This is a genomic window from Sphingopyxis sp. JAI108 (assembly GCF_013410105.1).
Taxonomy (GTDB): domain Bacteria; phylum Pseudomonadota; class Alphaproteobacteria; order Sphingomonadales; family Sphingomonadaceae; genus Sphingopyxis; species Sphingopyxis chilensis.
Window position 1 is genome coordinate 1,467,061 of the sequence record NZ_JACCCJ010000001.1, and the last position, 111,242, is coordinate 1,578,302.

A 111,242-nucleotide genomic window follows, 5' to 3' on the forward strand; every position below is an offset into this window, starting at 1 on the left:
GGTCGTCGGTCGCCGATATCCGGCGGGCGGTGCCGTTCAATTCCATCGCTTTGACGAACCCGTCGACGTCGCCGGCCTGGAACACGCCGACGACCTGCTTTTCGGGAATCTTGCCGTCCTTGAAGACGAGCTTTCGCGGCGAATAGCGGTTCATTTCGGCAACCGCTTCCGACAGGGGGTCGCGCATGAAGATCAGGCGCCCCTCGGTCCAGCTCGTTTCCTTCGCCACGTCGACCCGGCTGAGCGTCCAGTTGCGGTCGGCGCCGATGACGAGCTGGCCGCCGGGCGCCATGTCGGTGCCGCTGCCCGGATCCGAACCCGTCTCCTCGACGCGCACCTTTCCTTCGGCGAGCGTGACGACCATGTTGCCATGTTCGAAGCTGACCTCAAAGGCGGTGCCGATCGCACGCACGCTCTTGCCGCCGGCGTTGACGGTGAAGGGACGCGACGGATCGGATGCGACGCGGAAGAAGGCCCGCCCGCCGAGAAGATCGACGCGGCGCTCGCGCGGCGTTTCGCGCATCCGCATCTCGGTTTCGGCATCGAGCGTCACGACCGAGCCTTCGGGAAGGGTAACGGTGGTCGTCTGGCCGACCCCGGTGCGGAAATGCTGATCCTGCGTGGTGCCGAAGCCCGGAAAAGCGTGTTGATAGACCGACCAGCCGAGCGTGACGACGAGCAAAAGCGATGCTGCCAGCGCCAGATGGCGGCGCCAGCCGGATCGCTGCTTCCCCCCTTCGGTATCGAACGCGGGCGGGGCGAGCATTTCGGGTTCCTGCGGGATCGTTCCCGCGATCAGCCACGCGCGTTCAACGAGCCGATAGGTGTCGCGATGCGCGTCGGATTCGTCGAGCCACTCGATGAAGCGCAGCTCGTCGTCGATCGTCATGTCGCCCGATCGTTCGAGGTTGAACCATTGCACCGCCTCTGCGCGAAGCGCGGCGCGGGCGAAGGCGTCGTTGCCGCTCACAGGTCGGGCTCCATTTCTTCGACGATGCGCACGAGGGCGCGGTGCATCAGTTCCTTCACCGCCTCCTTGGAAATGCCCATCCGCTGGGCGATGGCCTGATAGGTGAGGTTTTCGAACCGGTGATATTGAAAAGCCTCGCGCGCGCGGGGCGGAAGGTTCTGGATCGCCTCGAGCACGCGGCGATATTCCTGTTGCCCGATCACGATGCGTTCGGGCGATCGTTGCTCGGCGATTTCGATGCCGTCTTCGAACTCGTCGTGTAGCGCCGTCGCGCGCGCCTTTTGCCGGCGGTGGCGGCTGATCAGCGCGTTGCGCGCGGCGGTGAACAGATAGCGTTCGACATTGTCGATCGGCGCGCTCAGCTGTGCCGATTGCAGGCGCAGGAAAACTTCCTGCACCAGGTCGTCGACATCGGCATCGTCGGCACGGCGCCGGAAATAACGGCGCAGGCCGGGGCCATAGGTCGCCATCCACGCGGCCAGATCCCGGTCCTGATGCGGGACGGCCATCGTCAATAACGCTCCCGATAAAACAGGCATTGCGAGATGCTCCCAACCCTACGCGTCATCCCGGCATCATTCCCAAAACGGTCATCGCGGCTCCATTTTCGTGCTGGAGTTAACAGGGTAGACGCAGGAAACTCGCAAGAGGGGGGATGAAAATCGCACCGGCCGACGAATTTTCCTAACGCTCCGTTCACTGGCGTAGATATTAACATCGTTGAAAATTTTATTCGACGATCCCCCCATGTCCGAAAATGGGGCGTCTATCCGAATGGCGTCGCATCGAACGCCGGAACAGCGGGACATGAATCCCGCACGACAGGATGAGGGAGAGGGGACATGCGGGTTCGTGCATGCAATTTGCGCAAATTTCTGTTGAGTGGTGCGGCGATCGGCTGCCTGGCGTTTTCGGGCAATGCGGCGCTGGCGCGCGAGCATGTTACAAATTACCGCATTCCGGCGCAGTCGCTCGATCGCGCGCTGCGCGATTTCGGCGTGCAAAGCGGCGTGACGATTCTGGTCGATGCGTCGGTCGTCAACGGCAAGCGCACCGCCGGGCACAGCAAACGTTCGGACCCCGAAACGGCGCTGCGCTCGCTGCTGCTCGGAACCGGGCTCGGCTATCGCCGCGACGGCAACGTCTTCGTGGTGACGCGGGAGGGAAACGCGACCCCGCTCGCCGCCGGCGATGAAATCGAGGACGATAATGAAATCGTCGTCACGGCGCAGAAGCGCGAGGAAAAGATCAGCGACGTGCCGATCGCGATCAGCGCCTTCACGCCCAAGGGTCTCGACGACCGCAAGGTCGAAAGCGGGGCGGAACTGGTTCGCGCGGTTCCCAATGTCAATTTTTCGAAGGGCAACTTCAGCGGTTATGATTTCACGATCCGCGGCATCGGAACCAAGGCGATTTCCGCGTCGAGCGATCCCGCCGTCGCGGTCAGCTTCAACAACACGCCGCTGATCCGCAACCGCCTGTTCGAAGCAGAGTTTTTCGACCTTGAGCGCGTCGAGGTGCTCCGCGGCCCGCAAGGGACGCTATATGGCCGGAACGCCACGGGCGGGGTGGTCAATGTCATTCCGGCGATGCCGAGCGACGAGTTCGAGGGGATGGCGAAGGGCGAAGTCGGGAATTTTTCGACGCGCCGGCTGAGCGGGATGATCAACGTTCCGCTGACCGACACGCTGGCGGTCCGCGCGGCCGGCGCGATGACCAAGCGCGACGGTTTCGATTTCAACAGTTTCACCCAACAGCGCGTCAACGATCGCGACCTGTGGTCGACGCGCGTGTCGGCGCAGTGGGAACCCACCGACGATCTGAAGGCGAGCTTCATCTGGCAGCATTTCGAGGAGGACGATCAGCGTTCGCGCACCGGCAAGCAGCTTTGCACGCGCGACGACGGGCCGGCGATGCTGGGCACGACGGTCGTCCCGGACTATCTGCGTCCGAAGCTGAGCCAAGGCTGCAAGCCGGGATCGCTTTACAGCGACGCGGCTTTCGGCGCGCCGAATGCGTCGAGCTTTGCGTTCGTCTACACGGCAAAGCTGATCGGCGTCGGCTTTGTTCCCGACCCCATATTGGGTGTCGCGGTGGTGCCGCTGATTGACCCGGACCTCGACCCCTATGCCGGCATCCGGCAATCCCGGAACCTGCGTGAGATCGCTACCAGCTATGATCCGGTCTTCCGCGCCAAGAATGATGTGTTCCAGCTCAATCTCGAGGCAGGGGTGGGCGACTTGAAGCTGATCTCGCAGACCGCCTATTCGCGGGATCGTTACTATTCGTCGCAGGATTATAATCGCTTCGTTTCGGTTCCGATTTTCAACGATTCGAGCGACCCGGGGTTGATCGATGGTCTGGGACGGCCGAATAATATCCCCGGGCCGACTCCGGGTGGCGTCTATACCGATCCGCAACTCGGGCCCTCGGACCGGATGCTCGCGGTCGATGTCAGTCAGTCGCGCAACACGCAATGGACGCAGGAGCTGCGGCTGCAATCCGATTTTTCGGGGCCATTTAATTTCAGCATCGGCGCCAATGCGCTGAACTTCAAGTCGCAGGACGATTATTACGTCTTCAGCAATTTATTCAGCCTGCTTGGGGAGTATTTTTACAACCGCGAGGACGCGCCGGGCGAAATCGGCACGGGAACGCGCAATTGCAATCCGGGCCAGGAGTTTCGTGAATGCATCTATGTCGATCCGAATCCTATCGACCAGATCGACGGGCAGGGGCATAATTATTTCCGCAGCAAGAATGTCGTGCAGACGCGGTCGTGGGCGCTGTTCGGTGAGGCCTATTGGAATGTGTCGGACGATGTAAAGATCACCGCCGGCGCGCGCTATACCAACGACAAGAAGACCTCGACACCGATTCCCAGCCAACTTTTGCTCGGCGCGCAGAATTTCGGAACCGAGAGCGGCGCATCGAGCGGCGGCCGCGTCAGCATCGGTTACCCGGCGCTGCCGCCGATCGACCAGCAGTGGGACGCCTTCACCGGACGGTTGGTCGTCGACTGGAAACCCGAAACCTCCTTTTCAGACGACACATTGGTCTATGCGTCCTTTTCGCACGGGTACAAAGGGGGCGGTTCGAACCCGCCGCGCGTCGATATCGACCCCAAGGTGATCCAGTATCAGCCGCTCGCCGAGACGTTCAAACCCGAGTATGTCAATGCGTTCGAAATCGGCACGAAGAACAGTTTCGCCGGTGGCAGGATGACGCTCAACGCCACCGCCTTTTTCTATGACTATACCGATTATCAAGTGTCGCAGATCGTCGACCGCATTTCGCTCAACGAAAATTTCGATGCGCAAAGCTGGGGGCTGGAGCTGGAGGCGGCGTGGCAGCCATCGCGCAATTTCCGGGTCGATTCCAACTTCGGCTATTTGCGCACGCGGATCGGAAAGGGGGCGCAATCGATCGATGTGATGGACCGGACGCAGGGGAATGAGGACTGGGTCGTGCTGCGTCCGCAGCTTGGCGTGCCGTCGAACTGCATCGCACCGCGCGACAAGGTCGAGACGATCCTCAATTCCTTTTTTGCCGGTCCTGGCGGGCTGGGAGATTTGATGCTGTCCGCGATGTGCGCGGGATCGGCGCGCTACGGCAGCTTCAATCCGAATGTCGAGACCAATCTGCGCTACGATCAGTTTCTGGGTTTCACTTACGATCCGCTCACCGACGCGCCGAACGGCGGGCGCGGTTTCTATGCCGATCTGGAAGGGAACGAGTTGCCCAATTCGCCGCGCTTCACCTTCAATGTCGGCGCCCAATATACCTTCTTCATCGACGACTGGAATCTGACGTTTCGCGGCGATTATTACCGCCAGGCGAAAAGCTATGCGCGCGTTTACAACACCGAATATGACCGGCTGAAGGCGTGGGACAATGCCAATCTGGCGGTGACGCTGGAACGGCCGGAATCGCAGTTCGCGATGCAGCTTTATGTCAAGAATCTGTTCAACGACACGCCGATAACCAACACTTTCACGAACAGCGACGACACGGGGCTCAGCGCGAATATCTTCACGCTCGATCCGCGTATTATCGGCTTCAGTGTGACCAAGCGTTTCTGATCGGCACGACGCAAGGTCCTCCCTCGGGCGCGTTTTCGAACGCGCCCTTTTTTTACGAACGATCGGATTCACCGAAAAATTTCGATGCCTTATCCCCCCTGTCCGATCGCGCACGCGTCTATGGGTAAGGGAAAGCAGAATAGTTTCCCGCAATGCAAAGCAATAAACGGAGAGGATAAGTCATGAACAATCTCAAGAAGATATTCGTCGGCACCGTGGCTGCGCTCGCCATGCTTCCTACCGCCGCGCTCGCGGGAACCTATTCGCCTGCGGGTACGGGTGGCGCCGGTCCCAGCACGGTGGAGGTGAAGAAAGGCATCACGCTGACCTGCACGCTCACCGCCACCACCAATTCGAACGGCACCATTTCGACCACGGTTCCCAGCGGCACCAAAATCACCGGCATTTCGCTGACCGGCGGCCTCTGCGGTGCGGTTTCGTTCAGCGGTTTTCCGTATGACATCACGACGCTGAACGCGACCGATGTCGTGATCAACGATGTGCGCGTCGTCGGCATCACCGGCAATTGCCGCGGAAACCTCCGCGCCAAGCTGGTCGGCGGCGTCCTCCAGTTCACCCACGCCAACACCATCCCCTCGGACCCGCCCGGTGGCTCGGCGTGCAGCATGCAGAACAATGTCTCGACCAGCCCGACGGCATCCTACACCTATCCCTGATCGGCCGTTGGCAACCAGACCGTCCCCTGCCTGTCCCTATGGGGCAGGCAGGATCGGGGTAACCCCTCCCTCCCTCCCCACGGTCTGCCAACAGCTGAAACGATGAAGACCGGAAGGCATTTTGCCTTCCGGTCTTCATCGGCTTGCGGGGGAAGGGACGGGCGCGGCGGGGTTTCGAGGCTGCAGGACGGGTGACGGAACGATGAATGCGGGGATAGACGGGGGATTTGCCGGCGCGATTGGCGTGCTGCTCACCCTGCTGGGCGTCCCGGCCCAGGCTCAGGCTCCCGCGGTCGAATCCTCCTCGCCCCTATCGCCCGAAATCGACGAGATCGTGGTCACCGCCCAGTGGGGCGCCGCGCTGGTCGAGTCCGAAACCGAACTCGGCGAGGCCGAAATCGACGCTTATGGCGCGAATTCGATCGGCGACCTTGTCTCGCTAATCGCCCCGCTCACCGGGCGGCCGGACGAACGCCCGATCATCCTCATCAACGGCGAGCGCGCCGATGGCGCAACCGGAATCAACGGTTTCCCGCCTGAAGCACTGGCGCGGATCGCCATCCTGCGCTCGGAGGCGGCGGAGCGATATGGCTATCCGCCCGGGCAGCGGGTGGTGAACCTCGTGCTCAAAAAGAGCTTCGCGTCGTGGCAGGGCGAAGCCGGCGTGCAAATCGCGACGGCGGGCGGACGCGAAAGCGGGCAGCTGTCGCTCGGCCGCTTCGTGATCGACGGCAAATCGCGCTGGAGCGCGCGCATCGACGCCTCGCACGACAATCACCTGCTCAAGAGCGCGCGCAGCGGTGCAGGCGACCTCGACGCCTCCGATGCCAGCCGCACGCTGCTGCCCGCTTCGGACAGGCTGACGATGAATCTTGGCCTGACGCGGCCGCTGGGGCGGTTCAGCGGCACATTCGGTATCGATGTCGCCCGGCGCGACACGCGCCAGTTGCTCGGCCCGGCGCCCGTGCCCGCTGGCGGTGGCGGGGATCCGCTTCGCGGCGATCAGGATTCGACAAACCTCGGATTGTCGGCGCTTTTGGGCGGCCCGCTCGCCGGCTGGCAATCGAATATCATCGCCCGCTACACGCGCTCCTGGTCCACCAACGCGCTCGAACGCGTGGCCGCCGGGCCCGAAATCCGGATCGACCGGACGCGTTCGCGCAGCGAGGGGTTGTCGGCCCAGGTCAATCTCAACCGGCCGGTCCTGACGCTTCCAGCCGGCATGGTAACATCGAACATTTCGTTCGGCGCGGCCCGCGACTGGACCCAAAGTCGCGGGTCGGGGGAGGGGGATATTCCTGCCGGGTTCGAATTCCGGCGCCGGCAATGGGACGCGCGGCTCTCGCTCGGCGTTCCGATCTCCTCATCGGTTTCCGACCGTTTTTCGGCGCTCGGCGACCTGTCGGTCGATATCGCCGGCGGCGTGAGCGAGGCTTCGGGCTCGCCGCTGCAGGAACGGTTCGATTTCGGATTGAACTGGACGCCTTTCCCCCTGCTTCAGCTCACCGCCACGGCGGGCTTTGCGCAGCTGATACCGAGCGCCGATCAATTGGGCGGCCCCTATGTCGAGGAGGTCAGGCGCATCTATGACTATCGCCGGCAGGAGATCGCCGAACCGCGATGGATAACCGGGGGCAATCCCGACCTCGGCCGCGGGCGGCAGCGCAGCTATTCGCTGCGCGCCAGCCTGACGCCCTTCGCCGATCCGCAAATCTCGATCACATCGCAATATCAGCGACAATCGGCGACCGGCGGCGCCGGACTATTCCCGACGCTGACGCCCGCAGTCGAGGATGCGTTTCCGGAGCGCGTCGTGCGCGATGCTGCTGGCCGGCTCGTCTCGGTCGATGCGCGCCCGATCCGGATCGCGCGCGACATCAGCGAACGGCTCGACAGCGGCCTTGTGGTCTCCTTTTCCACCGGGGGCCGGGCTGGCGCAGAAGTCGGCGCTCCGCCGCAAGCCAGCCCCTGGCAGGTGACCTTGTCGATCAACCATGGATGGACGCTCCGCAGCGAATTGCTGACCCGCCCCGGTGTCCCCGCCATCGACCGGCTGCGCGGCGACACCGCGCAATCGCGGCATAGCCTCACGTTCCAGCTCGTCGCCGGCCGCGCCGGGGCGGGGTTTACGCTAGACGGGACCTGGCAAAGCCCCTTCCGCCTCCGCGTCGACGGTCAGCAGGATTATCGCCACCGTGCCGTGACGGCGCTGAACCTTCGCCTGTTCGCCGAGCCAGAGCGCTTGCTGCGAATGCAGGAGAAGCCCGCGTGGCTCTCGGACCTGAATATTGCGCTCGATATCCGGAACCTGTTCGACAGCTATCGGCGCGTCGTGCTGAGCGACGGCACCGTGCCGGCGGGCTATGAACGCTATGAAGTCGACCCGCTCGGCCGTACGGTCCAGTTGTCGCTCCGCAAACGTTTCTAGCGCGGCGCGCGCGCCTCGGTGGTGCGGGCCCATTCGGCAAGCGGCCCGTGTCGTTTGATCGTCTTGAGGCACACGACGGTTTTCAACCGCTGGACGCCGGGCAGCTTCGACAAATTATGACGGAGCAGCTCGTCGAGGTGATCGGCCGATCGCGCAAAAATCTTGAGCAGATAGTCGCTCTCGCCCGCGGTGGTGTGGCACTCGACCACGGCCGGATGCGCGAGAACGGCGGCCTCGAACTCGATATGCGCGTCGAAACGGATCTGCACCTCGACAAAACTTTGCACCGCAAGCCCGATCGCGATCGGATCGAGGCGCGCGGCATAACCGTCGATCACGCCGCTTTCCTCAAGATTTTTCACGCGCGACCAGCAGGGCGACTTCGACAGACCGACCCGGTCGCCAAGGTCGGCGTAGGATTGGCGGCCGTCGCTTTCGAGTGCGGCGGCGATCTTCCAGTCGAGCTTGTCCATGCGTTCCGTCCTATATCGTGTTCAGGCAGCAATAGAGGAGCAAGTCGCACAGGAGAAGAACAAAATCCTTCATTTGGTGATAATGGCAGAACGATAGGTTGGTTTCGATCGGATTTGAACAACAAATCCGGACAATGTTCGCGCGCACGCGGGCTAGTCTTGCGGGCGAAGGTTTGGAGAGAGACCGATGGCCGCGACACATATTTTCGACGCACCGCCCGAAGGTGTCGCGGCCGATTGGACGATGCCGCAAAACTGGCGTGCCTTCACGGCCGAACAACATGAGACCTGGCGGTCGCTGTTCGATCGGCAGTCGGCGGCGCTCGACGGTTATGCGTGCCGGTCGTTCCTCGGCGGGCTCGACATTCTTCGCAAGCTGAAACCGGGGGTTCCCGACTTCACCGAACTCAACGCGCTGCTCAAACCCGTGTCGGGGTGGGAGGTCGTGGCGGTGCCGGGCTGGATTCCGAACGAGCCCTTTTTCCGGCATCTGGCGAACCGGCGCTTTCCCGCCGCCAATTTCGTCCGCCCGCCCGAGCAGATCGCGTACAGCGAAGAGCCCGATATGTTTCACGACATATTCGGCCATGTCCCGATGCTCACCGATCCGGCCTTTTCGGACTTTCTGGTCGCTTATGGCGAGGCGGGATTGCGCGCCGAAAAGCTTGGGGCATCGGACTATCTCGGGCGGCTGTGGCTTTACACGGTCGAGTTCGGCCTCGTCGTCGAGGATGGCGAGCTTCGCGCTTTTGGTGGCGGGCTGATGTCGAGCTTTGCCGAAACCCTGTCGGCGCTGACCGCGCCCGAACCGCGGCGCCTCTGGCTCGATATCGAGCGGGTTATGCGGACCAGATATCATTTCGACCAGTTGCAGCAGACCTATTTCGTCGTCGCGGGGTTCGAGCAATTGCTGCGCGCGACCGAGGAAACCGACTTTGCGAGCGTCTATCGCAAGATAGCGAACGAGCCCGCGCTTGAACCGGGGGATGCCTGTCCGGGCGATGTCGCCTATGAAGGACGCCTGCCGGCCCGTCCGGCAAGCGGAGAGGCATTCCCATGATCAGGCAGACGCGCGACGGCGGCACCGACATCTTCGAGACCGAGATCGACGGCGAGACGATCCAGTGGGACAATGGGCTCACTTACGCTCGGCATCTCCAGACCGCGCAGCTCTTGTCGGCACAGGTGCCGGTGTCGGACAAGCCCGACGAGATGCTGTTCATCATCATGCACCAGACGATGGAGCTGTGGATCAAGCTGGTGCTGCATGAGGCGCGGCTGGTCCTTGACGCGATCCAGGCCGACCGGCTGGAAATTGCAGGCAAGGGGCTCGACCGCATCGCGACGATCCAGCGGCACATGATCCACAGCTGGGAGGTGCTCGCGACGCTGACGCCGCATGATTTCCTGACTTTCCGCGGCTTCCTGCGCCGCGCGTCGGGGTTCCAGTCGCAGCAATATCGCGAGCTTGAATATCTGCTTGGCAACAAGCGCGAGGATATGATGATCGTCCATAAGGACGACCCAGTGGCCACGGAGCGGCTGCGCGCGACGTTCGAGGCGCCGTCGATCTACGACGAACTGCTGCGACTGCTGGCGCGGCGCGGGTTCGCCATTCCCGCCGATCATCTGGAGCGCGACTGGACCAAGCCCTATGAAGCGTCCGAGGCGGTCGAAAAGGCGTGGCTGGCGATCTACACCGACCCTGACCGGTACTGGGATCTCTACACGCTCGCCGAAAAGGTCACCGCGCTCGAATATTATTTCCAGGAATGGCGCTTCAAGCACATGAAGACCGTCGCGCGCGTGATCGGGCACAAGCCGGGGACCGGCGGCTCGTCGGGGGTCAATTATCTCGTCAAGGCGCTGAGCCTCAGTTTCTTTCCCGAACTCTGGTCGATGCGCACCGAAATGGTCGCGCCGCGCGAGGGTGGGGACTATGCGGCGGGGGAGCGCAAATGAGCCGGATCTGGGACATTTCGCAGCCGCTCCACGCCGCTGTGCCGGTGTGGCCGGGCGAGCCGGCCTTCGCGCTCCACAGCCATGCGGTGATCGGCGAAGGCTGCCCGGTCAACGTCGGGGGCATGTTCACGCCGCTGCACGCCGGGACGCATGGCGATGCGCCGCTGCACTATGCCAATGACGGCGCGTCGTCGGCCGACTGCGATCTGGGTGCCTATATCGGGCCGTGCGTGCTGCTCGACATGCGCCATGCGCGCGGGCGGGTCGAGATTGCGGATGTGGACTGGACCGCGATCGAAGGCGCCGAGCGTGTGCTGCTGCGGACCTACGAACATTTTCCGCACGATCGATGGGATAGCGATTTCACCGCCATCGCCAACGATGTGATCGCGAGGCTCGGCGCAATGGGCGTGCGCCTGATCGGCACCGATGCGGCGTCGCTCGACCCCGAACAGTCGAAGACGCTCGACGCGCATCAGGCGGTGAAGGCGGCCGACATGCGGATATTGGAGGGGCTGGTGCTCGATGACGTGCCGTCCGGCCGGTACGAACTTGTTGCGCTGCCGCTGCGCATCGTCGGCGCCGATGCCAGCCCGGTGCGCGCCATCCTGAGGGAAATCGCATGACCGACACGATGACCGTCACCGATGTGCAGGCGCTCGATGCTTCGGATCCGCTCGCCCATTTTCGCGAGCGTTTCCATCTGCGCAAGGGGATGATCTATCTCGACGGCAATTCGCTCGGCGCGCTGCCCAAAGCGACGAGCGACCGGCTGGCGGGGGTGATCGGCGAAGAATGGGGCGAGGGGCTGATTACCTCGTGGCTCGAAGCCTTATGGTCGACCGCGCCGCGGCGCATCGGCGACAAGATCGGCCGGCTGATCGGCGCCAACCCCGGCGAGATCGTCGCGACCGATTCGACTTCCATCAATATCTTCAAGGCGTTGACGGCCGCCCTTTCGTTGCGGCGTGAACGGACGGTGATCCTGTCCGAAGCGACCAATTTCCCAACCGACGTCTATATGATGCAGGGCATCGAGGCCTTTTCGGGCGGACGCGTCAAGGCGGCGACCGTCGCGCCCGACGATATCGTCGAGGCGCTGAACGACGATGTCGCGGTGCTGCTGCTGACGCAGGTGCATTACAAGTCGGGCCGCGTTCGCGACATGGCGGCGATCACGCGCGCCGCGCACGATGCTGGCGCGCTCGTCGTCTGGGACCTGAGCCACAGCGCGGGCGCGATCCCGGTCGACCTCAACGGCGCAAACGCCGATTTTGCTATTGGCTGCGGCTATAAATTCCTCAACGGCGGGCCCGGCGCGCCCGCCTATCTGTTCGCCGCAGCGCGGCATCATGCTGCCACGCCCGTGCTGTCGGGCTGGTTCGGCCACGCGCGGCCCTTCGCTTTCGAGGAGGATTATGATCCTGCCGCCGGGATCGAGCGCTTCCAGTGCGGGACGCCGCCGGTGCTCGGCCTGTCGGCGCTCGAGGTCGGCGTCGACCTGATGCTCGAAGCCGATATGGCCGAAATCCGCCGCAAGTCGCTCGCGCTCGGCGACCTGTTCATCGAGCAGATGCGGCCTCTGTGCGAAGCCTATGGTTTCGAACTGATCAGCCCGGAGGACCATGCGACGCGCGGCAGTCAGGTCGCCTATGCGCACCCGCAGGGCTATCAGATCGTGCAGGCGCTCAAGGAATATGACGTCATCGCCGACTTCCGCGCGCCCGACATTTTGCGCTTCGGACTGACGCCGCTTTACCTGCGTTATTGCGACATCGTCGAAACGGTCGATCGGCTCGAAACAGTCTGCGCGACGCGCGCATGGGACAAACCGCAATATCACCAGCGGGCGGCGGTGACATGAGCGACGTGTCGGCGCCCCTCCTGCCCAGGTCGCGCGTCGCCGCGGTGCAGGCCGCGCCGGTCTTCCTCGACCCGGCGGCGACGATCGACAAGGCGTGCGCGCTGATCGCCGAGGCGGGCGTCAATGGCGCGCAGCTGGTCGCCTTTCCGGAGGTGTTCGTCGCCGCCTATCCCTACTGGAACTGGCTGATGACGCCGATCGAGGGCGCCGAGTGGCACGAGCGGCTGTACCGCGCGTCGCTCCTGATTGACGGCCCCGAGGTTGCCGCGCTGTGCGCCGCCGCGCGCGACCATGGCTGCACCGTCGTGATCGGGATCAACGAACGCGACCCGGTCAGCGTCGGCACGCTCTACAACGCGAACCTCATTATCGGCGCCGACGGTAGCCTGCTCGGACGCCACCGCAAGCTGGTGCCGACCTGGGCCGAGAAGCTGACCTGGGCGGGCGGCGACGGCAGCTCGATCCGCGTCTATGACACGCCGGTCGGGCCGCTCGGCACGCTTGCATGCGGCGAGAATACCAATACGCTCGCGCGCTTCGCGCTGCTGTCACAGGGCGAGCTCGTCCATGTCGCCAATTATATCGCGCTCCCCGTTGCGCCCGCGTCGTACAATATGGCCGAGGCGATCAAGATCCGCGCGACCGCGCACAGTTTCGAGGGCAAGGTCTTCACGATCGTCGCCTGCTCGACGGTGAGCGAGGAGATCGTCGCCGCGATGAGCGCCGACCGCCCGCAGAACCGCGATCTGCTCTCGCGCCCGAACAGCGCCTGGTCGGGCGTGATCGATCCGCACGGCAATCTGGTCGGCGACGCGCTGATCGACGTCGAGGGCATCGTCTATGCCGACATCGACCTGGGCGAATGCATAAGGCCCAAGCTGATGCACGACATCATCGGCGGCTATAATCGCTTCGACATCTTCAACCTGACGGTCGACCGGACGCCCCGCGCGTCGGCCCTGTTCATCGACGAGCCCCAGCCCGCCGATGCCGACGAGGAGACGCCGCCATGACAGGCAATAGCACGATGATCGACCCGCGCGACGATGTGCTCGGACGGTCGCGCGTCACCGATACCCCTGAACTCGAAGCCTTTTATCAAGAGCTTGCCGCGCGCAATGCCGGCGCCTTCTGGAAGTGCGCCAATGCGATCGAGCCGTGGGAGCCCGAAACGCGCTATCGCCCGACGCTCTGGCGCTATTCCGAGATGCGCGACATGTGCCTCCGCGCGCTCGATCTGGTGAAGCCCGAGGAAGCGGGGCGCCGCGTCGTGACCCTGCTCAACGACAGCGACGCGGGGCGCGAGAATGTCGCGGTATGCGGCTGGCTGTTCAGTGGCATGCAGGCGATGCGTCCCGGCGAGATCACCCCCGCGCACCGCCACACCGCCTCGGCGCACCGCTTCATCATGGAGGGGAAGGGCGCCTATACCGTCGTCGATGGCCATCACATCACGCTCGGCGCCAACGACTATGTGCTGACGCCGGGCGGCTGCTGGCACGACCATGGCGTCGTTGCCGACGGCGAAGTGTCGATCTGGCAGGACGGGCTCGACATTCCGCTGATGAACAGCCTCGAGACCAATTTCTACGCGGTTTATGACCAGCCCGCACAGGCGGCGGCGTTTCCGACTGACGATTTGCCACTGACCTATGGCGGGGGGGGCGCTGCGGCCCGAAGGCATCGGTGCATGGGAAAAGCCTTATTCGCCGGTGATGGTCTATCGCTGGGACGCGACGCGTGACGCCTTGTGGAACCTCGCGAAAGTGTCCGACGGGTCGCCCTTCGACGGGCATATGGTGCGTTACTCGAACCCGCTGACCGGCGGTTGGGCGCTGCAGACGATGGGCGCGCATATGCAGATGCTGAAGCCCGGTTTTCGCGGGCTTGCGCACCGCCACACCGGCAATGTCGTCTATAATGTCGCGGGCGGCCGCGGCTATTCGATCATCGGCGGCGAGCGCTTCGACTGGGGCACGCACGACATTTTCTGCGTTCCCGCGTGGGTGTGGCACGAGCATGTCAATCTCGACGCGTCCGAAGAGGCCTTCCTTTTCTCGTTCAACGATTTCCCCGTGATGGAGGCGCTCGGCGTCCGGATCGAGGAAGCCTATCCCGACCATGGCGGCCACCAGCCCGCCTGACTTGCAGCAGACAGGACTATTTATGCGCTTCGTGACATATCGCACGGTGGAGACCGAGCCCCGGCTCGGCCTTCTCCATGGCGGCCTCGTGATCGACGTCGAATATTTCGGCGACGCGATCGGGCAGGATTTGCCCTCGACGATGCTCGATTTCATCGACCTGGGGCCCGTCGCGCTGCGCTTCCTGCAGGAAGCCGTCGCGTCGGCGACGACCGCCGACCTCATCGGCACCTCGCTGCCCGAGGGCAATGTCACCCTGCTCGCACCGATCCCTCGCCCGCGCAAGAATATCTTCGGAATCGGTCTGAACTATACTGAGCATGTTGCTGAATCTGCGCGCAGTCTCGACACGTCGAACGAGCTGCCGCAGCAGCCGGTGATCTTCTCGAAGCCGCCGACCGCAGTCGTCGCGTGGAACGATCCGATCCGGCACAATGCGAAGGTGACGCAGCAACTCGACTGGGAAACCGAGCTGGCAGTGATCATCGGCAGCACGGCGCGTGACGTCGCCGAAGCCGACGCGCTGGACCATGTGTTCGGCTATACGGTGATCAACGACGTCTCAGCGCGCGACTGCCGCCGCGCCGGGCAATGGATCGTGTCGAAGGGCCAGGACAGCTTTGCGCCGATGGGGCCGTGCATCGTCACCGCCGACGAAATCGGCGACCCGCATAATCTCAATATCCTCACCCATGTGAACGGGGTGGAAAAGCAGAACAGCAACACGCGCTTCATGCTGTTCAATATCAATCAGTTGATCTCCGATATTTCGAGCGTGATGACGCTCGAACCTGGCGACATTATCGCGACCGGAACCCCAGCCGGGGTCGGCGCGGGGCGCGATCCGCAGGAGTTCATGTGGCCGGGTGACGTCGTCGAATGCACCGTCGAGGGCATCGGCACGCTCCGCAACCCGATCGTCGCGGTCTAAGGCGCCCACGATGACCCGACCCATCCGTATCGGGCAGATCGTGCCCAGTTCGAACGTCACGATGGAAACCGAAATTCCGGCGCTGCTCCGCGCGCGCGAGGCCATCGCGCCCGAACGCTTCACCTTCCATTCGTCGCGGATGCGGATGAAGCAGGTCACGAAAGAGGAACTCGCGGCGATGGACGCGGACTCCGACCGCTGCGCGCTCGAACTGTCCGACGCTGCGGTCGATGTGCTCGGCTATGCCTGCCTCGTCGCGATCATGAGCATGGGCGAGGGCTACCACCGGGTATCGGAGGCGCGGCTGCACCAGCGCACGGTCGATAACGGCCACGCCGCGCCGGTCGTCACCAGCGCGGGTGCGCTGGTCGAGGGGCTCAAGACGTTGCACGCGAAGCGTATCGCGCTCGTCGCGCCCTATATGAAGCCGCTGACCGAGATGGTCGTCGGCTATATCGCGAAGGAGGGGGTCGAGGTCGCCGACTCGCTCGCGCTCGAAATTCCCGACAACCTCGAGGTGGCGGCGCAGGATCCCGCGAATTTGCTCGACCATTACAAGCGGCTCGACCTTTCCGGGATCGACGCACTCGTTCTCTCGGCGTGCGTGCAGATGCCTTCGTTGCCGGCGGTGCAGAGGGTCGAGGACGCCATCGGCAAACCCGTGATATCGGCGGCGATTTGCACGGCGCACCAGATGCTCGCGCGGCTTGGGCTTTCGACGCGGGTTCCGGGCGCCGGCGCGCTGCTTTCCGGCCGTTATTGAGCCGATACCGATCCTGCCAATCTGGCGCTTAATTCCGCAATCGCGCCGCCGTAAATTATGCAAAATGCGACATTCACCCCCAACGAGTGCGCGCGTTTTTCCGGACCTTGCCGATGATAATGTTAACTATGATCCGCAACATGATTGAATTGTAAGACTAATTCTAGTATTTTGATGACGTGGGGATTGTGTATTTGCAGTATAGACAAACACTTATGCTTGTTTTGCTGCTTCGATAAGGTGGACGGCATGAACCAGCATCGCTTCTCGGATCCGGCAGAGGAGCGGGATATCGCCGCCGCCGCCGATCGCCGCGAAGGCGATCGCTATCGCACGGTCTGGCGGATCGCCAAGGTGATGCGCAACGGTGACGCGGGCTTGTGGCGGGTCCGCAATATTTCCGATCGCGGCATGATGCTCGCGGCCGACGTCCCGATCGCCGTCGGCGAAAAGCTGGAGGTTGCGCTTTCGGATACCGTTATGATCCGTGGGGAGGTCGTCTGGTCGGACGCGGGCCGATGCGGCGTTTCGTTCGACAAGGAAGTCGATGTCGCCGACGTGCTCAAGAAATTGGCGGCCGAACAGCGCGCCACCGGCTATCGCCAACCCCGCCTGCAGGTGCACACGAAGGCGCAGGCGGTGACCGACGAAGGCGCGGCGACCGATATCGAACTGGTGGACCTGTCGCAGAATGGCGCCGGTTTCGTCCACGACGGGCATCTCGAGGTCGGCAAGGAATTCAACCTAGTGCTCGCGGGCGACGTCAAGCGCCGTGCGATCGTGCGCTGGTCGCGCGGCGGGCGCGGTGGCCTGTGGCTGACGCAGCCGCTCGACCGTGCCGACCTTGAAAGCATCCGCCGCTTCGAAAGCTGAAGCTAGGCCGCGCTCCGCACGATCCTGGCCCATGGATTGAGGTCGGGTTCGGCGATCTTGACCAGCCTGTTGCGGTCGCGGTGCAGGAAGGGCTCGTCGCGGCCCTTCACCGTCAATGTCGTGTCGGACACATAGCTCCACGACCCATCGTCGTGGAAATCGACCGTCAGTTGATAGGCGTCGGTGCGAAAGGCGAGGTCGAGAAAGCTCGTCGAACAGATGCCATATTCGGTTTGACCGCGTTCCGCCTTGACGACGAGGCGCTTGCTATCGGGCTCGGCGTGACCCGATGCGATGGCAATTTGTCCGCGCGGGATCGCCAGCGTTTGCAGGATCAGGCCGGTCGACGCCTCGTAAAGCCAGTAACCGACCTGGTCGTGGAAGCTGATATCCTCCTCGCGCGTGTTGACGTGCTGGTGATAGCGCAGGCCGTAGAAGAGTTGCGGTCCGTTCGCCTGCGGGTCGATCGGCTGCATCTCGATCCGCTCATAATATTGGCGCGTCTCGGGGCCGTCGGCCTTGGGGTTGATATCGACCCCGCGTTGCCCCTCCCAGATGCCCGCCAGCCGCCGCAGGGGGCCGAGATTGGCGAGCGTTTCGGGATCGACGTCCTCGGGCTCGGTGAAGATATCGTCGGGTATTTCCATCGCTTTCCCCCTTCGACGGCGATCAGATGTCCTCGACCAGTCGCCCGTAAAGCTGCGGCCGGCGGTCGCGGAAGAAGCCCATGCCGGCGCGGTGTTTTGCGGCGCGGTCGAGATCGATCGTCTGGGTGAGCACACCCGTCTCGCTCGCGCCGAACGCCTGCGTCATGTCGCCCCATTCGTCGGTGATGAAGCTGTGGCCATAGAAATTGGCGTCGCCTTCGGTCCCGATGCGGTTCGCCGCGATCACCGGCATGCAGTTCGACACGCTGTGCCCCTGCATCGCGCGGCGCCACATGCGGCTGGTGTCGAGGTCGGCATCATAGGGTTCGCTGCCGATCGCGGTTGGATAGAAAAGCAGTTCGGCCCCCATCAGCGCCATCGCGCGCGCGCATTCGGGATACCATTGGTCCCAGCAGACGCCGACGCCGATGCGCGTGCCGAACACGTCCCAGACCTTGAAGCCCGTGTTGCCGGGGCGGAAATAATATTTCTCTTCATATCCGGGTCCGTCGGGGATGTGACTCTTGCGATACGTCCCCATGATCGCTCCGTCGGGGCCGATCATCGCGAGCGTGTTGTAATAATGCGGCCCGTCCTTCTCGAAGAAACTCGTCGGGATCGCGACCTTCAGTTTGGTGGCGAGCGCCTGCATCGCGACGACGCTCGGATGCTCGGTCGTCGGGCGGGCGGTCGCGAACAGTTCCTCGTCCTCGACCTGGCAGAAATAGGGGCCTTCGAAGAGTTCGGGCGGCAGGATGATTTGCGCGCCCTTGGCCGCCGCTTCCTCGACGAGCGCTGACACGGCCTCGATGTTGGGCTGGACGGGGCCGGGCAGGGGAAGCTGTAACGCGGCGACGGTGATGGTGCGGGTCATGGGGCTGGATATAAGCGAGCCCGCGCATCTTGCCAGAGCAAAAGCCCGCGACCCGTTCACGTCATCCCGGCCTTCGCCGGGATGACGTGAAGAAGATCAACTGGGAAGCTGCTGGCTGGAACAGTGGAAGCTCCCGCCGCCAACGATGATCCCCCGCGCGGGCACGCCGACCGCGCGGCGATCGGGGAAGAGCGCGGCGAGCGTGTCGACTGCTGCCTGATCGTTGGGAACGCCATAGGTCGGGACGACAACGACGCTGTTGCCGATATAGAAATTCATATAGCTCGCCGCCGCAATCTCGTCGTCCACTTCGACGCGGCCGGGCGAGGGCATGTCGACGATTTCGACGCCGCCGAACGCCGCGGTGCGTGCGCGCGCGTCGGCATAGATATGCGCGTTGGGATCATCCTTCCCCGCCGCGACGGGCAGCGCGAGGCGGCCCTCGCCGACGAAGCGCGCGAGATTGTCGACATGGCCGTCGGTATGGTCACCGACGAGCCCTTTGCCCAGCCACAGCAGCCGGTCGATGCCGAGCGACTGGCGGAGCCGCACCGCGATATCCTCGCGCGTTAGCGTCGGATTGCGGTTGGGGTTGAGCAGGCATTCCTCGGTGGTGACGCACAGGCCGGTGCCATCGACGTCGATCGCCCCGCCTTCGAGCACCCAGTCGAGATGCTGCGTCGGCAGGTCCGCGTGCGCGGCCAGGATCGCCCCGATCTCCCGGTCGCCGGGCATCACGAACTTGTTGCCCCACCAGTTGAAGTCGAAATTGCGCGCCTCGCGCTGGGCGCCGGTGCCGACGATGATCGGACCCGTGTCGCGCAGCCAGATATCGCCGAAGGGGGCGACGAACAACTTCACGCCCTCGTCGACGAGCGCCTCGGCGATATCGGCATTGTCATGGTCGCGAACGAGAAGATGCACTGTCTCACCACGTCCGCCGTCGTGGACGGCATTCGCAAAGGCCGCGACATCGCGCCGCGCGGCATCGATTTGGCTCGACCATTCCTCCGCCATGTGCGGAAAGCCGATCCAGACGGCATCATGGGGTGCCCATTCGGCGGGCATGCGGTGGGTCATCGCGTGATAGTCCTTTGCGTCGATGCCCGTGACATCGATCATCTCGTCCAAAACGCAGCAATCCAGAATGGCTGCTGCCATTCTGGATTGCCGGAACACGATGCTCCCCGCAACTGCGGAGGAGCGGTTGTCTCCGTTACTTACCGGCGCGCGACTTGTCGCGGGCGGCGCGGAATTCGTCGCCCTCGACCCAGTTCGGCCACGCGTCGGTCATCGCGAGCATCCGCCCTGCGGCATAATAGAGGCGCAGGTCCGACATCATGCCGCCCCAGTTGGTGATCGCCTCATACTCGTCGCCCGGCGCATGATAGCGGTTCTTCTCATAATCTTCCGACGCCTTCTGGCCGGCTTCGACCCCGCCTTCGACGAGATCCTCGCCGCTGCCGAAGTTGAACATCGGTACGCCGAGCTTGGCGAAGCTGAAGTGGTCGGAACGATAATAGAAGCCCTTTTCGGGCGTCGGCTCGGCCTTGACCGTGCGGCCCTCCATCTTGGCGAGTTTTTCGACATAGGCGTCGAGTTCGGACTTGCCGCCGCCCACGACGACGATGTCCTTCGCCGGACCGCTCGCGTTCAATGCGTCCATGTTCACGCCGCCCACCGTCTGCGCGAGCGGGAAGATCGGGTTTTCGGCATAATATTTCGAGCCGAGCAGACCCGATTCCTCGGCCGTTACGGCAAGGAAGACGATGCTGCGATCGGGCGCGCCGACCTTCTGGAACGCCTGCGCCAGCGTCACCAGACCGGCGATGCCGCTCGCATTGTCGACCGCACCGTTGCAGATGTCGTCGCCGGCGACAGGCGTGCAGCGGCCGAGGTGATCCCAATGGCCGGTGTAGAGCACATATTCATCCGGCCGCTTGGCGCCCGGCAGCACGCCGATGACGTTGCGCGACATCTTCTTCGAAATCTGGTTGTCGAAGCCGAAATTCGCCTTCACTCCGGTCAGCGCGACGGGCTTGAACCCCTTCTTCTTGGCGGCCTCGCGCAGCTTGTCGAAGTCCTGGCCCGCGCTTGCGAACAATTCCTTCGCCTTGGGAAGCTGGATCCAGCCGTTGGCGACCGTCTGGTCGGCGCCGCCATTCTTGCTGTCGGCGAGGTATTGCGTGCCGGTGTTGCTCGATTCGACAACGTTCCAGCCATAGGCGGCGGGTTCGGTGTCGTGGACGATCAGCACCGCCGCGGCGCCCTGCCGCGCGGCTTCCTCATATTTATAGCTCCAGCGGCCGTAATAGGTCATCGCGCGGCCGTTGAACTCGCCCTTGGCTTCCTTGGTCTGCCAGTCGGGATCGTTAACGAGGACGACGACGGTCTTCCCCTTCACATCAAGCCCGGCATAGTCGTTCCAGCCCTTTTCGGGGGCGTTGATGCCATAGCCGACGAACACGACGTCGCTGTCCTTGACCTCGGTCTTCGGCTGGACGCGATAGCTGAACGCGACATAGTCCTTCGCATATTGCGCGGTGACCGGCGTCTTGCCGCCGGTGAAGGTGAGCGGTGTCGCATTTTTTGCGGTGATTTCGACCAGCGGCACATCCTGCGTCCAGCTGCCGTTGTTCCCGGGCTTCAGCCCCGCTTCCTCATATTTCTTGATGATATAGGCGACGGTCTTTTCCTCGCCCGCGGTGCCGGGCGCGCGGCCCTCATAGGCGTCCGACGACAATTCCTTCGTCACCTCCTGCAACGTCGCGAGCGGCAGTTCGGGGATCTCGACGTCGGGGATCGTAACGGTCGACGTGGCTGTCTTGTCCGACGCATTGCACGCGGCAACGGTCAGAAGAACCGCAAGGGCTGCGGTCGAGCGGGGGAAGCGAAGCATGGAAATTCCTCGGGTTTTCGTATTCGACCGCGGGCTTGTGCCAGCCCGGTGCGGAGGGTGCAAGCGCCGCTTGTGGGACTTTCAGCGCTTGGAAAAGCGGACGCCGGCTTTTAGAGAAGCAAAAGGGGACCGAATAACAGGGGGATGGATATGCGGGGGCGCTGGCTATATTTGCTGGGTTTGGGGATTGCCGCGGGGGCCGCGCACGCACAGGAGGGAGACGTCGCACGCCGCTTCGGTACGCTTGACGGCGTCACGCAGGTCAGCTTGTCGCCTGACGGGCAGCGCCTTGCCTTTCTGGCCCCGAACAAGGGGCAGGCGAACGATCTGTTCGTCGTCGATATTGCCGACGGGGCCTTGCCCCGCCGCATCTTGCGCGCAAGCGGCGACCCCGAAATCCTGCGCTGGTGCAGATGGGCGACCGACGCGCGGCTGGTCTGCCAGATCGGCGGCCGGGAGAAGGTGGGCGAGTTCATCTATGGCTTTTCGTCGCTGCTGGGCGTCGATGCCGCGGGCGGCAACGTCAAGTCGCTGAGCATCCGGCGCGGCGACAATGCGCTGGGGATCGATTTCCGCGGTGGCAGCGTCATCGACTGGCAGCCGGGACCGCCGGGCAGCGTATTGATGATGCGCAGCCATGTTCCCGAGGCGAACCGCCGTACGGCTTCCCTGATCACCAAGGATGAGGAGGGGATGGGGGTCGACCTGGTGAATGTCGTCGAAGGCTCGGTGAAGGTCGTCGAGAAACCCCGGCGCGACACCATCGAATATATCACCGACGGCAAAGGCGAAGTGCGCATCATGGGCACCCAGCCGATGGAAGGACGGACGGACAACCTCAGCCGGATCGTGCGTTATTTCTACAAGCCTGCAGGTGGCGGTGACTGGCAGCAGTTATCGTCGATTGACACATTGTCGCGCGAGGGATTTGAGCCCTGGACGGTTGACGCGGCGACCGATCGTGCGATCGGCTTCGGCAAGATCGACGGGCGCCTTGCGGTCATGGCGGTGAAGCTTGATGGAACGGGGAAGGGCGAAACCCTCTATCGCCATCCCGAAGTCGATGTCGATGCGCTGGTTCGTGTCGGCCGCGATCAGCGCGTGGTGGGTGCGACTTATGCCACCGATCGCCGCCAGATGGTGACGACCGACCCCCAGGTCGCGGCGATGGCCAACTCCTTGTCACGCGCGCTTGGTGGCCGCCAGGTTTATTTCGTCGATGCGTCGGCCGATGAATCGCATTGGTTGCTGTGGGCCGGATCGGACGTCGATCCGGGGCGCTATTATCGTTATACACCCGCGCTAAAACAGCTGCGCCCGCTGCTTGAAGACCGGCCCTTGTTGTCGGGACTGACGCTCGCGCCGGTCAAGGCGGTACGCTATCCTGCGTCCGACGGTACGATGATCCCCGGTTATCTGACGCTCCCTCCGGGACGCAGCGATGCCAAGGGCCTGCCGGCGATCGTCATGCCGCATGGCGGGCCGTCTTCGCGCGACGAATGGGGGTTCGACTGGCTCGCGCAATATTTCGCCCAAGAAGGCTTCGCGGTCGTCCAGCCCAATTACCGCGGATCGTCGGGCTATGGCGACCAATGGTATCAGAACAATGGGTTCCAGTCGTGGAAGGTCGCGATCGGCGATGTGAGCGACGCCGGCCGGTGGATATTGGCCCAAGGGGCCGATCCCGCCAAATTGTCGATCGTCGGCTGGTCCTATGGCGGCTATGCCGCGTTGCAGTCGGGTGTCGTCGCGCCCGACCTGTTCCGTGCGATTGTCGCGATCGCACCGGTGACCGATCTCAGCAGATTTAAGACCGAAAGTGCCCGCTATACCAGCGGCGCGATCGTTCGCGATTTCATCGGTTCGGGTCCCCACATCCGCGAGGGGTCGCCGGCCCAGAATGCCGGCCGCATCGTAGCGCCGGTGCTCATGTTCCACGGAACGCTGGACCAGAATGTCGATATCGACCAGTCGCGGATCATGCGCGGTGCGTTGGCCTCCGCCGGAAAGAAGGTTGAGCTGGTCGAATATCCCGGCCTTGCGCACGGCCTGAGCGACAGCGACACGCGCACAGCGATGCTCGCGCAGATTACGCGGTTCCTGCCACACTGAACGAAAAAGGGGCGGTCCGTTTCCGGACCGCCCCTCGCAATTTCGCAATCGAACCGATCAGCGCGAATAGAATTCGACGACCAGGTTCGGTTCCATCTTCACCGGATAGGGCACTTCGTCGAGTGTCGGGACGCGGACATAGGTCGACTTGGTGCCGTCAACCGACAGATATTCGGGCAGGTCGCGCTCGGGCAGGCTCTGCGCTTCGGCGACCAGCGCCATTTCCTGCGCCTTCTTGCCGAGGGTGACTTCGTCGCCCGGCTTCACGAGGCGGCTCGCGACGTTGCACTTCACGCCGTTCACATAGACGTGACCATGGCTGACGAGCTGACGCGCCGAGAAGATCGTCGGGGTGAACTTCGAGCGATAGACCACGGCGTCGAGGCGGCGCTCGAGCAGGCCGATCAGGTTCTGGCCGGTGTCGCCCTTCATGCGCGATGCTTCGAAATAGTTCTTCTTGAACTGCTTTTCGGTGATGTCGCCGTAATAGCCCTTCAGCTTCTGCTTCGCGCGGAGCTGGATACCGAAGTCGGACATCTTGCCCTTGCGGCGCTGGCCGTGCTGGCCGGGGCCATATTCGCGGCGGTTGACCGGGCTTTTCGGACGCCCCCAGATGTTTTCGCCCATCCGGCGGTCGAGTTTATACTTGGCGCTCTGGCGCTTCGACATATGTCGTCTCCAATATGCTGTTTGCCGAAGGATTTCGGCGGTTCCCGGGTCGCACCATATGGACGGGATGCCATATGCGACCGCCGCTTCACCGGGGTGCGGGGTCCATTGCGAAGGCGCGCGGTTAGACGGGGAGGGGCGGAAAGTCAAGCCGCAAGCCCGCCGCTCGACAGCGGCGAAAAAGCCGCTAAAGGCTGCGCGCATGACGTCCGCCAAACTTCCCGAACGATGCGAAACGATGACCGAAGTCCGCGCCGGGGTCGATCAGGTCGACCGCGAACTCGTCGCGCTGCTCGTCCGCCGCTTCGGCTATATGGACGCGGCCGCGCGCATCAAGGCCGACCGCAATGCCGTCCGCGACGAAGCGCGCAAGGCCGAGGTGCTGGCCAACGTGGCGCGTGAGGCCGAGGCCGCCGGACTGGAGCCCGAGCGGCTGCGCGCGGTGTGGAACGAGCTGGTCGAACAGTCGATCGCCTATGAGGCGACCGAATGGGATCGTCTGCGCGCCGGTCGCTGATCCTAGTTGGTGGCGCCGGCGGGCGGTGCGTCGGTCGCCGCCTGTTCTGTCTCTTCTTTGGGTTTCGCGGGCTCTGCCACGGTGCGGCACACGCGCTTCGGTACCGTGCTTCCGGTGACCTCGATCTTCGTACAGACCTTTTTGGGCTTTGCCGCTTTGGCCGGAGGGGTGTCGGTCCCGCTGGCGGCGGTCATGGCCAAGGCCAGGGAAAGTATTGCGGAAATCATAAAGCTATTCGCTCCTTGAAGGACCGTGCCTTCTAAGAGCGCGATGCGCGATTGTCGAGGTCGATACTCAACGCGCTCTTGGGGTGCGGCCAAGCGCCGTAATAATGCCGTGCATCATACGGACGTCATTATACGACCAGCCCGCCTTGGTCAGCGCGGTGCGTAAGGTGCGCAGCGTCATTTCGCGTCGTTCGGGCGGAAAGAAATATCCGCTCTTGTCGAGGTCGCGGACCAGATGCTCGATGAATTCTTCCAGCACGCCATGTTCGGCCGGGGGATCGAGCGGGACCTCGGGCGGGCTCGCCAGCGCGACGCCCTTCGACCATTCATAGGCGAGCAGAATCACCGCCTGCGCAAGATTGAGCGAGGCGAATTCTGGGTTGATCGGCACGGTGACGATCTTGTGCGCCAGCGTGACATCGTCGGTCTCGAGCCCCGAACGTTCGGGGCCGAAGACATAGGCCGAACGCCCCGCGCTGCCATGGACCTCGCGCGCCGCCGCCTCCGGGGTCAGCACCGGCTTGGTCACGCCGCGCTTGCGAACCGTGGTGGCATAGATGGTCGTGCAGTCGGCGACGGCGTCGGCGAGCGTGTCGAAAACCTGCGCTTCGGCCAGCACGGTGTCGGCGCCCGACGCCGCGGGCCCCGCATCGGGATTGGGCCAGCCGTCGCGCGGGGCGACGAGGCGCATTTCGGTCAGCCCGAAATTGAGCATCGCGCGCGCCGCCTTGCCGATATTCTCACCAAGCTGCGGACGGACGAGGACGATGACGGGGGGCGGAGCCGCGGTCATTTGATCGGCCGGGCCGCCTCGGTGATCGTCGAGGCGAATTCCTCGAAATCCTTGGCTTCGGTGAAATCGCGATAGACGCTGGCGAAGCGGATATAGGCGACATTGTCGAAGCCCTTGAGCGCTTCCATCACCATCGCGCCGATTTGCGACGCCTGCACCTCATTCTCGCCCGAAGTTTCGAGCTGGCGCTGAATGCCCGACACGAGGCGCTCGATCCGCGCGCCGTCGATCGGGCGCTTGCGGCAAGCGATCTGGACGCTGCGCATCAATTTCTCGCGGTCAAAGGGTTCGCGCGTCCCACCCGCCTTGAGCACGGCGACCTCGCGGAGCTGGATGCGCTCGAAGGTCGTGAAGCGCGCGCCGCAATCCTCGCACTGGCGGCGGCGGCGGATGGCGGCGCCGTCCTCGGTCGGACGGCTGTCCTTCACCTGGCTGTCTTCATGTCCGCAATAGGGGCAGCGCATGGGTCAGCGCTTCACCCGGCTGTAAAGCGCGATGGCGGCGCCCGCGAACAGGCCGACCGGCCATGTCACGACGGGCAGCACCGCACCCGCGATCGCGCCGACGACGCCGCCGGTCAGGACGGGGCGTGTCGAGGGATGGTTCATCCCCTGCTTGCCCATCGCCTTGACCTCTTCGATCGAGAGTTCAACGAGCGTCGGTTCCTCGGGGTGCTGCCGCGCCATTGTTTTATCCCTGATAGATGGGGAAGCGCTCGCACAGCGCGCGCACGCGGCCGCGGACATTCGCTTCGACGTCGGCATCGCCATGCTCGCCCTTGTCGCGCAGCGCCTCGAGCACGTCGGCGACCATGTCGCCGATTTCCTCGAACTCGGCGATGCCGAAACCGCGCGTCGTGCCCGCGGGCGATCCAACGCGGATGCCGCTGGTCTTGACCGGCGGCAGCGGGTCGAAGGGGATGCCGTTCTTGTTGCAGGTGATCGCGCTGCGCTCGAGCGCCTCGTCGGCGTCGCGCCCGGTGACGCCGAGCGGGCGGAGGTCGATGAGGGCAAGGTGCGTGTCGGTGCCGCCCGCGACGATGTCGGCGCCGCGCGCCTTCAGCCGGTTCGCCAGCGCCTGCGCATTGGCGATCGTCGCCTTCGCATAATCCTTGAATTCGGGACGCAGCGCTTCGCCGAACGCCACGGCTTTCGCGGCGATGACGTGCATCAGCGGGCCGCCCTGAAGGCCGGGGAAGACCGCCGAGTTGATGCGCTTGGCGATCGCTTCGTCGTTGGTCAGGATCATGCCGCCGCGCGGGCCGCGCAGCGTCTTGTGCGTCGTCGTGGTGACGACATGCGCATGTTCCATCGGCGAGGGGTGCGCGCCACCGGCGACGAGGCCAGCGAAATGCGCCATGTCGACCATCAGCAGCGCGCCGACGTCATCGGCGATGGCTCGGAAGCGCGCGAAGTCGAGCGTGCGCGGATAGGCCGAACCGCCCGCGATGATCAGCGACGGGCGATGCTCCCTCGCCAGCGTCTCGACCTGGTCGAAATCGACGAGATGGTCGTCGGCACGCACGCCGTACTGAACCGCGTTGAACCATTTGCCCGACATCGCAGGCGGCGCGCCGTGGGTCAGGTGGCCGCCGGCGTCGAGGCTCATGCCGAGGATCGTCGCGCCGGGCTTGGTCAGCGCGAGCATCACCGCGCCGTTCGCCTGCGCCCCCGAATGCGGCTGGACGTTCGCATAGCCGCAATCGAAAAGCTGCTTCGCGCGGTCGATCGCGAGGGTTTCGACCTCGTCCGACGGAGCGCAGCCCTGATAATAGCGGCGGCCGGGGTAGCCCTCGGCATATTTGTTGGTGAAGACGCTGCCCTGCGCTTCGAGCACCGCTTTCGAAACGATATTCTCGCTCGCGATCAGTTCGATCTGATGTTGTTCGCGTTCGAGTTCGTGCTTCATTGCCGCGGCAACCGCAGGGTCTACCGTGCCGACACCATCGGTGAAATAGCCGGCCGATTTGATGGGCTTGGCGAGCGTTTCTGTGGTCATCGGCTGGTCTCCAGTTGAGGCGGATTCGAAAGCTTGTCGACGCGGCGCGCGTGGCGGTCGCCGGCGAAATCGGTGATCAGGAAGGCGTCGAGGCACGCCTTGGCCATGTCGATACCCGTCAGGCGTGCGCCCATCGCGATGACGTTCGCGTCATTATGCTCGCGCGCGAGCTTCGCCGACAGCGGTTCGGACACCAGCGCGCAGCGCGCGGCGGGGTTGCGGTTGACCGAGATAGAAATGCCGATGCCCGATCCGCACAGCGCCACGCCGCGTTCCGCACGGCCATCGGCGATCGCTTCGGCGAGGCGATAGCCATAATCGGGATAATCGACGCTGTCGGGACCGTTGGTGCCGAGGTCTTCAACTTCATGCCCCTTTTCGCGCAGCCAGTCGGCAAGCAGGGCTTTCAGTTCGTAAGCGGCGTGGTCGGAGGCGATGGCGATGCGCATGGTGCGGCTCCCGCAGGGCATAAGGGAATCGATGTCGGCCCTTTAGGCCAAGCCATGCGGATTGGCCATAAGCGAGGTGGCAAATTTGTGACGGCGCCGATAAAGCCGCCCCATGTCCGACACGATCATGTCCATCCTGATGCTGACCGGCGTGCTGCTGACTGGCGGTGCCGTCCTTGTTTTTCGCAAGGGCGACCGCCGCCGCGCGCTGCTGATGCTGGTCGCTGCGCTGGTGATGTTCGCGAATGTCGCGATCTGGCTGATGCCGGTGAAATAGCACTTCGTCATTACAAGCGCAGCGAAGCAATCTCCAGCCATCGGCGTGAACTGCCGCACGCTGGAGATCGCGTCGTCGCTTTGCTCCTCGCGATGACGGGTTTAACGGATCGGCGAATCGGGCGCGAGCCGCATATCCAGATAATTGTCGAGCGACTTCATCAACTGGTCGAGCTCATGCTCGAAGAAATGGTTGGCGCGCGGGATCTCGTCGTGATGGATCGTGATGCCCTTTTGCGTGCGCAGCTTGTCGACCAGCTTCTGCACCGCGCTCGGCGGCACGATCTCGTCCTGCCCGCCCGCGACGATGATGCCCGACGAGGGGCAGGGGGCGAGGAAGCTGAAGTCGTACATGTTCGCCGGCGGCGCGACCGAAAGGAAGCCGCGGATTTCGGGACGGCGCATCAAAAGCTGCATGCCGATCCACGCGCCGAAGCTGAAGCCCGCGACCCAGGTCGTCTGCGCCTCGGGATGGATCGACTGGACCCAGTCGAGCGCCGATGCGGCGTCGCTAAGCTCGCCGATGCCGTTGTCGAACGTGCCCTGGCTGCGGCCGACGCCGCGGAAGTTGAAGCGCAGCACCGCGAAACCGCGCGCGACGAAGCTCTTGTACATCGCCTGCGTGATGCGGTCGTTCATCGTGCCGCCGCCCTGCGGATGCGGGTGGAGAATCAGCGCGACCGGCGCGCGCGGGCGCGGCGGGGGCGAGAAACGGCCTTCGATGCGGCCTTCGGGGCCGGGGAAAATAACGTCGGGCATGGGAGCACCTCTTATCTTTTATGGCTGGCCGCCGAATCGCCGGGTTGGCAGGGTGGCGGAGCGAAGATGGCGCCTATATAGAAAATAGGTCGCAACTTGCAACTTTTGCGAATCGCTCGCAACAAGGATTTTCGCCCCGGATGATTTACCTCGACTATCAAGCCACTACGCCGCTCGCTCCTGAAGCGCGCGAGGCGATGCTGCGCTGGCTAGAGGGGCCGGACGGGGAGGATGGTTTTGCGAATCCATCGAGCACGCACAAGGCCGGCCGCGCCGCCGCCGCCGCGGTCGAGGTCGCGCGCGACCAGGTCGCGGCGCTGCTCCCCAAAGGCGGCCGCCTCTTCTTCACCTCGGGTGCGACCGAGGCGCTCAACTGGGCCCTGCTGCGCGGCGCCGAGTCGATGCCCGGCGGCGTCGCGGGGCTCAGCATCGAACATGCCGCCTCGCTGCAATGTCTCGAGCGGTTGAACGCGGCGATCCTGCCGGTCGATGACAAGGGGCTGGCGCTGCCGCCTGATGATGCGATGATCCCCCATAACGGCATCGTCGCGACGATGCTGGTGAACAACGAGGTCGGCACGATCCAGCCCGTCGCCGATTTCGCCGCCGCCGCCCATGCGAAAAACAGCCTGCTGCTCTGCGACGCGGTGCAGGGTTACGGCCGCGTCGCCATCCCCGACGGTGCCGACCTGATCGCGCTGTCGGCGCACAAGATCCACGGGCCCAAGGGTATCGGCGCGCTGTGGGTCAGGGACGGCGTCGACCTGCCGCCGCTGATGTTCGGCGGCGCGCAGGAGCAGGGGATGCGATCGGGCACCGTGTCGCCTGCGCTCTGTGCCGGGTTCGGCGCTGCGGCGGCGCTCGCCGCCGAGCGGTTCGACAAGGACGCAAGCCATGTCGAGCGGCTCTGGTCGCTCGCGCTCGATATGCTCCCCGAATGGACGATCAATGGCGATGCCAACCGCCGCTACCACGGCAATCTCAACATCCGGCGCGAAGGCGTGAACGGCCTGCGCCTGATGTCCGACGCACGCGAAATCGCCTTCTCGCTCGGTAGCGCGTGCGGCAGCGGTTCGGGCAAGGTCAGCCATGTGCTGCGCGCGATGGGCGTCAGCGAAGCCGACGCCCGCGCCTCGATCCGCCTCGGCTGGGGGCGATACACCAGCGAGCAGGACTTGCGCGCGGGCCTGACAGCGATCAAGGCGGCGGCGCGGCTGCAGGGGGTGAACTGATGCGCGTCACCTTCATCCACGCCGATGGCAAGCAGCGCACCGAGGCCGAGGCGCAGCCCGGCGATATCCTGCTCGACGTCGCGCAGGCGCATATGATGCCGCTCGAAGGGACATGCGAAGGCCAGATGGCCTGTTCGACCTGCCACGTCATCGTGGCGAAGGAGGATTTCGACCGCCTGCCGCCCGCGAGCGAGATGGAAGAGGATATGCTCGACCTCGCCGCGGGGGTGCGGCGGACCAGCCGGCTGTCGTGCCAGATCGTCCTGACGGCGGATATGGATGGGATGACCGTGCATATCCCGGCGGAAAGCCGCAACATGCAAGGGCCGCGCTGACCGGTTTCTACCGGAGGCGGTCGCTCACCACCCCGAAGCGGAAACAGCCGCCGTCGCGGGCTCGGTCAGTCGCAGGCGCGGTGCAGCTTGACCGCGAGCCAGGCGGAGATGAGGCACATCGCGGCGCTCATCAACAGCTGATCGACGACCCCGACCCCGGCGAAACCGAGCCCCATCGCGAGCAGCGAACCCGCGACCATCGCGCCCGAATTGACGATATTGTTCGCGGCGACGGTGCGTGCGGTCTGGTCCTTGGGAACCGTGGTGGTGAGGAAGGCATAAAGCGGCACGACGAACATGCCGCCGCTGATCGCGATGCCGAGCAGCGCGGCGAGCAGCGGGATGACGTCGGCGTGCCCGAGGAAGCCTTCGATCCCGTACATCACGCCCGACGGATCATGCTCCCAGTTGCGGCAAACCCAATAGAAGGCGAGGACGAAGACGCCCATGACGATGACGCTGGCGGGGCTGTAGCGCGCCGACACCTGCCCCTTGAGCAGTCGGTTGACCGCGACCGAGCCGATCGCGATGCCGATCGAGAAGATGGCGAGGAACAGGCTGGCGACGCTCTTGTCGGCATGGAGGATGTTCTTCACCAGCGGCGGGAACTGGATGAACAGCACCGCGCCGATCGTCCAGAAGAAGCTGATCGAAAGGATCGCGAGATAGAGGCGCGGAATGTGCATCGTGCCGCGGACGAGCGCGACCGACGAGCGGATGATGTGCCAGTCGATCCCCGTTTCCTCATGTTCGGGCGGCGCGGGCGGTACCTTGCGACCGGTCCAATAGCCGAGGCCAGCCACCAGCACGACGCCGAGCGCCGCCCATTCGACGTCGATCACGCCGGCGAGGATCGTGCCCGCGAGGATCGCGATATAGGTGCCCGCCTCGACGAGCCCGGTGCCGGCGAGCACCTCGTCGCTTTCGAGGTGCTGCGGCAGGATCGCATATTTGATCGGGCCGAAGAAGGTCGAGTGGATGCCCATCGCGAAGAGCGCGAGCATCATCAGCGGGATCGCGATCAGGTGGACTGCAAAGCCCATCCAGGCAAGGACGAGACCGAGCCCGCCGACGAACATGATGAGGATTTCGCAGAATTTGACGATGCGGATGATCCGCGCCTTGTCGCGCGTATCGGCGAGCTGGCCCGCGAGCGCCGAAAGCAGGAAGAAGGGCAGGATGAACAGCCCCGTCGCGACCGCGCTGAACAGCGTTTCGGACGCCTCGTCGTTGAAAACGCCATAGACGACGAACAGCACCATCGCGTTCTTGAACAGATTGTCGTTGAACGCGCCGAGGAGCTGGGTGACGAAAAGAGGCAGGAACCGGCGTTGCTTCAATAGCGCAAAGGAGCCGGTCATGCGTGGTCCAATCTCTTCAAACTTGTTCGGTCACCACGCAAATCGCGGGCAATTTGGTTGTCGCCCGGGGGACTTATCGGCTAGGGCGGATACGGTCAAAGGTCATTTTGGACCGCTTATATCGACGGGGATCATGCTCAGCCTTCCCAACATCCTGACCCTTTCGCGGATCCTGGCGGTTCCCATCCTGCTTTTCCTGCTGTGGCCGGGGGTGGTCGAGGGATCGCACCAGCCCAAGCCGATCGACTATGCGCTCGCCTTCGGTCTTTACTGCCTGATGGGCATTACCGACTATTTTGACGGCTATGTTGCACGCTCGCGCGGGATCGTGTCGCGGCTGGGCGCCTTTCTCGATCCGATCGCCGACAAGATCATGATCGCGGCGGTCATTCTGTTGCTCGTCTTCACGCGCGACATTGCGGGTTATCACGTCATTGCGGCGCTGATGATCCTGCTGCGCGAGATCATCGTGTCGGGGCTGCGCGAATTCCTGGCGACGCTGCAGGTGTCGATGCCGGTGACGCAGCTCGCGAAGTGGAAGACGACCTTTCAGCTCGTCGCATTCGGCGCGCTGATCCTGGCGGGCGCCTTGCCCGCGATGGTCTGGATCAAGAGCGTCGGGCTCGTCTCGCTGTGGGGCGCCGCGGTGCTGACGCTGATCACCGGCTGGGATTATCTGCGCGTCGGCCTGAAGCATATGGATTGAGGCCGGGCCGATGGCGCTGAACATAGCCTATTTTTCGTGGGTCCGCGAACGGATGGGGGTGGCCGATGAAGTGGTCGACGTGCCGGCGGGCATCGGCGACGTCGGCGCGCTGATCGGATGGCTGGCCGCGCGCGACGAGCGCGGCGCGCTGGCGTTTGCCGAGCCGCACCGCATCCGCGCCGCGATCGACGGCGTAATGATCGGCGCCGACGCTCCGCTGTTGGACGCGCGCGAGGTGGCACTGTTTCCGCCGGTCACCGGCGGATGATCCGCGTGTCCGTGCAATCGGCGCCAATCGATGTGTCCGCCGAATTCGATGTGCACGATGCGGGGGAGCATGGCGCGAGCGCGAGTTTTGTCGGCCGGGTCCGCGGCGGCGACGGGCTGACCGAGCTGTTCCTCGAGCATCATCCGCACATGACCGAAGCGGGGCTCGCCGCGCTCGCTCACGCAGCGTCCGATCGCTGGAAACTGTCGGCACTGACGCTGATCCACCGCGTCGGCGCGATGGCGTCGGGCGAGACGATCGTGCTCGTGCTCGCCAGCAGCCCGCATCGCGCCGAGGCGCTCGCGGCGGTCGAGTTTCTGATCGACCGGCTGAAGACCGACGTGATGCTGTGGAAGCGCGAGAGCTTTGCCGACGGGCGCGTTCGGTGGGTCGAGGAGCGTGATACGGATCAGACGCGGGCGGAGCGGTGGGATTGACTGATCGGGCGAAAGCGGACGGCCGATATGGGGTGGGAAGCGGCCGTCAGTCCGTGACCAACGCCTCACCGATGAAGCGACCCTCCCACAGATAAAATCTACGTGCGCGACGCATCTTCTCCGCACCTTCGGACGAGAGAAATACGAAGCCCACTTGCCGCTTGATTCCCAGCTCTAAAGGCTGATCGCCCAGTTGGAGCCGGGCATCCCAACCTCCAACGCGGGTCTGCTTTTCAGTGAAGCAGGGGCAACCATAGCCGGGCTGGATGGCAGTTGCTCTTCCGCCCTCCTCGGTTGGATAAATGAGCACGTCGGCAATGAGATCCGGCGCCCTTGTTTGCCAAGGTTCGGTTGTCATGATCTGGCGTATATGCAGCTATCTGGCAATGTCCGCAATCGGTCGTTTCCTGCCGATGAAACGGACGGCTAATTCGCCTGATGCTTCCTGAAAATGTCCGCGAGCATGCGGAACTCCTCGGCGCGCGGGCTGCCCTTGCGCCAGACGAGCGCGATCGTGCGCCAGTCGTGCTCCGAGTCGAGCGGGCGCGTATCGATGTCGGTGTGATCGAGGATGCCCGCCTCGATCGCCATTTGCGGCAACATCGTGATGCCGAGGCCGTTATCGACCATCTGCACGAGCGTGTGGAGCGACGTGCCCATCATGCGTGCGCCCGCGCGCAGCTCGGGGCGGTTGCACGCGGCGAGGACATGGTCCTTCAGGCAATGCCCGTCTTCGAGCATCAGCATCTGCGCGGGGTCGAGCTGGTCGGCGCTGACCATCGCGGGCAGGTCTTCGCTCTGGTCGCCGGGAAAGGCGACGAACAGCGCGTCATCGAACAATTTCTCGCTCTCGACATCGCCGCACGCATAGGGGAGCGCGAGCAGCACGCAATCGACGGTGCCGTGGTGCAGCGACTCGCACGCCTGCGCGCTCGGTTCTTCGCGCAGGAACAGCTTCAGCGCGGGGCGTTCCTTGCGAAGGCGCGGAAGCAGGCCTGGGAGGAGAAAGGGCGCGATCGTCGGGATGACGCTCATCCGCAGCTCGCCGACGAGCGGAGCCGAGGCGGCGGCCGCCATATCGGCGAGTTCCTCGGCCTCGCGGAGCACGCGGTGCGCCTTTTCGACAATGGCGTTGCCGAGCACGGTGAAGCGGACGACGCGGCGGGTGCGCTCGACGAGCGTCTGGCCGAGCAGGGTTTCGAGCTCGCGAATGCCGGCGGACAAGGTCGACTGGGTGACGTTGCAGGCGTCGGCGGCGCGGCCGAAATGCCCATGCTCGTGGAGCGCGACGAGATATTGCATCTGCTTCAGCGAGGGGAGGTAATTTTGCATTGATCGAATGTAGCAATCATTCGAGCAATTTCGAGAGGGCCTTTCGATTATAATTCGTAACCATTATGGCGGCGTTTGTTGGCGCGCCGAAGGCGCCGTGATAGCGAGGGGGCGGTAACGGGGGAGATGCGTATGGCGGTTTCGCGGTTCCTGATCGGCGGCGTTGCGAGCGCGCTGCTCCTCACCGGCGGGCTGTTCATGTGGAAGGGCTATACGCAGGTCGCCGAAGTGGAGGTGCTGCCGGACCCGCCCCCGGCCTTGCCCGCCATTCCCGTGGCGGCGGCGAATGCGCCGAAACGGGGGCCCGCGCCGCCCGCGCTGCCCGCCGCAAAGGAAGCTTCGCGCGAGGAGCGGCGGTTCAACCGCTTCGACCGCGACCGCAATGACAGGATCAGCCGCGTCGAGCTGATGTCGTCGCGCACCGCGGCGTTTCGCAAGCTCGACCGGGACGGCAATAATCTGCTGACTTTCGAGGAATGGGCGGTGGCGACCGGCGATCGCTTCGCCGGAGCCGATAACGACAAGTCGGGCGATTTGACCCGCGCCGAGTTCGCGACGACGGCGCCGAAGCGGTCGGTGAAAGCGAAGTGCAGCTGTTGATCCGAGGTTGGTGATCTCCGGCGAAAGCCGGGGCCCATGGGTATGAAACCAGGCTTTCGCCGGGGATCACATCGGGTCAGGCTGCCACACCTTCGGCCTGCTTGATCCACTCCGCGAGCTTCGTCCCGGCGCGCTGCGTATAACCGAGCTTCCGATCCTTCTTGCGGACATCTTCCGCCAGCGGTGGGAAGAGGCCGAAATTGACGTTCATCGGCTGGTAGGATGCGGCGTCGGCGCCGCCGGTGATGTGGCCGAGCAGCGCGCCCAGAGCGGTTTCGGGCGGTGGCGGGAGCAAGCTCCGGCCGCCCAGCTCTGCGGCGGCAAAGCGCGCGGCGACGAGGCCGATCGCGGCGCTTTCGACATAGCCTTCGCAGCCGGTGATCTGACCCGCAAAGCGGATATGCGGCGCCGATTTGAGGCGAAGCTGATCGTCGAGCAGCTCGGGTGAACGGATGAAGCTGTTGCGATGGAGGCCGCCGAGGCGCGCGAATTCGGCCTTTTCGAGCCCCGGAATGGTGCGGAACAGCTCGACTTGCGCCGAATGTTTGAGCTTGGTCTGGAATCCGACCATGTTCCAGAGCGTGCCGAGCGCATTATCCTGCCGCAGCTGGACGACCGCATAGGGCCAGCGTCCGGTGCGCGGATTGTCGAGCCCGACGCCCTTCATCGGACCGAAGCGCAGCGTTTCGACGCCGCGCTCGGCCATCACCTCGATCGGCATGCAGCCCTCGAAATAGGGGGTGTCCTTTTCCCAGTCCTTGAAGTCGGTCTTGTCGCCGTCGATCAGCCCCTGGACGAAGGCGTAATACTGCTCCTTGTCCATCGGGCAGTTGATGTAATCCTTGCCGTCGCCGATCGGCCCGACCTTGTCCCAGCGGCTCGCCATCCAGGCGATATCCATGTCGACGCTGTCGCGATAAACGATCGGGGCGATCGCATCGAAAAAGGCGAGCGCGTCCTTTCCGGTCGCGACGCCGATGCTTTCCGCCAGCGATGCGGCGGTGAGCGGGCCGGTGGCAACGATGGTCGGGCCCTCGTTCGGCAGCGTGTCGATGCGTTCGCGGACGATGGTGACGTTGGGATGCTCCGCCAGCGCCCTGGTCACGCCGCCCGAGAAGAGGTCGCGGTCGACCGCGAGAGCCGATCCGGCGGGAACTTTCGTCGCGTCGGCTTCGCGCATGATGATCGAGCCCAGCTCCCGCATCTCGCGGTGGAGGAGACCGACCGCATTGCTGTCGCCGTCGTCGCTGCGAAAGCTGTTCGAGCAGACCATCTCGGCGAGCGTGTCGCCCTGATGCGCCGGGGTCATGTCGCCGCCGCCGCGCATTTCGGACAGGCGCACGCGATAGCCGGCCTCGGCGAGTTGCCATGTGGCTTCGGAACCCGCGAGGCCGCCGCCGATGATGTGAATGTCGTGCGTCATTTACCGTGTCCGTTGACTTGCCGTTCGTTCGGCGCGCACTAGTCCGGTTGGACGCAAGATGCAAAGGGGCGGCGGTTTATGACGGGGGAACGGGGCTGGGATCGCGCGCGCTGGCTTTGGCTGCTGGCGCTGGCCGGGGGCGTCAGTTTCATGCTCGCGGTGGTGCAGCGGCTCGACGGGCCGGCGATCTGGGCCTGGAAGACGACGGGGGTCGGTTTTCTGGCGCTGTGGGCTGCAGCGAACGCGCGCGAGAGGCACGGCGGGCTGATCGCGGCGGCCCTCGCGTTCGGCGCGCTTGGCGATTATCTGCTCGATGCGAAGGGGCTTGTCGCGGGTGCGGCGGCCTTTGCGGTGGGGCATGTCGTCGCCATCGCCCTGTATCTGATGAACCGGCGAACGCAGACGACGCCGTCGCAGCGCCTGCTCGGCTGGCTGACGATGCCCGCAACGCTCGCGATTGTCTGGGGCATGCTGAGCCCCGCGGCTGGCTGGTGGCACGCCGCCGTCTATTCGCTGTTCGTCGCGGCGATGGCGGCTGCGGCATGGACCAGCCGCTTTCCGCGCTATCGTACCGGCATCGGCGCGATGCTGTTTCTCGCGAGCGACCTGTTCATCTTCGCGGGCGAGGGCGGGGTGCTGGGCAAGGATGTCACCATGTGGCTCGTCTGGCCGCTCTATTTCGCGGGACAGGCGCTGATCGCGTGGGGCGTGGTGGGCACGCTCGCCAAGGAAGCGCGCGCCTGATCAGGAAGGCGGCGCGGCCTCGCCGACGAGCAACGCCTCGATATCGGGGATCGGGCGGTCGGTCATCTCCTTGACATGCTCGCCGACGAGGCGCGCGCCGACCTCCTTGTGCCAGAGCGGGCGAAGTTCGCCCATCGTGCGCGCGGGCGCGATCACCACGAGCGCGTCGAACTTGCCGGCGAGCGCCATCGCATTGACCTTTTCCGCCAGCTCGCGCGCGAAGCGATCCTCTTCCTGCTGGTGGAAATCGGGTTCCTCCATCGTATCCTGAAAGCCCCCGGCACCGGCCGGACGGCTCGATCGGCCCGCGGCGTCGGTCTTGATGTCGCTATCCTTGCGATCCTCGCGCTCCCGGTGCGAGGCCGTGCGCAGGTCGATCTGTTGCTCGTCACCCTGATTGCGCAGGAACAGCGCCTTGCGGCCATCGGCGACGAGGACGAGGGTGTTGTTGGGAAGAGTCATGTTTCTTGCTCCTTCTTCGGGAGCAACGCGCGGGTCCGGTGCGAAGTTTCGCTATCCGTCGCACGCCGCGATCGTCGTGCGGTGGAGCAGGCGGTCGTGGCCGTCATAGCCGCCGGTCGCGCGATGAAGGACCGAGCGATTGTCCCACATCACGAGCATGTCGGGTTCCCAGACGTGCGTATAGCGAAACTCCTCGCGCCCCTGCCACTGGATGAGTTCGTAGAGCAAGGGCAGGGCTTCGTCGTCGTCGAGCCCGTCGAAACCGATGATGTAGCCCGCGCAGCCGAACAGGCCGAGGCGGCCGGTCTCGGGATGCGCGCGGATGAAGGGATGAAGCTGCGTTTCGAGCGCCTCGTCCCCCGAGCGGATATCCATGCTGCGATTCTTGTCTTTCGCGCCGTACATCCCCTGCGGCGCATAGCCTGCACGCGCGCTGTGGATCGCCTGCAACTCCTCGACGCGAGCGCGGAGATCGACGGGCATCGCGTCGAGCGCGGCGTGCTGATTCGAAAATTCGGTGTTGCCGCCCACGGCCGGGATGGTGATGCCGAAAAGGCACGTGCCCGCAGGCGGGCGGGCCTGAAAGCTCCAGTCGCTGTGCCAGTTTTCGGCGAAGAGCGGCGCGGTCTCGTGGGCTCCGCGCTTCACCGCGATGATGTGCTCGCGGCCCGGGATCGGCCGGATGAACGGATCATCGCCGAAGCCGCCGAAAGAAAAGGTGAAGCGCTCGAGGTCGTCGTCGTTCATTTTCTGGTTCGGAAAGGCGAGGACATGATGGTCGAGCCACGCCGAGCGAATTTCGGCGACGGTGTCGGGATCGAGCGGCCGCGTCAGGTCGACGCCGGTGACACGCGCGCCGCACGCCTGGCCGCTGGGAGTGATGGTGAGCGTCATGGCGCGATGCTGCGCCGATCGGCGCGCGGGGTCAATCGGGGGCGACGGAACGCCCCGAAAGATCGCCGAACCGATGCGCGCGGCACGCCGGGGTAACGGCAGTTCAGCGGGGCGCCATCTTTGCGGCCCTAATCTGATCCGCGGGGGACAAGACGGAGAAGACAGATGGTCCTGTTCAAGAAACTGGCGTTGGCGGCGTTGATCGGCGCCAGCACCGTAGCGGCATTGCCCGCCGAGGCGGAGGCGCGCGACCGGCACCACCGCCATGGCTATTATGGCGACCGCGGCGATTACCGCGATTACCGGCGCGACTATCGCCGCGACCATCGCCGCGATTACCGGCGCAACCATTATCGCGGGGACCGCCGCTATTATTGCCGGCGCGGCAGCGGAACCACCGGCCTGATCGTCGGGGGTGCCGCAGGCGCCCTGCTAGGCCGCGAGGTCGACCGTTATGGCGACCGCCTGCCCGGCACGATCATCGGCGGCGCCGCGGGCGCGCTGCTCGGCCGCGAGATCGATCGCGGCGGCCGCCGCTGCTGATCGGCGATGACCACCGCCGGCTGGCGTGCGCCGCAGGGACCCGAGGGGTCGTGGCGGCGCGCGCCAGCCGGTCGGGCGATTGCGGTATGCGAATAAGGCAGTAGAATGGCTCCCGGCGGAAAATAGTCCCGCCGTTCGTGTGGAGGCCGCTGATGAAATTCCCGGCAAAATTCGCGGTGGCGGCCGGCCTGGGCCTGTCGCTGGCCGTTATCGCGCCGCAGGGCATCGCCGCGCTCAAGCAAGGCGCGAAGGCGCCCGATTTTACGCTGAACGCCGCGCAGGGGGGCAAGCCGTTCAGCCTGTCGCTGAAGCAGACGCTGAAGAAGGGGCCGGTCGTGCTCTATTTCTTCCCCGCCGCCTTCACCCCCGGCTGCACGATGGAGGCGCATCTGTTCGCCGAGGCGAGCGACGATTTCAACAGGCTGGGCGCGCGCGTCGTCGGCGTGACCGCGGGCAATATCGAGCGCGTCGCCGAATTTTCGAAATCCGAATGCCGCGACAAATTCGCCGTCGCCGCCGACCCGGGCGCGAAGGTCGCGGCGAAATATGATTCGACGATGCAGCGCCCCGACGGGTCGATGTTGTCGAACCGGACATCCTATGTCATCGCGCCGAACGGGACGATCCTGCTCAGCTACACCGACAGCAAGCCGCAGGCCCATGTCGAAAAGACGATGGCGGCGGTCCGTGCGTGGAAGGCGCGGCGGCGCTGAGCGTCCCGATACGATCGGAAACGGCCTCTCTTTCATCTATTTGCCGTGTCCGCTTCCCACCCCAAGCCGGCATCTTGGCGGTTGATCGCGTCGATCTTGCATTTGGACTCGTCTGCCGCCATATGCGCCGCGGGAGTCGGGCGGACGCAGTCTTCGCCAACCCGGTCAGGTCCGGAAGGAAGCAGCCGCAACGAATTCGCTGCGGGTCGTTCCGGCTCCCACCCATTTCCCCCTTCGACAAGACAGCGGCGCGCCCCTAAGACGGGGCCATGGATGATTCCGCCGACGACGATACCCCGATGCTGGGAATGGACTTGCCCGAGGTGACGCCGCAGGCATCGAGCGGCCCTTACCGCGTTCTCGCCCGCAAATATCGCCCGCAAACCTTCGCCGAACTGATCGGTCAGGATGCGATGGTCCGCACGCTCGGCAATGCAATCGCGCGCGACCGGCTGGCGCATGCTTTCCTGATGACCGGGGTGCGCGGGGTCGGCAAGACATCGACCGCGCGCCTGATCGCCAAGGCATTGAACTGTATCGGTCCCGACGGGCAGGGCGGGCCGACGATCGACCCGTGCGGGGTGTGCGAACCGTGCCGCGCGATCACCGAGGGGCGCCATATCGATGTGATCGAGATGGACGCCGCCTCGAACACCGGCGTCGACGATGTGCGCGAGATCATCGAGGCGGTGCGCTATGCCGCAGTGTCCGCGCGCTACAAGATCTACATCATCGACGAAGTGCATATGTTGTCGCGTAATGCCTTCAATGCGCTGCTGAAAACGCTCGAAGAACCGCCGCCGCACGTCAAATTCCTGTTCGCGACGACCGAGGTCAACAAGGTGCCGGTAACGGTGCTGTCGCGCTGCCAGCGCTTCGACCTTCGCCGCATCACCCCCGACATGCTGTTCGCGCATTTCAGCTCGATTTTGCAGAAAGAGGGCGTCGAGGCCGAGGCGCCCGCGATCTGGCTGATCGCCAATGCCGCCGAAGGCTCGGTGCGCGACGGCCTGTCGATTCTCGATCAGGCGATCGCGCACGCCGACCTCGACGGCGGCGGCAAGATCAGCGCCGATCAGGTGCGCGTCATGCTCGGCCTCTCCGACCGCAGTTCGATCGCGCAGTTGATGGCGACGATCCTCGATGGTGACGCGGGCGGCGCGATCGACTTGGCGCGGGCGCAATATGCGCTCGGGATCGAGCCCGTCGCGATGGTGCGCGGCCTCATGGACCTGACCCATGCGATCACGCTTGCCAAGGTATCGCGCCACGACGACCCCGCGCTCGCCGCATCGGATCGCGAACGCATCGGCGACTGGGCGCAGAAACTCGGTTTTGCGCCGTTGAACCGCCTCTGGCAGCTCTTGCTCAAGGGGCATGACGAGGTGCTGCGCGCGAACAACCCGCTCGAACATCTCGAAATGCTGCTGCTGCGCGTCATCTATGCCGCGTCGATGCCCGATCCGGGCGAGCTTGCGAAGCTGCTCGAAAAGGGTGGCCTGCCGACGACGCCGATGGTCGCTCCCGCAGCGCCCGCGGCGCAGGGCGACACCGCCGCCGCGCCGCCGGTCGACGCGCCAGCAGCCGAAACCCCCGCTTCGGCGCTGACGATCGCGCAGATCCATCAGCTTCTCGAAAGCTCGGGTAATCATCAGCTTGCGCTGCAAGTTTATGATCATCTCCAGCTTCTCGAACTCGAACCCGGCTTGATCGTTTATGCGCCGGCGCCCGCGCTCGACGGCGATTTTGCGCGCAAGCTGGGCGAGGTGCTGCTCAAGGAGACGGGAAGCCGCTGGCAGGTTCGCGTCGGCGAAGGCGATGCGCGCCCGAGTCTCGGGCAAATGAAGGCTGCGAAGCTCGCCGACAATGACGCGCGGATTCGCGAATTGCCCGTCGTAAAGGCCGCCCTGGCCGCTTTTCCCGATGCAAGGCTTGTCGAGGACGACGACAACCGCCATAGGTCGAACCCATGAAATCGATCGAAGAAATGATGAAGGCGGCGCAGGAGGCGGCCGCCACCGTGCAGGCTCAGATGCAGGAGGCGCAGGCGAAGCTCGACAGCGTCGAGGTCGAAGGCGTCTCGGGCGGCGGGCTCGTCAAGATCACCGCGACCGCCAAAGGCCGCATCAAGGCGATCCACATCGATGACAGCCTGATCGTTCCCGCCGACAAGCAGATGCTCGAGGATTTGCTTGCCGCCGCGTTCAACGACGCGCGCGAAAAGGCCGATGCCGCGAGCAACGAAGAAATGGGCAAGATGACAAGCGGCCTGCCGCTCCCCCCGGGTTTCAAGCTGCCGTTCTGAGCGGGCTTTGACCACGCTGTTCAGCGCAGCGACATTGAATGCGTGCGAAGTTACGCCATATTAGCGACGAACCACCTATAAGAAGGGCGGTGCGCCCGGTCGCGGGGCCCGTCCAGGAGCCGTAATGACGCAATCTTATCCCCTTCTTCCGCTGCGTGACATCGTCGTTTTCCCGCACATGATCGTGCCGCTGTTCGTCGGCCGCGACCGTTCGGTCGCCGCGCTCGAAGCCGCGATGGAAAGCGACAAGGAAATCTTCCTCGTCGCCCAGCTCGATCCGGGCGAAGACGATCCGCAGCGCGACGATCTCTACGACGTCGGCGTGATCGCGACGGTGCTTCAGCTGCTGAAGCTGCCCGACGGCACCGTCCGCGTGCTGGTCGAGGGCAAGGAGCGCGCGAAGCTGCTCGGCCTCGCCACCGAAGACAAGGCCGTGATGGCGAGCGTCAAGCCGATCGCCGACACCGCCGACGACAGCGTCGACACCGCCGCGCTGATGCGCTCCGTCGTCGACCAGTTCGAAAATTACGCCAAGCTCAACAAGAAGATGCCCGCCGAAACCGCGGTGCAGCTGTCGCAGATCGAGGACGCCTCGCGTCTCGCCGATTCGGTTGCGGGCAATCTCAACATCAAGGTCTCGGACAAGCAGGCCTTGCTCGTCGAGGATGCGCCGTCGAAGCGGCTCGAAATGGTTTTCGCCTTCATGGAGGGCGAGCTTGGCGTGCTGCAGGTCGAAAAGAAGATCCGCGGCCGCGTGAAGCGCCAGATGGAAAAGAGCCAGCGCGAATATTATCTCAACGAACAGTTGAAGGCGATCCAGCGCGAGCTCGGCAACGACAATGGCGAGGGCGGCGACGACCTCGCCGAGTTGCAGCTCAAGATCGACAGCCTCAAAATGTCGAAGGAAGCCAAGGCGAAGGCGCAGGCGGAGCTCAAGAAGCTGCGCGCGATGGCGCCGATGTCGGCCGAAGCCACCGTCGTGCGCAACTATCTCGACACGCTGATCGGCCTGCCGTGGGGCAAGAAGTCGAAGCTCAAAAAGGATATCGCCAAGGCGCAGGCTGTCCTCGACGACGACCATTATGCGCTCGAAAAGGTCAAGGACCGGATCGTCGAATATCTCGCCGTGCAGGCGCGCACCAACAAGCTGAAGGGCCCGATCCTTTGCCTCGTCGGCCCTCCGGGCGTCGGCAAGACCTCGCTCGGCCGCAGCATCGCGAAGGCGACGGGCCGCGAATTCGTGCGCCAGTCGCTGGGCGGCGTGCGTGACGAGGCCGAAATCCGCGGCCACCGCCGTACCTACATTGGCTCGCTGCCGGGCAAGATCGTGACCAACCTCAAAAAGGCCGGCACGATGAACCCGCTGTTCCTGCTCGACGAAATCGACAAGCTTGGCCAGGATTTCCGCGGCGATCCCGCCTCGGCGCTGCTCGAGGTGCTCGACCCAGAACAGAATGGCAAGTTCCAGGATCATTATCTGGAGGTCGACGTCGATCTGTCGGACGTGATGTTCGTGACCACGGCCAACTCGCTCAACCTGCCGCAGCCGCTGCTCGACCGCATGGAGATCATCCGGCTCGAAGGCTATACCGAGGACGAGAAGGTCGAGATCGCCAAGCTTCACCTGATCGCCAAGCAGGTCGAGGCACACGGCCTGAAAGACGGCGAGTTCGAGCTGACCGAAGAGGGACTGCGCGACCTGATCCGCTATTACACCCGCGAAGCGGGCGTTCGTACGCTCGAGCGCGAGATTGCGCGGCTGGCGCGCAAGGCGCTGCGCCGTATCCTCGAAGGCAAGGCGACCAGCGTCACTGTTACGCCGGAAAACCTCTCTGAATTCGCGGGCGTGCGCAAGTTCCGCCACGGCATGGGCGACCTCGAGGATCAGGTCGGTGCTGTCACCGGGCTCGCGTGGACCGAGGTCGGCGGCGAATTGCTGACGATCGAGGCGGTCACCGCGTCGGGCAAGGGCCAGGTGCGCACCACCGGCAAGCTCGGCGAAGTAATGACCGAGTCGGTTCAGGCGGCGCTGTCGTTCGTGAAGGCGCGCGCGCCCGCCTATGGCATCAAGCCCAGCCTGTTCGCGCGCAAGGACATCCACATCCATTTGCCCGAAGGCGCGGTGCCCAAGGACGGCCCGTCGGCGGGCGTCGGCATGGTCACAGCGATGATCTCGACGCTGACCGGGATCGCGGTCCGCCGCGATGTCGCGATGACCGGCGAAGTCACGCTACGCGGGCGCGTGCTCGCGATCGGGGGCCTCAAGGAAAAGCTGCTCGCCGCGCTGCGCGGTGGCATCAAGACGGTGCTGATCCCCGAGGAAAATGAAAAGGACCTCGTTGAAATCCCGGCGAATATCACGAGCGGGCTGAAGATCATCCCCGTCAGCCATGTCGATCAGGTGCTGGCCGAGGCGCTGGTGTCGCCGGTCGTGCCCATCGAATGGACCGAGGCCGACGAGCTCGCCGCGTCGCCGCCGGTACACCCTGGAAGCGACCCCGAAACGGCGATTCGGCACTAAGGGGCCGCCGCTTGATGGCGTTTCACCCCAAATTCGTCGCAAAATCGATGTTTTGGGACGTTTTTCGCCCTTTTTTGCTTTGACAAGACAGGGGCAAACATCGTTAGTGGCGCGCCATGGCTTCGGGCCATGAGAATCATTCAACCATAATGCAGGGGTTCCTTAGGCATGAACAAACAAGACCTGATCGCCGCCGTCGCCGATTCGAGCGGCCTGACCAAGGGTGATGCCAGCAAGGCCGTGGAAGCCGTCTTCGACGCGATCACGGGTTCGCTGAAGAAGGGCGGCGAAGTCCGTCTCGTCGGCTTCGGCACCTTCGCGGTCAGCAAGCGCAAGGCATCGACCGGTCGCAACCCGCGCACCGGCGAAACGATGACCATCGCGGCGTCGAACCAGCCGAAGTTCAAGGCCGGCAAGGCCCTCAAGGACGCCGTCAACTAAGTTGGCCCGCGCCTTTTGGTAAAAACATCTCGGGCCGCGGCGCAAGCTGCGGCCCGATTTGTATTTGTGCGTGAAGATCGAGCAAATGCCCGTTGCAATCATCGCCGCAGCGGCTATGGACGTCCGGCTTTCGAAGCTTGGACCCCGGTTCAGGTCGGAACGGGCGCGTAGCTCAGCGGTAGAGCACACCCTTCACACGGGTGGGGTCACAGGTTCAATCCCTGTCGCGCCCACCATGGCCCCACGGGCCGTGGCGGAACCAATACCGGGGCTGACCCGCCCATTCATCGCCTATTCAATGCTTTCGCGTTAGAGAAACGGCCATGACCCGCACCCTGACCCTTTCGATGATCTCCGCCCTGCTCCTGTCGGCAGGGTCGCCCGCGATCGCCCGCGGCGATCGCGACCAGGACCATCTGCGTCAGGCGGCCGCACAGGGACAGGTGGTGCCGCTGGGCAAGCTGATCGCCGACATCCGTTCGCGCCCGCCCTATGACGACATGACCTATCTTGGCGGACCGCAGTTCGATGCCGGGCGGATGATCTACAAGCTCAAGTTCATGGACGGCAGCCAGGTCGTCGTCGTCTATGTCGATGCCCGCACCGGCCGGATCGTCGGCCGCAAACCCTGACAATTCCAGAGCCCGCACGTTTCGTCGCAACGAGATTTTGCGATGAACGTTCGGACTTGATACACAGTCGAAACATGCGGCCGTCCTGTTCGGTTTCGCAAAGGAAAGGCGCCTGAATGCGGATTTTGATTGTCGAGGACGAACCCACGCTGGGCCCGCAGCTCAAGGCGACGCTGGAGGGGGCGGGTTATGCCGTCGATCTCGCGACCGATGGCGAGGACGGGCATTTCCTGGGTTCGACCGAAACCTATGACGCGGCGATCCTCGATCTCGGCCTCCCCGAAATCGACGGGCTGACCGTGCTCGACCGCTGGCGCCGCGAAAAGCGGAATTTTCCGGTGCTCGTCCTGACCGCGCGCGACAGCTGGTCCGACAAGGTGGCCGGGCTGGATGCGGGTGCCGACGACTATCTGGCAAAGCCCTTCCAGACCGAGGAATTGATCGCGCGGCTGCGCGCGCTGATCCGCCGCGCTTCGGGCAACGCGTCGAGCGAGTTGATCGCGGGCGACGTTCGCCTCGACACGCGGTCGGGCCGCGTCACGCTCGCCGGAGAGCCGGTGAAGCTGACCGCGCAGGAATATAAATTGCTGTCCTATCTGCTCCACCACAAGGGCAAGGTCGTGTCGCGCACCGAACTGATCGAGCATATCTACGATCAGGATTTCGACCGCGATTCGAATACGATCGAGGTGTTCGTCACGCGCATTCGCAAAAAGCTCGGCGCCGATATCATCACGACGATCCGCGGGCTGGGCTACCAACTCGACGATCCGCAATAGACCATGTCAAAGGCCGACGTCGCCCCGGCGGTCGAAACCGGCCCGGACGCGGCAACCAAGCCCCTAGCCACGCCGAACCGGATCACGGGCTCGCTGGCGCGGCGCATGATCGCGATTGCGGCGCTCTGGATTTCGGTGCTGCTGATCGGCGGCGGTTTTGCGCTCGATCAGGTGCTGAAGACCGCGATCACGCGCAATTTCGATTCAGGCCTCGAATATGTGCTGATCGCGATGATCCGCTCGTCGGAGATCGGGCCCGACGGCGAGGTGCGGCTGATCGAGCCGCTCGGCGACCAGCGTTTCCTCGAACCGTACAGCGGCCTCTATTGGCAGATCAGCGGCGGCAACCAGGAACCCTATCGCTCGCGTTCGCTGTGGGAACGGACGCTGAAGGCGCCGGCGCCGCATATCGATAACCAGATCCACACCTATGACAGCAACCAGTTTCCCGACGAGGAATTGCGGGTGCTCGAACGCAATGTCATCCTGCCGGGAAGCAGGACCAACTGGCGGTACCAGATCGCGCAGTCGCGCGAGGCGCTCGATGCACAGGTCAGCGCGGTCCGGCAGACGCTGATCCCCAGCCTCGCGCTGCTCGGGCTCGGCCTCATCATCCTCGCGGCGCTCCAGACCTTCTACGGCCTCTGGCCGCTGCGCCATATCCGCCGCGCGATCGCGGCGATGCGCGGCGGGCAGAACCGCCGGGTCGATGCGCCCCTGCCGCTTGAGGTGCAGCCCATGGTCGACGAACTCAACGCGCTGCTCGCGCATAACGAGAAACAGGCCGAGGAGGCGCGGCTTCACGCAGGCAACCTCGCCCACGCGCTGAAGACGCCGCTCACCGTCCTCGTCAACAGCGCAACCAGTTCGAATAGCGAGCTTGCCGAAACGGTGCGGCGTGAGGCGGCGACGATGCAGCGGCAGGTCGACCATCACCTTGCGCGCGCGCGCGCCGTCGGACGACGCGGCGCGGCGCAGGCGCGCGCGGTGGTGCGCGACAGCGTCGAAAGCGTCTCGCGCGCGGTCGCCGCGCTCTACCCCGACGTGCGGCTCGATGCCGCGGGTGACAAGGACCTCATCGCGCGCGTCGAGCGGCAGGACCTCGACGAACTCATCGGCAATCTGCTCGAAAATGCCGCGAAATATGGCGGCGGCAGCATCTTCGTCACGATCGGGCGCGCAGGCGATATGGCCGAGATACTGGTCGAGGACGATGGCGCCGGCATCTCGCCCGCCGACCGGTCGCGAATCTTCGACCGCGGCGTGCGGCTCGACAGCGGCAAGCCCGGCACCGGACTCGGACTTGCGATCGTGCGCGACGTCGCGGAGATTTACGGTGGCAATATTGTGCTGGAAGAGAGCGAGGATCTGGGCGGATTGCTCGTCCGGCTGCGGCTACCGGCGGGGTAGGGGCCGGTTGCTTTGGGGTGGGGAGCGGACGGTGCGTAACTCACCTTCGTCACCCCGGACTTGATCCGGGGTCCACAGCTACCGTTGCGTCCATGGATCCCGGATCAAGTCCGGGATGACGATGATAGATCGGGCAGCCTTAGGTCGAAACCCGACGTCAGGCCGCCGTCACGTCCAATCCGCGCTGCACGCCTGACCGTGCGAGCCCCGCATCCAGCCAGCGCTGGACATGCGCAAAGCGATCGAACCCGACGATCTCGCGTGCTTCGTAAAAACCGATCAGGTTGCGAACCCAGCCGAGCAGGGAGATGTCGGCGATGCTGTAATCATCGCCCATGATCCATGCCAGGTCCTCGAGCCGCGCGTCGAGCACGCCGAGCAACCGCGCCGATTCGGCCGCGTAGCGGTCGCGCGGGCGCTTGTCCTCATATTCACGGCCGGCGAATTTGTGGAAGAAGCCGAGCTGGCCGAACATCGGGCCGACGCCGCCCATCTGCCACATCACCCACTGGATCGTCTCATAACGCATCGCGGGATCGGCCGAAAGGAACCGTCCGCTCTTGTCGGCGAGATAGATCAGGATCGCGCCCGATTCGAACAGGGCGAGCGGCTTTCCGCCGGGCCCCGCGGGGTCGTAGATCGCCGGGATCTTGCCGTTCGGATTGAGCGCGAGGAACGCCGGGTCATGGCTTTCGTTCGCCATGATATCGATCCGGTGCGGTTCATAGGGAAGGCCCGTCTCTTCGAGCATGATCCCCACCTTCACGCCGTTCGGCGTCGGCGCCGAAAAAAGCTGGAGCCGGTCCGGATGCTGTGCGGGCCAGCGCGCGAAGATCGGGTGATCGAGGGTCATGCGCTCTGCTCGCGCTTTGCCTGCTGGTGATGGCGGATCACCTCGTCGATGATGAAGCGCAGGAACTTCTCGGTGAAATCGGGGTCGAGGTCGGCGTCGCGGGCCAGCGCACGCAGCCGTTCGATCTGGCGCTCCTCGCGGCCGGGGTCGGCGGGGGGCAGGCCTTCGCGTGCCTTCAGTTCGCCGACCGCCTTGGTCACCTTGAACCGCTCGGCGAGCATATAGACGAGCGCCGCGTCGATATTGTCGATGCTCTGACGGTAACGGCTCAGCTGATCGTCCATGGGTACGCGGCTCCTCTTAGCTCCGGCACGCTTGGCACCGGCGGGGGGCGTCATGCAAGCCGAAAGTCGTTGCAAATTTGTGGCCCTCCAGCCAAGGGTCGCCCCGTCATGACTGCCGAAATCCACCAGCTGCACGGCGACCGTCCGCCCTCGCTCGACCCGATGATGGCGCTCGTCGCCGCCGACATGAACGAGGTGAATTCGGTCATTCTCGACCGGATGCAGTCCGAAGTGCCATTGATCCCCGAACTTGCGGGGCATCTGATCGCAGGCGGCGGCAAGCGGATGCGCCCGATGCTGACATTGGCGTGCGGCAAGCTGCTCGACTATCCGGGGCGGCGGCATTGCAAGCTCGCCGCAGCGGTCGAGTTCATCCACACTGCGACCCTGCTCCACGACGATGTCGTCGACAAGTCGGACCTGCGTCGCGGCCGCAAGACCGCGAACATGATCTGGGGCAACAGCGCCTCGGTGCTCGTCGGCGACTTCCTGTTCAGCCGCGCGTTCGAGGTGATGGTCGAGGACGGTTCGCTCAAGGTGCTCAAGATCCTGTCGCGCGCGTCGGCGGTGATCGCCGAGGGCGAGGTCAACCAGCTCTCGGCGCAGCGACGGATCGAGACGAGCGAGGATCAGTATCTCGCAATCATCAACGCGAAGACCGCCGAACTGTTCGCCGCCGCGTGCAAGATCGCCGCGGTGGTTGCCGAGCGCGACGAGGCGACCGAAGCCGCGCTCGACGCTTATGGGCGCAATCTCGGCATAGCCTTCCAGCTCGTCGACGATGCGATCGATTATGTTTCGGACGCCGAAACGATGGGGAAGGGCGTCGGCGACGATTTTCGCGACGGCAAGGTCACCTTGCCTGTCATCCTCGCATACGCCCGCGGCAGTGCCGAGGAACGTGAATTCTGGAAGCAGGCGATCGTCGGCCACCGGACCTCGGATGAAGATCTCGCCTACGCGACGTCGCTGCTCCACAAACATGATACGATCATCGACACGCTCGCACGCGCGCGTCATTATGGACAGCGCGCGGTTGACGCGATCGGCGGCTTCCGCGCCAGCCAGGCGAAATCGGCGCTGACCGAAGCGGTCGCATTCGCGGTCGCGCGCGCTTATTGAGCGTTCCGGGGACAGAAGCGATCCGATGACCGTTTCGCTGCCGATCGATGCCGTGCTGCCCGATATCATGGCGGCGCTGGTGCTCAAGCCCAACGCCGTCGTCGTCGCGCCGCCGGGCGCAGGCAAGACGACGCGTGTCGCCCCCGCGCTGCTCGACCAGCCTTGGTGCACGGGGGCGGTGTGGCTGCTCTCGCCGCGCCGCCTCGCGGCGCGCGGTGCGGCCGAACGGATCGCCGAGGAGATGGGCGAGGCGGTCGGCGGGCGCGTCGGCTATGCGACGCGGCTCGACAGCAAGCAGTCGGCGGCGACGCGGCTGCTGGTGATGACGCCGGGGCTCTTCCGCAACCGCATCCTCGCCGACCCGGAGCTTCAGGGCGTGTCGGCGGTCTTGTTCGACGAGGTCCACGAACGCAGTCTCGACGGCGATTTCGCGCTGGCGCTGGCGATCGACGCGCAGCAGGGGCTCCGCGACGACCTCCGCATCGTTGCCATGTCGGCAACGCTCGACGGCGCGCGTTTCGGGGCCTTGCTGGGCAATGCGCCGGTGGTGAAGAGCGAAGGCAAGATCTGGCCGCTCGATCTCCGCCATATCGGCCGGCGCGCCGAAGACCGGCTCGAAGCGTCGGTGCTCGCGGCGGTGCGGCAGGCGCTCGCCGACGAAGCCGAAGGCGACATCCTCGCCTTCCTGCCCGGCGCGGCCGACATCGAACGCGCGGCGACGGCGGTCGAGGACGCACGCCTGCCGCTCGCCCTCCATCGCCTCCACGGCCAGATCGATCCGGCGCTCCAGCGCAAGGCGCTCCTCCGCGATGAGGAGGGGCGGCGCAAGTTGATCCTCGCGACGAGCATCGCCGAAACCAGCCTGACGATCGACGGCGTGCGCATCGTCATCGACGCCGGCCTGTCGCGGCGCCCGCGCTTCGACAAGGCGGCCGGCATCGCCCGCCTCGTGACCGAACGCGCGAGCCAGGCGTCGGCGACGCAGCGCGCGGGCCGCGCGGCGCGGCAGGGGCCGGGCGTCGCCTATCGCCTGTGGGAAGCGGCGGCGACCGCGGGCATGCCGCCGTTCGATCCGCCCGAAATCCACGAGAATGACCTGATGCCGGTGGTGCTCGACTGCGCGAGCTGGGGGATCGTCGATCCGCGCCAATTGGGCTGGCTCGACCCGCCGTCACCCGCCGCGATTGCCGAAGCGAAGACGCGGTTGCAGGCGATCGGCGCGCTCGCCGACGATGGCCGGATCACCGCGCACGGCAAGGCACTCGCCGCGATCCCGCTGCCGGTGCCGCTCGCGCACATGCTGCTCGACGCGGCGCGTGCGGGCGAGGGCGAGATGGCCGGTCGGCTCGCGGTACTGCTCACCGAGCCCGGACTCGGCGGCCGCGGGGTCGATGTCGAGGCGCGGCTTGGGCGCTGGCGCGGGCAGCGCAATGAACGCTCGGAGGGCGCGTGGCGCCTTGCGCGGCGGTTCGCAACGATCGGCGAGAAACTGGCGTCGGGGGCGGGCGACATGCTGCCGCGCTCGATCGGCGGCTGGATCGCGACCGCATGGCCCGACCGCGTCGCGCGGCAGCGCGCGGGACAGCGCGGCGAATATCTGAGCGTCGGCGGCCGCGCCTATCGCATCGACCCGGTCGATCCGCTTGCGGGCAGCGAATGGCTCGCGATAGCCGATGCGCAGGGACATGCGGCGGGGGTGCGTATCCTATCCGCGGCGCCGATCGCGGGGGCCGAGGTCGAGGCGCTGTTCGCCGATCGCATCGTCCAGCATTCGGCGAGCAGCTATGACGCCGCGAACGACCGCGTCGATCATCGCCGCGAGCGGCGGCTCGGCGCGATCGCGCTGACGAGCGGGCAGGCGGGCCGCGGCGAAAATGCCGAGGACGATGTTGCGGTGCGGATGGAAGCGGTGCGGGGCAAGGGGCTCGGGCTGATCGGCTGGGGGCCGGTGTCGCAGGCGCTGCGCCAGCGGGCATCCTTCGCCGGGCTCGATGCGCTGTCGACCAGCGCGCTCGGCGATAGCCTCGAAATCTGGCTCGAACCGTTGCTCGCCGGCTGCCGCGGACTGCGCGACATCGGCGACCGCAGGCTCGCCGACGCGCTGATGGGCCTGCTCGACTGGCCCGCCCGGAAATTGCTCGAAAAACATGCCCCCGCCGATTATGCGACCCCGGCGGGCAGCCGGCACCCGATCGACTATGGCGCCGATGGCGGGCCGACGGTCAGCGTGCGCGTGCAGGAACTTTTCGGGCTCGCGCGCCATCCGGCGGTCGGTGACCCGCCGGTGCCGCTGGTCCTTGCGCTCACCTCGCCCGCGCACCGGCCGATCCAGACGACGCGCGACATCGAATCCTTCTGGAGCGGGAGCTGGCACGATGTCGCGCGCGAGATGCGCGGGCGCTATCCCAAGCATAGCTGGCCCGACGATCCCGCGGCGGCGCGCCCGACCCTGCTCACCAAAGCGGCGCAGGCGCGGCGCGATGCGCAATAGGCCCCTTTTCGCGGACGCCGCTTGCCGCTAAGGCGGCGGCACAGGCACCAGTTGACAGGACGACCCCGATGAAAGCGCGTATCTTCCAGAAGCCCAAGAATGCCATGCAGTCGGGCCGCGCCGGGACGCAGCGCTGGATGCTGGAATTCGCGCCTGCCGAAGCGCGCAAGGCCGACCCGCTGATGGGCTGGGCGGGTAGCGGCGATACGCAGCGCCAGCTGCGCCTGGGTTTTGCGAGCCGCGAAGCGGCGGTCGCTTATGCTCAAAAGAACGGGATCGAGGTCGAGGTGATGCCGACCCCCGAGCGCCGCCTGAAAATTCAGGCCTACGCCGACAATTTCCGCTAAGTTTTAGGCAAAAGCTTCGTCATTACGACCCCGGCGAAAGACGGGGGAAGCAATCCAGGGCGGTTTAAGCTACTCTGGATTGCCGCGTCGCTGCGCTTCTCGCAATGACGGGATTGGTTACTCGGCGTCCGGCTGCAACAGCTTGTGCAGATGGACGACGACATATTTCATTTCGGCATCGTCGACCGTGCGCTGTGCGGCGCTGCGCCACGCCTTTTCGGCCGATTTATAGTCGGGATAGAGGCCGACGACATCGAGGTTGGCGAGGTCGACGAAATCGAGACCCTGCGGATCGCTGACGCGTCCGCCGAACACGAGGTGCAATTTGCTCATGGCTGCTTTCCTTGCGGGTTAGCGCGGGGAGGGGAGAATGGCGCGCGCCCTACCAGTGCTTTGCCCTAACGGCAAGTACAGCTCACTCCTCGTCCTTGCGAACGCCCTTGGGCAGCAGCGAACCGAGAAGGGCGCCGATCGCGACGGCCCCGGCGACGAGCGCGAGCGGCTGCTTTTCGGCTACGTCCTTCAGCTTGCTGTTCGCACGCTTGGCCTGAACCTTGCCCTTTTCATACGCTTCGCCGGCGGCTTCGCGCGCGATGCCGGCCTGTTCGCCAGCCTTTGCAGCGAATTCCTCGGTCGCAGCGCGGGCACGGCCATAGCCGTCCTGGATGCGTGCCTTCGCCGCTTCGGCGGTCAGGCGCGCGTTTTCGGCGGTTTTCTCCGCAAGTTCACTCGCTTTTGCACGCGTTTCGCGCGCGGTTTCACCGAACGGCTTCATCATCTTCCTCCACATTTTCGATGTCATTCTCGTCCGCCGGTTCATCGGCAGAGCGAAAATGATCGGCGACGTCTGTCGCCAGGTCCTGGATCTTCTTCACCAGGCGCGGCGCATGTTCCCTGATCGGCTCGCGCAGCATCCACGCGAGGCCCGCCGCGGCGGCGATCGCGATCGGCAGGCGGTTGTCGCGAAATTGCTGCTGCACCGCATGCGCGGCGTCATCGACCTTTTCGCCGATGCGATATTTGCCGCGATCGACGAGCGCGGCGGGTCGGAGCGCGGCTTTCGCGACGTCGAGCCGCCGGTACAGTTCGCCGCGCTGGAGCATCGAGCGTCGCGCCGCCGCGATCAGGCGATTACGCATCCGCGCCATCGTCGATCCCCTCATTGGTCAGGTCGCGACGGAGCGCGGTCCGAATGTCGCCATAGCTGCGATGGGCGCGCCAGCCGGCGAAGCCCGCCACGACCAGCAGAACGGCCACCACGATCAAGGTCGCGGCGAACGGCCCGACATGTGGTGCGAGCGCGAGGATTGCGCCAAAGGCGAGTGCCAGCATCGCGATGCCCAAGGCGCATGCGGCGATCGTGCCCCATGCTGCGGTCCATGTCGTTCCATGCAGCGCCAGTTCGCCGCGTGCCTCGAGCAGGGCAAGCTCTGCCTTCGCCGTCGCCGAGAGATTGTCGACGACATCGCCGACAATCTTTTCCAGCGGAACGGGAGGCGGCGCAACGGGGCGTCCATCCGGCGCATAGCCGTGACTTATGCCGTCAAAGCGATGCTCATCGGGCGACGGGATGTTTGGATCGGAAGATGCCAAGGTCCTGTCAATCGTTGGAGTTGCCCTTGAGCATGCGGGCGAGCACGAAGCCGATCATCGTGGCAGCGCCGACGGCGATCGCAGGGTTCTTCTTGACCATGTCGCGGGTCGATGCGGCGAGCTCGTCGAGATCCTTCTTGTCGAGTGTGGTGGCGAGGCCGGCGACGGTCGAAGCCGCCGATCGGGCATAGTCGCCATATTGCTTGCCGAATTTGCTGTCGACGGTGCCGGCGCTGTCCTCGAGCAACTTGGCGAGGCTGCCGACGGCTTCGGCCGCCTTGTCCTTGCCCTTGGTCGCGGCGTCGCGCGCCTTAGTCGAGGCCTGGTTCTTGAGCGTCGTCGCTTCCTGCTTCAGCGACGCCGCCTTCTTGGAGGCTTCGGATTTGATGGTCTCGCGCGTCGCGGCGAGCTGGTCGCGGATCGGATGGTCCTTGGCGGCCTTCACGGTGGCGGGCTTGCGGGCGGGCGCGGCCTTGGTGGCTGCCGGCTTCGCGGGTGCCTTGGGACGGGGAGCTGCGGCTTTCTTCGTCGCGGGAGTAGCGGCTTTGGCCATCATTTAGTCCTCTTCTGTCGTGTCGGGCGCCGCGCGGGCGGGCAACCTCTCTTGGTCCTGCTAGATATATAGCAAGGCGCGCCTAATGGTTCCATCCCCGCGCAAAATTCCTATGCAGCGGTTGCACTAACGTCACCCTGCCGATAACAGGCGGGCGCCTTTCTCCATCGGCCAGTTTCCGGCCGCCAGCAGGACGATTTTCATGACCGCCATCATCGACATCCACGGCCGCGAAATCCTCGACAGCCGCGGCAATCCGACCGTCGAAGTCGATGTCCTTCTGGAAGACGGCAGCTTCGGCCGCGCGGCGGTGCCCTCGGGCGCCTCGACCGGCGCGCACGAAGCGGTCGAACTGCGCGATGGCGACAAGGGCCGCTATCTTGGCAAGGGCGTGACGAAAGCCGTGGCGGCGGTCAACGGCGACATCGCCGAGGCGCTGATCGGCCTTGATGCCGAGGACCAGCGCGAACTCGACATGGCGATGATCGACCTCGACGGCACCGCGAACAAGAGCCGCCTCGGCGCCAACGCGATCCTCGGCGTCAGCCTCGCCGCCGCAAAAGCGGCAGCGGACGCGCGCGGTCTGCCGCTCTATCGCTATGTCGGCGGCGTGTCCGCGCGCACGCTTCCCGTGCCGATGATGAACATCATCAACGGCGGCGAACATGCCGACAATCCGATCGACGTGCAGGAATTCATGATCATGCCCGTCGGCGCCGGCAGCATCGCCGAAGCGGTGCGCTGGGGCAGCGAAATCTTTCACACGCTGAAGAAGGGCCTGTCGGCGAAGGGCCTTGCCACCGCGGTCGGCGACGAGGGCGGTTTCGCCCCGAACCTCGCTTCGACCCGCGCCGCATTGGATTTCATCGCCGCGTCGGTCGATCAGGCCGGCTTCAAGCTCGGCACCGACGTCGTGCTCGCGCTCGATTGCGCCGCGACCGAGTTTTTCAAGAACGGCAAATATGAGATCAGCGGCGAGGGGCTTTCGCTGAGCCCCGAGCAGATGGCCGAATATCTTGCCGCGCTCGTCAAGGATTACCCGATCAAGTCGATCGAGGACGGGATGGGCGAGGACGACTTTACGGGCTGGAAGGCGCTTACCGACCTCGTCGGCGACAAGTGCCAGCTCGTCGGCGACGACCTGTTCGTCACCAACCCGCTGCGCCTCGAGCAGGGGATCAAGGACGGTCTCGCCAACTCGCTGCTCGTCAAGGTCAACCAGATCGGCACGCTCAGTGAAACGCTCGACGCGGTCGATATGGCGCACCGCGCGCGCTATACGGCAGTGATGTCGCACCGCTCGGGCGAGACCGAGGATTCGACGATCGCCGACCTCGCGGTCGCGACCAACTGCGGCCAGATCAAGACCGGCAGCCTCGCGCGTTCGGACCGGCTGGCGAAGTACAACCAGCTGATCCGCATCGAGGAAGAGCTGGGCGACATGGCGCGCTATCCGGGCGCGTCGATTTTCGGCTGATCGCAAAGCTGAGGAAAACTGCGTGCTGACGGCTTGACGCCACGAATCAACTCTGATTCAAGGGCCGGAATGACGCAGCGCCACAAATTCCGCAAATCGATGAGCCGGGCCACCGGCCCGGCCATTGCGGTGATGGTCGTGCTGGCGATGATCGGCTACATCATCTTCGGTCCGACCGGGCTTTATGCCTGGGGCGATTACGGCCAGTCGGTCGAAAAGAAGCGCGTCATATTGAGCGAGCTGACGAGGAAGCAGAACGAGCTTCAGAACCGCGTCAACCTGCTCGACCGGCGGCGCGTCGACCCCGACCTTGCCGAGGAATATGTGCGCGAGAAACTGGGCGCCTATCACCCCGACGAGGTGATCATTCCGATGGAACCCGAGGCGAAGCGCTGAGGCTCTTTTCGGCGGCTTAGCCGCGTTTATGCTGCATACGTAGGTTGGTGCCGTCCCCTGCCATGGTGGGCGTTGCCAAGTGCGGCGCCGCTCTCCTATAGGGAGCCTTGCCGTAACGGCTAAATGCAAAGGAACCCGTCTTGGCCAAAGCACCTGCGCGCACCTCCCCCGCGCCGAAAAAGACCGCCTCCACCCCGGCCCCCGCGACCAATCGCGAGATGCCCCGCGACCCCGCGCCCTATGACGCGACGCCGGAGGAACTCGAGAAATTCTACCGCGAAATGCTGCTGATCCGCCGCTTCGAGGAAAAGGCGGGGCAGCTCTACGGTCTCGGACTGATCGGCGGTTTCTGCCACCTCTACATCGGCCAGGAAGCCGTTGCGGTCGGCTTGCAGTCGGCGCTCGACGGCGACAAGGACAGCGTGATCACGGGCTACCGCGACCACGGCCATATGCTCGCCTATGGCATCGATCCCAAGGTGATCATGGCCGAGCTCACGGGACGCCAGGCCGGCATCTCGAAGGGCAAGGGCGGCTCGATGCACATGTTCAGCGTCGAGCATAAATTCTATGGCGGCCACGGTATCGTCGGCGCGCAGGTGTCGCTCGGCACCGGCCTTGCCTTCGCGCACAAATATCGCGGCGATGGCGGGGTGGCGATGGCCTATTTCGGCGATGGCGCCGCGAACCAGGGCCAGGTCTATGAAAGCTTCAACATGGCCGAGCTGTGGAAGCTGCCGATCATCTTCGTGATCGAGAACAACCAGTATGCGATGGGCACCTCGGTCAACCGCGCGTCGGCCGAGGACCAGCTCTATCGTCGCGGCGAAAGCTTCCGCATCCCCGGCATGCAGGTCGACGGCATGGACGTGCTCGCGGTGCGCGGCGCGGCCGAAGCGGCGCTCGAATGGGTGCGCGCGGGCAAGGGCCCCGTGCTCATGGAGCTCAAGACCTATCGCTATCGCGGTCACTCGATGTCCGACCCCGCCAAATATCGCAGCCGCGAGGAAGTGCAGGCGGTGCGCGACAAGTCGGACGCGATCGAGCACCTCAAGAAATTGATGACCGACGCCGGTGTCAGCGAGGACAAGATCAAGGATATCGACAAGGAGATTCGCCAGGTCGTTGCGGAATCGGCCGACTTCGCCGAAAGCGCGCCCGAACCCGAACTTTCCGAACTTTATACCGACGTGCTGGTGGAGCAATATTGAGATGGCCATCGAATTGAAGATGCCGGCGCTGTCGCCGACGATGGAAGAGGGCACGCTCGCCAAGTGGCTCGTCAAGGAAGGCGACACGGTGAAGTCGGGCGACATCCTCGCGGAGATCGAGACCGACAAGGCGACGATGGAATTCGAAGCGATCGACGAAGGCACGATCGGCCAGATTCTGGTCGCCGAGGGCACCGACAATGTGAAGGTCGGCACCGTGATCGCGACGATCGCGGGCGAGGGCGAAGCGGCTGCCGCTCCGGCGCCCGCGCCTGCTGCCGCGCCCGAGCCCAAGGTTGAAGCCCCGGCTCCCGCATCCGCTCCGGCTGCGGCGGCGGAAAAGCCCGCAGCTACCGAGCGTGCCTCGGATCCCGCGATCCCCGAAGGCACCGCGATGGTGAAACTCACCGTCCGCGAAGCGCTGCGCGACGCGATGGCCGAGGAAATGCGCGCCGACGACCGCGTCTTCGTGATGGGCGAGGAAGTCGCCGAATATCAGGGCGCGTACAAGGTCACGCAGGGGCTGCTCCAGGAATTCGGCGCGAGCCGCGTCGTCGATACCCCGATCACCGAATATGGCTTCGCCGGGCTCGGCGCGGGGGCGGCGATGGGCGGCCTCAAGCCCATCATCGAGTTCATGACCTTCAACTTCGCGATGCAGGCGATCGACCACATCATCAACTCGGCGGCGAAGACCAACTATATGTCGGGCGGCCAGATGCGCTGTCCGATCGTCTTCCGCGGCCCCAACGGCGCCGCAGCGCGCGTCGGCGCGCAGCACAGCCAGAACTACGGACCGTGGTACGCCAGCGTCCCCGGCCTGATCGTGATCGCGCCCTATGACGCCGCCGATGCCAAGGGGCTGATGAAGGCGGCGATCCGCACCGAGGATCCCGTCGTCTTCCTCGAAAACGAACTGCTCTACGGTCGCAGCTTCGAGGTTCCAGACGTCGAGGATTTCGTCCTGCCGATCGGCAAGGCGCGGATCATGCGTCAGGGCAGCGACGTCACCATCGTCAGCTATTCGATCGGCGTCGGTCTCGCGCTCGAAGCCGCCGACCAGCTCGCTGGCGAGGGGATCGATGCCGAGGTGATCGACCTGCGCACGCTGCGTCCGCTCGATACCGCCACGGTGCTCGCCAGCCTCAAGAAGACGAACCATCTCGTCGTCGTCGAGGAAGGCTGGCCGGTCTGCTCGATCGCCAGCGAACTCGCGATGGTCGCGATGGAGCATGGCTTCGACGATCTCGACGCGCCCGTCATGCGCGTGTGCAACGAGGACGTGCCGCTGCCCTATGCGAACAATCTCGAAAAGGCCGCGCTCGTCGACACGCCGCGCGTCGTGAAGGCGGTCAAGGCGGTCCTCAATCGCGCCTGACGATCCGGAGACGGCGTTCTACCCCGACATGCGCGATCCGCGCGTCATGGTCGCCGTGCCGCACCCGCGGCGCGCGGTCATGGCGGCGCTGTGGGCGCTCGCCGCGCGGCTGACGAAGCTGCTCATCGACGCGCGTGAACCGCTGATCGGCCAGATCAAACTCGCCTGGTGGCGCGACATGATGGTGATGCTCGCGAATGACCCCGCCGCGCTGCCCAAGGGCGAGCCTTTGCTTGCCGAGCTTCAGACGAGCTGGGCGGGGCAGGGGGGGCTCGCCGCGCTCGTCGATGCTGCCGAAGCGATGTTGCTGGCCGAGAGCGATGCCGAGCGGCACACCGCGGCCGAAAGCTTCGGCACGCACCTCTTCGCGCTTTCCGGCGGTACGGAGGCGGGCGCTCGCCGCTGGGGCCTTCTTTGGGGTGCCGGCATCGTCGAGGCCGAAACGGACGCGCGGCGCCTTTTGGACGAGGCCAAAAACTGCGCGGCGCCGGCACCGCGCCACTTCGGCGGCAACCGCGCGCTGCTGATGCTCGATCGCTGGGCCGGATCGATCGCGCGCCACGATGGCAAGCGGGATTTGCGCGGCGAAGGGCTCCTGCTCCTGCGCATCGGGCTTTTCGGCCGCTGATCACTAAAAATGCGGCGGGGGTGGAAATGACGTCGCCGACCATCTATCTTGGGCAGAACAAATAGGGTCGCAGGGGACATCTGCATGTTCAACGGGCTGGTCGCCTATCTCGATTCGATCAAGGCACGCGATCCGGCGCCGCGGTCGCGCTGGGAAATTCTCCTCTATCCGGGCCTGCTCGCGGTGGGCCTGCACCGCATCGCGCACTGGTTGTTCGAGGCGCGGCTGTTTTTCCTCGCGCGTTTCGTCAATCACCTCTCGCGCTTCCTGACCGCGATCGATATCCATCCGGGTGCGACGATCGGTCGACATCTGTTCATCGACCATGGTTTCGGCGTCGTGATCGGCGAGACTGCCGAGATCGGCGATAATGTCTCAATCTATCAGGGCGTGACGCTCGGCGGCACCGATCCCGCCAATGGCATCGGTGGCAAGCGCCACCCGACGCTCGCCGACGATGTCATCGTCGGTTCGGGCGCGCAGATCCTCGGCCCCGTCACCGTCAGCGCGCGTGCGCGCGTCGGCGCCAATGCGGTGGTGACGAAGGATGTGCCCGAGGGCGCGGTGATGGTCGGCATCCCGGCGCGCTCGACTTTGCTCGACGCGACCGAATATGCGCGCGAATTCGTGCCCTATGGCACGCCATGCAGCGAAACCTTCGACCCCGCGACGCAAAAGGTCGAACTGCTGCAATGCCAGCTCGACCTGATGCAGAAGCAGCTCAAGGCGCTGCTCGAAGATCGCCACATTGCAGAGGATGAAGCGCCGCGGCGCAAGGGGACCCGGAATCGCGCCTGATGGGGACGGTGACGCCCCTGCCGTTCCATAATCGGACGGTACCGCTTCAGACCGGCTTCGAGCGTCCCGAGCTCATGCGCATCCTCGACCTTTACGGCCGCATGGTCGCCGCCGGGCATTGGCGCGACTATGCGATGGATTTCCACCGTGACGCCGCGATCTTCTCGGCCTTTCGCCGCGCCGCCGAACGCCCCGAATATCGCATCGAAAAACGCCCCGCCTTGCGGAGCCGGCAGGGCATGTGGGCCCTTGTCTCCGAAGCGGGGGCGATATTGAAACGCGGCGACGAGCTGGCCAATGTGCTCGCGCCCGTCGAACGCAAGCTGATGAAGCTGGTCGGGGACTGACGCCGACGACCCGGAACGGTGAGTGTGGATCAGGTCTTTTTTCCTGGCCTGACCCACACCCGTTCCTCCGCCCGCAGGGGAGCTCTTGATCAGGCCGCCGCGAGGCGCCTGAGCCTTTTGTCGTCGCCCAGCAGCACTGTCGGGCTGCCGTGCGCCTTGCGGCGTTCGACCCAGTCGCGCAGCAATTCGGCGCAGCTGTGGTCGAGCCCCGACAGCTGGCCGCAGTCGATCGTCACCGGCTTGTCGCGCGGGATCGCGCCCAGCGTGTCTTCCAGCTTGGGAAGCTGGACAAAGGTCGCCGCGCCCGACAGGCGAACGCGCGCGCCTTCCGCATTGTCCGAATGATCCACCTTGAGCCGCAGGCGGCGCACATGGGGGATGAGTTCGACGAGCGAGAAGAGGATGCCGACGATCACGCCGGTGAGCAGGTCGACCGCCACCACGAGCACCAGCGTCGTCGCCCAGATCACCACCGGCAGCACGCCATGGTGCTTGAGCAGTTCGCGCGCATGGTCGAGCTTGACCAGCCGCCAGCCGGTCACGACGAGCACCGCGCCCAGCGTCGCCATCGGCATGGCGCGCATCACCGACGGCAGCAGCGCGACGAACGCGAGGATCCAGACGCCGTGCAGGATCGTCGAGCGGCGCGACACCGCACCGGCCTGGACGTTGGCCGAGCTGCGGACGATGACGCCCGTCATCGGCAGCGCGCCCGCGCCGCCGCACAGCATGTTGCCGACACCTTGCGCGCGCAGTTCCTTGTTGAAGTCGCTGCGCGGACCGTCGTGCATCTTGTCGACCGCCGCTGCCGACAGCAGCGTCTCGGCGCTGGCGATGAAGGCGACCGCGACGGCGGCGGCGATGATTTCGGGCGTCAGCCAGCCGGCGAAGGACGCCGGCGGGGTGATCGCGGCGAGGATCGAATCCGGCACCTCGACGCGCGCGACATTCATGTTCAGCACCAGCGATACGACCGTGCCCGCGACGACACCCAGCAGGGCGCCGGGAACGAGGCGCAGCGATTCGGGGCGCCATTTTTCCCATGCGATCATGACGCCGATCGTGATGCCGGCGATCAGCAGCGCGAGCTCGGCGCCGCCGGGGCTGGCGGGATCGAGCCCGAGCAGGCGTCCCGGCATGGCGGCGATATTTTCAAGCCCGCTGGCCAGCGGTTTGGCGTCGAACAGGACGTGGAACTGGCCGATAACGATCAGCACGCCGATGCCCGCGAGCATCCCGTGCACGACGGCGGGCGAAATCGCGCGGAACCAGCCGCCCAGTTTCATCACGCCGGCAATCAGCTGGACCGCCCCCGCGATGAGCAGGATGGGGCCGAGTGCCTCGACCCCTTGCGTACGGATCAATTCGAAAACGATCACCGCAAGGCCGGCGGCAGGGCCGCTGACCTGGAGCGGCGATCCGGCGATCGCACCGACGACGATTCCGCCGATAATGCCCGTTATCAGGCCTTTTTCGGGCGGGAGGCCGGATGCGACGGCGATGCCCATGCACAGCGGCATCGCGACGAGAAACACGACGATCGACGCCGCGAAATCGCGCGAAAAGCCGCTGGCCGAGCTGGCGGGGAGAGCCTGGCTTGCCATGATCAGGCGGCCTTCGCCTGACCTGCGTGCATCGCAAGGCGCTGGCCCGCTGCAAGCGCCACGGGCAACGGATCCTCGTCGCGGATCGGCACGAACTGGCCGCTGGCGCCATCAAGCCCCATCACCGCGCCGAGGTGGATGTCCACGAACCAGCCGTGCAGCGAAATCTCGCCGCGCGCGATGCCGGCGGCGACCGACGGGTGGGTGCGCAGGTGGGCGAGTTGGACGACGATATTTTCCAGGCTTGCGGCGCGGACAAGGCCCGCATCGTCAAGGTCGGAATAGCCGGTTCGCACGACATGCTCGGCGGCGTGGCTGTGGCGCAGCCAGGCCGCGACATTGGGCATGCCTTCGGTCATGTGCGGGTTCATCAGCGCCTTCATCGCGCCGCAGTCCGAATGGCCGCAGACGATGATGTCGCGCACGCCGAGCGCGGCGACGGCATATTCGACCGTCGACGACACGCCGCCGTTCTGCGTCGCAAAGGGCGGGACGATGTTGCCGGCGTTACGGCAGACGAACAGGTCGCCGGGTTCGGCCTGCATGATATGTTCGGGCACGATGCGGCTGTCGGCGCAGGAGATCATCAGCGCCTTGGGGCTCTGGCCGTCGGCGACGAGCTTGGCGAACAGGTCGTTGCGGCTGGGGAAGACGCGCTTTTCGAAATCGAACACGCGTCCGATAAGGTCGTTCATGAAACCACTCCTTGCTGGTTGGTTTCACGCACATGGCGATCGAACTTTGCTGCGGTGCAGCGTTAATGTAACGAAATGTTTCTCAGGCGGCGGGAAGACGCAGGCGTGCGGCCAAACCGCCGAGATGGCTCTGGCCAAGCTCGAGCGAGCCGCCGTGCATCCGCGCGATGCGCTCGACGATTGACAGGCCGAGCCCGAAACCGCCGGTGTCGCGCGTCCGAGCGCTGTCGAGCCGGGCAAAGGGCTGGACGGCTTCTTCGCGCAGATGTTCGGGAATGCCGGGGCCGTCGTCGGCCACTTCTATTTCGATCGTCCGGCCGCCGCTACGCAGCCGCACCTCGATTTCGTCCCCGAAGCGCAGTGCATTGCCGAGCAGGTTGAGGAGCGCGCGCTTGATCGCGATACCGTGCACCGACAGCACCAGATGGTCGGGCCCGGCATAGCGGACGCGATGTCCCCGGTCGCTCGCCTCGTCGGCGGCGGTCGCGCACAGGACCGCGATGTCGGTCGGCGCCACGGGCTCGGTCGGATTGTCGATGTCGCCCGAAAGATAAGCGAGCAGCGAGTCGATCATCCGCTCCATCTCGCCGATATCCTGCTCCATCGCCGCTTCGACGGCCGGGTCCGCGATGCTGTCGGCGCGCAGCCTGAGCCGGGCGAGCGGGGTGCGAAAATCGTGCCCCACCGCCGCGAGCGCCTGCGTCCGGTCGGCGATCATCGCCGTGATGCGGTGCTGCATGTCGTTGAAGGCGCCGATGACGCTCCGCACCTCGGCCGGGCCGCGCATCGGGACATCGACGAAATCGCGCTGGCCGATCGTTTCGGCCGCGCGCTGGAGGTCGCGGAGCGGGCGCAGCGTGTGCCGGATCAACAGGCTGGCAAGCAGCACGAGCGCGACGGCCGGGACCAGCGTCTGGAGCGTTCGGCCGAGCGTCAGGTCGAGTTGGCGGATATGGTCGCGCGCGCTGAAACTGACCCAGCTGCCGTCATTCAGCCGGATCGCGCCCGATATCGTGCTGTGGAGCCCCGGCGACTGGAGATAGAGGCGCAGGTCGCGTTCCTGTATATCAGGTTCCCAGGCAAGGATCTGGCGCGTGATCTGGTTCAGTTTCGGCGACACCGGCGGCGGATTGACCAGCCGGTCCTGCCAGACGAGATGATAGCGCGTCGTCGTGAGTTCCGACGCCACCGTATCGCGCTCGGATCGCGGTGCTTCCTCGATCAGCTTGCCCGACAGGACGAGATGCTCGGCAAGCCGCCGCGCCTTGTCGCCGTTGATCGAAAACTGGCTCGCGCGCTCATAGAGAAAGATGCTTGCGGCGCTTTCGAGCAGCACCGCGGCGAACAGGATCGCGACGATCTGCCCGAACAGGCCGAAGCCCCGCTTTTCGAACAGGCTCAAAGCCGCTCCACCGGGACGTTCAGCATATAGCCGATGCCGCGAACGGTCACGATCGGCGCGGGCTGTCCGGGGCTCGACAATTTGCGTCGCAGGCGGCTGATCAGAACGTCGATGCTGCGGTCCGAACTGTCGCCGAGGCGGGTGCGCGACAGTTCGATCAATCGCTCGCGCGCGATCACGCGCTGGGCGTTGTCGCACAGGCTGACCAGCAGGTCGAATTCGGCGCCCGTCAGTTCGACCGCGGCGCCGCCGGGCGAGGTCAGCTGGCGCCGCGGCAGGTCGGCGGTCCAGCCGTCGAAGCGGATCTGGCCGCGCTCGCGGTCCGCCTGCGGCCGCTCGATCGCGTGGCGCCGCAGCACCGCGCGGACGCGCGCGACCAGTTCCCGGACGCCGAAGGGTTTGGCGAGATAGTCGTCGGCGCCGAGTTCGAGGCCGACGATCCGGTCGGTCTCGGTCCCTTTCGCAGACAGGAAGATGATCGGGACGTCGCTCGTCCGCCGCACTTCGCGGCAGATGTCGATTCCCGACGTGCCGGGCAGCATGATGTCGAGCAGCAGCAGGTCGGCGGGGGCCGCGCGCAGCGCGTCCCACATCTGCGGCGCGGTGCCGGCGGTGCGAACGATATAACCATGTTCCTGCAGCGCGCGCGCGGTCAGGGTTCGGATCGGAGGATCATCCTCCACCATCAATATGTTCGGCGGTGTCATTGCTTCACCTGGGAGAGGGGCTTCAAATTCCTTGGCCCGGACCCGCCCGTCCGTGCCGGTTTGCGAAAGTGCAGCGACGCCTTGCCGTTCGGGCCTGGCGAATACGCGGTCCACAGGATGCACGGCCCTGCGGATCCGCGCCTCTCTTATCGTGCCTCACCGTTCAGGCAAGGGGGCGAATCGTTTCCCCGCGCCCGGCGCTTGGCGCGGGCGCAACGAAAGGGGCCCCGACCATCCGGCCGGGGCCCCCGAAAACCGGCTTCCAGGTAAGGAAACCGGCGTGCCGTTCGGATCGCCTATCCGTGTGCGGCCGCACCCGCCGTGCGAAGGGTCGCCGGCAACTGGTTCGCCAGATGGTCGGGCAGCAGGCCGACAACCACCGCGCGCGCGTTCTGCCAGAAGGCCGAAAGCAGCAGCAGCGCCGACCCGATCACGAATGCCGTCAGCGCGACATTCAGCTCGACCGCGCCAAAGGTGCGGAACAGCTCGGTCAGCGCGAAGAGCACATAGGCGAGGGCGGAGACGAGCAGCGCGCGGCGGTCGATCGCCAGCGCGATCAGGCCGAAGAGAATATAGACGCCGATCACCAGAACCGCTGCACCGCTGCCGATATTGCCCCCGTCGGTAACGCCGAGCAGATGGAAGATCGGGTGCGCGATCATCGGCGCCGCGAGCAGGTGGAGCCAGAAGGCGACGTCGCTGCGGCGCGTCTGGCGCACGCGGTCGCTGCGGTCCCACCACATGGCGAGCGTGAAGACGCCGATCCCGGCGATCAGCACCAGCACCATCGGCAGCGTGCCGTCGGGGCTGGGCATTCCGGTGATCGCGAGCACGAGCGCCACCGCGGTCGCGGCGAGCGCGGCGGTCCCGGCGGCGACGGTGATCGGCACCATGAAGCGCTTCCAGTGCGCCCAGGCCGCTCCGGCGGTGACCATCGCCATCGCGCCGATCAGGATCGCGCCGACGGTTTCGCTGGGACTGTGCCCGAAAATATCCTCGCCATGACGGACGAGGAAGCCCACCATCGTCGCGAAGACACCGCCGGCAAAGGCGAGGACGAGAACGATGCTGGGGAGTGCCATGCGGCGTTTGCGGGTGAAATATTCGGCGAGGAACCACGCTGACGCGGCGACGAAGGCGCCACCGAGCGCAGTATGGATCGACGCGCCGATCCAGCCCACCGCGACGAGCAGGATGACAGCCGCGATGCTGACGAAAATATCGTTGAAGCCGGTGATGAGGCGGAATGATTCCTCATCCGCTCCGGGGGCGGCGCGCACCGATGCGATATGCGAGCGGAATGCCAATGCGGCCTCCGGCGTCAATACCTTTGCATCGACCGCAGCTTGCAGGTCGCTTTCACTATACATCGGGGTCGTCCTTCTGTCCGATCCCCTTGCCCCAAGGCGCTTCTAGCAGAACTGTATTAGTGTCGCAACACAATAAATCAGGCAAAGATCTGCGCCGAGGTCAGCCGCTCTTTCTGCGCGGCGGTAATCCGCTTCACCAGCAGATAGGCAAGCGGGTAAAGGACGAGGCCGGTGGCGGTGGAAGCTGCATCGATTTCCAGCGCCGTCCGGACCTCTTCGGGCGTGTCGGCACGCAGGCTCAACCGGAAGGAAATGTTGCCGGCGATGCTCATGACCAGCCAGGCGGCCCACCACGCGCGGAGCAGCCAGTTGCCTTCGTCGATGGAATTGGCGTCGCGGCCATGGCTGGCGTTGTAGATCTGCCGCATCGCGCCATAGGGTTTGAACAGGTTGGCGATCGGTACGAACAGCCATCCCACCGCCCAGCCCGGGCTATAATCGAAGCCCACGGTTTGGGCGGCGACGATGTTCGCTGCGGCGCGGTAAATCCACAGGCTGAAGACGACATAGGTCGCGATCAGCAACAGCATGTAGCTGAGGATGACCAGGCCATAAAGCATCTCGGCCTGTGTCAGTTGTTCGCTTTCGAGGCTTATGATGCCATTGCGTTCGGCGATCTGGCCGGCGAGCGTCGCAACGCTCACCAACAGTCCGCCGATCAGCATCACCTCGACGATCCTCGCCCGCCGCTGAAGCAGGTCGATCCCGTCACCGAGGCTCATCTCCGCCATATATCAATCCCCCGCACGGGACGCGCCGCTCCGGCGCCCCATGCGGAAAGACGTATAAGCGTCAGCCCAGCGCCATCAATGCCTTCATGACATTCATCGACTGCTCGCTGCCCGATTGCGGGACGGTTTCGCCATTGCGGTCGATGATCTTCTCCCACGCCGCGGCGACGCCTTCGGGCGTGCGTTCGCCTTCGGGCAGCGCGACGCCGGGGGTCATGGTGACATAGGCGGCGTGGAACGCGCCCGCGCCCGCGCCGACGATCATGTTGGTCGGCGCATCCTCGCTGACGAGATAAAGCGCGGCCGGGACGACGTTCTCGGGCGTGAATTTCTCGAACAGTTCGGCAGGGAAGATGTCCTCGGTCATCCGCGTGCCCGCGACCGGCGCGATCGTGTTGCAGCGGATATTATATTTCGCGCCTTCGAGGTGGAGCGTCTTGGTCAGCCCCGCGAGGCCCAGCTTCGCCGCGCCGTAATTGGCCTGGCCGAAATTGCCGTAAAGGCCCGTCGACGAAGCGGTCATCAGGATGCGGCCATAGGCCTGCTCGCGCATCGTTTCCCAGCACGCCTTGGTGACATTGGCGCTGCCCGACACATGAACCTTCAGCACCAGGTCGAAATCGGCGGGCTCCATCTTGGCGAAGCTCTTGTCGCGCAGGATGCCGGCGTTGTTGATCAGGACATGGACGCCGCCCCATTCTTCCTTCGCGCGTGCGACCATCTCGACCATCTGCTCATATTCGGTGACGCTGCCGCCGTTCGAGATCGCGGTGCCGCCCTCGCTACGGATTTCCTCGACGACCTGAAGCGCGGCATCCGAATGACCCGTCCCGTCGCGCGAACCGCCGAGATCGTTGACCACCACTTTCGCGCCGCGCCGCGCAAGTTCCAGCGCATAGGCGCGGCCCAGGCCGCCGCCGGCGCCTGTGACAATGGCAACGCGGCCGTCAAATTTGATCGTCATGATGGTCTCCCGGAATAGGCTGAAAAGTTGCCAATAAAAACGCGACCGTCCTTAGCTGTTCATCACGGACAGGCAAGGGGGATGCGCGCCACGGAAAAACATCGTTTGCAACCAAATTGTCATGTCAGTGACGCTGGATTGTCATATATCAGCAATAATAGCGCCATCGGACAGTCACCTTTTCGCAATGGAGCTTTCGTTCATGCGCCACGCCCTTGTCGCCGCCCTGTTGGCGACGTCGATGTTCAGCCTGCCGGCGACGGCGCATGCCCAGGCGATGAGCGCCGAGGAGGCGGCCGCGTTGCGCGCCGAGCTGGCGGCGCTTCGCGCCAAGGTCGAAACGCTCGAAACGCGCCTCGACCAGACATCGCCTCCGCCCGTCGCGACATCGGCTCCGGCACCGGCTTCGACGCCCGCCCCCCAAGCTTCGGCGACGCAGATCAAATGGAAGGGCGCGCCCGAGATCAAGACCGCCGACGGCTGGAGCTTCAAGCCGCGCGGGCGGGTCCAGGTCGATGCCGTGCACGTCGGCGCACCGGGCGCGATCGCCGACCCCGCGCTCGGCTTTTCCAGCGAATTGCGCCGCATCCGCATGGGCTTCGGCGGGACGATCCCCGGCGGCTTCGGTTATAAGGTCGAGGCCGATTTCGCCGAAAGCGATGTCGTGCTGCTCGACGCGTTCATGACTTATCAGGACGGGCCGCTGAAGCTGACCGTGGGGCAGCACAACACCTTCCAGGGGCTCGAGGAATTGTCGAGCAGCAACGACACCAGCTTCATCGAGCGCGCCGCCTTTACCGACGCCTTCAACTTCATCCGGCGTGCGGGTGTTTCGGCCGAATATTCGACCGGCGCGCTGCTGTTGCAGGGCGGCGTCTTCACCGACAATTTCACCGCGCTCGATAGCGGGAACGACGGCTACAGCTTCGACGGCCGCGTCGTCTACGCGCCCAAGGCGGGCAAGACCCAGCTGCACTTCGGCGGCTCGGCGCACTGGCGCAAGCTCGGCGATACCGTGCCCACGGTGCGTTACCGCCAGCGGCCGCTGGTCCACAGCGCCGACATTCGCTTCATCGCTACCCCCAATATGGACGCCGAGGCGGAAACCGGCTTCGGCGCCGAGGCGGCGTTCATCCGCGGGCGCCTGCACGGCGCGGCGGAAGCCTTCTGGCAGTCGGTCGATCGTCCGGGCCTGGCAGATCCGCAATTCTTCGGCGGTTCGGTGGAGGCCGGGCTGTTCCTGACCGACGACACGCGCGCCTACAAGGACGGCATGTTCAAGGAAATCCACGTCAAGAACCCGGTCAGCGACGGCGGGATGGGTGCGTGGCAGATCAACCTGCGCTACGACCATCTCGACCTCAACGACGCGGGTATCGTCGGCGGGCAGCAGGACGGCTATATGGCGTCGCTGATCTGGACGCCGATCGATTATGTGCGTTTCATGGTCAATTATGCACGGCTGCAATATCACGATGCGGTCATCCCCGCCGGCGGCGACCGCGATTATGGCGTCGACAGCGTCGGCGCGCGCGCGCAGATCGTGTTCTGAAGAGGTCGGTTTGGGGTGGAAGCGGACGGTCGCTCACCCCACTTCGTCATCCCGGACTTGATCCGGGATCCACGGCGGCGCTGAAGTCATGGACCCCGGATCAAGTCCGGGGTGACGCGGAAGGCAATATCCTCCCTGTCGTGCAGCGATGGGAAGGGGAGTGGTGGAGGGGCAGCGACGTCGCGCCATCAGCCGCCTCCGTCAGCGCTTCGCGCTGCCACCTCCCCATGGCTTCGCCACCGGGAGGATCAATGTCGGCAATCGGTCGAAACCGCCCATACCGATCGCCCGCAGCTTAAACGCTCTTCCCCGCATCCAGCGCGTAACCCGCCGAGCGCACGGTACGAATGATATCGCTGGTGCCGGGCAGGTTGATCGCCTTGCGCAAACGCCGGATATGGACGTCGACCGTGCGCAGTTCGATGTCGCTGTCCTGCCCCCACACGCTGTCGAGCAATTGCCCGCGCGAAAAGACGCGGCCCGGATGCTCCATGAAATGGCGCAGCAGGCGGAACTCGGTCGGCCCCATCGCGACGATCTGCCCCGCGCGCACCACCTTGTGCGCGACAGAGTCGAGTTCGATGTCGGCATAGGTCAGCATCTCGCCCGCGAGCGCGGGGCGCAGGCGGCGGAGCACCGCCGACACGCGTGCGACCAGTTCGCGCGGGCTGAACGGCTTGGTGACATAATCGTCGGCGCCGGTCTCGAGCCCGCGAATGCGATCCTCTTCCTCGCCGCGCGCGGTGAGCATGATGATCGGGACGTTCGCCGATTTCGGGTTGCGGCGCAGGCGCCGGCAAACCTCGATGCCGGGCAGGCTTTCGATCATCCAGTCGAGCAAGACGATGTCGGGCACGCGTTCCTCGACCAGGACGAGCGCCTGTTCGCCGTCGGGCGTCTGCCGGACCGAAAAACCTTCGCGTGCGAAATGCCAGACGATGAGCTCGGCGATTGCCTCGTCATCCTCGATGAGCAGCAGGTCGGGCTGCGGCATCAGCCTTGCTCCTGCTCCGCGGCGCCATCTTCGGGCTGTTCGCCGCGCTCGCGTTCCTCCATCCGCTCGCCGGTCACGACATAATAGACCATCTCGGCGATGTTCGTCGCATGGTCGCCCATGCGCTCGAGGTTCTTGGCGACGAACAGCAGGTGCGCGCTTTCCGAAATATATTTCGGATTTTCCATCATGAAGGTGACGAGCGTGCGAAAGATGCTGTTGTAGAAATCGTCGACATTCTTGTCGCGGACGGTCACGCGGATCGCCAGCTCGGCGTCGCGCGCCGCGAAGCTGTCGAGCGCGTCGTGGATCAGTTCGGCGACGATGTTCGACATCGACATCAGCAGCGGGATCGCCTCGATCGCCCGCGTCTGGTCCATCAGCGCGACGCGCTTGGCAATGTTCTTGCCATAGTCGCCGATCCGTTCGACCACCGACACGATTTTCAGTGCCGCGATCATTTCGCGCAGGTCATCGGCCATCGGCGCGCGCAGCGCGATCGTCTGCACCGCCAGCTGTTCGACCTCGGCCTCCAGCGCGTCGATCTTCTTGTCGTCGCGCACCACCTGGGCAGCGAGGTCGAGGTCGCCCTTGTGGAGCGCCGCCATCGCCTGCAGCAGCGCCTGTTCGGCACGGCCGCCCATTTCGCTGATCAGCCCGCGCAGGCGGTTGAGGTCTTCGTCGAAGGCTTTGACCGTATGATCGTTCGTTAGTGCCATCTTCACTGTCCTGTTGCGCTACGGATCAACCGTAACGGCCGGTGATATAGTCCTTGGTGCGTTCCTGCTTCGGGTTGGTGAAGATGTCGGTGGTCTTGCCATATTCGACCAACGTCCCGAGGTGGAAAAAGGCGGTGCGCTGCGACACGCGGGCCGCCTGCTGCATGTTGTGCGTCACGATCACGATAGCATATTTGCCGCGCAGTTCGTGGATCAGCTCCTCGATCTTTGCCGTCGCGATCGGGTCGAGCGCCGAGCAGGGCTCGTCCATCAGGATGACTTCGGGATCGACCGCGATCGCGCGCGCGATGCACAGGCGCTGCTGCTGGCCGCCCGACAAGGCGGTGCCGCTTTCCTGGAGGCGATCCTTGACCTCGTCCCACAGGCCGGCGCGCACCAGCGCGCGTTCGACGATGACATCGAGGTCGGCTTTCGACGGCGCAAGGCCATGGATGCGCGGGCCGTAACCGACATTGTCATAGATCGACTTGGGGAAGGGGTTCGGTTTCTGGAACACCATGCCGACGCGCGCGCGCAGCTGGACGACGTCCATCGACGGCGCATAGATATCCTCGCCGTCGAGTTCGATCCGGCCGGTCACCTTCGCGCTCGCAACCGTGTCGTTCATGCGGTTCAGCGACCGCAGGAAGGTAGATTTGCCGCAGCCCGAGGGGCCGATGAAGGCGGTGACGAGGTCGGTGCCGACGTCGATCGACACGTCGTTGATCGCCTGTTTCTCGCCATAGAAGACGTTGACGCCGTGCGCCTTCATCTTCGGGTCGGTAATGGTCAGGTCTTCTTGGGTCATGATCATGCCTGTCAGCTTCACCAGCGTTTTTCGAATTTGTTGCGAAGATAGATCGCAAAGGCGTTCATCGACAGCAGCACGATAAGCAGCACGATGATCGCGGCGGAGGTTTTCTCGACAAAGCCCCGGTCGACTTCGTCCGACCAGAGGAAGATCTGCATCGGCAGCACGGTCGAGGGCGAACAGATGCCGCCCGGAACGTCGCCGATAAAGGCGCGCATCCCGACGAGGAGCAGCGGCGCGGTCTCGCCCAGCGCGCGCGCCATGCCGATGATCGTGCCGGTCAGAATGCCGGGCAACGCGAGCGGCAGGACATGGTGGAACACCACCTGCACGGGGCTGGCGCCGACGCCCAGCGCGGCGTCGCGGATCGACGGCGGCACCGACTTGATCGCGTTGCGGCTGGCGATCACGATCACCGGCATCGTCATCAGCGCGAGCGTCAGCCCGCCGACGAGCGGGCTCGCCTGGCAAAGCCCGAACCAGTTGATGAACACCGCGAGCGCGAGCAGGCCGAAGATGATCGAGGGCACCGCGGCCAGATTGTTGATCGACACTTCGATCAGGTCGGTCCAGCGGTTCTTCGGCGCATATTCTTCGAGATACAGCGCCGCGAGCACCCCCGTGGGAAAGGCGATCAGGAAGGCGATGAAGATCGTCAGCACCGACCCCTTGAGCGCGCCCCATATGCCCGCGACCGCGGGGTCGGTGGCGTCGGCGTTCTTGAAGAAGGGCCAGTGGATGCCGGTCCCCAGCTTGCCGTCACGCTCCAGCGCATCGACCCGCGCGCCCAGTTCGCCGCGCGCGCCGTCTTTCGCCATGATGTCGACCGCCGAAGACGCGGGCAGTTCGAACACCGTCTTGCCGTTCAGGAGTTCGGGGTCGGCCTTGATCTCGCTGCGCACTTCCTTCCACGCATTCTCCGAAATCAGCTCGGCCCCGCCGTCGCCCAGCGCCTCGTCGGCGGCAAAGGCGACGATGTCGGCCAGCCCCGCATTCGCGATCACCTGATCGGCGTCGGCATCGCCAAGCCGCGACGTGTCGACGGTCAGCGGCGTCGCCTTGAAATCGATCGGCACTGCGACATGCGTATAGGTAAAGCCGCGCGCGCCATTGCCGACCATCACGAACAGCAGGAAGGCGAGGAAGGCGCCCGAGAGCAGCACCGCTCCCAGCCCCATCAGCTTGAAGCGGCGTTCGGCGGCGTAGCGGCCCGCGATGCGCTTTTGCATCACGGTGCCTTTCCAGTCGGTGGGGGCGGTTTCCCTATTCATAAGCTTCGCGATACTTTTTGACGATGCGCAGGGCGACGATGTTGAGCAGCAGCGTCACGACGAACAGCACGAGCCCCAGCGCGAAGGCGGCGAGCGTCTTGGCGCTGTCGAACTCCTGATCGCCGGTCAGCAATTTCACGATCTGCGCGGTCACCGTGGTGACGCTGGCGAAGGGGTTGGCGGTCATGTTGGCGGAGAGGCCCGCCGCCATCACCACGATCATCGTCTCGCCGATCGCGCGGCTGACCGCGAGCAGGATGCCGCCCATCACGCCCGGCAGCGCGGCGGGGATCAGCACCTGGCGGATCGTCTCGTTCGGCGTCGCGCCCAGTGCGAGGCTGCCGTCGCGCATCGCCTGCGGCACCGCGTTGATGCTGTCGTCGGCCATCGAGGAGACGAAGGGGATGATCATCACCCCCATCACGATACCCGCAGCCAGCGCGCTTTCGGTCGAGGCGTTGGGGATGCCGATCATCACCGCGAAATTGCGCAAGGCCGGAGCAACAGTCAGCGCGGCGAAATAGCCGTAAACGACGGTGGGCACGCCCGCGAGGATCTCGAGGATCGGCTTCACCCACTGGCGCACCCGCGGGGCGGCATATTGGGTGAGGTAGACCGCGGTCATCATCCCGATCGGGATCGCGACGATCATCGCGATGATCGCACCGATCAGCACCGTGCCCCAGAACAGCGGGATGCCGCCGAACGTATCGGGCTGCGGCGCCCCGCTCTGCGGCGCCCAGGTCGTCCCGAACAAGAGTTCGGCGGGCGAGACGAGCCGGAAGAAGCGGATCGATTCAAACAGCAGCGACAGCACGATGCCGAATGTCGTCAGGATCGCGACGAGCGACGCGAGCAGCAGGAACGCCATCACGATCCGCTCGACCCGCGTTCGCGCGCGGAAATCGGGGCGGATGCGCGTGAAGGCGTAGAGCCCGCCCGCGAGCGCCAGCGCCAGCATCGCGGCGATGCCGATCCACGCATATTTGTGGCTCGCGTCGGCATAGGGCTTCACCAGCGGCGCCGCGGCGGGCAGCCGCACCGCATCCTGCCGCCCCTGCGCGACCGAACGGGCATCCGACAGGATCGCGCCGCGCTCGAAGCCAAAGCTCGGCAGGCTCTGCGCCGCCTCGCTCGTCAGCACCTGGTCGGTGATCAGCGCGGGCGAGACCGACGACCAGACGGCGAGGAACAGTGCGGCGGGCGCGAACAGCCACAGCGCGACATACCAGCCATGATATTGCGGACGCGAATGGAGCTTGGTGCCCGCGCGGCTCGCCAGCAGGTTCGACCGCTGGCGACCGGCCAGCCAGCCGATCAGCGCGAGGCCCGCGATCAAAAGCAAAAGGGCGGCGGCGTTAAAGGTCACATGGTCCTCGTCAAACCATCCCCGTCATTGCGAGGAGCGAAGCGACGAAGCAATCTCCAGCTATCGAAATGGCTGGACGCTTGCTGGAGATTGCTTCGCTTCGCTCGCAATGACGATAAAAAAGACGGTGGCCGGACGGGCGAACCCGCCGCAGCCACCAGCGGGAGGAAACTTATTTCAGCTCGGCGCCGTTCAGCGCGGTCATGCCCGTGCCGTTCGCCGCCGCCTTGTCGGCGACATCCTTCGGCGACACGATCAGGCCCTTGGCGGCCAGATAGCCGCCTTCGCCCGCGCCCTTCAGGAACTCGGCGACATATTCGGCCAGGCCGGGGACGACGCCGACATGCGCCTTCTTCACATAGATGAACAGCGGGCGCGAACCGGGATAGCTGCCGTCGGCGATCGCCGCATAGGTCGGCGCGACGCCCTGGATCGGCACCGCCTTGATCTTGTCCTTGTTCGCATCGAGGTACGAAAAGCCAAAGATGCCAAGGCTGGTCGGGTTCTTGTCGAGCTTCGAGATGATGAGGTTATCATTCTCGCCCTGCTCGACATAATAGGGCGAACCGCGCAGCGTCGTGCAGGTCGCCTCATGCTTGTCCTTGTCGCTGGCCTTCAGCGCCTTCATCTCGGGATTGGCGTCGCAGCCGGTGCCGAGGATCAGCTCCTTGAATGCGTCGTAAGTGCCGCTGGTCGACGGCGGGCCGAAAACCGAGATCGCGACGGCGGGGAGGGCGGGGTTCACGTCCTTCCACGTCTTTGCGGTGTTCGGCTTGCCATAGGGGTTCGCGGCGAGCGCCTTGTAGACATCTTCCTCGGACAGCTTGAAGCCGGGGCCGCGCTGCGCTTCGCCCAGCGCGATGCCGTCGATGCCGATCTGGATTTCGACGATGTCCTTGACGCCATTCGCCTGGCAGGTGTCGAATTCCGACTTTTTCATGCGGCGCGATGCGTTCGAAATGTCCGCGGTGTCGCCGCCGACGCCGGCGCAGAAACGCTCGAAACCGCCGCCGGTGCCCGTGCTGTCGATCTTCGGCGTCTTGTTGCCCGTCGCTTCGGCGAACTTCTCGCCGACCGCGGTGGCAAAAGGATAGACGGTCGACGACCCGACCGCGCTGATATAATCGCGCGCCCCGCCGCCCGAGGAGGCCTGATCCTGACACGCGGAAAGCGCCAGCGCGCACACGGCGGCGCCGGCGACGCCAAGAACGCGGGGGGCGAATTTCTGAGCCATGGAATATGTCCTGTAGAGGGGTCGTTACCGAACCAAGCCGCCACCCCTGCAGCGACTCGCTGAGGGCCATTTGGGCGCGTTGTGTGACGTGTATGTGACAGAAAGTGTCATATAAGTGTCATGGGAGTTGGCGGATGAGATCTCGATTTTCTACCGCAACCATCCTGTAACTTCAGCGGCGAGGGCAATTATGTCATTATCACGCGGGAACTTCCGGGTTGCTTCAGCCAAATGGGTCTTCACCATTGATGCATCGCTGTCCTTTAGGGTGGCGTTGCTCGGGAGTGACCGAATACCTTGAAATAGTACGGCATAGGGGTGAACGCTCGACCGATTGCGCTGAGCTTCCATCGATATAGCCTCGCGAATGCTAGCGATCGCTTCCGAAACGATAGATTGATCGCCGTCCATCGATATCGCTTGATAAAAAAGAATTTTTGCTAATGTTGTTAGCGTTAGAGGATGGTATTCGATCGAAACAGCATGACGGGCATGGCCAACTGCCAAATTTAAGTACCCCAAAGATTCTTCTGAAATTTCTTCAGTGGATTGATATTTGTAAAGATTAAGCAAGGCAACTTGTTCCCAATAGCGGGAGTTCCATCGCCACTCTTCCTCAACTGATTCGTAAAAATCTATAGATTTTTCATTGAGAAACTTTTCAACTACTTGATCAAGATCGAATAGCCTTGCGGCCAGCCTCGCTTCTGGCGTCCGCTGAACGATAGTGCGCCTGTTAACGCGGGGTGCTACTGCTTTCCCGAGGTTAATAAACACGTTCAACATCTCGTCTTGATTTTCCTGTGATGCCACTTCCAGCATCCGAGTTGCGAGTGTGCCATTGAGTGGAATTACGTAATTTCTTGCTTTGTCTTCAGCGTGGGTGAGCGGAAAGGGGTGGGCATTATTGAACTGCTGGTTGATACCTGCACCCGAAGACGAGGCGATCAGCAAATCAAATTTCACGCCGCTCTTTGTGCAATACTGTGCCAAGGCGGCCGTCAAATACCTTACACGATCAACCTTATTTCCAAACTGAAAAAGGGATTCAACAATCCGATCAAGCGGCCTCAAATCGTTCATTATACGACAGCAAGCGATTGCGATCGGATCGTCCTTCAATGCAGCCACTGATGACGCTTCATCATCAATAAACGTGCTGTCTCCAACGAGTCCGGCTTGAACATAAGTTTGAATTAATTGCCGCATTTCTCGATCACTTAGTTTTTCTGACTGTTTTACTGAGTAATCTTTTCCCGTTAGTACTTCTGTAACAAATTTCCGTCTATAAGACCGTTCTGCAGCCAGGAAAACCAAATCCTTTTTTTCTGCAAGGGACAAAACTGCCTCAATTGAATAGACCTGATCTGCAAAGTCATCGACTATGACGAGGCACCGACCTGCGATATTGTTCAGCATGGAAGCGGTCAGCCGAGGCTCTAAGCGGCTCAGTGCTGAACAAGACAGGACGGTGGTGCCTTGACGCGCGAAGTCAAATCCCACGCGACGAAGTGCCGTGGATTTCCCGACCCCAACATGGTCGGATAAGAATATCAATCGCGAATCTGAGCGGCCGGAGAAGGCGTCCTCAACGGCCCTGACTAACGTGCTATTGACTGGACGAGAGATATCATACTGGAGGGTTAGATCGCTCCAACTTGGAACGTGCCCGAAAAAGAATCTGGGATCGTTGGCATTCGCCTCCGTCGCAGCGGGGACTTTTTCGAAATCTGAATAGAAGCTGCTGATATCGTGAGCGGTTGGCTCTTCGATAAAAATACTCTTTTCATCTTCCGTTACTAGATCTTGAGGTCTTGGTCTATTTATAACACTCGAGCTTATGAACTCTATAAAGTCTTCTGATGTACCGGAATATCGTAACAAATCCAAGCGTTCGCATTCTGTATCTGTTACAATATCCCCGAACGGTTCAATAAGAATAGAAGGTCCTCGATCCAACCGGGATGTTGACTGTGATCTTAAGGAAAGGAAATAGTCCAAATCTGTTTCATCTAACGACGACCCCATAATTATAAAGGGTTCAGACGAGAGAAAATGGGATAGATTGACCATCCACGGATTCGAAGTTTTGATTATGTTGAAATAGGCGTCCCTCGAGAAGATGTATCCATCTTGGGGTCTTTGAGTGTGCCCATGAAGATGAACTATCTGGACGTTCGATCGATCGCCATTTTCCTCATATGTATCTCGATAATTGTATATTTTTGGTATCTGATATCTATCAGCATTAGCGTATGCTGCCTCCAGCGCATCATCAATGTTTAAAGTGAATATTCGCTTCCAAAGGAATAGGGGAAGAGCTCGAAGCGCGGGGCCAGGTGTGCAGCCAGAGAATCTTGCTGTGACGTGCTGATCGACTTCGTCGGCTGTAAGAGTTTGATAAATTCTCTGAAGAGAATGACCTTCCTTTGCGCCCTTTAGCTTGCAAAGTTCGACGCGATACGCGTCAGCCAGCGGCAGCGTTTTCCCGTCGGCATTTGTCGAGCCAAGACTCGCGGCCGCTCCCAACAACAGATTATATTCTCCGGCCCTTAGGCTCGCGGCAAGTCGATCAAGTTGCTCGGGTGTCAATTTCATGTTCTCCCCACATTAATATATGAGCATAGCAGCGGTGGGACCCGAGCGAAAATCTAAAATTGGCGTCTCAAGGCTAAGTGCGAGGAAACCAGCATGATCCTCATCACCGGCCACGTCATCCTGACCCCCGAGCATCGCGAGCGCAGGATCGCGCTCGGCGCCGAGCATAGCGCGCGGTCGCGCGGCGAGGCGGGGTGTCTGACGCATCGCTGCCATGTCGATGTCGAGCAGCCCGACCGCCTCGTCTTTGTCGAGGAGTGGGCGGATATCGCCGCGGTGCGCACCCACGTCATCCCGGACTTGATCCGGGATCGCGGTGCCCGCATCCGCCGCCTTCGTCGCCGAAATACACGCCCTCTCGCCGCAGCCGCCGGTGATCCGGATTTATGCCGCCGAGGATATCACCGCGAAGCTGATGGGGTGATATACCCCTCGCGCTTGCGGGACGGGCTTTTCCGCACCCCGGACCTGATCCGGGGTCCATCGACGTCGCGGCAGTGGATGCCGGATCGAGACCGGCATGACCACAGGTCGGGCTTCCGCAAAAAAACGCTGTCCTACATTATCGCGCCGTGCCAGCGTCGCCGCCGCTCTTTCGCATAGTCGGCTTCCTCACACCGTTTTTCGTCCACGCGTCGTGCGGCGGGTATCATTATACCCGAGGGGAGCGTGAACTTTGTAAACTTTGGAATATTGTTGCGCGGGCGGCCCCCCCCGGCGCGGGCTTGATGGGGGGCGCGGGATCGTGAGGGCAGGGTGATCGGCCGCGGATCGCACCGGGCACGACAACAGCTTGATTGCGGGGGCATATGAGCGGGTTCGAATTCATCTTTTCGCTGTTCGGGCTGATCCTCGGCCTCACGCTCGCCGAGGGGCTGGGCGGGCTGGCGAAGGCGCTGAAGGCGAGCCACAAGGTGCGGATCGGCTGGCGCGCGCCTTCGCGCAAATCGCCGGAATATTGACAAGAACCTGCGACTGGTGCTGACTTGCCGCCTACGGGGAAGGGGGTTTTCATGATCGATCATCGCGGGGTTTCGGGCGGGGAAGGGGCGCCGCGCGGCAGCTCCCTTCGCCCATATGACCCATCCGGACCGTGGCAGGGGCTGATCTTCATCGCGCCGGCCGCGGGGCTGGTCGCCGCGCTGTGGGCGGCCCGACTGCTCGCCCTCTCGGCGATCGCGACCATCGCGGTCACGGTGGTGCTGCTCGGCGGCGCGCTGCTCGCGGGTGGCGCGCGGGTCGACTGGCTGGCGCTGCTGCGCCGGACGCTGATCGGCTGGGGCCTGTTCCTGCTCGTCGCGTTTGCGGTCGGATATGGCGCGTGGACCCTTGCGGAGGCGGGCGGCCCCGACCTGATCCCGGCGCGCGAGACGCTGTTTTCAGAGGTCGGGGGGATATGGAACCCCGCCATGTCGGCTATCGCGCTGCCGCTGGTGGCGGGGGTCGCGGCCGCGACATGGTGGCTGCACGCGCGCCTCCCCGCGACGCCGTTCCCGGTGCCCGTGCGTTGCGCCGCGATCATATTGATTCTGCTCGCCGCGCCCGTCGCGGGCGCCCGGCTCGCGCGCACCTTGCTGGCCCTGGCCTGATCGGCGCTGCGCGCGCCGCGCCCGATGCGCGGTGCCGGCGAAAAAGCGCGGTCCCGCCACACCGGCCACACCGGCTCGATCGGCTGTTGCCGATGGGGCATCGATCGAGTTCCCCGCCCGCCTGCGGGAGGGGTTAGGAAAGGGCATGTTTGGGCGCGGGACGGCGACGGACGCTCCCAACCCCTCGCTGACGGGAGGGGGTTTCGGCTCTACTTCCCCAAGAGCGGCGCCAGATACTGGCCGGTGAAGCTGCGCTTCTCCTTCACCACCTGCTCGGGCGTGCCCGCGGCGACGATCTCGCCGCCCTTGACCCCGCCCTCGGGGCCGAGGTCGAGGATATAGTCGGCGGTCTTGATGACATCCAGATTATGCTCGATCACCACGACGCTGTTGCCCTGGTCGACAAGCTGTTGCAGCACTTCGAGCAGCTTGCGCACATCCTCGAAATGCAGCCCGGTGGTCGGCTCGTCGAGGATATAGAGCGTCTGCCCGGTCGAGCGGCGCGACAATTCCTTGGCCAGCTTGACGCGCTGCGCCTCGCCCCCCGACAGCGTCGTCGCCTGCTGCCCGACCTTGATATAGCCAAGGCCGACGCGCACCAGCATCGCCATCTTCTCGCGGATCGACGGCACCGCCTTGAAGAATTCGGCCGCATCCTCGACCGTCATGTCGAGCACGTCGGCGATGCTGTGGCCCTTGAACTTCACCTCCAGCGTTTCGCGGTTGTAGCGTTTGCCGTGGCACGTCTCGCACGTCACATAAACGTCGGGCAGGAAGTGCATCTCGATCTTGATCAGCCCGTCGCCGGTGCAGGTCTCGCACCGCCCGCCCTTGACGTTGAAGCTGAAGCGCCCCGGCTTGTAGCCGCGCGCCTGGCTTTCGGGCAGCCCCGCGAACCAGTCGCGGATGATCGTGAAGGCGCCCGTGTAGGTCGCGGGGTTCGATCGCGGGGTGCGGCCGATCGGCGACTGGTCGATGTCGATCACCTTGTCGCAATGCTCCAGCCCCTTCAGGCTGTCGTGCGGCCCCGCGATCATGCGCGCGCCGTTGAGCACGCGCGCGGCGCTGGCATAGAGCGTGTCGATGATCAGGCTCGACTTGCCGCTGCCCGACAGGCCGGTGACGCAGGTGAAGGTGCCGAGCGGGATCTTGGCGGTGACATTGTTGAGGTTGTTCGCGCGCGCGCCCTTGAGCACGAGGTCGAAGCCATTGCCCTTGCGGCGGTGCTTGGGCACCTCGATCTTCTTCGCGCCGGTCAGATACGCCGCGGTCAGGCTGTTCTTGTTCGCGAGCACCTGTTCAAGCGTGCCCTCGGCAACGATCTCGCCGCCGTGGAGGCCCGCGCCGGGGCCCATGTCGACGACATAATCGGCGTGGCGGATCGCATCCTCGTCATGCTCGACGACGATCACGGTGTTGCCGAGGTCGCGAAGGCGCTTCAATGTCGCGAGCAGCCGGTCGTTGTCGCGCTGGTGGAGGCCGATGCTCGGCTCGTCGAGGACGTAGAGCACGCCCGACAGGCCGCTGCCGATCTGGCTGGCGAGACGGATGCGCTGGCTCTCGCCGCCGCTCAATGTGCCGCTGGTGCGGTTGAGGTTGAGGTAATCGAGCCCGACATTGTTGAGGAAGCCGAGCCGTTCGTTGATCTCTTTCAGGATCGCCTTGGCGATCTGGCGCTGCGTGTCATTGAGCTTTTCGTCGAGCGTGCTGAACCAGCCGAGCGCGTCGGCGACGCTGCGCTGCGCCGACATGCTGATATTCTCGCCCGCGATCTTCACCGCGAGCGGTTCGGGGCGCAGGCGCGCGCCGTGGCACGTCTCGCACGGGTGCGGCGCCTGATATTTGCTCAGCTCCTCGCGCATCCACGCGCTTTCGGTCTGGAGCAGGCGGCGGTTGAGGTTGCCGATCACACCCTCGAACGCCTTGTGCGTCGTGTAACTGCGCCTGCCGTCCTTGAAGGTCAGCTCGACGGGTTTGCCGCCGCTCCCATAGAGGATCACCAGTTGCACCTCGCCCGGTAGGTCCTGCCACGGCGTCGTCAGGTCGAATCCATAGGCTTTGCCCAGGCTTTCGAGCACCTGCATATAATAAGGCGAGGGCGGGTTCGATTTGGCCCACGGCACGATCGCGCCCTTCTTCAGGGACAGCGCATGGTTGGGCACGACCAGGTCGGGGTCGAACTCCTGCCGCTCGCCGAGCCCGTCACACGCCGGGCACGCACCCTGCGGCGCGTTGAAGCTGAACAGCCGCGGTTCTATCTCGGCGATCGTGAATCCGCTGACCGGGCAGGCGAATTTCTCGGAGAAGATCAGGCGGTTCGGGGGGATGCCCGCGCCCTTCATCGCGCCGCCGGTATCTTCTTCCTCGCGCCCCGGCACCGGGCCGTCGGCGAGGTCGACATAGGCGAGCCCTTCGGCCAGCTTCAACGCGGTCTCGAAGCTGTCGGCGAGCCGCGTTTCGAGGCCTTCACGGACGGCAACGCGGTCGACGACCACCTCGATGTCATGCTTGTATTTCTTGTCGAGCGCCGGCGCCTCGCCGATCTCGTAGAATTCGCCGTCGATGCGGACGCGCGTGAAGCCGTCCTTCTGCCACTGCGCGAGTTCCTTCTTATACTCGCCCTTGCGGCCGCGCACGACGGGGGCGAGCAGATAGGCGCGGGTGCCCTCGGGCAACGCCATCACGCGGTCGATCATGTCGGTCACGGTCTGCGCGCTGATCGGCTCGCCGGTCGTCGGCGAATAGGGAATGCCGACGCGCGCCCAGAGCAGGCGCATATAGTCGTAGATCTCGGTCACCGTCGCGACGGTCGAGCGCGGGTTGCGCGACGTCGTCTTCTGCTCGATGCTGATCGCCGGCGAGAGGCCGTCGATATGCTCGACATCGGGCTTTTGCATCATCTCGAGGAACTGGCGCGCATAGGCCGACAGGCTCTCGACATAGCGCCGTTGGCCTTCGGCATAGATGGTGTCGAAGGCGAGCGAGGATTTGCCCGATCCCGACAGGCCGGTGATGACGATCAGCGCATCGCGCGGCAGGTCGACGTCGACGCCCTTCAAATTGTGCTCGCGCGCGCCGCGCACCGAAATATGGGTAAGACTCATGGGAGGGGTTTGTTCCAGATTTGTTCTAGGGGCGCAAGAGCGGTTCGCGCCTGTTCACAGCATAAATAGGCGGTCGGGTGCGCCGCTGCAATGCGGTCGCTTTCCACCAACCCCACAAAGACTTCGACCAGCGTCGGGTCACTCGCTTGACCCTCTGGCGCGACAGGCGGACAAGAATGATCATGCGCGCCGTCTCGACCCGGCGGCGCCGGGGAACGGGAGACTGGGGATATGAAGAGTTTTACTTCGAGCGTCGCGGGACTTGCGATCGCGGCGGTGCTGATCGCGGCGCCGGCCTTGGCGAAAGATGTCAGTCCGGGAATGGCACCCATCGCGCCGAGCGGAGACGCGGGTGCGGGAGGTGCTTCGCCGGACGGTTCGCTGAAGGCGCTGACGTTCGGAAAATGGGGCGTCGACCTGGGCGCGCGCGACATGTCGGTGAAGCCGGGGGACGATTTCGACAAATATGCGAACGGTGACTGGTTCGCCCGAACCGAGATTCCGGCGGATCAGGCGTCGGCGGGGGTCGGCTATGACGTCTATAATCTGACCCAGCGCCAGCTCCGCCAGCTTGTTACGAGCGCGCCGGCGACGAGTCAGGTCGGCGGTCTCTATCAGAGCTTCATGGACGAGGCGCGGGTCGAGGCATTGGGCACCAAGCCGTTGATGGCTGACGTGGCCGCGGTCGCCGCGATCAAAGATAAAAAAGCAATGGCGCGCTTCATGGGCGGCACGCAGGGCACCTTCGGTTCGACGATCGTCAGCGGTGGGCCCTATGCTGACACCGCCGATCCGACGGTCAATGTCCTGTGGCTGGGGCAAGCGGGGCTGGGGCTTCCCGAGCGCGATTATTATCTGAGCGACAGCTTCAAACCGCAGCGTGACGCCTATCGCGCCTATATCGCCCGCATGATGAAGATGGTGGGCAACGCCGACCCCGAAAAGGCGGCCGACGCGATCATGGCGTTCGAAACCGAGATCGCGAAGGTCAGCTGGGCAATCGCCGACCGCCGCGACATCGGCAAGATCAACAATCCGATGTCTTCGGAGGAACTCGCCGCCTACGCGCCGGGGCTCGACTGGTCCGCCTGGTTCGTCGGGGCGGGTATCGCGCCGCAAAAGCGGATCATCGTCAACGAAAAGACGGCGGTTCGCGATATCGCCGCGCTTTATGCCAAGACGCCGCTCGACACGATCAAGCTGTGGCAGCAGTTCCACGTCGCCGACAATGCCGCGCCCTATCTCGACAAGGCGTTCGTCGACAGCCGTTTCGAATATACGAAGGCGCTCAGCGGCGTGGGCGAGCTGCGCCCACGTTGGAAGCGCGGCCTGACGCTGGTGGACGGCAGCCTCGGCGAATTGGTCGGCGAGACCTATTCAAGCCAATATTTTCCGGCGAGCGCCAAGGCGAAGATGGAAGTGCTCGTCGCGAATTTGAAACTGGCTATGGGCGATCGCATTCGAGCCAACAGCTGGATGGCACCGGTCACCAAAGAGGCCGCTTTGGCGAAACTTGCCAAAATGGACGTGATGGTGGGCTATCCCGACAAATGGCGCGACTATTCGGCGCTGAAGATCGATCCCGCCGATCTCTATGGCAACGTCAAACGCAGTTCGGCCTTCGAATATGCCTATGCGCTGTCGGACCTGAACCAGCCCGTCGATCGCAAGAAATGGGCGATGAACCCGCAAGAAGTGAACGCATACAACGGCGGTCTGGAGAACAAGATCGTGTTTCCGGCTGGCATCCTGCAGGCGCCCTATTTCAGCGAAAGCGTCGACGATGCGGTCAATTACGGCGCGATCGGCGCGGTTATCGGCCACGAGATAACGCATGGTTTCGACGATCAGGGCCGCAAGATCGATGCCGAGGGCGCGGTGCGCGACTGGTGGACGCCCGAGGACGCGGCGCGTTTCGATGCGCAGGCCAAGGCATTCGGCGCGCAATATGCGACATATGAGGCCGCGCCCGACGCCTTTATCAATCCCGATCTGACGATGGGAGAGAATATCGCCGACCTTGCCGGGCTTGAGGTCGCCTATGATGCCTATCACCGCTCGCTGAACGGCAAGGAGGCCCCGGTGATTGACGGACTGACCGGCGATCAGCGTTTCTTCCTCGCCTTTGCTCAGGCGTGGCGCGACAAGGCGCGCGAGGATGCGATCAAGCAGCAGGTGGCGAGCGACCCGCACAGTCCCGCGCGCTGGCGCATCATCGGGCCGGTGCGCAACGTCGACGCGTGGTACAAGGCGTTCGGCGTCGAGGCGGGGGCCAAATATTACCTGGCGCCCGAGGCACGCACGAAGATCTGGTAGCCCTGAGACCGCTTTCTCAGGATTGGGCGGGGGCGGCCTCGCGCCGTCCCCGCACGGCCATTACGGTGAGCGACAGCGCCGCTCCGACGATGATGAACAACGCCGGAAAGCCGCCGAGCACCGACATCATCCGGATGCCGTCGATGCCCGACGCGGCAACCAGGATGGTCGCCACGAGCCCGACTGCAACGCCCCAGACGATCTTGATCGCCAGCGGTGCTTCGGGGGTTTCGGGCGAAATACCATGCGTCGACAGCGCGCTCATTGCCGAGACGTTGCTGTCGGCAGCGGTAACATAGGAAAGGAAGATCGCGCCGATCAGCAGCGCGAGCACCGGCGAACCCCCGCCGAGCTGGCTGAACAGGCGATAGAGCAGGGGGTCGGGGCCGACGCTGGTGAGCACGGCATAGAGTTCTCCGCCCGATCCCTGGTCGAGCGCGATTGTCGTGCCGGCGATAACGACCATCCACACCGCGCCGAACAACGCCGGGAGCAAGAGATTGAACAGAATGAAGGCGCGCACGGTATAGCCGACCGCCAGCCGGCCGAGGAAGAGCGCGGTGACCGGCGCCCAGGCGAACCAGTTTCCCCAGTTGAAGATCGTCCATTGCCGGTGCCAATCGGGATCGACATCTGCGCCGAGGCTGCGCGGCAGGAAGGTGACGGCATAGTCGGCGGCGCCGGCAAGCCCCAGCGTGAGGAGCCGTCCGGTGGGCGCCGCCAAAAGCACGAACAACAGGATCGCCAAGAACAGCCAGACATTCAGGAGCGAAAGGCGGGTTATGCCGCGCTGAAGTCCGAGGGCGGCGGAGCCGACGAACGTCGCCACGATCGTTCCTGCGATCGCCCACCGAAGCGGGTCGCCGCCGCGAAATCCGCCGAGCCCTTCGATCCCGCCCGCGAGTGCGAGCACGCCGGCGCCGAGCGAGGCCGCCATTCCTGCGACGAGCGCGTAGAGGCAGAGGATGTCGATGCCCGTCCCGACGGGGCCGTGCGCGCGCTGTCCGATCAGGGGGACGAAGAGCGATGACAGGCTGAAGGGTTCGCGGCGGTTGTAATAGACGAGCGCGAAGGCGAGTCCGGCAACGGTATAGATGGCATAGGGCGTCAGCGTCCAATGCAGGAACATCGTTGACATCGCGAAGGTCGCGGCGGCGTCGCTGCCGGGTTCGAGCCCCAGCATAGCGGGGGGATCGTTGAGGTGGAACAGCGGCTCGGCCGCGCCCCAGAAGAGAATGCCGGTCGCGATGGTCGTGCAGAGCGTCACCGCGAACCAGCGCCAGCGCGAAAGGATGGGGATGGCGCCGGTCTCACCGATGACCCGCCCGCCGAGCGGCGAGAGCGCGATACAGGCGAGAAGCGCCAGAAAGCCGATCCCGGCCCAGGCGAAGAGCGGCGAGAAGTTGCCGAGGATCCAGTCGTTGACCGTTGTCTCGGCCGCGACAACCGCCGGTCCCTGCCACAGGCTGAGGCCGACGGCGGCGAGAAGCACCGCCAGCGGCGTGAAAAATACCGGGCGATTGAGCGGATGTTTCAAGGATGTTGGCAAATGATCGGCCGATCGGACAAGGGATGCGCCTAGGGTCGGGGCCGTAGCATGGCGATTGCTCCATCGGAGGTCAAATCGGGCGGGAACGGTCCCACGGGCCAAGCGTTCGACCGCCGATACGGATGATTTGAAGGAGGACTTCGATGACCAGGATGATTTGGGCGGCGAGCGCCGCATTCGCGCTGATTTCTTCGGCCCAGGCCATGGCTTGGCAGACGCCCGAGGCCGCGCCTGCGGCCGCACGAACGGTAGCCCCTGTTGCCGAAGAGACAGCGCCCGACGGCACGACGCCCGAGGAACGCGCGAATACGGCGCGCCTCAATGCCGAACAGGCGGCTCGCGCCAGCACCGACAACACCATTTATACGCAGGAAGTGTCGGCCGCGCAGCAGCAGATCGCGCATGACCAACAGGTTTATGCCGAAGAAACCGCGGCCTATGAAGCCGAAAAGGCGCGCGTGGCCGCGATGTCGGCCGAAGAGCGGATGAAATGGGAGGCCGATGTCGCCGCGTGCAAGGCGGGCGACACGACGCGCTGCGCGCCCCAGGCACCCGTGCCGCCCAAGTAAGGCCGACGGCTTCCTGATCCGCATCCCCGAGGCTCGCTCGGTGATGCGGATGATTTTGACGACAGGTTTTCACTATTCTGCGGGCGGCCAGTCGAATCCTGCCTCAGGCGGTACATCACCGTCCACGGCAGGCGGGATCATCTTCGCGTCTTCGGCCGGGACCGTCCCGACCTTTGGGCTATGGTCGGGGAAGCGGCCGCCATATCGGTAACTGTCGTCGGCCGGTTCGGCGGGCAGCGGCGCGTCGATATCGACCGCCCCCAATTCGCGAAAGGCGCCGTCCATCATCCGCCCGTCGCGTTCGGCGCGCAGCCTTGCCGCGACGCCATAGCTGTCGGGGCAGGAGATGCAGGCGGCGGCGGTTTCGCCCTGAGGCACGCGGGCTTCGGGATTGGCACTGTGCCGTGAATAAGAGGTCGTAAGGGGCGCGCGCGGCGCCGCCAGCGGTTCGGCGATCATTTCGCCCAGCAGCAATCCGGCAAGCGCACCCGCGAGTGCCAGAAGCAATACGCGTACGAGCCATTCGCCGCCGGATCGACTCGGTGTGAAAGATAATTTCCTCGTCACAGTCCGATTTGGCCACGGCCGTGTGTCCGATGCAAGCCTTGCGCCACGATATTACCCCTCCGCCGACCATTCGTCGACGGATGGACGCCCTTCGTCCGTAAATCGAGCCGCCGTTCGCGCCGATCGATCCAAAGATGATTCCCGCGACGTCCAAGGGGTATCAACCGTGTTGCGGGATATCGGAAGACGGTCTCCCCGGTCCGCCGACCGGTATCCCGCATCCCTTGTAGAGAGGACTCCCCCATGGCGAAATTTTTCCTGATGCTGCTGACTGTGCCGCTGGCGACGGCCGGCGTCGCGGCCCCCGCCTTCGCGCAAGACGATACGCGGAGCATTACCGTGTCCTATGACGATCTCAACCTGTCGAGCGAGCGCGGTCGCGAACGACTGACGACCCGCGTCAAGATGGCCGTTCGCAAGGTCTGCGGATTGCCGGGCCGTGCGACGCTGCGCGAGCGCGCCGCCGAAAACGCGTGCAAGGTGCAGGCGATGAGCGACGCCGAAACCAAGCTCGCGGCCCTGTTCAACGGCGGCGGCACGCGCCTCGCCGACCAGGGCGCGATGGTCGTCGCCGCGCCCTGACCAACCCGGCTGTATGTTGATCCCAAAAAGTGGTCATGCCCTGGCGGCATGGCCGCTTTTTTTTGGTGGGGTAGGACTTTAGACGTGCATGATCGCCTTGACGTCATGGAGATAGGTGCGTCCGATACGATGGACGCCACCCTCGCCAAGGTCGACGCTCCACGCCCCGTCGCCATGATGCTTCAATCCGACAATGCCTTCGCGGCGGATCATCTTTGACCGGTGGATGCGCATGAACTGGTCGGGGTTCATCCGCGCTTCCAGCGATTTGATCGTCTGGTGAATGAGCCAGCTGCGGCCGCCGACGTGCAGGCGCATATAGTCGCGTTCGGCCTCGATCAGATCGACCTGGCCGGCGTCGACTCGCAGCATCTCGCCGCGGTTTTGGACCCAGAATTCGTTGATCCACTTGCTCTTTTGTGCCGGCGCCCGCTCGGTCGCGCGCCATTCGCGAACGCGGGAGAGCGCGCGGGCGAGGCGGTCGGGCGACACGGGCTTGAGCAGATAGTCGACCGCGGCGACGTCGAACGCCGCGACCGCATAACGGTCGAAGGCGGTGACGAAGACGATCGCGGGCGGATTGTCCATGCCCTCGATCGCGGCGGCGACCTCCAGCCCGTTGAGATCGGGCATCGCGATGTCGCAGAGCACCAGGTCGGGTGCGAGCGCATCGACCATGCGCAGCGCCGAGGCGCCGTCGCTGGCGGTGCCGACGAGCGAAATGCCGTCCTGTTGCCCGGCGAGGATTTGCAGGCGCTCGATCGCCAGCGGTTCGTCATCGACGATCAGGGTGCGCAAGGTCTGGATCATGACGTCAACAAGCCTCCCGTGCCAGCGGCAGCCAGAGCGAAACGACAAAGCCGCCACTATCCGATTTGCCCCATTCGCAGCCCGCAGTGGGGCCATAGCGCGTCAGCAGGCGTTCGCGAACATTGCCGAGCCCGAGCCCAGTACCCGAAGCGGGGACGGGCGCCTTGGGGTCGATGTCGTTCTCGACGCGCACTATGAGCAGACCATATTCGGCACTGGCGTCGAGGCGGATCGCGATTCGGCCCTTGCTGGGCGAAACACCATATTTGATCGCATTTTCGATGATCGGCTGCAGGATCAGCACCGGCACGCAGGCGTTTTTCAACTCGTCGGGCATCGTCACCTCGACCTGGAGCCGGTCGGGAAAGCGCGTCTGTTCGATATCGAGATAGAGACGCTGGAGCGCGATCTCCTCGTCGAGGCTGACGAGTTGTTCGGGATCGACCGCAAGGCTTGAGCGGAGGAAGGACGAGAGGTTCATGATCATCGTCTCGGCCTCGCTCTTCGACCCCTTCAGCACCAGCGTCGATAGCGAATTGAGCGTGTTGAACAGGAAATGCGGATTGACCTGATAATGCAAGGCCCGGAGCTGCGCGGTCTGCGCTTCCATGCGGAAATGATTGGCGCGCCGTTCGACCGCCCGCATTTCATTGGCGTAGCCGAAGGCGACATAGAGCGCGGCCCAGACCGCGAAAAAGAAATACCAGCGGATCGAACTGTCGAGGATCAACACCATTTCCCACGCCACCGGGAATTTCGATTGTACTTCCTCTATGATCTTCGCCGTGTCGGGCGCGGGAAACCAATAGAAGAAGACGAGCAGGTTGATCGTCGCATAAACGACGACGAGCGGGATCGCGGCGCCCATCGCGGCGGCAAGGCGCGCGCCGAAGCTTTGCGGCTGGGCGCGCTGGAGCAACTGGTAGAGGACGAAGGTGCACAATATTCCCGCGACGACGACGATCGCGCGGCGGCCCGCATAAGACCATTGTTCGGGCGCGCCGGTCAGCATGGCGAGGCCGGTGGTGATCAGGAAATAGATCAGCCACATGGCAATGATCGACCCGATCGCGACGCGCGGATTGACGCGCGCGTCGGATGCGCGCCAGTCGGGCGCGGCGGCCAGCATTTTCGCGCGCTGGTCGCGCAGCGCGTCTTTGCGGTTTGTCACATTCATTGACATGGCTTTAGCGGCAAAAGCCGGTCGCTGGCTAGCGGGCGCCGGGCCGCCAGTCGAAGCGGCGCGCGCCTTGGTCGAAAGCCGGCGACTTAGCCGCCCCCGGACCGAGGCAATGCCCGGCGCCAGCCGCCACGCTTGTATATGGCCCATGCCATCGCCAGCGAGGCGAGCGACGACAGCGGGAAGCTCCACCAGAGGATGTCGCTGCCGACCGCGGAATAGCCGAAATAATAGATGCCGAGGCGGATCGGGAACATCGACAGGAACAGGATGACGAGCGGCGGCACGACCGAGCCGTTGGCGCGCAAGGTGCTGATGAGCACGATCGTCGTGCCGAAGGGCAGGAAAGTCCAGGTCGCGATCAGCTGGATATTGCGCGCAACGTCGATCGCCGGGCTTTCGCCGCCGAGGAACAGCGCGAGCGCGGCACGGTCGAACGCCAGGAGGAGCGCGATGAGCACGCCGGTCATCGCGAGGTTGATCGCGATGCCGCTGTTCGTCACCGAGGATACGCGGTCCCAGCGCCCGGCGCCGATATTCTGCGCCGCCATCGAACTGACCGCCGCGCCGACCGCGAGCGCGGGCATCTGGATATAGTTCCAGAGCTGCAATGTCGCGCCATAGGCTGCGGCGGTGACGAGCCCCTCGCGGTTGACGAGCCCGACCATCACGAGTCCGGCGCCCGAGATGACGAGCATCTGCGCGCCCATCGGCAGGCCGCGCCCGATGATGAAGCGCAGCTCGCTCCATTTGGGAAGAAGGTATGACAGTTCGCGGCCGCGCAGGCGGAGAACATGGTTCTTCGCGTAGAACCAGCCGATCATGCCCGCGAGGCTGATCGTCCCGGCGAGCGCAGTCGCGAGCGCGCTGCCCGCGATCCCCAGGCGCGGGAAGGGGCCGAGGCCGAGGATCAGCACGGGGTTGAAGACGATGTCGAGCACGACCGCGAGGATCATGAAGCGGAGCGGCGTCACGGCATCGCCCGCGCCGCGCGAGGCCATCATCAGCGTCACCGATAGCATCGACGCGGGAACCGCGAGGAAGGTGACGCGGAGATAATCATGCGCGAGCCCGAAGGCTTCGGGCGGGGTCTCGAGCCAACGCAATATCTGGTCCGACGCGAACCAGCCGACAATCGCGATGACGATCGAAAAGATCAGCGCAAGGCCGATCACGCCGCCGGTCGCGCGCCGCGCAGCGTCGATATCGCCGCGCCCGATCGACTGCCCAATCAACACCGTGGCCGCCATGCCGAAGCCGAAGAAGGCGCCGAACATCAGAAACATGATGATATTGGCGTTGGCGGTCGCGGCGAGCGCGCCCTCGCCGAGGAATTGCCCGACCCAGATCGAGTTCACCGATCCCGACAGCGTCTGGAGAATGTTCGACGCGAGCGTCGGCAGCGCGAAGAGGATCAGCGTCTTGGTGATCGGCCCCTGGGTCAGGTCCATCCGCCCGGCGCCGCGCGCGGTCTGGCGCGGCGGGACCGGGCTGGCAGCCGGGTCCGCCGCCGCCGCGACCGGCGTCGGCGTGACGGGGACCTCTTCGTTCACCCCAGCCGCGCCAGTGCGGCGGTCAGGCGGTCGGCTTCGGCTTCCTTGGCGGCGTGGTCGACGCGCGCCTTTTCGACCGCTTCGGGCTTGGCGCGTTCGACGAAGGACGCGTTGTTCAGGCGGCCGGCGAGGCCATCGCGTTCTTTCGTCGCGGCGGCGAGCGCCTTGGTCAGCCGGTCGCGTTCGGAGGCGATGTCGATGACGCCCTCGAGCGGCACGGTGATCGTCTCGCCCTCGACGACGAGCTGCGCCGCGGCGCCCGCGGGGGCGAGGTCGAAGCTGACCGTCTCAAGACGTGCGAGGCGGTCGAGCTGCGCGGCGAGCTTGTCGGTGCGGCGCTTGAGCGACACCGGGAAATGCGCGGTCAGGCGCGCGCCCGGCGGCAGACCAAGCTCGGCCTTGGCAGTCCGCAATTCGCTGACGAGCTTGATCAGCCAGTCGATGTCGGCGCTGGCGTCGGCATCGTGCGCGGCGTTCGGCGTGGGCCATTTGGCGGTGATCAGCGGATAGTCGGCGCGATCGCCAAGCCCGGTCCACAGCTCTTCCGTGATGAACGGCATGAACGGGTGGAGCATGACGAGGATCTGGTCGAGCACCCAGCCCGCGACCGCCTTCGTCTCGTCGTCGATCGACCCTTTGATCAGTTCGAGATACCAGTCGCAGAAACGGTCCCACGCGAAGCTGTAGATCGCATTCGCGGCCTCGTCGAAACGATAGGCGGCGAAGGCACTTTCCATCGCGGCGACGGTCGCGGCGACCTCGCCGATGATCCAGCGGTTGACCGGGAGCGTCGCGGCGGGCGCCTCGAAGCTGGTCGAGGCCGAAATGCCGTTGGCTTCGCAGAAACGCGCGGCGTTCCACAGCTTGGTCGCGAAGTTGCGATAGCCGGCGAGGCGGGCGTCATCCATCTTGATGTCGCGGCCCTGGCTTTCCATCGCCGACATGAAAAAGCGCAGCGCGTCGGCGCCGTACTGGTCGATCAGCCCGAGCGGGTCGACGACATTGCCCTTCGACTTCGACATCTTCGCGCCGTCGGGCGCGCGGACGAGGCCGTGGAGGTAGAGCGTCTTCCACGGCACGTCGCCCATGAACTCCATCCCCTGCATCGCCATGCGGGCATCCCAGAAGAAGAGGATGTCGAAGCCGGAGATGAGCACGTCATTGGGGTAATGGCGCTTCAGCAGTTCGCTATTCTCGGGCCAGCCGAGCGTTGCGAAGGGCCAGAGGGCGGAGGAGAACCAGGTGTCGAGGACGTCCTCGTCGCGGGTCAGGGCGACACCGGCGCCCGCTTCGGCTTGCGCCTCTTCCTCGGTTTCAGCGACAAAGATGCGGCCGTCCTCGGCGTACCACGCCGGAATCCGGTGCCCCCACCACAGCTGACGCGAGACGCACCAGGGCTGGATATTTTCCATCCAGTTGAAGAAGGTCTTTTCCCACGTCTTGGGGACGATGTTGATGCGCCCGTCGCGCACCGCCTGAATCGGCGGCTGCGCCAGCGTCTTGGCGTCGACATACCATTGGTCGGTCAGCATCGGCTCGATCACGACGCCGCCACGGTCGCCGAACGGCTGCATGATCAGCTTGTCCTCGACCTTGACCATCAGCCCTTCGGCATCGATGTCGGCGACGACGCGCCCCCGCGCTTCATAACGATCGAGCCCGCGATATTCTTCGGGAACGAGGTTGAGCGCGTCGATTTCGGCCGGGGTCGCGGTCGCGCCCCTGGCGATTTCGACCGCGCGCGCGGCGGCTTCGGCGTAGGGTGGACCATCGGCGCGCATCGCGGCGACTTCGTCCATCAGGCGATACATCGGAATGCCGTTGCGTTGCGCGACGCCATAGTCGTTTTCGTCATGCGCGCCGGTGATCTTGACCGCGCCCGACCCGAAATGCGGATCGGGATATTCGTCGGTGATGATCGGGATCAGGCGGCGATGTTCCTTGGGCCCGACGGGGATTTCGCAATATTTGCCCACGATAGGCCGATAGCGCTCGTCGTCGGGATGCACCGCAACGGCGCCGTCGCCGAGCATCGTTTCGGGGCGCGTCGTCGCGATCGAAATATAGTCGCGCTCTTCCTCGAACAAGACATTGCCGTCGGCGTCGCGCTCGACATAGGTGTAGGTTTCGCCATCCGCGAGCGGATATTTGAAATGCCACATATGGCCCGGCACTTCGTGCGATTCGACTTCGAGGTCGGAGATCGCGGTCTTGAGCGCGGGATCCCAGTTCACCAGGCGCTTGTCGCGGTAGATCAGACCCTTCTTGTGGAGGTCGACGAATACCTTGACCACCGCACGCGTGAAATGCGGATCCATCGTGAACTGCTCGCGCGACCAGTCCATCGAGCAGCCGAGACGGCGGAGCTGGCGGGTAATCTGGCCGCCGCTGGTCGCCTTCCATTCCCAGACCTTGTCGACGAACTCGTCGCGCGTGAAGTCGGTGCGCTTTTGCTGGCGTTCGTTGAGCTGGCGCTCGACAACCATCTGCGTCGCGATGCCGGCATGGTCCATCCCGACGATCCAGAGGGCATCCTTGCCGCGCAGCCGCTCGTAGCGGACGAGCACGTCCTGCAGCGTATTGTCGAGCGCATGGCCGATATGCAGCGCGCCGGTGACGTTCGGCGGCGGGTTGACGATCGTGAAGGGTGTCGCGTCGGGGCGCGCGGGACGGAAGAGTCCACGGCTTTCCCATTCATGGGCCCATTTCGCCTCGATAGCGGCGGGATCGAATGTTTTTTCCATCGGCATAGCCGGGCGCCTTTGCCAGTCGGGGGCGAAGGCGGCAAGGGGGGAACGAACCCATCCTCGTCATGCCGGACTTGATCCGGCATCCATTCCTGCGGCGAGGAAATGGACCCCGGATCAAGTCCGGGGTGACGATATAGGGAGAGGTGGGCTTACTTCTTTAAATGGCTGCCCATCCAGTTGAACACTGTCTGGTGCCACTGGACGCTGTTCGCGCCCTTCAGGACCCAATGATTCTCGTCGGGGAAGACGAGCAGCTCTGACGGAACGCCGCGGCGCTGGAGCGCGGTGAAGGCGGCGAGGCCCTGACTGTAGGGGATGCGGAAATCCTTTTCGCCGGTGATCACCAGCATCGGGGTCTTCCACTTCGCGACATGATTGACCGGGTTCCACTTTTCGGGGTCGGTGCGTTCCCACCACGGGCCGCCATGATCCCATTCGTCGAACCACAATTCCTCGGTCTCGAACGCCATCGCGCGCAGGTCGAACACGCCGTCGTGCTGGACGAGGCATTTGAAGCCGTCGGTCCACTGGCCCGCGATCCAGTTCATCATATAGCCGCCATAGGAGGCGCCGAGCGCGCAGGCGTTGGTGAGGTCGAGCTGCGCATCCTGCTTGCCGGCGGCGGCGAAGCCGAGCTTAAGATCCTCGAGCGGTTTGCCGCCCCAATCCTTGTTGATGCTGTCGGTGAAGGCCTGACCATAGCCGGTCGAGCCGTGGAAATCGACGGTGACGACGCCGTAACCCTGCTCGGCGAAAAGGCGCGGGTTCCAGCGCGTCGACCAGCTGTTGCCAAAGCTGCCCTGCGGCCCGCCATGGACGATGAAGGCGACCGGCAGCTTGCCCGTGCTGTTGGCGGGCTTCAGGATCATGCCCCACACCTTGTCGCCATTCGCCCCGGCGAACTGGATCTTTTCGAGCTTCACCGGATCGAATTCGGCGAGCGCCGCTGCGTTGACGTTGGTGAGCTGGCCGACCTTGCCCTTGGCATCGCGGACGAAGAGATCGGTGGGCAGGAGCGCGCTGTTGCGCGAATAGAGCAAAGCGCCACCGGGGAGCGGGGTGACGTCGCCGACATTGCCCTCGACCGCTTCCGGTGACGCCTTCAGCCGCTCAACCTTGCCCGTCGTGGCATCGACGCGGAACACCGGATGTTCGAGCGTGTCCTGCGCGGTGATATAGAGCGACTTGCCGTCGGGCGCCCAGGCGATCGAGCCGACAGAGCGATCCCATGCGTCGGTGAGCTTCTTCGTCTCGCCGCTTTCGAGGTTGCGCAGCATCAGAACGAGCCGGTCGGCCTCGTAGCCGGGCCGCGCCATCGCGGCATAAGCCAGCCATTTGCCGTCGGGCGAGGGGGTGGGGAGGGTGTCGGTCGCCTGATTGTCCTGCGTCAGGTTCACCGGCATCATCCGGCTGTCGACAAGCCAGCTGTAGATATCGAGGTTGGTCGACATCGGTTCGTTGCGGTCGGCCTTGCGCAGCGTGAAAAAAACGGTGCGGCTGTCAGCGCCCCAGGCGAGTTCCTCGCCGCCGCCGAAGGGTTTGGAGGGAGTGTCGCCGATCAGGCCTGCGTCGGCCGGACGCGCGGCGATCGCCTTGCCGCCTTCGAGGTTGAAAACGAAGGGGCGGCTATAGGTGCCGGGGGTTTCCCAATGATCCCAGTGGCGCACGAAACCCGCGCCATCCTTGTAGAGACGGCCGGTGCCGGGACCGGGAAGCGTGCCCTTGTCCTTCGCCTCACAGCCGAAGTCGGTGCATTCCTTCGGAATGTCGCCCCATGCGAGCAGCTTTGATCCGTCTGGCGCAATCTTGAAACCCGCGACATCGGCCCTGGTATCGGTGACCTGCGTCGCGGCGCCGCCCGTCTTCGGATCGATACGCCACACCTGATCCTTGCCCGACGCGTTCGAGAGGAAATAGAGGAGGCCGTCATTGTCGAAGGCGGGGGAGGTTTCATTCTTGGCCGCGGTGTCGGCGATCGGCGTCGGTTTCGCGCCCTTTGCATTGCGGTCGACGAGCCAGAGCCCGGTCGATCGCTTGTAGGTTCCGCCCTCGGTCTCGGTCATCTGGAAGACGACCCAGCGCCCGTCGGGCGACGCGGTCGGCGCGGAGACGCGTTTCAAGATTGCTAGGTCCACCTCGGTCATCGGGCGGGCCAGGGCGGGGGAGGAAAGGGCGGCGGTGAGCGCGATCGCGCTGGTGAGGAGCATGTTACGCATGGCGGGGGTTTAACGTCGCGGCGAGCCGGTTCAAGAGCCTAACGGCAAATCCAGCTTCGCGCGGCTCAATCAAACTTCACTGGATCGAAGCGCCATGATGGTCCATCGGCGCGGCGCAAAGGAGAATCGCGTGTTCCGGGCGCTGTCGACCACCACCATCCGCCTGTTCGTGCCGCTGCTCGCGGGTGCGAGCCTGCGTGACCGCGCGATTGGCAGTATTGGTGCGTTGATCGGCATCGGTATCGCGGGCGCCGCCTGCTTCATCCTATTTCCTGCCGCGACGCCGTGGATCGTCGCGCCGATCGGCGCGTCAGCGGTGCTGCTGTTCGCGGTCCCGGCGAGTCCGCTCGCCCAGCCCTGGTCGATTGTTGGCGGGAATGTCATTTCGGCGGCGTTCGGGATCATCGTCGCCGGGCTGGTGCCCGAACCGGCGCTGGCTGCGGCGTTGGCCGTCGGCGGCGCGATCCTGACGATGTCGCTGCTTCGCTGCCTCCACCCGCCCGGTGGTGCTGCCGCATTGAGCGCAGTGATCGGCGGACATACGCTGGCGTCGGGCCACGCCGGGCACCTGCTGCTGCCTGTCGCCGTCAATTCGCTGCTCCTCGTCGCGGCGGGCTGGGCCTTTCATCGCTTTTCGGGACACAGCTACCCCCACCGCGCGGCGCCGGTGGATGGAAAGCCCGTCGTTGCGGCGGCGCCGGCGGGCTTGCTGATGGATGATATCGACGCCGCACTCGACGATCTGGGCGAGACATTCGACATCGGCCGCGAGGATCTGGCGTTGCTGCTTGCCCGCGCCGAAGTCCACGCCGCCTCGCGGATCGGCCGGGCACAACTCGATGCGGTCAAAAAGGTTCGTGGCGGGAAGACCGCGCGCGAGGTGGTAACGTCCTAAGATCGGACCTTTTTTGTCGGAACCACGGAGTTTGGTTCAACGCGATCAACGAGCTAGCGGATCAGCACGCCGCCCTTCATCACATGGTCGATCTTTTCGAGCACGGCGATGTCGGCGAGCGGATCGGCCTTTACCGCGACGAAATCGGCATAGCGGCCCGGTAGGATCGCGCCCACGTCGCCGCGCCCCATTTCCTCCGATGCGCGGCCGGTGGCCGACTGGATCGCCTGCATCGGCGTCATTCCATATTTGACCATGTTGCGGAACTGCCGCGCGTTCAGCCCGTGCGGATAGACGCCGGCGTCGGTCGCATAACCGATGTTGACGCCGAGTTCGACCGCGCGGCGGAAGGCGGTGCGCTGGGCGTCGGTCGTCTCGCGATTCTTGCGCAGATACTCTTCGGGCCAGCCCTCCTTCGTGCCGATATCGTCGATGTAGGTGCCGTTATAGATGTCCATCGCGAGCCAGGTGCCGTTTTTCTTCGCGAGTTGCAGCGCCGCCTCGTCGGCGAGGCTGGCATGTTCGATGCTGTCGGCCCCGGCGTTGATCGCATTCTTGATCCCCTCGGCGCCGTGCGCGTGCGCTGTGACCTTCTTGCCGCGAGCATGCGCAACCTTCACGACCGCACGTAGCTGCTCGACGGTCATCTCGGGCGCGCCGGGCTCCGTGCCGATCGCGAGCACCGCGCCGGTCGCGATCGTCTTGATGAAGTCGGCACCGTGGTCGAGCAGATACGCCGTCTTCGCCACAGCCTCTTCGGGCGTCGCCGCGACGCCGAGGCGCATGTCCGGCGGCAATTGCTCGTTCGGGACGACGCCGTTGAGTTCGCCGCCGCCTTTCGGGATCGTGAGATAGGCGCCAGCCACCCACATGCGCGGACCCGGCACGTCGCCGCGGTCGATCGCATTGCGCAGCGTGACGTCGGTCAGCCCGCGATAGGTGCCGACGTCGCGCACGCTGGTGAAACCCGCGTCGAGCGTGACCCGCGCGTTGCGCGCGCCGACAAGTGCCGTTTCGGCAGGCGATGCCTTCATCGGCGCGGCGAGATCGGCGCTCTGGCCAAGGTCGGCGAGGTGGGTGTGAAGGTCGATCAGGCCGGGGAGAACGGTGAAGTCCGACCAGTCGATGATCGTCGCACCATCGGGCGCCTTTCCGCAGGCGCCGACCGCCTTGATGCGTTCGGCCTCGACGGTGATGCACTGGCCGGTGCGGACCGCGTTCGAGACGCCGTCGATCAGCCGACCCGCCGCTATATAGAGGGTTTCGGCCGAGGCCGGCGATGCCGCCAGAAAGGATACCGCGATCGCGGCGCTCAGATGGCGGTATCGAAGGCGTTGCACTGGCGCGGATCCCCCGTTTGCAGGCCGCGGCGCAGCCAGGTCATGCGTTGTTCGCTCGTCCCGTGGGTGAAGCTTTCGGGAACCGGGCGCTGCCCCGCCGAGCGCATCAACGTGTCGTCGCCGATTGCATTGGCGGCGCGCATCGCCTCTTCCATGTCGCCCGGCTCCATCACCGGCTGGCCTGCGCTGTTGCGCGCGCGTGATGCCCAGACGCCGGCGTAGCAATCGGCCTGGAGTTCCATGCGGACCTGCAACGCATTGCCCTCGGCCTGCGAGGAGCGGCCCTGTGCGCTGCGGACCTGGTTCGAAATGCCGCTGATCGTCTGGATATGGTGGCCGACTTCGTGCGCGACGACATAGGCTTGCGCGGCGTCGCCAGCGGCGCCGAAACGCTGTTCGAGTTCGCGGAAGAAGGCGGTGTCGAGATAGACGCCCTGATCGGCGGGGCAATAGAAGGGCCCCATGGCCGCCTGAGCTGCACCGCAACCCGACCGGTTCTGGTCGGTGAAGAAATTGAGCGTGGGCTTTTGATAGCCGTTGATCAGGCTGCCCCATACCTCATGCGTCGAGCCGAAGACGTTGCACGCGAAGCGTTCGGCTTGGGTATCGCAGGCGACGTTCGCGCCGCTGCGGCTGTCGGCCATCGGATCGGTGGTGCCGCCGCCCATGCTCAGCATGTTCGCACCGGGGCCGAGCACGAAAAACGCGACCGCGCCGAGCAGCAGGATCGTCCCGCAGCCCATCTTGCGGCCGAGCAACATCGGCAGGAAGCCGATCAGCAGCCCGCCGAGACCGCCGCCACCGCCCCCGCCAAAACCACCGCCGCCCCGGCCCAGATCGCGAATATCGTCTCCGGGATCATAATCGTCGAGGCGCATCGGGCTTCTCCACCGTAAGGGTCGTGTTCCCGGGAGTGTTACAGCAGCACCCGGTAATTGGAAGGGACTTCGCATCGAAGGAGGGCATTGCAATGACCCGTGGTGCGGTGCAACATGGACGCCGCTCCAAGCCAGAGGATTGCCCCCGAGTATGCCCCGCCGAGCCGCCCGTGCCGCGCTGCCACTTCCCGATCTTGTGGTCCTCGTCCTTCAAGGGGGAGGCGCGCTTGGCGCCTTTCAGGCCGGGGTTTACGAGGCGCTGATCGAACTCGGTATCGAGCTCGACTGGGTCGCGGGCATTTCAATCGGCGCGGTCAATGCGGCGATCATTGCGGGCAACGAGCGCGATCAGGCAGTCGGCAAGATGCGCACATTCTGGGAAGGCGTGTCGTCGGCGCTACCCTCTCTGCCGATCCCCGACAACGACTGGGCGCGCGAATGGTCTCACATGGCGGCGGCGGGGCAGGTGATGGCGTTCGGCGTTCCGGGTTTCTTCATCCCGCGCTTTCCGCCGCCCGCCTTCGCCGAACGGCAGACGCCCGAGGCGATCAGCTTTTATGACACGGCTCCTCTCGCGGCGACGCTGGACCATCTGGTTGACTGGGACCGGGTGAACAACGGCAAGGTGCGGCTATCGGTCGGCGCGGTCGCGGTGGAGACCGGCAATTTTCGCTATTTCGACACGACATGCGACACGATCGATGCGCGGCATATTCTGGCGTCGGGCGCCTTGCCGCCGGGCCTGCCGCCGGTCGAGATCGACGGCCATTGGTATTGGGACGGCGGGCTCGTTTCGAACACCCCGCTCGAACATGTCGTCGCGGCGGCGGACGACGATATGCTGGTGTTCCAGGTCGACCTGTTTCCGGCCCGGGGCGAGCGGCCGCACGACCTCGAGCAGGCCTGGTCGCGCGAGAAGGACATCCGTTACTCAAGCCGCACGCGGCGGATTTCGGACGGGCTTGTGCGGCGGCGCAAGGAGCACCGGCTGATCGACCGAATGTTGCAAAAGCTGTCCGAAGAATATGCCGACCTGCCCGAGGTGAAGGCGGTGCGGAAAATGGTCGACTGCAAGGCGCTCAACCTCGTCCAGCTGATCCACGAGCCGCCTGCCTGGCAGACCGGCGCGCGCGATTTCGAATTTTCGCGTTCGACGATGGAGGTCAACTGGGCGCTCGGCCGCGACGCGGTCGAGGCGGCGATGAAGGACGGTCACCTACTCGCCGACAGCATCGCCGAAGGGCGGTCGGACAGTTTCGCCGTGCAATCGAATGCATTGCGACCAAAGGGCCAAACCGACGTTTCTTAGGGGTCAGAACCCCTTACTCTCCCCACCGAAAGGATTGCTCCATGCGCCTCAAAGGAAAGACCGCCCTCGTCACCGGATCGACGTCGGGCATCGGGCTCGGCATCGCGAAGGCTTTTGCGGCCGACGGCGCGAACATCATCATCAACGGCTTCGGCGAGGCCGACGCGATCGAGACCGAGCGAAAGGGGCTGGAGGCGATCAGCGGCGGCAAGGCCGCCTATGAGGGCGCCGACCTGACCAAGCCCGAACAGATCGAGGGGATGTTCGCGCAAGCGGAGAAGGATTTCGGCGGGGTCGACATCCTCGTCAACAATGCGGGGATGCAGTTCGTCTCGCCGGTCGAGGATTTCCCGGTTGAGAAATGGGACATGATCATCGCGCTCAATCTGACCGCGGCCTTCCATACGATCCGCCATGCCGTGCCGATCATGCGCAGGAAGAAGTGGGGGCGGATCATCGCGACCGCCTCGGCCCACTCGCTCGTCGCCTCGCCGTTCAAATCGGCCTATGTCACCGCGAAGCACGGGCTCGCGGGGCTGACCAAGACCGTCGCGCTGGAAGTTGCGGATGCGGGCATCACGGTCAATTGCATCAGCCCCGGCTATGTCTGGACGCCGCTGGTCGAAAACCAGATTCCCGACACGATGAAGGCGCGGGGCATGACGCGCGAGCAGGTGATCAACGATGTGCTGCTCGCGGGGCAGCCCACCAAGCAGTTTGTCACGGTCGAACAGGTCGCGGCGCTCGCGTCGTTTTTGACGCGCGACGAGGCGGCCAACATCACCGGCGCCAATCTTAGCGTCGATGGCGGCTGGACCGCGGCCTGACCTGCTCGACCCTTGAGCAATCTCCTTTGGCCTCCTAAGGTTAACCATCAAGGGGCCGGGGAGAAACGGAGAATCATGGGTCGCACCATTTGGGTTTTGGCGGTGGCGCTTGGCGTCACCCTTGGCGCTTGCCGGACGGTGGTGCCACCTGTGCCGCCATCGTCGGCGGACACGCCGCCGGATGCAACGGGCGGCTGGCGCGCGACCGCGACCGACGCCGACAAGGAACGGATCCGCGGCTGGTACAATAGCTGGCAGACGGCGCTGACCGACGCGCGCGCCAAGGGCTTTGGCGCGGATATCGACCGTGAGGGCGTGCTTCTCCAGCCGATGGCGGCGCTGCCGAACCCGCACCTGCCGGCGGGCGACTATCGTTGCCGGACAATCAAGGTGGGGGCGCAGGGGCGGGGCGGCCTTTCCTATATCGCCTATGGCTGGTTCCGCTGCCGCGTCGCGCCCGAACAGGGGCTGTCGAGCCTCACCAAATTGTCGGGATCGCAGCGGCCGGTCGGCCTGATCTTTCCCGACAATCTGAAACGCCAAATCTTCCTCGGCACGCTTGAGCTTGGCGACGAGAAGATGGCGATCAACTACGGCAGCGACCGGATGCGCGACATGGCGGGGCTGGTCGAGCGGATCGGCGACAATCGCTGGCGGCTTGTGCTGCCCGCCCCGGCCTATGAATCCATGCTCGACGTGATCGAACTCGTGCCGGCGGGCTGACGAACAGCACAGGCAAACGCAAAACAGGGGAAAGATGATGCGGATTTTATGGACGGGCGCGGCAGCGCTGGCTCTCGCTATGCCGGCGGCGGCGCAGACGCTGGGCGGCGAGGTTGAAAGGCAGATGCCGTCGTTGATGGCGATCTACCAGGATCTGCACGCGCATCCCGAACTCAGCTTCATGGAGGTCCGCTCGGCGGGCATCCTCGCCGCCGAAGCGCGCAAGCTTGGCTTCAAGGTCACTGAAAGGGTCGGCGGCACCGGCATCGTCGCGGTAATGGAAAACGGCCCCGGACCGGTCGTGATGGTGCGCGCCGACATGGACGGCCTGCCGGTGACCGAACAGACGGGGCTGCCCGGCGCGTCGAAAGTGCGCGTCACCACCAAGGAAGGCGTCGAAACGGGCGTGATGCACGCGTGCGGCCACGATACGCACATGGCCGCGTGGATCGGTGTTGCGCGGCTGATGGCGGCGAACAAGGCGAAATGGTCGGGCACGCTGGTGATGATCGGCCAGCCCGCCGAGGAGCGCGGCGCGGGCGCGCGGATGATGCTTGAGGACGGGCTTTATACGCGCTTTCCCAAGCCCGAATATGTGCTGGCATTCCACGACGCGGCGCAGTTTCCCGCGGGCAAGATCGGCTATACGCCGGGTTATGCACTCGCCAATGTCGACAGCGTCGACATATTGGTAAAGGGTGTCGGCGGTCACGGCGCCTATCCGCAGGCGACGAAAGACCCGATCGTACTGGCGAGCCGAATCGTCGGCGCGCTCCAGACGCTCGTGTCGCGCGAAATCAGCCCGCTCGACAGCGCGGTCGTGACCGTCGGCAGCTTTCATGCCGGCGCAAAGCACAACATCATCTCGGACGAGGCGCGGCTGCAACTGACGGTGCGCAGCTATAGCGACACGGTGCGCGAGCATCTGCTCGACGGGATCGCGCGCATCGCGAAGGGCGAGGCGATCGCCGCGGGCGTTCCCGAGGACCGCATGCCCGTGGTGACGGTGCAGAAAGACGAATATACGCCCGCGACTTTCAACACGGTCGATTTCACCCAGGAAATGGCCGCGTTCCTGAAAACGAGCTTTGGCGATGACCGCGTCGTGCAGATGCCACCGGTGATGGGCGGCGAGGATTTCAGCCGCTTCGGGCGCGAGGACAAGAGCATCAAGAGCCTGATCGTCTGGGTCGGCGGCGTGCCGCACGCCGAATATGATGCGGCTAAAAAGGAAGGGCGGACTTTGCCGAGCCTCCATTCGCCCTTCTGGGCGCCCGACGCGCCGGCGGTAATCTCTACCGCGACCGAAGCGCTGACGGCGATGACGATGAAGCTGCTGGCGAAGAAATAGCCGTCGATCTGAAACCCGAATGGGAAATGGTGGGCAGTCGTTGGCGGACACGGAGCGGCTCGCCGATTCCGGGTGGGAGTTTTGAGGAGCATCCACTTTTGGGATCGACGTGCCGACGAAACTTCAGCGCCCGCTTATTCCGATGCTCGATCGGGCCCCGCTGCCATTTCCCAATTAAATTGGGATGGACCTGATGTTGAGGCTGTGGTGAGCGAAGGACATGTCTGCCAATCAACCTGCTCCCGGCTTGTCCGCATGCCTTACCGACCGGGAAATGGAAATTTTGCGTCTGTTGGTCGCGGGGCATACCGTCAAGACCATCGCCGCACGTCTGGGCCGTTCGGAAACCTCGATTAACGAGCGCCTGCGTTCTGCCCGCCGCAAGACTGGCGTCGGCAGCAGCCGCGAATTGGCGCGGCTTCTGGATCTCCAAAAAACTTGTCACGAAAATATCGATCTTTCGGGACGGCGCTCGGCTGTGGAGGACTTGGCGCACACCGCAACCGTCGGGGTTCGCGGTTCGAAAGGAATGATCGTCATGCTCATCGCAATACCCCTGGCCGCCGTCGGATTGATCGTCGCGGCTAACCCGTCCGCCGACCAGATCGGCACATCGAGCGCCGTTCACGGCGCGGTATCGCAGCCGCCGTTGGCCGGAATCTGGGCGCTGGACGCATCGCTGATGCCCGAGGCGGAACGGCCTCAACGGGTGACGATGACGTTCCAGCCATCGCAAGACGGCAAATGGACAACGCGCGTCGAGACCGTGGCACCCGACGGCTCCAGCAAGTATTCGGAATCGACCGCAGCCCTCGATGGCGTTCCCGTGCCGATAACCGGTAATATGGGTTTCATCGATACCGTCGCGCTGCGCCAGCCCGCGCCGGACACGTTGGTCATGACGTTGGGAAAAGCGGGCACCCGGGTATCGACGCGCGTCTATACGGTCGCCAAAGATTTGAAATCCATGACCGAAACGATCGTGTGGTCGAGCGACAATCGTCAAAAACTGGAAACGACGCATTTCAATCGTATCGATTGATCGCGGCTAGTTTCCACCGCCGGCATCGTGTGGCGTTTTGCCCAGATCAACCCCGGGGCGACGAAGAGACGCCGGCGCTCAAGCGAGTTGACGACAGCCCTCCCAACTTCGGCACCCCGGTCTTGCCCCGGGGGGCCGCTTTGTCCTTTTTCGCGACGTTGGAATGATCCGTACAGCGGTAACCCTCCTCTTCGGTGTCAGTCCCACTTGAAGGCGTCGAAGCTGCCGCCGCGTCCAGCGCCTTCGGTGAAACGTTTTGCGCCCGCCGCCGCGCCCTCGCGCAAGGGGGCGACACCGGCGTGCGCTTCGTGCGCCAGTGCTCCTTCGATGTCGAAATCCCACTGGCGGTAGGCGCCGAGGCGGTCGCTATTCATGCAGATTTGGGGGAAGGCGGCGACCTGTTTCGCGAGCTCGACCGCCGCCGTGAGCGCGCTACCGTCGGGGACGACGCGGTCCGCAAGGCCGATACGCTGCGCCTCTTCGGCCGCAACAGGGCGGCCGGTGAGGATCATGTCGAGCGCGCGGCCCTGTCCGACAATACGCGGCAGGCGGACGGTGCCGCCGTCGATCAGCGGCACGCCCCAGCGGCGGCAATAGACGCCGAAGACCGCGCTGGCGGCCGCGACGCGGAGGTCGCACCAGAGCGCAAGTTCGAGCCCGCCGGCGACGGCATGGCCTTCTACCGCGGCGATCACCGGCTTTTCGAGCAGCATTCGCGTGGGCCCCATCGGTCCCGGCCCGTCGGGGTCGTAGCGCGTGGTGCCGACGGCGCCGAGATCGAAGCCGGCGCAGAAATGGCCGTCGCTCCCGGTCAGGATCGCAACCTTGGCGGCTGCGTCGGTAGCGAAAGCGGAAAAAGTGTCGCGCAGCGCAATGGCGGTATCGGGGTCAACCGCATTGCGCTTTTCGGGGCGATTTATCGTTACGATCGTGACGGGCCCATCGCTTGCGATCTTAACGCTCATCGGGCTTCCTCCTCCATAATTCGCAGCGTGGCGCGGTGCGAGGGGACTTGCAAGCGGCGCGCTGCGACCCTAGATAAAAGAAATGCGGGCCGGGCCCCTCTGGCGTCGGCGGGATATTTTCCGCCACGTGATGTCGGACCGCATCGGGTGACACCGATGCTCTGGCCCTATCTCCCCCCTGTTTTCGGGGTCTCGGCGTCGGCGTCACCTGCTTGATTTCTCAATCAGGAGGCCCTTTGCGATGACATTCAATCCCAATTTCTATCGGCTGACCGTACTGCATCGGCAGCTCGACGATGCCGAACGCCGCGAGATACGCCGGCGTGGTGCCGACCCATTTCGCTTGCTGCGCCTGAAAACGCTGAAGCTCGCGGTCAAGGAGCGGCTCGCAGCGTTGACCCTCCGGCCGTCGCTGCGCCCGACGCTAGCCCGCTAACCCCCAAAATGAAGATCGGGGGCGCTGCCGGAAGGCGGCGCCCCCGGCATATCCAGGGAAAAGACCATGGAATTTCTGTTTGCCGACTGGCTGGGTACCCCGGCCTGGTTCTGGCTGTCGTTCCTTGCGCTCGTTGTGGCGCTGACCGCTTTCGACCTCGGGATCCTCAATAAGGAAAACAAGGAAATGGGGATAGGGGAGAGCCTGAAGCTCTCGCTGCTCTATATCGGTATCGCAACCGCATTCGGCGCGTGGGTCTGGGCCGCGAAAGGCGGCGAGGCCGGCCTCCAATATTATACCGGCTTCTTTATCGAGAAGGCGCTGTCGATCGACAATATCTTCGTCATCTCGCTGATCTTCACGACGTTCGCGATCCCGCCGCGTTACCAGTATCGCGCGCTGCTGTGGGGCATCCTTGCCGTCATCGTACTCCGCGGCATCATGATCGCGGGCGGCGCGGCGCTCGTCACCGAATATGGGTGGGTGCTCTATATCTTCGCGGCGTTCCTTGTGTTTACCGGCGTGAAAATGCTGTTCGCAAGCGAAAAGCCGATGGACGTCGCGGGCAATCCGGTCGTTAAATGGCTGTCGCATCGGATGCCGATCACGAACGAGCTGCACGACGAGAAATTCTTCGTGCGTGTGCCCGATACAAAGACCGGCAAGATCGTGCTCGCCGCGACGCCCCTGTTCCTTGCGCTGGTGGTGATCAACCTTGCCGACCTCGTGTTCGCGGTCGACAGCGTGCCGGCGATCTTTGCGATCACCACCGACACCTTCATCGTCTATACGTCGAACATCATGGCGATCCTCGGCCTGCGCGCGCTTTATTTCGCGCTGTCGGCGATGGTGCACCGGTTCCATTACCTCAAATATGCGCTGGCGCTGGTGCTCGTCTTTATCGGGTCGAAGATATTCGTCGCCGATTTCATTCTTGGCGGCGACAAGTTCCCGCCGCTGGTCAGCCTTGGCGTGACGGTCGCGCTGATCGCGGGCGGGGTAATCTGGTCACTCGTCAAGACGCGCGGCGCAGCGGTAGCCGCGCCGCAATAAAAATGTCCGCCGGAAGCCATGGGCTTCCGACGGACAGGCTTTCCTCCCCAGGAAAGCTCGGGAGGCGCGGGGCGTTTGTGCAAGGCGCCCCGCGCCAAGAGGGTGGCGCGAGGGGGTGCAACGGGCCCCTCGCGCCGAACTCTAGTCAGGCGGCAAACTGGTTCATCGTATTGTCTTTGCCCGCGGCCTTGAGCGCGGCTTCGCCGGCGAAATATTCCTTGTGGTCGTCGCCGATGTCGCTGCCCGACATATTCTGGTGCTTGACGCAGGCGATACCCTGGCGGATCTCGGCGCGCTGGACGCCCTTGACGTACCCCAGCATCGCTTCGTCGCCGAAATATTCCTTGGCGAGATTGTCGGTCGACAGCGCTGCCGTGTGATAGGTCGGCAGCGTGATCAGGTGGTGGAAAATGCCCGCCCGCTTCGCCGAATCGCGCTGGAAAGTGCGGATGCGGTTGTCGGCTTCGTCGCCGAGCGGGGTGCCATCATAATCGACGCTCATCAGTTTGGCGCGGTCATAGGAGCTGACGTCCTGGCCGTCCTTTTCCCAAGCATCATAGACCTGCTGGCGGAAGTTCAGCGTCCAGTTGAAGCTCGGCGAATTGTTATACGCAAGCTTTGCATTGGGGACGACTTCGCGGATGCGGTCGACCATGCCGGCGATCTGTTCGATGTGCGGCTTTTCGGTCTCGATCCAGAGCAGGTCGGCGCCGTTCTGCAGGCTCGCGATGCAGTCCATGACACAGCGGTCCTCGCCGGTGCCTGGGCGAAACTGATAGAGGTTCGAGGGCAGGCGCTTCGGGCGCATCAGCTTGCCGTCGCGGTTGATCAGGACGTCGCCGGGGTTGCCCGCGCCCTCGACCTCTTCGCAATCGAGGAAGCTGTTATACTGGTCGGCGAGGTCGCCGGGCTCTGTCGAGAAAGCGATCTGCTTGGTCAGGCCCGCGCCGAGGCTGTCAGTGCGCGTGACGATGATACCGTCCTCGACGCCGAGTTCCATGAAGGCGTAGCGGCAGGCGCGGATCTTCGCGATGAAATCCTCGTGCGGAACGGTGACCTTGCCGTCCTGGTGGCCGCACTGCTTTTCGTCCGAGACCTGATTTTCGATCTGGAGCGCGCAGGCGCCCGCCTCGATCATCTTCTTGGCGAGGAGGTACGTCGCTTCGGCGTTACCAAAGCCTGCGTCGATATCGGCGATGATCGGCACGACGTGCGTTTCGTGATTATCGATGCTCGCCTGAATCTGCTTGGCCTTGAGTTCGTCGCCTTCGGCGCGCGCGGCGTCGAGATCGCGGAACAGCATGCCCAGTTCGCGGGCGTCGGCCTGACGCAGGAAGGTGTAGATTTCCTCGATCAGCGCCGGAACGCTGGTTTTTTCGTGCATCGACTGGTCGGGCAGCGGGCCGAACTCGCTGCGGAGCGCCGCGATCATCCAGCCCGACAGATAGATGTAGCGGCCCTTGACGGTGCCGAAATGCTTCTTGATCGAGATCATCTTCTGCTGCGCGATGAAGCCGTGCCAGCAGCCCAAGGACTGGGTGTAGTTCGCAGGGTCGGCGTCATAGGCGGCCATGTCGGCGCGCATGATCCGCGCAGTATAGCGTGCGATGTCGA

111 protein-coding genes, 1 tRNA gene and 1 other RNA gene (2 of these 113 only partly in view) are annotated in these 111,242 nt (G+C 64.5%); 59 read left to right on the plus strand and 54 right to left on the minus strand.

What is annotated here, in order from left to right:
• Together HDC29_RS07035 and HDC29_RS07040 are read right to left on the minus strand one after the other, a co-directional pair.
• Window positions 1-970: the 5' portion of a FecR domain-containing protein gene (locus HDC29_RS07035; protein ID WP_179495686.1), read on the minus strand. 26 nt of this gene lie to the left of the window's left edge; 970 of the gene's 996 nt are visible here — the first part of the coding sequence; its start codon is at window positions 968-970; the stop codon falls past the left edge of the window.
• On the minus strand, window positions 967-1,479 hold the full coding sequence (locus HDC29_RS07040) for an RNA polymerase sigma factor (protein WP_179495688.1): 513 nt from the start codon (window positions 1,477-1,479) through the stop codon (window positions 967-969). Before HDC29_RS07040 ends, HDC29_RS07035 begins: the two co-directional genes overlap by 4 nt.
• A gap of 333 nt (window positions 1,480-1,812) precedes the next feature.
• On the opposite strand from HDC29_RS07040, the gene HDC29_RS07045 reads away from it, so the two are divergent.
• From HDC29_RS07045 to HDC29_RS07055, 3 genes are all read left to right on the plus strand, one after another.
• Window positions 1,813-5,052, plus strand: a complete 3,240-nt coding sequence (locus HDC29_RS07045) for a TonB-dependent receptor domain-containing protein (protein WP_179495691.1) — start codon at window positions 1,813-1,815, stop codon at window positions 5,050-5,052.
• Window positions 5,053-5,234: 182 nt separating this feature from the next.
• Window positions 5,235-5,729 (plus strand): hypothetical protein, encoded by a 495-nt coding sequence (locus tag HDC29_RS07050; protein ID WP_179495693.1) that lies wholly within the window; start codon window positions 5,235-5,237, stop codon window positions 5,727-5,729.
• A 202-nt stretch (window positions 5,730-5,931) separates the two neighbouring features.
• Entirely contained in the window at window positions 5,932-8,157 is a 2,226-nt protein-coding gene (locus HDC29_RS07055; protein ID WP_179495695.1) for a hypothetical protein, read from the plus strand.
• Here HDC29_RS07055 and HDC29_RS07060 read toward each other — a convergent pair.
• Entirely contained in the window at window positions 8,154-8,630 is a 477-nt protein-coding gene (locus HDC29_RS07060) for an Lrp/AsnC family transcriptional regulator (protein WP_179495697.1), read from the minus strand. The genes HDC29_RS07055 and HDC29_RS07060 overlap by 4 nt on opposite strands.
• A 187-nt stretch (window positions 8,631-8,817) precedes the next feature.
• Here HDC29_RS07060 and phhA point away from each other — a divergent pair, with 187 nt between their 5' ends.
• The 10 genes from phhA (at window position 8,818) to HDC29_RS07105 (ending at window position 17,167) form a co-directional block, all read left to right on the plus strand.
• Window positions 8,818-9,690 (plus strand): phenylalanine 4-monooxygenase, encoded by an 873-nt coding sequence (gene phhA / locus HDC29_RS07065; RefSeq protein WP_179495699.1) that lies wholly within the window; start codon window positions 8,818-8,820, stop codon window positions 9,688-9,690.
• A complete protein-coding gene (locus HDC29_RS07070; RefSeq protein WP_179495702.1) occupies window positions 9,687-10,592 on the plus strand; it encodes a tryptophan 2,3-dioxygenase in 906 nt (301 codons plus the stop codon). Before phhA ends, HDC29_RS07070 begins: the two co-directional genes overlap by 4 nt.
• Window positions 10,589-11,218 carry an arylformamidase gene (kynB, locus tag HDC29_RS07075; protein ID WP_179495704.1) on the plus strand — a complete coding sequence of 210 codons (630 nt, stop codon included), beginning with the start codon at window positions 10,589-10,591 and terminating at the stop codon, window positions 11,216-11,218. The genes HDC29_RS07070 and kynB overlap by 4 nt, the downstream gene beginning before the upstream one ends.
• A complete protein-coding gene (gene kynU / locus HDC29_RS07080) occupies window positions 11,215-12,456 on the plus strand; it encodes a kynureninase (protein WP_179495706.1) in 1,242 nt (413 codons plus the stop codon). Before kynB ends, kynU begins: the two co-directional genes overlap by 4 nt.
• Entirely contained in the window at window positions 12,453-13,469 is a 1,017-nt protein-coding gene (locus tag HDC29_RS07085) for a carbon-nitrogen hydrolase family protein (protein ID WP_179495708.1), read from the plus strand. Before kynU ends, HDC29_RS07085 begins: the two co-directional genes overlap by 4 nt.
• The gene (locus HDC29_RS19195; RefSeq protein ID WP_257018088.1) at window positions 13,466-14,200 is read left to right on the plus strand and encodes a cupin domain-containing protein; all 735 of its coding nucleotides are present in this window, start codon (window positions 13,466-13,468) and stop codon (window positions 14,198-14,200) included. Before HDC29_RS07085 ends, HDC29_RS19195 begins: the two co-directional genes overlap by 4 nt.
• Window positions 14,172-14,600, plus strand: a complete 429-nt coding sequence (locus tag HDC29_RS19200; protein WP_257018218.1) for a cupin domain-containing protein — start codon at window positions 14,172-14,174, stop codon at window positions 14,598-14,600. The genes HDC29_RS19195 and HDC29_RS19200 overlap by 29 nt, the downstream gene beginning before the upstream one ends.
• Before the next feature lie 22 nt (window positions 14,601-14,622).
• On the plus strand, window positions 14,623-15,531 hold the full coding sequence (locus tag HDC29_RS07095; RefSeq protein WP_179495710.1) for a fumarylacetoacetate hydrolase family protein: 909 nt from the start codon (window positions 14,623-14,625) through the stop codon (window positions 15,529-15,531).
• Window positions 15,532-15,541: 10 nt separating this feature from the next.
• Window positions 15,542-16,294: an Asp/Glu racemase gene (locus HDC29_RS07100; RefSeq protein ID WP_306455566.1), complete on the plus strand. Its 753-nt coding sequence runs from the start codon at window positions 15,542-15,544 to the stop codon at window positions 16,292-16,294.
• 249 nt (window positions 16,295-16,543) lie between these two features.
• The gene (locus tag HDC29_RS07105) at window positions 16,544-17,167 is read left to right on the plus strand and encodes a PilZ domain-containing protein (RefSeq protein WP_179495713.1); all 624 of its coding nucleotides are present in this window, start codon (window positions 16,544-16,546) and stop codon (window positions 17,165-17,167) included.
• Between the two features lie 2 nt (window positions 17,168-17,169).
• On the opposite strand, the gene HDC29_RS07110 is transcribed toward HDC29_RS07105, so the two are convergent.
• The 4 genes from HDC29_RS07110 to HDC29_RS07125 form a co-directional block, all read right to left on the minus strand.
• Window positions 17,170-17,814 (minus strand): FABP family protein, encoded by a 645-nt coding sequence (locus tag HDC29_RS07110; RefSeq protein ID WP_179495715.1) that lies wholly within the window; start codon window positions 17,812-17,814, stop codon window positions 17,170-17,172.
• Window positions 17,815-17,836: 22 nt separating this feature from the next.
• The gene (aguB, locus tag HDC29_RS07115; RefSeq protein ID WP_179495717.1) at window positions 17,837-18,688 is read right to left on the minus strand and encodes an N-carbamoylputrescine amidase; all 852 of its coding nucleotides are present in this window, start codon (window positions 18,686-18,688) and stop codon (window positions 17,837-17,839) included.
• A gap of 96 nt (window positions 18,689-18,784) precedes the next feature.
• Entirely contained in the window at window positions 18,785-19,768 is a 984-nt protein-coding gene (locus HDC29_RS07120; RefSeq protein ID WP_179497326.1) for an agmatine deiminase family protein, read from the minus strand.
• A gap of 136 nt (window positions 19,769-19,904) precedes the next feature.
• Window positions 19,905-21,587: a M28 family metallopeptidase gene (locus HDC29_RS07125; protein ID WP_179495719.1), complete on the minus strand. Its 1,683-nt coding sequence runs from the start codon at window positions 21,585-21,587 to the stop codon at window positions 19,905-19,907.
• 150 nt (window positions 21,588-21,737) lie between these two features.
• Between HDC29_RS07125 and HDC29_RS07130 the strand changes: the two genes are divergently transcribed.
• The gene (locus HDC29_RS07130) at window positions 21,738-23,699 is read left to right on the plus strand and encodes a S9 family peptidase (RefSeq protein WP_257018089.1); all 1,962 of its coding nucleotides are present in this window, start codon (window positions 21,738-21,740) and stop codon (window positions 23,697-23,699) included.
• A 57-nt stretch (window positions 23,700-23,756) separates the two neighbouring features.
• Here the strand turns inward: HDC29_RS07130 and rpsD are convergent, their stop codons facing one another.
• A complete protein-coding gene (gene rpsD, locus HDC29_RS07135) occupies window positions 23,757-24,368 on the minus strand; it encodes a 30S ribosomal protein S4 (RefSeq protein WP_037510385.1) in 612 nt (203 codons plus the stop codon).
• Between the two features lie 202 nt (window positions 24,369-24,570).
• Between rpsD and HDC29_RS07140 the strand changes: the two genes are divergently transcribed.
• On the plus strand, window positions 24,571-24,885 hold the full coding sequence (locus HDC29_RS07140; RefSeq protein ID WP_179495723.1) for a chorismate mutase: 315 nt from the start codon (window positions 24,571-24,573) through the stop codon (window positions 24,883-24,885).
• Between the two features lie 2 nt (window positions 24,886-24,887).
• Here HDC29_RS07140 and HDC29_RS07145 read toward each other — a convergent pair whose 3' ends face one another.
• The 6 genes from HDC29_RS07145 to rpiB form a co-directional block, all read right to left on the minus strand.
• The gene (locus HDC29_RS07145; RefSeq protein ID WP_179495725.1) at window positions 24,888-25,112 is read right to left on the minus strand and encodes a hypothetical protein; all 225 of its coding nucleotides are present in this window, start codon (window positions 25,110-25,112) and stop codon (window positions 24,888-24,890) included.
• A 67-nt stretch (window positions 25,113-25,179) separates the two neighbouring features.
• The gene (locus HDC29_RS07150; RefSeq protein ID WP_179495728.1) at window positions 25,180-25,905 is read right to left on the minus strand and encodes an RNA methyltransferase; all 726 of its coding nucleotides are present in this window, start codon (window positions 25,903-25,905) and stop codon (window positions 25,180-25,182) included.
• Window positions 25,902-26,369 carry a transcriptional regulator NrdR gene (nrdR, locus tag HDC29_RS07155; protein WP_179495730.1) on the minus strand — a complete coding sequence of 156 codons (468 nt, stop codon included), beginning with the start codon at window positions 26,367-26,369 and terminating at the stop codon, window positions 25,902-25,904. The genes HDC29_RS07150 and nrdR overlap by 4 nt, the downstream gene beginning before the upstream one ends.
• A 3-nt stretch (window positions 26,370-26,372) precedes the next feature.
• Window positions 26,373-26,591 (minus strand): hypothetical protein, encoded by a 219-nt coding sequence (locus HDC29_RS07160; RefSeq protein ID WP_179495732.1) that lies wholly within the window; start codon window positions 26,589-26,591, stop codon window positions 26,373-26,375.
• A gap of 4 nt (window positions 26,592-26,595) precedes the next feature.
• Window positions 26,596-27,903, minus strand: a complete 1,308-nt coding sequence (gene glyA, locus HDC29_RS07165) for a serine hydroxymethyltransferase (RefSeq protein ID WP_179495734.1) — start codon at window positions 27,901-27,903, stop codon at window positions 26,596-26,598.
• Window positions 27,900-28,352, minus strand: coding sequence for a ribose 5-phosphate isomerase B (gene rpiB, locus HDC29_RS07170; RefSeq protein WP_179495736.1), 453 nt, complete (start codon window positions 28,350-28,352; stop codon window positions 27,900-27,902). The genes glyA and rpiB overlap by 4 nt, the downstream gene beginning before the upstream one ends.
• Window positions 28,353-28,464: 112 nt before the next feature.
• On the opposite strand from rpiB, the gene HDC29_RS07175 reads away from it, so the two are divergent.
• Window positions 28,465-28,629 carry a hypothetical protein gene (locus HDC29_RS07175; RefSeq protein ID WP_179495738.1) on the plus strand — a complete coding sequence of 55 codons (165 nt, stop codon included), beginning with the start codon at window positions 28,465-28,467 and terminating at the stop codon, window positions 28,627-28,629.
• A 101-nt stretch (window positions 28,630-28,730) separates the two neighbouring features.
• Here the strand turns inward: HDC29_RS07175 and HDC29_RS07180 are convergent, their stop codons facing one another.
• Window positions 28,731-29,387: an alpha/beta hydrolase gene (locus HDC29_RS07180; protein ID WP_011541103.1), complete on the minus strand. Its 657-nt coding sequence runs from the start codon at window positions 29,385-29,387 to the stop codon at window positions 28,731-28,733.
• Window positions 29,388-29,527: 140 nt separating this feature from the next.
• On the opposite strand from HDC29_RS07180, the gene HDC29_RS07185 reads away from it, so the two are divergent.
• The gene (locus tag HDC29_RS07185; RefSeq protein WP_179495740.1) at window positions 29,528-30,619 is read left to right on the plus strand and encodes a cysteine desulfurase family protein; all 1,092 of its coding nucleotides are present in this window, start codon (window positions 29,528-29,530) and stop codon (window positions 30,617-30,619) included.
• Window positions 30,616-30,954 (plus strand): 2Fe-2S iron-sulfur cluster-binding protein, encoded by a 339-nt coding sequence (locus tag HDC29_RS07190; RefSeq protein ID WP_179497328.1) that lies wholly within the window; start codon window positions 30,616-30,618, stop codon window positions 30,952-30,954. Before HDC29_RS07185 ends, HDC29_RS07190 begins: the two co-directional genes overlap by 4 nt.
• A 65-nt stretch (window positions 30,955-31,019) precedes the next feature.
• On the opposite strand, the gene HDC29_RS07195 is transcribed toward HDC29_RS07190, so the two are convergent.
• Window positions 31,020-32,315, minus strand: a complete 1,296-nt coding sequence (locus tag HDC29_RS07195) for an MFS transporter (RefSeq protein ID WP_179495742.1) — start codon at window positions 32,313-32,315, stop codon at window positions 31,020-31,022.
• Between the two features lie 133 nt (window positions 32,316-32,448).
• On the opposite strand from HDC29_RS07195, the gene pgsA reads away from it, so the two are divergent.
• From pgsA to HDC29_RS07210, 3 genes are read left to right on the plus strand one after another with little or no spacing between them, the layout of a single operon-like run.
• Window positions 32,449-33,021, plus strand: coding sequence for a CDP-diacylglycerol--glycerol-3-phosphate 3-phosphatidyltransferase (gene pgsA / locus HDC29_RS07200; protein ID WP_179495744.1), 573 nt, complete (start codon window positions 32,449-32,451; stop codon window positions 33,019-33,021).
• 10 nt (window positions 33,022-33,031) lie between these two features.
• A complete protein-coding gene (locus tag HDC29_RS07205; protein WP_179495746.1) occupies window positions 33,032-33,289 on the plus strand; it encodes a MoaD/ThiS family protein in 258 nt (85 codons plus the stop codon).
• Window positions 33,286-33,726 carry a molybdenum cofactor biosynthesis protein MoaE gene (locus tag HDC29_RS07210; protein ID WP_179495748.1) on the plus strand — a complete coding sequence of 147 codons (441 nt, stop codon included), beginning with the start codon at window positions 33,286-33,288 and terminating at the stop codon, window positions 33,724-33,726. The genes HDC29_RS07205 and HDC29_RS07210 overlap by 4 nt, the downstream gene beginning before the upstream one ends.
• A gap of 46 nt (window positions 33,727-33,772) precedes the next feature.
• On the opposite strand, the gene HDC29_RS07215 is transcribed toward HDC29_RS07210, so the two are convergent.
• Window positions 33,773-34,084: a hypothetical protein gene (locus HDC29_RS07215; protein WP_179495750.1), complete on the minus strand. Its 312-nt coding sequence runs from the start codon at window positions 34,082-34,084 to the stop codon at window positions 33,773-33,775.
• A 68-nt stretch (window positions 34,085-34,152) separates the two neighbouring features.
• The gene (locus HDC29_RS07220; protein WP_179495752.1) at window positions 34,153-35,058 is read right to left on the minus strand and encodes a hydrogen peroxide-inducible genes activator; all 906 of its coding nucleotides are present in this window, start codon (window positions 35,056-35,058) and stop codon (window positions 34,153-34,155) included.
• A 132-nt stretch (window positions 35,059-35,190) separates the two neighbouring features.
• Here HDC29_RS07220 and HDC29_RS07225 point away from each other — a divergent pair, with 132 nt between their 5' ends.
• Window positions 35,191-35,658, plus strand: coding sequence for a hypothetical protein (locus tag HDC29_RS07225; protein WP_179495754.1), 468 nt, complete (start codon window positions 35,191-35,193; stop codon window positions 35,656-35,658).
• Window positions 35,659-35,734: 76 nt separating this feature from the next.
• Here HDC29_RS07225 and trmFO read toward each other — a convergent pair whose 3' ends face one another.
• On the minus strand, window positions 35,735-37,081 hold the full coding sequence (gene trmFO, locus HDC29_RS07230) for a methylenetetrahydrofolate--tRNA-(uracil(54)-C(5))-methyltransferase (FADH(2)-oxidizing) TrmFO (RefSeq protein WP_179495757.1): 1,347 nt from the start codon (window positions 37,079-37,081) through the stop codon (window positions 35,735-35,737).
• Window positions 37,082-37,159: 78 nt separating this feature from the next.
• Between trmFO and HDC29_RS07235 the strand changes: the two genes are divergently transcribed.
• Complete coding sequence (locus HDC29_RS07235) at window positions 37,160-37,825, plus strand: lysoplasmalogenase family protein (RefSeq protein ID WP_179495758.1); 666 nt, start codon at window positions 37,160-37,162, stop codon at window positions 37,823-37,825.
• On the opposite strand, the gene HDC29_RS07240 is transcribed toward HDC29_RS07235, so the two are convergent.
• Together HDC29_RS07240 and HDC29_RS07245 are read right to left on the minus strand one after the other, a co-directional pair.
• The gene (locus HDC29_RS07240) at window positions 37,826-38,287 is read right to left on the minus strand and encodes a host attachment family protein (protein ID WP_179495760.1); all 462 of its coding nucleotides are present in this window, start codon (window positions 38,285-38,287) and stop codon (window positions 37,826-37,828) included. It lies immediately after the preceding gene.
• A gap of 51 nt (window positions 38,288-38,338) precedes the next feature.
• Window positions 38,339-39,181, minus strand: coding sequence for a TauD/TfdA family dioxygenase (locus tag HDC29_RS07245; protein ID WP_179495762.1), 843 nt, complete (start codon window positions 39,179-39,181; stop codon window positions 38,339-38,341).
• A gap of 165 nt (window positions 39,182-39,346) precedes the next feature.
• On the opposite strand from HDC29_RS07245, the gene HDC29_RS07250 reads away from it, so the two are divergent.
• From HDC29_RS07250 to HDC29_RS07300, 11 genes are all read left to right on the plus strand, one after another.
• Entirely contained in the window at window positions 39,347-39,724 is a 378-nt protein-coding gene (locus HDC29_RS07250) for a glycine zipper 2TM domain-containing protein (RefSeq protein ID WP_179495765.1), read from the plus strand.
• 152 nt (window positions 39,725-39,876) lie between these two features.
• Window positions 39,877-40,437, plus strand: a complete 561-nt coding sequence (locus tag HDC29_RS07255; RefSeq protein WP_179495767.1) for a peroxiredoxin — start codon at window positions 39,877-39,879, stop codon at window positions 40,435-40,437.
• A gap of 128 nt (window positions 40,438-40,565) precedes the next feature.
• Window positions 40,566-40,663, plus strand: an RNA gene (gene ffs, locus HDC29_RS07260) — signal recognition particle sRNA small type.
• 82 nt (window positions 40,664-40,745) lie between these two features.
• Window positions 40,746-42,410 carry a DNA polymerase III subunit gamma/tau gene (locus HDC29_RS07265; protein WP_257018219.1) on the plus strand — a complete coding sequence of 555 codons (1,665 nt, stop codon included), beginning with the start codon at window positions 40,746-40,748 and terminating at the stop codon, window positions 42,408-42,410.
• Window positions 42,407-42,742 carry a YbaB/EbfC family nucleoid-associated protein gene (locus tag HDC29_RS07270; protein ID WP_058803723.1) on the plus strand — a complete coding sequence of 112 codons (336 nt, stop codon included), beginning with the start codon at window positions 42,407-42,409 and terminating at the stop codon, window positions 42,740-42,742. Before HDC29_RS07265 ends, HDC29_RS07270 begins: the two co-directional genes overlap by 4 nt.
• Before the next feature lie 124 nt (window positions 42,743-42,866).
• Window positions 42,867-45,263, plus strand: coding sequence for an endopeptidase La (gene lon / locus HDC29_RS07275; RefSeq protein ID WP_179495771.1), 2,397 nt, complete (start codon window positions 42,867-42,869; stop codon window positions 45,261-45,263).
• Window positions 45,264-45,431: 168 nt separating this feature from the next.
• Window positions 45,432-45,704, plus strand: coding sequence for an HU family DNA-binding protein (locus tag HDC29_RS07280; protein WP_037510426.1), 273 nt, complete (start codon window positions 45,432-45,434; stop codon window positions 45,702-45,704).
• A 161-nt stretch (window positions 45,705-45,865) separates the two neighbouring features.
• A tRNA-Val gene (locus HDC29_RS07285) sits at window positions 45,866-45,940 on the plus strand.
• An 87-nt stretch (window positions 45,941-46,027) separates the two neighbouring features.
• Window positions 46,028-46,336: a PepSY domain-containing protein gene (locus tag HDC29_RS07290; RefSeq protein WP_179495773.1), complete on the plus strand. Its 309-nt coding sequence runs from the start codon at window positions 46,028-46,030 to the stop codon at window positions 46,334-46,336.
• A gap of 116 nt (window positions 46,337-46,452) precedes the next feature.
• Window positions 46,453-47,115: a response regulator transcription factor gene (locus tag HDC29_RS07295; protein ID WP_037557905.1), complete on the plus strand. Its 663-nt coding sequence runs from the start codon at window positions 46,453-46,455 to the stop codon at window positions 47,113-47,115.
• Between the two features lie 105 nt (window positions 47,116-47,220).
• A complete protein-coding gene (locus HDC29_RS07300; RefSeq protein WP_179497330.1) occupies window positions 47,221-48,525 on the plus strand; it encodes a HAMP domain-containing sensor histidine kinase in 1,305 nt (434 codons plus the stop codon).
• A gap of 157 nt (window positions 48,526-48,682) precedes the next feature.
• Here HDC29_RS07300 and HDC29_RS07305 read toward each other — a convergent pair whose 3' ends face one another.
• Window positions 48,683-49,378, minus strand: a complete 696-nt coding sequence (locus tag HDC29_RS07305) for a glutathione S-transferase N-terminal domain-containing protein (RefSeq protein ID WP_179495775.1) — start codon at window positions 49,376-49,378, stop codon at window positions 48,683-48,685.
• Window positions 49,375-49,662, minus strand: coding sequence for a chorismate mutase (locus HDC29_RS07310; RefSeq protein WP_179495777.1), 288 nt, complete (start codon window positions 49,660-49,662; stop codon window positions 49,375-49,377). Before HDC29_RS07310 ends, HDC29_RS07305 begins: the two co-directional genes overlap by 4 nt.
• 108 nt (window positions 49,663-49,770) lie before the next feature.
• On the opposite strand from HDC29_RS07310, the gene HDC29_RS07315 reads away from it, so the two are divergent.
• The 3 genes from HDC29_RS07315 (at window position 49,771) to HDC29_RS07325 (ending at window position 53,622) form a co-directional block, all read left to right on the plus strand.
• Entirely contained in the window at window positions 49,771-50,784 is a 1,014-nt protein-coding gene (locus HDC29_RS07315) for a polyprenyl synthetase family protein (protein ID WP_179495779.1), read from the plus strand.
• Window positions 50,785-50,809: 25 nt separating this feature from the next.
• Window positions 50,810-53,275: an ATP-dependent helicase HrpB gene (hrpB, locus tag HDC29_RS07320; RefSeq protein WP_179495781.1), complete on the plus strand. Its 2,466-nt coding sequence runs from the start codon at window positions 50,810-50,812 to the stop codon at window positions 53,273-53,275.
• Window positions 53,276-53,343: 68 nt separating this feature from the next.
• Window positions 53,344-53,622, plus strand: coding sequence for an ETC complex I subunit (locus HDC29_RS07325; RefSeq protein ID WP_179495783.1), 279 nt, complete (start codon window positions 53,344-53,346; stop codon window positions 53,620-53,622).
• Between the two features lie 117 nt (window positions 53,623-53,739).
• Here HDC29_RS07325 and HDC29_RS07330 read toward each other — a convergent pair whose 3' ends face one another.
• The 5 genes from HDC29_RS07330 to HDC29_RS07350 all read right to left on the minus strand — a co-directional run bounded on the left by HDC29_RS07330 (window position 53,740) and on the right by HDC29_RS07350 (window position 55,771).
• Entirely contained in the window at window positions 53,740-53,955 is a 216-nt protein-coding gene (locus HDC29_RS07330) for a DUF4170 domain-containing protein (protein ID WP_168953058.1), read from the minus strand.
• Window positions 53,956-54,037: 82 nt separating this feature from the next.
• Entirely contained in the window at window positions 54,038-54,400 is a 363-nt protein-coding gene (locus tag HDC29_RS07335) for a hypothetical protein (RefSeq protein ID WP_257018091.1), read from the minus strand.
• Window positions 54,381-54,761 (minus strand): hypothetical protein, encoded by a 381-nt coding sequence (locus HDC29_RS07340; RefSeq protein ID WP_257018092.1) that lies wholly within the window; start codon window positions 54,759-54,761, stop codon window positions 54,381-54,383. Before HDC29_RS07340 ends, HDC29_RS07335 begins: the two co-directional genes overlap by 20 nt.
• Window positions 54,754-55,215 carry a phage holin family protein gene (locus HDC29_RS07345; RefSeq protein WP_179495786.1) on the minus strand — a complete coding sequence of 154 codons (462 nt, stop codon included), beginning with the start codon at window positions 55,213-55,215 and terminating at the stop codon, window positions 54,754-54,756. The genes HDC29_RS07340 and HDC29_RS07345 overlap by 8 nt, the downstream gene beginning before the upstream one ends.
• A 7-nt stretch (window positions 55,216-55,222) precedes the next feature.
• Entirely contained in the window at window positions 55,223-55,771 is a 549-nt protein-coding gene (locus tag HDC29_RS07350; RefSeq protein ID WP_257018093.1) for a hypothetical protein, read from the minus strand.
• A 199-nt stretch (window positions 55,772-55,970) separates the two neighbouring features.
• Here HDC29_RS07350 and eno point away from each other — a divergent pair, with 199 nt between their 5' ends.
• The 7 genes from eno to HDC29_RS07385 all read left to right on the plus strand — a co-directional run bounded on the left by eno (window position 55,971) and on the right by HDC29_RS07385 (window position 62,003).
• A complete protein-coding gene (eno, locus tag HDC29_RS07355) occupies window positions 55,971-57,245 on the plus strand; it encodes a phosphopyruvate hydratase (protein WP_179495787.1) in 1,275 nt (424 codons plus the stop codon).
• Window positions 57,246-57,314: 69 nt separating this feature from the next.
• Entirely contained in the window at window positions 57,315-57,641 is a 327-nt protein-coding gene (locus HDC29_RS07360) for a septum formation initiator family protein (RefSeq protein WP_179495788.1), read from the plus strand.
• Between the two features lie 140 nt (window positions 57,642-57,781).
• Window positions 57,782-58,852 carry a pyruvate dehydrogenase (acetyl-transferring) E1 component subunit alpha gene (gene pdhA / locus HDC29_RS07365; RefSeq protein ID WP_179495789.1) on the plus strand — a complete coding sequence of 357 codons (1,071 nt, stop codon included), beginning with the start codon at window positions 57,782-57,784 and terminating at the stop codon, window positions 58,850-58,852.
• 1 nt (window position 58,853) lies between these two features.
• Window positions 58,854-60,230: a pyruvate dehydrogenase complex E1 component subunit beta gene (locus tag HDC29_RS07370; protein ID WP_179495790.1), complete on the plus strand. Its 1,377-nt coding sequence runs from the start codon at window positions 58,854-58,856 to the stop codon at window positions 60,228-60,230.
• 28 nt (window positions 60,231-60,258) lie between these two features.
• Window positions 60,259-60,858 carry a hypothetical protein gene (locus tag HDC29_RS07375; RefSeq protein ID WP_257018094.1) on the plus strand — a complete coding sequence of 200 codons (600 nt, stop codon included), beginning with the start codon at window positions 60,259-60,261 and terminating at the stop codon, window positions 60,856-60,858.
• 84 nt (window positions 60,859-60,942) lie between these two features.
• Window positions 60,943-61,656: a serine O-acetyltransferase EpsC gene (epsC, locus tag HDC29_RS07380; protein ID WP_179495791.1), complete on the plus strand. Its 714-nt coding sequence runs from the start codon at window positions 60,943-60,945 to the stop codon at window positions 61,654-61,656.
• Complete coding sequence (locus HDC29_RS07385; protein ID WP_179495792.1) at window positions 61,656-62,003, plus strand: DUF2794 domain-containing protein; 348 nt, start codon at window positions 61,656-61,658, stop codon at window positions 62,001-62,003. Before epsC ends, HDC29_RS07385 begins: the two co-directional genes overlap by 1 nt.
• 89 nt (window positions 62,004-62,092) lie before the next feature.
• On the opposite strand, the gene HDC29_RS07390 is transcribed toward HDC29_RS07385, so the two are convergent.
• The 7 genes from HDC29_RS07390 to HDC29_RS07420 all read right to left on the minus strand — a co-directional run bounded on the left by HDC29_RS07390 (window position 62,093) and on the right by HDC29_RS07420 (window position 69,476).
• On the minus strand, window positions 62,093-63,607 hold the full coding sequence (locus HDC29_RS07390; RefSeq protein WP_179495793.1) for a SulP family inorganic anion transporter: 1,515 nt from the start codon (window positions 63,605-63,607) through the stop codon (window positions 62,093-62,095).
• A gap of 2 nt (window positions 63,608-63,609) precedes the next feature.
• Window positions 63,610-64,302, minus strand: coding sequence for a carbonic anhydrase (locus HDC29_RS07395; protein WP_179495795.1), 693 nt, complete (start codon window positions 64,300-64,302; stop codon window positions 63,610-63,612).
• Window positions 64,303-64,384: 82 nt separating this feature from the next.
• A complete protein-coding gene (locus HDC29_RS07400) occupies window positions 64,385-65,704 on the minus strand; it encodes an ATP-binding protein (protein WP_179495797.1) in 1,320 nt (439 codons plus the stop codon).
• Entirely contained in the window at window positions 65,701-66,411 is a 711-nt protein-coding gene (locus HDC29_RS07405) for a response regulator (RefSeq protein ID WP_179495799.1), read from the minus strand. Before HDC29_RS07405 ends, HDC29_RS07400 begins: the two co-directional genes overlap by 4 nt.
• Window positions 66,412-66,707: 296 nt before the next feature.
• Window positions 66,708-67,781, minus strand: a complete 1,074-nt coding sequence (locus HDC29_RS07410; RefSeq protein ID WP_179495801.1) for a hypothetical protein — start codon at window positions 67,779-67,781, stop codon at window positions 66,708-66,710.
• A gap of 77 nt (window positions 67,782-67,858) precedes the next feature.
• On the minus strand, window positions 67,859-68,512 hold the full coding sequence (locus HDC29_RS07415) for a DUF4328 domain-containing protein (RefSeq protein WP_179495803.1): 654 nt from the start codon (window positions 68,510-68,512) through the stop codon (window positions 67,859-67,861).
• 61 nt (window positions 68,513-68,573) lie between these two features.
• Complete coding sequence (locus HDC29_RS07420; protein WP_179495805.1) at window positions 68,574-69,476, minus strand: SDR family oxidoreductase; 903 nt, start codon at window positions 69,474-69,476, stop codon at window positions 68,574-68,576.
• Between the two features lie 202 nt (window positions 69,477-69,678).
• Between HDC29_RS07420 and HDC29_RS07425 the strand changes: the two genes are divergently transcribed.
• Window positions 69,679-71,028 carry an OprO/OprP family phosphate-selective porin gene (locus tag HDC29_RS07425; protein WP_179495807.1) on the plus strand — a complete coding sequence of 450 codons (1,350 nt, stop codon included), beginning with the start codon at window positions 69,679-69,681 and terminating at the stop codon, window positions 71,026-71,028.
• 295 nt (window positions 71,029-71,323) lie between these two features.
• Here HDC29_RS07425 and phoB read toward each other — a convergent pair whose 3' ends face one another.
• From phoB to HDC29_RS07460, 7 genes are all read right to left on the minus strand, one after another.
• On the minus strand, window positions 71,324-72,022 hold the full coding sequence (gene phoB / locus HDC29_RS07430; protein ID WP_179495809.1) for a phosphate regulon transcriptional regulator PhoB: 699 nt from the start codon (window positions 72,020-72,022) through the stop codon (window positions 71,324-71,326).
• The gene (phoU, locus tag HDC29_RS07435) at window positions 72,022-72,741 is read right to left on the minus strand and encodes a phosphate signaling complex protein PhoU (RefSeq protein ID WP_179495811.1); all 720 of its coding nucleotides are present in this window, start codon (window positions 72,739-72,741) and stop codon (window positions 72,022-72,024) included. Before phoU ends, phoB begins: the two co-directional genes overlap by 1 nt.
• Before the next feature lie 25 nt (window positions 72,742-72,766).
• A complete protein-coding gene (gene pstB / locus HDC29_RS07440; RefSeq protein WP_179495813.1) occupies window positions 72,767-73,549 on the minus strand; it encodes a phosphate ABC transporter ATP-binding protein PstB in 783 nt (260 codons plus the stop codon).
• A gap of 17 nt (window positions 73,550-73,566) precedes the next feature.
• The gene (pstA, locus tag HDC29_RS07445) at window positions 73,567-74,823 is read right to left on the minus strand and encodes a phosphate ABC transporter permease PstA (protein WP_179495815.1); all 1,257 of its coding nucleotides are present in this window, start codon (window positions 74,821-74,823) and stop codon (window positions 73,567-73,569) included.
• Window positions 74,816-76,192, minus strand: coding sequence for a phosphate ABC transporter permease subunit PstC (gene pstC, locus HDC29_RS07450; protein ID WP_179495817.1), 1,377 nt, complete (start codon window positions 76,190-76,192; stop codon window positions 74,816-74,818). The genes pstA and pstC overlap by 8 nt, the downstream gene beginning before the upstream one ends.
• A gap of 172 nt (window positions 76,193-76,364) precedes the next feature.
• Entirely contained in the window at window positions 76,365-77,426 is a 1,062-nt protein-coding gene (locus HDC29_RS07455) for a substrate-binding domain-containing protein (protein WP_179495819.1), read from the minus strand.
• 150 nt (window positions 77,427-77,576) lie between these two features.
• A complete protein-coding gene (locus HDC29_RS07460) occupies window positions 77,577-80,024 on the minus strand; it encodes an SIR2 family protein (RefSeq protein WP_179495821.1) in 2,448 nt (815 codons plus the stop codon).
• A 93-nt stretch (window positions 80,025-80,117) separates the two neighbouring features.
• On the opposite strand from HDC29_RS07460, the gene HDC29_RS19205 reads away from it, so the two are divergent.
• The 3 genes from HDC29_RS19205 (at window position 80,118) to HDC29_RS07475 (ending at window position 81,613) form a co-directional block, all read left to right on the plus strand.
• Window positions 80,118-80,627, plus strand: a complete 510-nt coding sequence (locus HDC29_RS19205; protein WP_257018095.1) for a putative quinol monooxygenase — start codon at window positions 80,118-80,120, stop codon at window positions 80,625-80,627.
• A gap of 206 nt (window positions 80,628-80,833) precedes the next feature.
• Complete coding sequence (locus tag HDC29_RS07470; protein WP_179495823.1) at window positions 80,834-80,986, plus strand: hypothetical protein; 153 nt, start codon at window positions 80,834-80,836, stop codon at window positions 80,984-80,986.
• 51 nt (window positions 80,987-81,037) lie between these two features.
• Entirely contained in the window at window positions 81,038-81,613 is a 576-nt protein-coding gene (locus tag HDC29_RS07475; RefSeq protein WP_179495825.1) for a hypothetical protein, read from the plus strand.
• 209 nt (window positions 81,614-81,822) lie between these two features.
• Here the strand turns inward: HDC29_RS07475 and uvrA are convergent, their stop codons facing one another.
• Window positions 81,823-84,717, minus strand: coding sequence for an excinuclease ABC subunit UvrA (gene uvrA / locus HDC29_RS07480; protein WP_179495827.1), 2,895 nt, complete (start codon window positions 84,715-84,717; stop codon window positions 81,823-81,825).
• 231 nt (window positions 84,718-84,948) lie between these two features.
• On the opposite strand from uvrA, the gene HDC29_RS07485 reads away from it, so the two are divergent.
• Window positions 84,949-87,033, plus strand: a complete 2,085-nt coding sequence (locus HDC29_RS07485; RefSeq protein ID WP_179495828.1) for a M13 family metallopeptidase — start codon at window positions 84,949-84,951, stop codon at window positions 87,031-87,033.
• Window positions 87,034-87,049: 16 nt separating this feature from the next.
• Here HDC29_RS07485 and HDC29_RS07490 read toward each other — a convergent pair whose 3' ends face one another.
• Window positions 87,050-88,570: a BCCT family transporter gene (locus tag HDC29_RS07490; protein WP_257018096.1), complete on the minus strand. Its 1,521-nt coding sequence runs from the start codon at window positions 88,568-88,570 to the stop codon at window positions 87,050-87,052.
• A gap of 155 nt (window positions 88,571-88,725) precedes the next feature.
• On the opposite strand from HDC29_RS07490, the gene HDC29_RS07495 reads away from it, so the two are divergent.
• Window positions 88,726-89,151 carry a hypothetical protein gene (locus tag HDC29_RS07495; protein WP_179495832.1) on the plus strand — a complete coding sequence of 142 codons (426 nt, stop codon included), beginning with the start codon at window positions 88,726-88,728 and terminating at the stop codon, window positions 89,149-89,151.
• 72 nt (window positions 89,152-89,223) lie between these two features.
• On the opposite strand, the gene HDC29_RS07500 is transcribed toward HDC29_RS07495, so the two are convergent.
• The gene (locus HDC29_RS07500) at window positions 89,224-89,658 is read right to left on the minus strand and encodes a hypothetical protein (RefSeq protein ID WP_179495834.1); all 435 of its coding nucleotides are present in this window, start codon (window positions 89,656-89,658) and stop codon (window positions 89,224-89,226) included.
• 303 nt (window positions 89,659-89,961) lie between these two features.
• Here HDC29_RS07500 and HDC29_RS07505 point away from each other — a divergent pair, with 303 nt between their 5' ends.
• Window positions 89,962-90,300, plus strand: coding sequence for a UrcA family protein (locus HDC29_RS07505; RefSeq protein ID WP_179495836.1), 339 nt, complete (start codon window positions 89,962-89,964; stop codon window positions 90,298-90,300).
• A gap of 78 nt (window positions 90,301-90,378) precedes the next feature.
• On the opposite strand, the gene HDC29_RS07510 is transcribed toward HDC29_RS07505, so the two are convergent.
• From HDC29_RS07510 to HDC29_RS07530, 5 genes are all read right to left on the minus strand, one after another.
• Window positions 90,379-91,110, minus strand: coding sequence for a LytTR family DNA-binding domain-containing protein (locus HDC29_RS07510; protein ID WP_179495838.1), 732 nt, complete (start codon window positions 91,108-91,110; stop codon window positions 90,379-90,381).
• Window positions 91,111-91,114: 4 nt separating this feature from the next.
• Complete coding sequence (locus tag HDC29_RS07515) at window positions 91,115-92,287, minus strand: sensor histidine kinase (protein ID WP_179495840.1); 1,173 nt, start codon at window positions 92,285-92,287, stop codon at window positions 91,115-91,117.
• A gap of 92 nt (window positions 92,288-92,379) precedes the next feature.
• Entirely contained in the window at window positions 92,380-93,843 is a 1,464-nt protein-coding gene (locus HDC29_RS07520) for an MATE family efflux transporter (protein WP_373562771.1), read from the minus strand.
• A complete protein-coding gene (locus tag HDC29_RS07525; RefSeq protein ID WP_179495851.1) occupies window positions 93,840-96,593 on the minus strand; it encodes a valine--tRNA ligase in 2,754 nt (917 codons plus the stop codon). The genes HDC29_RS07520 and HDC29_RS07525 overlap by 4 nt, the downstream gene beginning before the upstream one ends.
• Window positions 96,594-96,742: 149 nt before the next feature.
• Complete coding sequence (locus HDC29_RS07530) at window positions 96,743-98,809, minus strand: S9 family peptidase (RefSeq protein ID WP_179495853.1); 2,067 nt, start codon at window positions 98,807-98,809, stop codon at window positions 96,743-96,745.
• A 130-nt stretch (window positions 98,810-98,939) separates the two neighbouring features.
• On the opposite strand from HDC29_RS07530, the gene HDC29_RS07535 reads away from it, so the two are divergent.
• Window positions 98,940-99,704, plus strand: coding sequence for an HPP family protein (locus HDC29_RS07535; protein WP_326913257.1), 765 nt, complete (start codon window positions 98,940-98,942; stop codon window positions 99,702-99,704).
• A 53-nt stretch (window positions 99,705-99,757) separates the two neighbouring features.
• Here HDC29_RS07535 and HDC29_RS07540 read toward each other — a convergent pair whose 3' ends face one another.
• Window positions 99,758-101,044: an amidohydrolase family protein gene (locus tag HDC29_RS07540; RefSeq protein WP_179495855.1), complete on the minus strand. Its 1,287-nt coding sequence runs from the start codon at window positions 101,042-101,044 to the stop codon at window positions 99,758-99,760.
• Window positions 101,017-101,922: a neutral zinc metallopeptidase gene (locus tag HDC29_RS07545; RefSeq protein WP_179495857.1), complete on the minus strand. Its 906-nt coding sequence runs from the start codon at window positions 101,920-101,922 to the stop codon at window positions 101,017-101,019. Before HDC29_RS07545 ends, HDC29_RS07540 begins: the two co-directional genes overlap by 28 nt.
• A gap of 151 nt (window positions 101,923-102,073) precedes the next feature.
• Here HDC29_RS07545 and HDC29_RS07550 point away from each other — a divergent pair, with 151 nt between their 5' ends.
• From HDC29_RS07550 to HDC29_RS07570, 5 genes are all read left to right on the plus strand, one after another.
• Window positions 102,074-103,231: a patatin-like phospholipase family protein gene (locus HDC29_RS07550; protein ID WP_179495859.1), complete on the plus strand. Its 1,158-nt coding sequence runs from the start codon at window positions 102,074-102,076 to the stop codon at window positions 103,229-103,231.
• Window positions 103,232-103,272: 41 nt separating this feature from the next.
• On the plus strand, window positions 103,273-104,058 hold the full coding sequence (locus tag HDC29_RS07555) for a 3-hydroxybutyrate dehydrogenase (RefSeq protein ID WP_179495861.1): 786 nt from the start codon (window positions 103,273-103,275) through the stop codon (window positions 104,056-104,058).
• A gap of 75 nt (window positions 104,059-104,133) precedes the next feature.
• A complete protein-coding gene (locus HDC29_RS07560; RefSeq protein ID WP_179495863.1) occupies window positions 104,134-104,781 on the plus strand; it encodes a DUF4893 domain-containing protein in 648 nt (215 codons plus the stop codon).
• Between the two features lie 34 nt (window positions 104,782-104,815).
• Window positions 104,816-106,132, plus strand: coding sequence for an amidohydrolase (locus HDC29_RS07565; protein ID WP_373562772.1), 1,317 nt, complete (start codon window positions 104,816-104,818; stop codon window positions 106,130-106,132).
• Window positions 106,133-106,352: 220 nt separating this feature from the next.
• Complete coding sequence (locus tag HDC29_RS07570) at window positions 106,353-107,174, plus strand: helix-turn-helix transcriptional regulator (RefSeq protein ID WP_257018097.1); 822 nt, start codon at window positions 106,353-106,355, stop codon at window positions 107,172-107,174.
• A 197-nt stretch (window positions 107,175-107,371) separates the two neighbouring features.
• Here HDC29_RS07570 and HDC29_RS07575 read toward each other — a convergent pair whose 3' ends face one another.
• A complete protein-coding gene (locus HDC29_RS07575; RefSeq protein ID WP_179495865.1) occupies window positions 107,372-108,139 on the minus strand; it encodes a crotonase/enoyl-CoA hydratase family protein in 768 nt (255 codons plus the stop codon).
• A gap of 241 nt (window positions 108,140-108,380) precedes the next feature.
• On the opposite strand from HDC29_RS07575, the gene HDC29_RS07580 reads away from it, so the two are divergent.
• Together HDC29_RS07580 and HDC29_RS07585 are read left to right on the plus strand one after the other, a co-directional pair.
• Window positions 108,381-108,575 carry a DUF465 domain-containing protein gene (locus HDC29_RS07580; RefSeq protein ID WP_179495867.1) on the plus strand — a complete coding sequence of 65 codons (195 nt, stop codon included), beginning with the start codon at window positions 108,381-108,383 and terminating at the stop codon, window positions 108,573-108,575.
• A gap of 66 nt (window positions 108,576-108,641) precedes the next feature.
• Complete coding sequence (locus HDC29_RS07585) at window positions 108,642-109,628, plus strand: TerC family protein (RefSeq protein ID WP_179495869.1); 987 nt, start codon at window positions 108,642-108,644, stop codon at window positions 109,626-109,628.
• 145 nt (window positions 109,629-109,773) lie between these two features.
• Here HDC29_RS07585 and HDC29_RS07590 read toward each other — a convergent pair whose 3' ends face one another.
• Window positions 109,774-111,242: the 3' portion of an isocitrate lyase gene (locus HDC29_RS07590; protein ID WP_179495871.1), read on the minus strand. Its footprint extends 124 nt past the window's final position; only the last 1,469 of its 1,593 coding nucleotides appear in the window; the start codon falls outside the window, past its right edge — the gene reads right to left on this strand; the stop codon is at window positions 109,774-109,776.

What these genes read in the sequence shown, in the direction of transcription:
- HDC29_RS07040 (WP_179495688.1), bottom strand. Translation starts at nt 1,479, where the DNA reads ATGGCCGTCCCGCATCAGGACCGGGATCTGGCCGCGTGGATGGCGACC.
- HDC29_RS07045 (WP_179495691.1), top strand. Translation starts at nt 1,813, where the DNA reads ATGCGGGTTCGTGCATGCAATTTGCGCAAATTTCTGTTGAGTGGTGCG.
- HDC29_RS07050 (WP_179495693.1), top strand. Translation starts at nt 5,235, where the DNA reads ATGAACAATCTCAAGAAGATATTCGTCGGCACCGTGGCTGCGCTCGCC.
- HDC29_RS07055 (WP_179495695.1), top strand. Translation starts at nt 5,932, where the DNA reads ATGAATGCGGGGATAGACGGGGGATTTGCCGGCGCGATTGGCGTGCTG.
- HDC29_RS07060 (WP_179495697.1), bottom strand. Translation starts at nt 8,630, where the DNA reads ATGGACAAGCTCGACTGGAAGATCGCCGCCGCACTCGAAAGCGACGGC.
- phhA (WP_179495699.1), top strand. Translation starts at nt 8,818, where the DNA reads ATGGCCGCGACACATATTTTCGACGCACCGCCCGAAGGTGTCGCGGCC.
- HDC29_RS07070 (WP_179495702.1), top strand. Translation starts at nt 9,687, where the DNA reads ATGATCAGGCAGACGCGCGACGGCGGCACCGACATCTTCGAGACCGAG.
- kynB (WP_179495704.1), top strand. Translation starts at nt 10,589, where the DNA reads ATGAGCCGGATCTGGGACATTTCGCAGCCGCTCCACGCCGCTGTGCCG.
- kynU (WP_179495706.1), top strand. Translation starts at nt 11,215, where the DNA reads ATGACCGACACGATGACCGTCACCGATGTGCAGGCGCTCGATGCTTCG.
- HDC29_RS07085 (WP_179495708.1), top strand. Translation starts at nt 12,453, where the DNA reads ATGAGCGACGTGTCGGCGCCCCTCCTGCCCAGGTCGCGCGTCGCCGCG.
- HDC29_RS19195 (WP_257018088.1), top strand. Translation starts at nt 13,466, where the DNA reads ATGACAGGCAATAGCACGATGATCGACCCGCGCGACGATGTGCTCGGA.
- HDC29_RS19200 (WP_257018218.1), top strand. Translation starts at nt 14,172, where the DNA reads ATGGTCTATCGCTGGGACGCGACGCGTGACGCCTTGTGGAACCTCGCG.
- HDC29_RS07095 (WP_179495710.1), top strand. Translation starts at nt 14,623, where the DNA reads ATGCGCTTCGTGACATATCGCACGGTGGAGACCGAGCCCCGGCTCGGC.
- HDC29_RS07100 (WP_306455566.1), top strand. Translation starts at nt 15,542, where the DNA reads ATGACCCGACCCATCCGTATCGGGCAGATCGTGCCCAGTTCGAACGTC.
- HDC29_RS07105 (WP_179495713.1), top strand. Translation starts at nt 16,544, where the DNA reads ATGAACCAGCATCGCTTCTCGGATCCGGCAGAGGAGCGGGATATCGCC.
- HDC29_RS07110 (WP_179495715.1), bottom strand. Translation starts at nt 17,814, where the DNA reads ATGGAAATACCCGACGATATCTTCACCGAGCCCGAGGACGTCGATCCC.
- aguB (WP_179495717.1), bottom strand. Translation starts at nt 18,688, where the DNA reads ATGACCCGCACCATCACCGTCGCCGCGTTACAGCTTCCCCTGCCCGGC.
- HDC29_RS07120 (WP_179497326.1), bottom strand. Translation starts at nt 19,768, where the DNA reads ATGACCCACCGCATGCCCGCCGAATGGGCACCCCATGATGCCGTCTGG.
- HDC29_RS07125 (WP_179495719.1), bottom strand. Translation starts at nt 21,587, where the DNA reads ATGCTTCGCTTCCCCCGCTCGACCGCAGCCCTTGCGGTTCTTCTGACC.
- HDC29_RS07130 (WP_257018089.1), top strand. Translation starts at nt 21,738, where the DNA reads ATGCGGGGGCGCTGGCTATATTTGCTGGGTTTGGGGATTGCCGCGGGG.
- rpsD (WP_037510385.1), bottom strand. Translation starts at nt 24,368, where the DNA reads ATGTCGAAGCGCCAGAGCGCCAAGTATAAACTCGACCGCCGGATGGGC.
- HDC29_RS07140 (WP_179495723.1), top strand. Translation starts at nt 24,571, where the DNA reads ATGACGTCCGCCAAACTTCCCGAACGATGCGAAACGATGACCGAAGTC.
- HDC29_RS07145 (WP_179495725.1), bottom strand. Translation starts at nt 25,112, where the DNA reads ATGATTTCCGCAATACTTTCCCTGGCCTTGGCCATGACCGCCGCCAGC.
- HDC29_RS07150 (WP_179495728.1), bottom strand. Translation starts at nt 25,905, where the DNA reads ATGACCGCGGCTCCGCCCCCCGTCATCGTCCTCGTCCGTCCGCAGCTT.
- nrdR (WP_179495730.1), bottom strand. Translation starts at nt 26,369, where the DNA reads ATGCGCTGCCCCTATTGCGGACATGAAGACAGCCAGGTGAAGGACAGC.
- HDC29_RS07160 (WP_179495732.1), bottom strand. Translation starts at nt 26,591, where the DNA reads ATGGCGCGGCAGCACCCCGAGGAACCGACGCTCGTTGAACTCTCGATC.
- glyA (WP_179495734.1), bottom strand. Translation starts at nt 27,903, where the DNA reads ATGACCACAGAAACGCTCGCCAAGCCCATCAAATCGGCCGGCTATTTC.
- rpiB (WP_179495736.1), bottom strand. Translation starts at nt 28,352, where the DNA reads ATGCGCATCGCCATCGCCTCCGACCACGCCGCTTACGAACTGAAAGCC.
- HDC29_RS07175 (WP_179495738.1), top strand. Translation starts at nt 28,465, where the DNA reads ATGTCCGACACGATCATGTCCATCCTGATGCTGACCGGCGTGCTGCTG.
- HDC29_RS07180 (WP_011541103.1), bottom strand. Translation starts at nt 29,387, where the DNA reads ATGCCCGACGTTATTTTCCCCGGCCCCGAAGGCCGCATCGAAGGCCGT.
- HDC29_RS07185 (WP_179495740.1), top strand. Translation starts at nt 29,528, where the DNA reads ATGATTTACCTCGACTATCAAGCCACTACGCCGCTCGCTCCTGAAGCG.
- HDC29_RS07195 (WP_179495742.1), bottom strand. Translation starts at nt 32,315, where the DNA reads ATGACCGGCTCCTTTGCGCTATTGAAGCAACGCCGGTTCCTGCCTCTT.
- pgsA (WP_179495744.1), top strand. Translation starts at nt 32,449, where the DNA reads ATGCTCAGCCTTCCCAACATCCTGACCCTTTCGCGGATCCTGGCGGTT.
- HDC29_RS07205 (WP_179495746.1), top strand. Translation starts at nt 33,032, where the DNA reads ATGGCGCTGAACATAGCCTATTTTTCGTGGGTCCGCGAACGGATGGGG.
- HDC29_RS07210 (WP_179495748.1), top strand. Translation starts at nt 33,286, where the DNA reads ATGATCCGCGTGTCCGTGCAATCGGCGCCAATCGATGTGTCCGCCGAA.
- HDC29_RS07215 (WP_179495750.1), bottom strand. Translation starts at nt 34,084, where the DNA reads ATGACAACCGAACCTTGGCAAACAAGGGCGCCGGATCTCATTGCCGAC.
- HDC29_RS07220 (WP_179495752.1), bottom strand. Translation starts at nt 35,058, where the DNA reads ATGCAAAATTACCTCCCCTCGCTGAAGCAGATGCAATATCTCGTCGCG.
- HDC29_RS07225 (WP_179495754.1), top strand. Translation starts at nt 35,191, where the DNA reads ATGGCGGTTTCGCGGTTCCTGATCGGCGGCGTTGCGAGCGCGCTGCTC.
- trmFO (WP_179495757.1), bottom strand. Translation starts at nt 37,081, where the DNA reads ATGACGCACGACATTCACATCATCGGCGGCGGCCTCGCGGGTTCCGAA.
- HDC29_RS07235 (WP_179495758.1), top strand. Translation starts at nt 37,160, where the DNA reads ATGACGGGGGAACGGGGCTGGGATCGCGCGCGCTGGCTTTGGCTGCTG.
- HDC29_RS07240 (WP_179495760.1), bottom strand. Translation starts at nt 38,287, where the DNA reads ATGACTCTTCCCAACAACACCCTCGTCCTCGTCGCCGATGGCCGCAAG.
- HDC29_RS07245 (WP_179495762.1), bottom strand. Translation starts at nt 39,181, where the DNA reads ATGACGCTCACCATCACTCCCAGCGGCCAGGCGTGCGGCGCGCGTGTC.
- HDC29_RS07250 (WP_179495765.1), top strand. Translation starts at nt 39,347, where the DNA reads ATGGTCCTGTTCAAGAAACTGGCGTTGGCGGCGTTGATCGGCGCCAGC.
- HDC29_RS07255 (WP_179495767.1), top strand. Translation starts at nt 39,877, where the DNA reads ATGAAATTCCCGGCAAAATTCGCGGTGGCGGCCGGCCTGGGCCTGTCG.
- HDC29_RS07265 (WP_257018219.1), top strand. Translation starts at nt 40,746, where the DNA reads ATGGACTTGCCCGAGGTGACGCCGCAGGCATCGAGCGGCCCTTACCGC.
- HDC29_RS07270 (WP_058803723.1), top strand. Translation starts at nt 42,407, where the DNA reads ATGAAATCGATCGAAGAAATGATGAAGGCGGCGCAGGAGGCGGCCGCC.
- lon (WP_179495771.1), top strand. Translation starts at nt 42,867, where the DNA reads ATGACGCAATCTTATCCCCTTCTTCCGCTGCGTGACATCGTCGTTTTC.
- HDC29_RS07280 (WP_037510426.1), top strand. Translation starts at nt 45,432, where the DNA reads ATGAACAAACAAGACCTGATCGCCGCCGTCGCCGATTCGAGCGGCCTG.
- HDC29_RS07290 (WP_179495773.1), top strand. Translation starts at nt 46,028, where the DNA reads ATGACCCGCACCCTGACCCTTTCGATGATCTCCGCCCTGCTCCTGTCG.
- HDC29_RS07295 (WP_037557905.1), top strand. Translation starts at nt 46,453, where the DNA reads ATGCGGATTTTGATTGTCGAGGACGAACCCACGCTGGGCCCGCAGCTC.
- HDC29_RS07300 (WP_179497330.1), top strand. Translation starts at nt 47,221, where the DNA reads ATGATCGCGATTGCGGCGCTCTGGATTTCGGTGCTGCTGATCGGCGGC.
- HDC29_RS07305 (WP_179495775.1), bottom strand. Translation starts at nt 49,378, where the DNA reads ATGACCCTCGATCACCCGATCTTCGCGCGCTGGCCCGCACAGCATCCG.
- HDC29_RS07310 (WP_179495777.1), bottom strand. Translation starts at nt 49,662, where the DNA reads ATGGACGATCAGCTGAGCCGTTACCGTCAGAGCATCGACAATATCGAC.
- HDC29_RS07315 (WP_179495779.1), top strand. Translation starts at nt 49,771, where the DNA reads ATGACTGCCGAAATCCACCAGCTGCACGGCGACCGTCCGCCCTCGCTC.
- hrpB (WP_179495781.1), top strand. Translation starts at nt 50,810, where the DNA reads ATGACCGTTTCGCTGCCGATCGATGCCGTGCTGCCCGATATCATGGCG.
- HDC29_RS07325 (WP_179495783.1), top strand. Translation starts at nt 53,344, where the DNA reads ATGAAAGCGCGTATCTTCCAGAAGCCCAAGAATGCCATGCAGTCGGGC.
- HDC29_RS07330 (WP_168953058.1), bottom strand. Translation starts at nt 53,955, where the DNA reads ATGAGCAAATTGCACCTCGTGTTCGGCGGACGCGTCAGCGATCCGCAG.
- HDC29_RS07335 (WP_257018091.1), bottom strand. Translation starts at nt 54,400, where the DNA reads ATGATGAAGCCGTTCGGTGAAACCGCGCGCGAAACGCGTGCAAAAGCG.
- HDC29_RS07340 (WP_257018092.1), bottom strand. Translation starts at nt 54,761, where the DNA reads ATGCGTAATCGCCTGATCGCGGCGGCGCGACGCTCGATGCTCCAGCGC.
- HDC29_RS07350 (WP_257018093.1), bottom strand. Translation starts at nt 55,771, where the DNA reads ATGATGGCCAAAGCCGCTACTCCCGCGACGAAGAAAGCCGCAGCTCCC.
- eno (WP_179495787.1), top strand. Translation starts at nt 55,971, where the DNA reads ATGACCGCCATCATCGACATCCACGGCCGCGAAATCCTCGACAGCCGC.
- HDC29_RS07360 (WP_179495788.1), top strand. Translation starts at nt 57,315, where the DNA reads ATGACGCAGCGCCACAAATTCCGCAAATCGATGAGCCGGGCCACCGGC.
- HDC29_RS07370 (WP_179495790.1), top strand. Translation starts at nt 58,854, where the DNA reads ATGGCCATCGAATTGAAGATGCCGGCGCTGTCGCCGACGATGGAAGAG.
- HDC29_RS07375 (WP_257018094.1), top strand. Translation starts at nt 60,259, where the DNA reads ATGCGCGATCCGCGCGTCATGGTCGCCGTGCCGCACCCGCGGCGCGCG.
- epsC (WP_179495791.1), top strand. Translation starts at nt 60,943, where the DNA reads ATGTTCAACGGGCTGGTCGCCTATCTCGATTCGATCAAGGCACGCGAT.
- HDC29_RS07385 (WP_179495792.1), top strand. Translation starts at nt 61,656, where the DNA reads ATGGGGACGGTGACGCCCCTGCCGTTCCATAATCGGACGGTACCGCTT.
- HDC29_RS07390 (WP_179495793.1), bottom strand. Translation starts at nt 63,607, where the DNA reads ATGGCAAGCCAGGCTCTCCCCGCCAGCTCGGCCAGCGGCTTTTCGCGC.
- HDC29_RS07395 (WP_179495795.1), bottom strand. Translation starts at nt 64,302, where the DNA reads ATGAACGACCTTATCGGACGCGTGTTCGATTTCGAAAAGCGCGTCTTC.
- HDC29_RS07405 (WP_179495799.1), bottom strand. Translation starts at nt 66,411, where the DNA reads ATGACACCGCCGAACATATTGATGGTGGAGGATGATCCTCCGATCCGA.
- HDC29_RS07410 (WP_179495801.1), bottom strand. Translation starts at nt 67,781, where the DNA reads ATGTATAGTGAAAGCGACCTGCAAGCTGCGGTCGATGCAAAGGTATTG.
- HDC29_RS07415 (WP_179495803.1), bottom strand. Translation starts at nt 68,512, where the DNA reads ATGGCGGAGATGAGCCTCGGTGACGGGATCGACCTGCTTCAGCGGCGG.
- HDC29_RS07420 (WP_179495805.1), bottom strand. Translation starts at nt 69,476, where the DNA reads ATGACGATCAAATTTGACGGCCGCGTTGCCATTGTCACAGGCGCCGGC.
- HDC29_RS07425 (WP_179495807.1), top strand. Translation starts at nt 69,679, where the DNA reads ATGCGCCACGCCCTTGTCGCCGCCCTGTTGGCGACGTCGATGTTCAGC.
- phoB (WP_179495809.1), bottom strand. Translation starts at nt 72,022, where the DNA reads ATGCCGCAGCCCGACCTGCTGCTCATCGAGGATGACGAGGCAATCGCC.
- phoU (WP_179495811.1), bottom strand. Translation starts at nt 72,741, where the DNA reads ATGGCACTAACGAACGATCATACGGTCAAAGCCTTCGACGAAGACCTC.
- pstB (WP_179495813.1), bottom strand. Translation starts at nt 73,549, where the DNA reads ATGACCCAAGAAGACCTGACCATTACCGACCCGAAGATGAAGGCGCAC.
- pstA (WP_179495815.1), bottom strand. Translation starts at nt 74,823, where the DNA reads ATGAATAGGGAAACCGCCCCCACCGACTGGAAAGGCACCGTGATGCAA.
- HDC29_RS07455 (WP_179495819.1), bottom strand. Translation starts at nt 77,426, where the DNA reads ATGGCTCAGAAATTCGCCCCCCGCGTTCTTGGCGTCGCCGGCGCCGCC.
- HDC29_RS07460 (WP_179495821.1), bottom strand. Translation starts at nt 80,024, where the DNA reads ATGAAATTGACACCCGAGCAACTTGATCGACTTGCCGCGAGCCTAAGG.
- HDC29_RS19205 (WP_257018095.1), top strand. Translation starts at nt 80,118, where the DNA reads ATGATCCTCATCACCGGCCACGTCATCCTGACCCCCGAGCATCGCGAG.
- HDC29_RS07470 (WP_179495823.1), top strand. Translation starts at nt 80,834, where the DNA reads ATGAGCGGGTTCGAATTCATCTTTTCGCTGTTCGGGCTGATCCTCGGC.
- HDC29_RS07475 (WP_179495825.1), top strand. Translation starts at nt 81,038, where the DNA reads ATGATCGATCATCGCGGGGTTTCGGGCGGGGAAGGGGCGCCGCGCGGC.
- uvrA (WP_179495827.1), bottom strand. Translation starts at nt 84,717, where the DNA reads ATGAGTCTTACCCATATTTCGGTGCGCGGCGCGCGCGAGCACAATTTG.
- HDC29_RS07485 (WP_179495828.1), top strand. Translation starts at nt 84,949, where the DNA reads ATGAAGAGTTTTACTTCGAGCGTCGCGGGACTTGCGATCGCGGCGGTG.
- HDC29_RS07495 (WP_179495832.1), top strand. Translation starts at nt 88,726, where the DNA reads ATGACCAGGATGATTTGGGCGGCGAGCGCCGCATTCGCGCTGATTTCT.
- HDC29_RS07505 (WP_179495836.1), top strand. Translation starts at nt 89,962, where the DNA reads ATGGCGAAATTTTTCCTGATGCTGCTGACTGTGCCGCTGGCGACGGCC.
- HDC29_RS07510 (WP_179495838.1), bottom strand. Translation starts at nt 91,110, where the DNA reads ATGATCCAGACCTTGCGCACCCTGATCGTCGATGACGAACCGCTGGCG.
- HDC29_RS07515 (WP_179495840.1), bottom strand. Translation starts at nt 92,287, where the DNA reads ATGAATGTGACAAACCGCAAAGACGCGCTGCGCGACCAGCGCGCGAAA.
- HDC29_RS07525 (WP_179495851.1), bottom strand. Translation starts at nt 96,593, where the DNA reads ATGCCGATGGAAAAAACATTCGATCCCGCCGCTATCGAGGCGAAATGG.
- HDC29_RS07530 (WP_179495853.1), bottom strand. Translation starts at nt 98,809, where the DNA reads ATGCGTAACATGCTCCTCACCAGCGCGATCGCGCTCACCGCCGCCCTT.
- HDC29_RS07545 (WP_179495857.1), bottom strand. Translation starts at nt 101,922, where the DNA reads ATGCGCCTCGACGATTATGATCCCGGAGACGATATTCGCGATCTGGGC.
- HDC29_RS07550 (WP_179495859.1), top strand. Translation starts at nt 102,074, where the DNA reads ATGCCCCGCCGAGCCGCCCGTGCCGCGCTGCCACTTCCCGATCTTGTG.
- HDC29_RS07555 (WP_179495861.1), top strand. Translation starts at nt 103,273, where the DNA reads ATGCGCCTCAAAGGAAAGACCGCCCTCGTCACCGGATCGACGTCGGGC.
- HDC29_RS07560 (WP_179495863.1), top strand. Translation starts at nt 104,134, where the DNA reads ATGGGTCGCACCATTTGGGTTTTGGCGGTGGCGCTTGGCGTCACCCTT.
- HDC29_RS07565 (WP_373562772.1), top strand. Translation starts at nt 104,816, where the DNA reads ATGATGCGGATTTTATGGACGGGCGCGGCAGCGCTGGCTCTCGCTATG.
- HDC29_RS07570 (WP_257018097.1), top strand. Translation starts at nt 106,353, where the DNA reads ATGTCTGCCAATCAACCTGCTCCCGGCTTGTCCGCATGCCTTACCGAC.
- HDC29_RS07575 (WP_179495865.1), bottom strand. Translation starts at nt 108,139, where the DNA reads ATGAGCGTTAAGATCGCAAGCGATGGGCCCGTCACGATCGTAACGATA.
- HDC29_RS07580 (WP_179495867.1), top strand. Translation starts at nt 108,381, where the DNA reads ATGACATTCAATCCCAATTTCTATCGGCTGACCGTACTGCATCGGCAG.
- HDC29_RS07585 (WP_179495869.1), top strand. Translation starts at nt 108,642, where the DNA reads ATGGAATTTCTGTTTGCCGACTGGCTGGGTACCCCGGCCTGGTTCTGG.